Below are 115,343 nucleotides of genomic sequence, written 5' to 3' on the forward strand. Positions count from 1 at the left end.
GAAGCCTTGGCAAACGCCAGCAGGCGCAGGCCTTCATCGGCGAGCCATTGCTGGTGGGCAGGGGCGTTCAGCCAACTGCTGAAGCCCGGATTGAAGTGATCCATGGGTGGCCTTTTTTGTTGTTATGACTGCGGGCAGTCTAAACAACGAGCCGGGAGGGGCTTGTAACGAAGGGGGCGGGTTTTGTCACCGATCGGTGACAAAAGAGCAACCCTCACCCCAGCCCTCTCCCGGAGGGAGAGGGAGCTGACCGAGGTGTCTGGCGTCATACATCGACCTGAAAAACCGAGTCGATTATGGATTCGGTAAAGCAGGATCAAGTCGATGCATCTTTAAAGCATCCCCCGATCGGTCCCCTCTCCCTCCGGGAGAGGGTTAGGGTGAGGGCAAGCTTTTGACTTAATCCGCCGAACGCGGCAATTGCAGGGTCACGCGCAATCCACCCTCACGCAGATTCTGCAACGTCACCTCACCGCCATGGCTATGGGCAATGTTGCGGGCGATCCCCAAACCGAGACCGTAACCCTGCTGCTGCCCCGCCAACCGGAAGTGCGGCTCGAACACCTGCTCCAACCGCTGCTCCGGCACGCCCGGGCCTTCGTCGTCGACATGCAGTACAAATGCGCTTTCGTCGTCATCGATGTGCAAGTGCGCGTTCTGGCCGTACTTCAACGCGTTGTCGATCAGGTTGCCGATGCAGCGCTTGAGCGCCAACGGCTTGCCCGGATACGCCGCCAGCGCCCGCCCCTGTTGGGTCACGCGGCCATTGCCGTTGGGTGCCAGATACGGCTCCACCAGACAGTCGAGCACATGGTTCAGGTCCACCGGCTCGATGTTTTCGTGGATGTCGGTGTCCTTCACGCATTGCAGCGCGCCTTTGACCAGCAGCTCCAATTCATCCAGATCGCGGCCGAACTTGGTTTGCAGTGTTTCGTCTTCCAGCAGTTCGACCCGCAGTCGCAAGCGGGTGATCGGCGTGCGCAGGTCATGGGAAATCGCGCTGAACAACTGGCTGCGCTCGGTCAGGTAACGGCTGATGCGCTCGCGCATGGTGTTGAAGGCGCGGCCCACTTCGACCACTTCACTGCCGCCGCCCTCGGCCACCGGCTCGACGTCGGCGCCCAGCGACAAATCCCGCGCGGCCCGTGCCAGACGCTTGAGCGGCCGGCTCTGCCAGTGCACCAGCAGGCCGATGAACAACAACAGGAAACCGCTGGTGAAGACGATGAACCACACCTGCTGAGTCGGCAGGCCCTGTTCTTCAAGACTGGTGTAGGGTTCGGGCAGCAGTGAGGCGATGTACAGCCATTCACCCGGCGCCAACTGAATCTGGGTCACCAGCACCGGCGGATTCACCGGTTCCAGCGTCAACGCGTAATGCGCCCACGAACGTGGCAACTCATCGAGTTTCAACCCGGCGTTGAAGATCCGCAGGTCATCAGGGCTGACGAAGGTCACCAGAATGTCGGTGTCCTGGCCCAGCGACTGACGCAGCACTTCATCCACCGCTTTCAACACCGCTGCCTTGCGCGGTGTCACCGGCAGTACTTCCATGCCCAGCGGCTTGTCGTTCAGCGTCACCACAAAACGCGTGCCGCCCATACTGCGCAACTGATCGAGCACCAGCGGCCGATAGGCCACCGGCAACGAGCGGAAGTAACTGACACTGGCGGTCATCGAATGGGCGAGGCTGCGAGCGCTGGTGACCAGGCCTTCGAGCTGGGTCGCGCGCAATTGGGACACCCAGATCACGCTGGACAGGGTCTGGGCGAACAACACCGCGAGCAACGTCAGCAGCAACATCCGGCCGAGCAACGAACGCGGCATCGGCACTTTGCGCGCGGTGGTGCGCAGGAACTCAGTGACCATTGCCGGCAACCACATTGGCTGCCAGCTGGTAGCCGCTGCCACGCACGGTGCGGATCAGCCGTGGCGGTTTTTCGGTGTCGCGCAGACGCTGGCGCAAACGGCTGACGGCCATGTCGACGATGCGATCGAGGGGCATCAGGTCGCGGCCACGGGTGGCGTTGCCGATGGTGTCGCGGTCGAGGATTTGCTGAGGGTGATCGAGGAACAGTTTCAGCAGGGCGAAGTCGGCGCCGGAAAGAATCACTTCCTCGCCGTCGGTGTGGAACAGCCGATGGCTGACCATGTCCAGTCGCCACTCATCGAACGCCAGCACTTCACTGCCGCCGCGTTCCTGACCGAATTGGGCGCGACGCAGCAGGGCCTTGATCCGGGCTTGCAGTTCGCGGGGGCTGAAAGGTTTGCCGAGGTAGTCGTCGGCGCCTAGCTCCAGACCGATGACACGATCGGCTTCGTCGGAACTGGCGGTAAGCATGATGATCGGCACCTGGGCCTGACGCGGATGCTGGCGCACCCAGCGGCACAGGCTGAAGCCGTCTTCATCGGGCAGCATCACATCGAGGATCACCAGATCGCTCGGCGCTTCGTTCAACGCCTGACGAAAACCGGAGCCATCCGCCGTGGCCCGAACCTGAAAACCCGCGCGGGTCAGGTAGGTTTCCAGCAACTCGCGTATCTCCTGGTCGTCATCGACCAACAAAATCGACTTGTTGACTGAGCTCACTTCGAAGGCATCCTTGTTGTTGGAATTGGGCGGATTATGCCTGATGTGTCGAGGGTTCCCACGCTCGGCGTGGGAATGATCATTTACCGGATTGTTCGAGCGCCACTCCTGCACCGACGAGCCCGGAATACGGCGCCGTCACCAGCCACACCGGAATCCCCTTGAAGTAATCGCTCATGCAGCCCTTGTCGGCGAAGCTGCGGGCGAAACCGCTTTCGAGGAAGAAGTCGGCAAAGCGCGGAATCACGCCACCCACGATGTACACCCCACCACGGCCGCCGGTGGTCAGCACGTTATTGCCGGCCACGCGACCGAGCCAGCAGCAGAATTGCTCCAGTACTTCCAGGGCAATCGGGTCGCCTGCAAGTCCCGCCGCAGTGATGGCCTCCGGCGTATCGAGTTTCGGTTCATGACCATCCACCGCGCAGATCGCCCGGTACACCCGAGGCAAGCCGCCGCCGCTCAACGCGGTTTCCGCGCTGACGTGGCCGATTTCGTTGTGGATGTGCTGCCAGAGCTGGGTTTCACGCAGACTGCTCAGCGGCAGATCGACGTGACCGCCCTCTCCCGGCAACGCGGCAAATCGACCTTCACCGAGATCGAGCAACGTGCCGACGCCCAGGCCAGTGCCCGGACCGATCACCACTGCCGGACGCAACGGCTCCGGCGTGCCTTCGCAAACCACGCGGAACTCGCCGGGCTGCAAACGGGTCATGCCCAGCGCCATCGCCGAGAAATCGTTGATCAGCAACAACTGATCGACCTGCAAGGTCTGGCAGAACGCCTTGCGACTCAGGCGCCAGTGGTTGTTGGTGAACTTGAACTCATCGCCGCTCACCGGCCCCGCCACCGACAGGCACACCGAGCCGATAGCGCCCGGCGCCAGACCGAGCCCGCTGAGGTAGAGGCTGATCGCCTCTTCCGGGCTGGCATGGTCGGCCGTGGCCAGCACCTGAACCGATTCGAGCTGCTGATCTTTCCACAACGCGAACCGCGCGTTGGTGCCTCCGATGTCACCGACCAAAGCCAGTTTCAATTAAGCGTCTCCAGGGCAGAAGTGAAGGCGCTGGCGCCCTGCTCCGCCGAGCTGAAGGCCAAACGCATGAAGCCAAACAGTTCGCGACCGCTGCCGATGTTGTTGCCCAACAGGCCTTTGGCGGGTTCGCGCGCTGCGAATTCGGCGGCGTCCACCTTGAGTTCCAAAGTGCCTTTGACGCCATCGACGCGGATGATATCGCCCTCTTGCACCCGCGCCAAAGCGCCGCCGACATAAGCTTCGGGGCTGACGTGAATCGCCGCCGGGATTTTCCCCGACGCGCCGGACATGCGCCCGTCCGTCACCAGTGCAACCTTGAAGCCGCGATCCTGCAGCACGCCGAGGAACGGCGTCATCTTGTGCAGCTCAGGCATGCCGTTGGAGCGCGGGCCCTGGAAGCGCATCACCGCGACAAAATCCTTCTCCAGCAGACCGGCCTTGAAAGCGTCGGCCAGATCCTGCTGATCCTGGAACACCATGGCCGGTGCTTCGACGATCTGGTTTTCCAGCGCCACGGCGGACACTTTCATCACGCCACGACCGAGGTTGCCTTCCATCACGCGCAAGCCGCCCTCTGCCGAGAACGCACGGGCCACCGGGCGCAGGATGTTTTCGTCGAGGCTGTCGGTCGGGCCTTCGCGCCACACCAGCTTGCCGTTATCGAGGAACGGTTCCTTGGTGTACTGACTCAGGCCGTGGCCGAGCACGGTGTTGACGTCTTCGTGCAGCAGGCCGGCTTCGAGCAGTTCGCGAATCAGGAACGACATGCCGCCCGCCGCCTGGAAGTGGTTGATGTCGGCCTTGCCGTTCGGATAGACGTGGCTCAGGGTCGGCACGACTTCGGAGAGGTCGGCCATGTCCTGCCAGGTCAGTTGAATGCCCGCCGCCATGGCGATGGCCGGCATGTGCAGGGTGTGGTTGGTCGAACCGCCGGTGGCGTGCAGCGCGACGATCGAGTTGACCAGCGCCTTCTCGTCGACAATTTCGCCGATCGGCATGAAGTTGCCGTTCTGTTTGGTCAGGCGGGTGACCTGATGCGCGGCTTCGCGGGTCAGGGCCTCACGCAGCGGCGTGTTCGGGTTGACGAACGATGCGCCCGGCAGGTGCAGGCCCATCACTTCCATCAGTAACTGGTTGGTGTTGGCGGTGCCGTAGAAGGTGCAGGTGCCGGGGCTGTGGTAGGACTTCATTTCCGATTCCAGCAGCTCTTCACGGGTCGCCTTGCCTTCGGCGTACTTCTGCCGCACGTCGGCTTTTTCCTTGTTGGAAATTCCCGAGACCATCGGCCCGCCCGGGACGAAAATCGTCGGCAGGTGACCGAAACGCAGGGAGCCCATCATCAGGCCTGGCACGATCTTGTCGCAGATGCCGAGCATCAGCGCGCCGTCGAACATGTTGTGGGACAGCGCCACCGCCGTCGACATCGCGATCACTTCGCGGCTCGGCAGGCTCAGCTCCATGCCCGGCTCGCCCTGGGTCACGCCGTCGCACATGGCAGGCGTGCCGCCGGCGAACTGGCCGACCGAGCCGATTTCGCGCAGGGCGTTCTTGATTTGTTCCGGGAAGACTTCGTAAGGCTGGTGCGCCGAGAGCATGTCGTTATATGACGAAACAATTGCGATGTTCGCCGAGTTCATCATCCGCAGGCTGTGCTTGTCTTCGCTGCCACACCCGGCCACGCCATGGGCGAAGTTGGCGCATTGCAGTTTGCCGCGCATCGGCCCGTCAGTTGCAGCGCCGCGAATCAGCGCAAGGTAAGCCTGACGCGTGGCGCGGCTGCGGGCGATAAGCCGTTCAGTGACCTCAAGAACGCGGGGATGCATGTGTAGAACTCCAGGCTAACGGATGTGGCGACCTGATTGTCTATGCTGATCAAAAGCCCGTTCGCGTGGGATGACGAACGGTTTTCTTGATCATTCGGACCAGTTGATTCAGGTCACTCGTTGTAGATAAAACAAAATATTGCCACTAAAAAGGCTTGTTTTCTATTTTTATGCGAATAATCTTGTAATTCCAACAACAAAACGACGGCGGCGCTGTTCAATGACTCTTCGAATCGCAATCAATGGTTTTGGCCGCATCGGCCGTAATGTCCTGCGCGCACTGTATACCCAAGGCTATCGTCAGGATTTGCAGATCGTCGCCATCAACGATCTGGGCGACAGCGCGATCAATGCGCATCTGCTCAAGTACGACACTGTTCATGGCACATTCGACGCCGAAGTGGCTCATGACAACGAGAGCCTGACCGTCAACGGCGACCGCATTTCGGTCAGCGCCATCCGCAACCCGGCCGACCTGCCATGGGCTGCGGAAAAGATTGACGTGGTGTTCGAATGCACCGGTCTGTTCACCGACCGCACCAAAGCCGCCGCGCATATTACCGCCGGCGCACGCAAAGTGATTATCTCGGCCCCGGCCAAAGGCGCCGATGCCACCGTCGTTTACGGTGTGAACCACGACATTCTGCGCCAGTCGCACCAGATCATTTCCAACGCGTCGTGCACCACCAACTGCCTGGCCCCGGTGGCCCAGGTGCTGCACCGCGAACTGGGCATCGAAAGCGGTCTGATGACCACTATTCATGCCTACACCAACGACCAGAACCTGACCGACGTCTATCACACCGACCCGTACCGAGCGCGCTCCGCCACCCAGAACATGATCCCGAGCAAGACCGGCGCTGCCGAAGCCGTGGGCCTGGTGCTGCCGGAACTGGCGGGCAAGCTGACCGGCATGGCCGTGCGCGTACCGGTGATCAATGTGTCGCTGGTTGACCTGACCGTGCAGTTGAAGCGCGAAGCCTCGGCCGATGAAGTCAATGCACTGATGAAAGCGGCGAGCCAGCATTCGAAGATCCTCGGCTACAACACCCTGCCGCTGGTTTCGAGCGACTTCAACCACAACCCGCTGTCGTCGATCTTCGACGCCAACCACACCAAAGCCAGCGGCAAACTTCTGAAAGTCTTGGCCTGGTATGACAACGAGTGGGGCTTCTCCAACCGTATGCTCGATAACTGCCTGGCGCTGTGCAACGCGGAATAAAACCGCTGCCATCGCTTCGAGAGCGGGCAAAAGCTTTATCAACCTTTGACAAATCAACACTTGACCACTCGGGCGGATGATAAGCATTATCATTCGCTCGAAATGGATCAGGTCTTCCCGTGAGTCAATCACACTTCAACCACGTCTTCCTCGCCCAGCGCACCTCGCTGCTGCGGACGCTGGAACGGATGGTCAACAACCACAGCGCCGCCGAAGACCTGTTGCAGGAAACTTACCTGCGCGTCACCCGGGCGCTGAGCGAACGGGCCATCGATCACCTTGAACCCTTTGTCTTCCAGACCGCGCGCAACCTGGCACTGGATCATTTGCGTGCGCGCAAGATTCATTCGCGGACCATGGTCGACGACGTGCCGCAGGACGTGGTGCACAGCGTCGCCGCCCCCGCCAGCAGCGCCGAAGACGCCGCCCACGCCGAACAATTGCTGGAGCGCCTGAACGTGAGCCTCGGTGAACTCAGCCCCCGCCAACAGCAAATCTTCATCCTCAGCCGCCTGCACGGGCACAGCTATCAGGAAATCGCCGAAGAACTGAGCGTATCCCTCAGCACGGTGCAGAAAGAACTCAAACTGATCATGACCATCTGCATCGGTGTCGCCGAGCGCCTGAACGGCGACTGATCTGCAAGCCTTGTCGGTATTCGACAGGATCGACTGCACTGATCATCGGGCTTTGTTACCCTTGCCCGACTTTTACGCTTCACTAAAAAAACAGCCGTGCACAGACACTGCCGAGGAAACACCGTGACGGACACCCACCGCTCCCCTTCGCCTTCATCGGCGCAGGACGCCGCCAGCGCAATGGACCAGGCTCTGGACTGGCTCATCGTGCTCGGCAGTCCGGACGAGGAGCAGACCCGGCAATTCCATGCCTGGCTGGCGGTCGATCCGTTGAATGCCGAGGCGTTCGCCAAGGCTCAGGCAATCTGGGACGGCCCGCAGATCGCTCAGTGCGCGCAAAACCTCGCGGCCAAACCGAAGAAAGTTACCGTCCTCACTCGCCTGCGTCCGCACTGGAAACCGCTGGCCACCGCCGCGGTGCTGCTGCTCGGGCTGTTCAGTTTCAGCAACCTGCCGATGCGTCTGCAGGCCGATCACCTGACCGTAGTCGGCGAGCGTCAGCGCCTGCAGCTTGAGGACGGCTCGAAAGTCCTGCTCAACACCAATTCCGCGTTCTCCAGCACGATCAACGATCAGCAGCGAGTCGCGCGGTTGTATCAGGGCGAAGCGTTTTTCGAGATCCCGGCCAGCCGCAGCCAGCCGCTGGAAATCGACGCCGGGCCGGTGAAGGCCAGCGTGCGCGACACTGCGTTTGCCGTGCGTTATCTGGACGGCGTGGCGCAGGTGCGGGTGCAGCGCGGCGATGTCGATCTGCGGGCGACCCGTGACGATGCGCGGGTGCGGCTTTCCGCCGGGGAAAGCATCCGCATCGGCCCGAACGGTTTCGACCGCCCGGCCAAGGTCGACGCCGCCACCGATCTGGCGTGGGTGCAGGGTCGGCTGATCTTCGAAAACTGCCCGCTTAACCAGGTGCTGGCCGAACTGCGCCGCTACTACCCGGGCTTCATCATCAACACCAACGAGCAGTTGGCCGACGTCGCCGTCACTGGCAATTACCGTCTCGACCAGCCGCTGGACGTGGTGCGTTCGCTCGCTCATATCACCTCGGCCAAGCTTCGGGAATTCCCGGCGCTGGTGATCTTGAACTAAATGAGAATTATTTTTACTCGATAGTCGAAGCTCGTTCGTCTCGTTATAGCCAATGCAATTGATTCGCATCTCGCGAGATCAATCAGCACCTATAAAGATTCGTGCGACACGGAGCGCTATCGATGTCCTCTCGCCTTACCCGCCAGACTTCTTCCCCTTCCCGCGTGCTGTCGCTGCTGACCGCCGCCATTCTGATGGCCGGCACCGCGCCGCTGATGGCCGCCACCGAACAGCCGACGCGCAACATGGGCGACTACTCGTTCGCCATTGCCCAACAGCCGCTGGTGTCGGCGCTCAATGCGTTCACCGCGGTCACCGGCTGGCAGGTCGGTTTGCCGGCGGAATTGGGTCAAGACGTGTCGTCGCCGGGCGTGCGCGGTTCGCTGCCACCGGAAAAAGCCCTGGAGCGTCTGTTGGTGGGGACCAACCTGAGCTTCCGCAAACTGAGCAACAACAACGTCGTGCTGGAAAAACGCGCCAGCAGCGGCGCACTCAATCTTGATCAGGTGACCATCAGCGCCACCCGTCAGGAACAGTCGATCAACAGCGTGCCGGCCACCGTCACCGTGCAGACCCGTCAGGATCTGGACCGCAACAACGTCAACACCATCAAGGATCTGGTGCGCTACGAGCCGGGCGTATCCGTGGGCGGCGCCGGCCAGCGTGGCGGGATCAGCGGCTACAACATTCGCGGCATCGACGGCGACCGGATTCTGACTCAGGTCGACGGCGTCGAAGTGCCTGACGGTTTCTTCAACGGCCCTTACGCCAAGACCCAGCGCAATTACGTCGACCCGGAAATCGTCAAACGCGTCGAGATCCTCCGTGGCCCGGCCTCGGTGCTGTACGGCAGCAACGCCATCGGCGGCGCGGTCAGCTACTACACCCTCGACCCGGACGACATCATCAAGCCCGGCAAAGACGTCGGTGCCCGCCTGAAAACCGGCTACAGCTCCGCCGACGAGAGCTGGCTGAAATCCGCCACCGTCGCCGGTCGCGCCGACCAGTTCGACGGCTTGTTGCACTACAGCCAGCGCGACGGTCATGAAACCGATTCCTACGGCAGCAACAACGGCACCGGCCTTGAGCGCACCGCCGCCAACCCGGAGGACGTGAAAGCCGCCAACGTGCTGGCCAAGATCGGCTGGAACTACAACGAAGGTTCGCGCCTGGGCCTGACCTACGAAAAGTACAAGGACGATCGCGACACCGATCAGAAAAGCGCCTACGGCGGCCCGTACTTCAACGGCGCCCCGACGATCCCGAACAGCGTGCTGCCCGGCGGCATGTACCAGTGGCGCACCGGCAACGACACCATCACCCGCGAGCGTTTCGGCCTGGAGCACAGCTTCGAGCTCGACAGCCTGCTGGCGGACAACGTGAAGTGGAGCCTCAACCACCAGACCGCCAAGACCGACCAGAGCACCGACGAGTTCTATTACCCGATCACCCGTAAAGTCCTGCGCACCCGCGACACGATCTACGAAGAAAAACAGTGGGTCTTCGACGCGCAACTGGACAAGGCCTTCAGCCTCGGCGCCACCGATCACGTGCTGACTTACGGCACCACCATCAAGCAGCAGAAAGTTACCGGCTCGCGCAGCGGCGACGGCACATGCCTGGCGGTCGGTCGCGGCTGCACCGCCATCGGCGCCACCAGCGCGGCTGACGTGCTGAAAAAATCCAGCGACTTCCCGGACCCGACCATCAACACCTACAGCCTGTTCGCCCAGGATCAGATCAGCTGGAACAACTGGACCTTCCTGCCGGGCCTGCGCTACGACTACACGCAGCTCAAGCCGCACATCACCCAGGAATTCCTCAACACCGTGGCCGCCGACGGCAACGGCACGGTCAGCGACGAGAACAAGACCTGGCATAAAGTCTCGCCGAAATTCGGCCTGACCTACGCCCTGACCGACAACTACACCTGGTACGGTCAGTACGCCGAAGGCTTCCGCACACCGACCGCGAAAGCGCTTTACGGCCGCTTCGAGAACAGCACCACCGGCTACAACGTGGCGCCGAACCCGGACCTGGAACCGGAAAAGAGCAAAAGCTATGAAACCGGCCTGCGCGGCAACTTCGAGCAAGGCTCGTTCGACGTGGCGGTGTTCTATAACAAGTACCGCGACTTCATCAACGAAGACGCCGTCACCCCGGGCTACAGCGAGCTGACGTTCCAGTCCAGCAACATCAAGCACGCCACCATCAAGGGTGCCGAAGTCAAAGGTCGTCTGAACCTGGATTCCTTCGGCGCGCCGCAAGGCTTGTACACCCAGGGTTCGATCTCCTACGCCTATGGACGCAACAACGACAACGGCGAGCCTTTGAACAGCGTCAACCCGCTGACCGGCGTGTTCGGCCTCGGTTATGACCAGGACAACTACGGCGGCCTGCTGAGCTGGACCGTGGTCAAGAAGAAGGATCGCGTCGACGACAGCAACTTCAAATCGCCGGACGGTGTCAGCAGTCAATTCAAGTCGCCGGGCTTCGGCATTCTCGATCTGGCCGGTTATTACAAGGTCACCGACGACGTCACCGTCAGCGGCGGCATCTACAACCTGACCGACAAGAAATACTGGCTGTGGGATGACGTGCGCGGTTACGACAGCGTCGGCGAAGCCTCGGTGACACAACCGGCCAACCTTGATCGCCTGACCCAGCCGGGTCGCAACTTCGCGATCAACCTGGTCTGGGATATCTGATCCGGATGACCTCACGGCGCGCATGCATGGCCGCGCCGTGAGGTTTTTTTACTGTCCGGCGCTTGCCCGTACGTCTCGTTATCAAGCGCCTCTTCTTTTCAAGGACATCTCATGAGCACCCCGGAAAAAGCCCTGCGTTCGCAACGCCTGAACCAGATCACCCACGAGCCGCACAGCAAGCTCGATGCCCTGGTCAAGGCCCATGCGCCGTTCGAGACCCGCGCCAATTTCGCCCGTTTCGTGGCCGCGCAGTACCTGTTCCAGTCGGAGCTGGTGTCGCTGTACAACGATGCCGAACTGACCGCCATCGTCCCTGACCTGCCGGCCCGCTGCCGCGCCGAAGCGGCAAAAGCCGACCTCGCCGACCTAGACACCGAAGTGCCTGCGCCAGTCGCCGGCACGGTGAAAAACCCGAGCAAGGCCCGCGCCCTGGGCTGGATTTTCGTGTCCGAGGGTTCCAAGCTCGGCGCTGCGTTCCTGATCAAACGCGCGGTCGCGCTGGACCTGAGCGAAACCTTTGGCGCCCGTCATCTGGGCGAGCCTGAAGGCGGTCGCGCCGAAGGTTGGAAGAGCTTTGTGCGTACCCTCGATTCGCTGCAATTCAGTGCTGAAGAAGAAGCGGAAGTGGAGCAAGGCGCGATCGATGCGTTCAACCGCTTCACCGTGCTGCTGGAACAGGCTTACGCCACAGAAGCCGAACCGGCCTGATCCCAGCCACACCGTAAAACCTGTGGGAGCTGGCTTGCCAGCGATGACGGCGTGTCAGACAACATCCCTGTCGACTGACCGGACGCTATCGCTGGCAAGCCAGCTCCCACAAGGAATTGCGTAACTCTGTAAGATTCCCACCCTGTCACATTAGCCTCTCGCTGAGCCCATGCCCCAACCCGCCTCCTCCCGACTCGCCCGCCTGCTGTTCGGTCTGCTCGCCTATGTCAGCCTCGGCATCGGTCTGATCGCCATCGTCGTGCCCGGCCTGCCGACCACCGAGTTCATCCTGCTCGCCGCCTGGGCCGCGACCCGCAGTTCGCCGCGCCTGAGTGCCTGGCTGGAAAACCATCGGCTGTTCGGGCCGATCCTGAGTAACTGGCGCAACGGCAAGATCATCGCCCGCAAAGCCAAGGTCAGCGCCACCGTCAGCATGTTGCTGTGCGCCACGCTGATGCTGGTGATGCTCGATCACGGCTGGCCGATCTATCTGGCGATTGCCGGGATGACGATGGGCAACCTGTGGATCTGGTCGCGACCGGAAGCGCTGCCGAAGATTTTCTGATTTTTCTCTTGTTTTCAGGGCATTTACTCGCGCAAACGTTTAGCCGTGACCGTTCGTCGGCTTGCAACTCATGCGTACCCGCCTCGCGCCGATGAGCATTGAATGGCGCTGAATGGATTTGGCGAACCGGGCACCTTCCTGCCTCTTAGCCAACAGCTCATCCATTCGCGAGAACGTCCCATGTTCGACTCTCTGTCCATTCGCCTGAAAATCGTCTTGCTCTCCGGCCTCTGCCTGCTCGGTGTGGTCGCGCTGATCGTTGGCATCAACATTTACCAGACCAACCAGAACGACGAACTGGTCAGTGCTTCCAGCAGCAAGATGCTCACCGCCAGCGTGCAGGACCTGTTGCAGGCCAAGGCTGCCGAGCAAGCGGTGCGGGTGCAGAAAACCTTCGGCGAGAGCCTGTTGGTGATCACCGCCCTGGCCGACCAGATCAAGGACATGCGAGTGATGGCCGCCAAGCGTTCGCTGGACGCCGGCGCCCTGCGTGAAGAGTTGAACCAGAGCCTGAAAACCGCCTTCGAGCGCAACAGCAAGGTGCTTGGCATCTGGCTGGCGTTCGAACCCAACGGACTGGACGGCAAGGACAGCGAATTCGCCAACGATGCCGCGCGCCAGTCCAACGAGGCGGGACGTTTCGCCAGTTACTGGAGCCGTGCTGCGGGTCCGTCGCTGAACACGATCATGGTCGAAGACGACATGAACAAGACCACCCTCAGCGTCAGCGGCACGCCTTACAACAGCTGGTACACCTGCCCTCGCGACAACAAACGTACCTGCCTGCTTGATCCTTACGCCGACACCGTGGGCGGCAAGGAAATGCTCATGACCACCATTTCCGTGCCCCTGCTGGTGGACGGCAAGGCCATCGGCGTGGTCGGTGTCGACATCGCCCTCGACGCCCTGCAAGCGGCGGCCGTGGACTCTCAGCGTGACCTGTTCAACAGCGCCGGGCACATGCTGATCGTCTCCGGCAGCGGCGTGCTTGGTGCCTACAGCGCGGATGCCGGCAAGGTCGGCAAGAGCATCGGCGACACCCTCGGCGCCGAGGGCAAGGACGTGCTGCAACTGCTGAGTGCCGGCACACCGAAGATTCTCGAGCGGGGCGACCTGATCCGCGCCGTGTATCCGGTCAACCCGATTGCCGACTCCAAGGCCTGGGGCGTGGTCATCGACCTGCCGAAACAAGTGCTGCTGGCCGACTCGGTCAAGCTCCAGGCAGTGCTCGACGACGCGCAGCAAACCGGCACGATTACCGCATTGGCGGTGGCCGTGATCGCCGGCCTGATCGGTCTGCTGCTGATCTGGCTCACCGCCTCCGGCGTGACCCGTCCGATCAACAGCGTCGCCGAAATGCTGAAGAACATCGCCAGCGGTGAAGGTGATCTGACCCAGCGCCTGAACTACACCAAGAAAGATGAACTGGGCGAACTGGTGAACTGGTTCAACCGCTTCCTCGACAAGCTGCAACCGACCATCGCCCAGATCAAACAGAGCATCACCGAGGCCCGTGGCACCGCCGATCAGTCGTCGGAAATCGCCCGCCAGACCAGCGAAGGCATGCAGGTGCAGTTCCGCGAGATCGATCAGGTAGCGACCGCCTCCAACGAAATGAGCGCCACCGCTCACGACGTGGCGAACAGCGCGTCGAATGCGGCCAACGCGGCGAAAGGCGCCGATCAGTCGGCCAAGGACGGGATGTCGATCATCGAGCGCAGCACCCGCGACATCAACCAACTGGCCGATGAAGTCAGCAAAGCCGTGACCGAAGTCGAAGAGCTGGCAGTCAACAGCGAGCAGATCGGTTCGGTGCTGGAAGTGATCCGCAGCATTGCCGAGCAGACCAACCTGCTGGCGCTGAACGCCGCGATCGAAGCGGCCCGTGCCGGTGAAAGCGGTCGTGGTTTTGCGGTGGTGGCAGATGAAGTCCGTAACCTCGCCAAGCGCACCCAGGATTCGGTCGAAGAAATCCGCGTGGTGATCGAGCGCATCCAGACCGGCACCCGTGGCGTGGTCGCGACCATGCACTCGAGCCAGACCCAGGCTCACAACAACGCCGGGCAGATCCGCCAGGCCGTGGACGCCCTCGGCAAGATCAGCGACGCGGTTACCGTGATCAGCGACATGAACCTGCAGATCGCCAGCGCCGCCGAACAGCAAAGCGCCGTGGCCGAAGAGGTCAACCGCAACGTCTCGGCGATCCGTACCGTCACCGAAACCCTGACCGAACAGGCCACCGAATCGGCGGCGATCAGCAGCCAGCTCAATGCCCTGGCCAGCCAGCAGATGAAATTGATGGATCAGTTCCGCGTCTGACCTCCCCTCCCTGATCGTTCCCACGTCGAGGCGTCGAACCGTCCGCGTGGGAATACAGCCCAGGACGCTCCGCGTCCCGCTCCTGAACTGGAGCGCAGGGCATGGGAACGATCTCGTCATCTGTTCTATGATCAGGCCCTCTTCCGGAGGGCCTTCGATGACTGATCTGCTCACGTCCATTCAAGCCGCACTCGGCTTGTCCCGCACGCCGATTCCATTCACCGCCGAGGGCGCCCTGCCCTCAGCGTTTGCCGTCACCGACCTTGCCTGCGCGAGCATTGCCGTTGCCGGGCAAGCTGTCGCCGAACTCCTTCAGCAGCAAACCGGCGACTTGCCCACTGTAGAAGTCGACCGCCGCCTCGCCTCGTTCTGGTTCGCCACGTCGCTGCGACCGATCGGCTGGGAAGTGCCGCCGCTGTGGGATCCGGTGGCCGGCGACTACGCAACCCGAGACGGCTGGATCCGCCTGCACACCAACGCCCCGCATCACCGCACCGCCGCTGAAAGGGTGCTCGGCGCCTGTGCCGACCGCGCGGCGATGGCGGCGAAAGTTGCGCAATGGGCCAGTGCCGATCTGGAGCAAGCGGTGGTCGAGGCCAAGGGTTGTGCGGCTGAGATGCGCAGCTGGGAACAGTGGCAGAAACATCCGCAAGGGTTGGCGGTGAATGCCGAACCCTTGGTGCATTTCAGTGACGGGAAAGAAGAAAGTCATCAACCCTGGCAAGGCTCGGTGGCGCGGCCATTGGCGGGGCTCAAGGTGCTTGATCTGACCCGCGTACTGGCCGGCCCGACCGCCAGCCGCTTCCTCGCGGGGTTGGGCGCCAATGTGCTGCGCATCGACCCGCCGACCTGGAATGAACCCGGCGTGGTGCCGGAAGTGACCCTCGGCAAACGTTGTGCGCGACTGGATCTGCATAAGCCGGCGGATCGCGCAGTGTTTGAAGGTTTGCTCAAGGATGCCGACATTCTTCTGCACGGTTATCGTGCCGACGCCCTTGAACAGCTTGGCTTCGGCATAGAGCGTCGCCGGCAACTGGCGCCGGGGCTGATTGATGTCTGCCTCAACGCCTACGGCTGGAGCGGCCCGTGGCAGAACCGTCGGGGTTTCGACAGTCTGGTGCAGATGAGCAGCGGGATTGCCGAGGCCGGACAGCGCTGGAAGCAAGCGGACAAACCGACACCGCTGCCGGTACAGGCGCTGGATCATGCGACGGGGTATCTGATGGCGGCGAGTGTGATTCGGTTGCTGGCTGAACGGTTACGCAGTGGTCGAGGTGGATCGGCGCGGTTGTCGCTGGCACGGACGGCGAAGTTGTTGATTGAGCATGGGGCTGGGACGGATGAAACGTTGCGTCCGGAAAATCCACAGGATCAAAGCTCGCTGGTGGAGCAGACACCTTGGGGGCCGGCACGTCGGCTTCAAGCCCCGCTGAAGATTAGCGGGACGCCTCTGCAGTGGGTTTTGCCGGCAACTGAGTTGGGGTCGCATCGTCCGCAGTGGATTTAAGGTTTGTGCATGGTTTGAGACTGCTGCCCTCACCCCAGCCCTCTCCCGGGGGGAGAGGGAGCCGACCGAGTTGCCTGGCGCCATGCATCGACCTGAGAGATCGAGTCGATTTTGAATTCGGTGCATAACGTTCAAGTCGGTGTACTTCTCAAATATCCCCCAATCGGCTCCCTCTCCCTCCGGGAGAGGGCTGGGGTGAGGGCAGCGGTTTCAAGACGGATACGAAAAATTCAGTCAAAGCGACTCAAGGATGTCCACAACACCTGCGCCGCATACCCCCGAAACGGCCGCCAGGCCTCTGCCCGAACAGACAACTCCCGCGCCGTCATCCGTTCCCCTTCCTGCACCTCCAACGCCCGCAGCAATCCCACATCGCCAGTCGGAAACCCGTCCATGTCCCGCAACTGGCGCAGGGCAATGTACTGCGCCGTCCAGTCGCCAATCCCGTGCAGCGCCAGCAACCGCGCCGTCCCGGAGGCAAACAGCAGCGGATCGTCCAATGACGCCTGCGCCACCCCGGACAAGGTCCGCCCGCGACTTTTCGGCATGCCCAGCGCCGCCAGATCAGCGTTTGCCAAAACCTTTGCCTGAGGAAAGACGTGGGTCAGGCCCGGCACTGAAGAACGTAAAGGCTCGCCATACTGCGCCACCAGTTTCCCCGCCAGCCGAATCGCCGCCACCACGGTGATCTGCTGCCCCAGCACCGCGCGAAACGCCAGTTCCAGACCATCCCACGCCCCCGGCACCCGCAACCCCGGCCGTTCGGCGATCAGCCGCGCCAGCAGCGGATCTACCGCCAGATGCCGCTGCATCGTGGGTAGATCCGCATCCAGATCAAACATCCGTCGCAAACGCGCAACAATCTCGGGAACCGCCGACGGATCCGGGAAATCCAGCTCCACCTCCAGCGCATCACCGTCGCCGGGCCGGACCGAAACCGTGCCGTGAAACCCGTTCAACCCGATGCTGCGCGAATACACGCCATCGGCCACCGTCTCCATCCCGACCACTGCGCGGGCCGCGAGAAACCCGAGCATCGCCGGCCAGTCACAGGATCCCTGATAGTCGAGCCGTAACCTCACAGGGACAACACGCCGCTGTACAACCCGTAGGCCGCGAGCCCGGCCCCGGCGATCACGCAGGTGAAAATCCCCTTCTCGAGCGTGGTGAACAGCGGCTCGCCCTGCTCATGCTTGGCCTTGGCGAACAGGATCACCCCCGGCGCATACAACAGCGCCGACAACAGCAGGTATTTCACCCCGCCGGCATACAACAGCCACACCGCGTAACACAGCGCGATGCCGCCGATCAGCAGATCCTTGGTGCGTTCGGCGGAGGCATGTTCATAGGTTTCTCCCCGCCCGCTCAACAGCACCGCATAGGCTGCCGACCACAGATACGGCACCAGAATCATCGAGGAGGCGAGGTAAATCAGGCTGGTGTAAGTGCCGGCGGAAAACAGCGTGATCAGCAGGAAAATCTGGATCATCACGTTGGTCAGCCACAACGCATTGACCGGCACATGGTTGGCGTTTTCCTTCTTCAGGAACGCCGGCATCGTATTGTCCTTGGCGGTGGCAAACAGAATCTCCGCGCACAACAGTGCCCACGACAACAACGCACCGAGCAACGAAATGGCCAGGCCCACGCTGATCAGCAGTGCGCCCCATGGCCCGACAATGTGTTCCAGCACGGCGGCCAGCGACGGGTTCTGCAAGGTCGCCAGTTCCGGCTGACTCATGATCCCCAGCGACAACACATTGACCAGCACGAGCAGCGCCAGCACACCGATAAAACCGATCACCGTGGCGCGGCCCACATCCGAGCGTTTCTCCGCCCGGGCCGAGTAAACGCTGGCGCCTTCGATACCGATGAACACGAACACGGTGACCAGCATCATGTTGCGCACCTGATCCATCACGCCGCCGAAATTCGGGTTGCTGCGGCCCCAGATGTCGCGGGTAAACACGTCCGCCTTGAAGGCCACGGCGGCGATGACCACGAACATGATCAACGGAATAATCTTGGCCACCGTGGTCAGCTGATTGATCAGCGCTGCCTCCTTGATCCCGCGCATGACCAGAAAATGCACGGCCCACAGCAACACCGAAGCGCAGCCGATGGCAATCGGCGTGTTGCCTTGGCCGAACACCGGAAAGAAGTAGCCGAGGGTGCTGAACAGCAACACGAAATACCCGACGTTGCCCAGCCAGGCACTGATCCAGTAACCCCACGCGGACGAAAAACCCATGTAGTCGCCAAACCCGGCCTTGGCGTAGGCATACACGCCGGAGTCCAGTTCCGGTTTGCGGTTGGCCAGGGTCTGGAACACGAAGGCCAGGGTGAGCATGCCGATCGCCGTGATGCCCCAGCCGATCAGGATGGCGCCGGCATCGGCGCGGGCCGCCATGTTCTGCGGCAGGGAAAAAATCCCTCCGCCAATCATCGAACCCACCACCAGGGCGATCAGTGCGCCAAGGCGCAGCTTTTGCGTCGGTTGCGACATTCCAGCGTCTCCAAGTTCCAGAGCGGCGAATGCCGCGAAACCGTTATGCAACCGGCTTTTAACTAAATGGATAAAGCGTAATGACGTTTATTGAATAACGCCAACTTGCGCCCTTTATATATAGCCATTGGCGCTAACGCCGTAGCACGCTCAGACAGTTTTGTGCGCGAATCCTAATAAATCAATTCTGTACTGAAAACAGCGGTGAAAAATTTGCCAAAACCTGAAAAGGAACTAGCGTGATAATTCGAAAGTAATAGGATCCATTCTTAACCACTTTTGACAAAACGCCTCTAGGACGGGCCTTCCAGACAATAGCTTTATGCCTTCAGACGTTTCATAAGTCATTCATTAACAATGGAATGTGACCATGCACTGATCTAAGTCAGCTGTTTGAAAAGCCAACAGAACTACGCTGTGAACTCTTCTCTCCTGCAATGGAGTCATGCAATGTCTGAAGCTCCCGGAAAACTACGACTAGGTGCACTGGTCGCGTTGGTAGTCGGCTCAATGATCGGTGGCGGGATATTCTCTTTGCCACAAAACATGGCCGCCAGTGCCGACGTCGGCGCGGTACTGATTGGCTGGGCCATCACCGCAGTCGGCATGCTTACCCTCGCTTTCGTCTTTCAAACCCTCGCCAATCGCAAGCCTGACCTGGACGGCGGTGTCTACGCCTACGCCAAGGCCGGTTTCGGCGATTACATGGGTTTCTCCTCGGCCTGGGGTTACTGGATCAGTGCCTGGCTGGGCAACGTCGGTTACTTCGTTCTGCTGTTCAGCACCCTCGGCTACTTCTTTCCGGTTTTTGGGGAAGGCAACACCGTTGCTGCCGTGATCGGCGCCTCTGTCCTGCTGTGGGGCGTGCACTTTCTGGTGCTGCGCGGGATCAAGGAAGCGGCGTTCATCAACCTCGTGACCACTGTCGCCAAGGTCGTGCCGCTGCTGCTGTTCGTGCTGATCGCGATCTTCGCCTTCAAACTGGACATCTTTACCGCTGACATCTGGGGCGTGAAAAACCCGGATCTGGGCAGCGTGATGAACCAGGTGCGCAACATGATGCTGGTCACCGTGTGGGTGTTCATCGGCATCGAAGGCGCGAGCATCTTCTCGGCCCGGGCGGAAAAACGTTCGGACGTCGGCAAGGCGACCGTGATCGGGTTCATCACCGTGCTGCTGTTCCTGGTGCTGGTGAACGTGCTGTCGCTGGGCATCATGACCCAGCCGGAACTGGCCAAACTGCAGAACCCGTCGATGGCCGCCGTGCTTGAGCATGTGGTCGGTCACTGGGGCGCGGTGCTGATCAGCGTCGGTCTGATCATCTCGCTGCTGGGGGCGTTGCTGTCGTGGGTGCTGCTGTGTGCGGAGATCATGTTCGCCGCCGCCAAGGACCACACCATGCCGGAGTTCCTGCGCAAGGAGAACGCCAACCACGTGCCGGTCAACGCCCTGTGGCTGACCAACGCGATGGTGCAGCTGTTCCTGATCATCACCCTGTTCTCGGCCAGCACTTACCTGTCGCTGATCTACCTCGCCACTTCGATGATTCTGGTGCCGTACCTGTGGTCGGCGGCCTACGCCCTGCTCCTGGCGGTGCGCGGCGAAAGCTACGAAGGCTTCGCGGCCGAACGGCGCAAGGACCTGATCATCGGCGCCATCGCCCTGATCTACGCGGTCTGGCTGCTCTACGCCGGCGGCGTGAAGTACCTGCTGCTGTCGGCCCTGCTCTATGCGCCCGGCGCGATCCTGTTCGCCAAGGCCAAGCTCGAACTCAAACAACCGGTTTTCACCAACGTCGAGAAGCTGATTTTCGCCGCAGTGGTCGTGGGCGCCCTGGTGGCAGCCTACGGACTGTATGACGGCTTCCTGACTCTGTAATTGCCCAACGTTTTCTCTCTGGAGGATCACTGAAATGACCACGGAAAAAGTTAAGTACGGCGTCCATTCCGAAGCCGGCAAACTGCGCAAAGTCATGGTTTGCTCCCCAGGTCTGGCCCATCAGCGGCTGACCCCGAACAACTGCGATGAACTGCTGTTCGATGACGTGCTGTGGGTCGCTCAAGCCAAGCGCGACCACTTCGACTTCGTGACCAAGATGCGTGAGCGCGGGATCGACGTGCTGGAAATGCACAACCTGCTGACCGACATCGTCGCCATCCCCGAAGCGCTGGACTGGATCCTCGAGCGCAAGGTCACCGCCGATTCGGTGGGCCTGGGCCTGATCAACGAAGTCAAATCCTGGCTGAAAAGCCTGGAGCCGCGACACATCGCCGAATTCCTGATTGGCGGCGTCTCCGCCGATGATCTGCCGGACAGCTTTGGTGGCAAGACCATCCAGATGTTCCGCGACTTCCTCGGCCACTCCAGCTTCATTCTGCCGCCGCTGCCGAACACCCAGTTCACCCGCGACACCACCTGCTGGATCTACGGTGGCGTGACGCTGAACCCGATGTACTGGCCGGCGCGTCGTCAGGAAACCCTGTTGACCACCGCTATCTACAAATTCCATCCGCAATTCACCAACGCCGAGTTCGAGATCTGGTACGGCGACCCGGACAAGGATCACGGCAGCTCCACTCTGGAAGGCGGCGACGTCATGCCAATCGGCAACGGTGTGGTGCTGATCGGTATGGGCGAGCGTTCATCCCGTCAGGCCATCGGCCAACTGGCGCTGAACCTGTTCAAGAACAAGGCCGTGGAAAAAGTCATCGTCGCCGGCCTGCCGAAGTCTCGAGCGGCGATGCACCTGGATACCGTGTTCAGCTTCTGCGACCGCGACCTCGTCACGATCTTCCCGGAAGTGGTCAACCAGATCGTCGCCTTCACCCTGCGCCCTGACGAAAGCAAACAGGGCGGCATCGACATCCGTCGCGAAGAAGGCACCTTCCTCGACGTCGTGGCCAAAGCCCTCAACCTGCCGAAACTGCGCGTCGTCGAAACCGGCGGCAACAGCTTCGCCGCCGAACGCGAGCAATGGGATGACGGCAACAACGTGGTGGCCGTGGAGCCGGGCGTGGTCATCGGCTACGACCGCAACACCTACACCAACACCCTGCTTCGCAAGGCGGGCGTGGAGGTCATCACCATCAGCGCCGGCGAACTCGGTCGTGGCCGCGGCGGCGGCCACTGCATGACTTGCCCGATCATCCGCGACCCTATCGATTACTAAACGACCATCTCCCCGGCCGCACCTATCCCGTAGCGGCCGGGCCGATTACCGAATCCAAGGAGAATCATCATGGCGTTCAACATTCACAACCGTAACCTGCTCAGCCTGGAACACCACACCCCACGTGAGCTGCGCTACCTGCTCGACCTGTCCCGCGACCTCAAGCGCGCCAAGTACACCGGCACCGAGCAGCAACACCTGAAGGGCAACAACATCGCCCTGATCTTCGAAAAAACCTCGACCCGCACCCGCTGCGCGTTCGAAGTCGCCGCTTATGACCAGGGCGCCAACGTCACCTACATCGACCCGAACTCCTCGCAAATCGGCCACAAGGAAAGCATGAAGGACACAGCCCGCGTGCTGGGTCGCATGTACGACGCCATCGAGTACCGTGGCTTCAAGCAGGAAATCGTCGAAGAGCTGGCCAAGTTCGCCGGCGTGCCGGTGTTCAACGGCCTGACCGATGAATATCACCCGACCCAGATGATTGCCGACGTGCTGACCATGCGTGAGCACGCCGACAAGCCGATCCACGAGATCAGCTACGCCTACCTGGGCGACGCGCGCAACAATATGGGCAACTCGCTGCTGCTGATCGGCGCCAAACTCGGCATGGACGTGCGCATCTGCGCGCCGAAAGCCCTGTGGCCGCACGACGATCTGGTGGATCGCTGCAAAAAATACGCAGAGGAAAGCGGCGCCCGCATCACCCTGACCGAAGACCCGAAAGCGGCGGTCAAAGGCGTGGACTTCATCCACACCGACGTCTGGGTATCGATGGGCGAGCCGGTTGAAGCCTGGGCCGAGCGAATCCAGCAACTGCTGCCGTATCAGGTCAACGCCGAGCTGATGAAAGCCACCGGCAACCCGCGCACCAAGTTCATGCACTGCCTGCCGGCGTTCCACAACAGCGATACCAAGGTCGGCAAACAGATTGCCGAACAGTATCCGCACCTGAAAAACGGCATCGAAGTGACCGACGACGTGTTCGAGTCGCCTGCCTGCATCGCCTTCGAGCAAGCGGAAAACCGCATGCACACCATCAAGGCGATTCTGGTGTCGACTTTGGCAGACCTGTAACTGGCTGAAGATGATCGTTCCCACGCTCCTGCGTGGGAATGCATCCCGTGACGCTCTGCGTCACAGCGGACGCGGAGCGTCCGTGGCGGCATTCCCACGCGGACGGTTCGACGCCTCGACGTGGGAACGATCAGCGATCAACACGAAAAAAGGACATGCACCATGCGTATCGTCGTAGCTCTGGGCGGTAACGCCCTGCTCCGCCGTGGTGAGCCGATGACCGCTGACAACCAGCGCGCCAACATCCGCATCGCCACCGAGCAAATCGCCAAGATCCATCCCGGCAACCAACTGGTCATCGCCCACGGCAATGGTCCGCAAGTCGGCCTGCTGTCGTTGCAGGCGGCGGCCTACACTTCCGTCACCCCTTACCCGCTGGACGTGCTCGGTGCCGAAACCGAAGGCATGATCGGCTATATCATCGAACAGGAACTGGGCAACCTGCTGGACTTCGAAGTCCCGTTCGCCACCCTGCTCACCCAGGTCGAAGTCGATGCCAACGACCCGGCTTTCAAGAATCCGACCAAACCGATCGGCCCGGTCTACGAGAAGGCCGAAGCAGAAAAACTCGCCGCTGAAAAAGGCTGGGCCATCGCCCCGGACGGCGACAAGTTCCGCCGTGTGGTGGCCAGCCCGCGGCCGAAACGCATCTTTGAAATCCGCCCGATCAAGTGGCTGTTGGACAAGGGCAGCATCGTGATCTGCGCCGGTGGTGGCGGCATCCCGACCATGTATGGCGCTCACGGCAAGCTGCAAGGCATCGAAGCGGTGATCGACAAGGACCTGTGCTCGGCGCTGCTGGCCGAACAGCTGGAGGCGGACTTGCTGGTGATCGCCACCGACGTCAACGCGGCGTACATCGACTTCAAGAAACCCACCGAGAAAGCCATCGCCCAGGCCCACCCGGACGAACTCGAACGCCTGGGCTTCGCCGCCGGCTCCATGGGGCCGAAGGTGCAGGCAGCCTGTGAATTTGCACGCCATACTGGCAAGGTCGCGGTGATCGGTTCGCTCTCGGACATCGAAGCCATCGTCCAGGGCACCGCCGGTACGCGGGTCAGCACGGCAGCGCCGGGCATCACCTACCGATAAAAAGAAACTCCGGGGGCAGACTTCAGGTCTGCCCTTCTCCCATGCCTTGAAAGGAGAAACCCATGGCCCAGTTCGAACCCGGTCATTTGCATATTGAGCGGCATGCGTTGACTGACGACGACGTCAATTACAACGTGCACCTCGACTATGAAGTGTTCACCGATCCCCAGAAAGGCAAAGGGATACAGTTCACCCTGCATGGCAGCATGCAGGGCAAAGAGGTCAACGAACCGTTCTTTCTGCCCAAGGAGGAAGCCTACAACTTCGCTCGCAACGTGACGCAGATCGCCGAAAAGTACGGGATCCCCAAGAGCCACAGCCAGATCGGCTCGGTGCACAAGCATTACGACCTGATGTTTGAAGACATCCGCATGAAGTTGAATATGAAATCCGGGGATCCGGTCAATCCCGAGCATTTCGAGTAACCCCCAAAAGCCCCTCACCCTAACCCTCTCCCGGAGGGAGAGGGGACTGATCCGGGGATATTTCAGAGTTACGCCGACCTGAACCTGCTTTACCGAATCCATAATCGACTGGTTCTTTCAGGTCGATGTCAAACCTCAGACACCTCGGTCAGCTCCCTCTCCCTCCGGGCGGTCCGACGCTTCGGGAGGGCTGGGGTGAGGGTGCTTTTGATTTAAGGCATACTTGCCCCCCTCCGCACTCCAGAACCCAGAACCGCCCCATGCGTATCCACGTCAGCTTCATCGACCGCGTCGGCATCACCCAGGAAGTCCTGGCTATCCTCGGCGGGCGCAATCTCAATCTGGATGCGGTGGAGATGATCCCGCCCAACGTCTACATCGACGCCCCGACCTTGAGCCCGCAAGTGCTCGAAGAACTGAAAGATGCGCTGTTTCGCGTGCGTGGTGTAGAAGCAGTAACCGTGGTCGACATCCTCCCCGGCCAGCGTCGGCACTTGCAGCTCGACGCGTTGCTCGCGGCGATGACCGACCCGGTACTGGCGCTGGACAGCGCCGGCAAGGTGCTGCTGGCCAACCCGGCGCTGATTGCCTTGTACGGTCGCGAGCCAGCGGGTGAAAGCGTCTCGGAACTGTTCAACGATCCGGGCCTGCTCGAAACCCTGCTCGAACAAGGCTTCCGCCTGCCGCTGCGAGAAATCACCGTCAACGGCCAGACCCTGTTGCTCGACGCCACGCCGATCACCGACGCCGGCGCCCTGCTGACCCTGTATCAGCCGAACCGCATCGGCGAACAACTCTCGGCGCTGCATCACGATCACGCCGAAGGTTTCGATGCGCTGCTCGGTGAATCGCCGCCAATCCGCACGCTCAAGGCCCGCGCCCAGCGCGTCGCGGCCCTCGATGCGCCGCTGCTGATCCAGGGCGAAACCGGCACCGGCAAAGAACTGGTGGCCCGCGCCTGCCACGCCATCAGCGCCCGGCACAGCGCGCCATTCCTCGCACTGAACTGCGCGGCCCTGCCGGAGAACCTCGCCGAGAGCGAACTGTTCGGCTACGCCCCCGGCGCCTTTACCGGCGCACAACGCGGCGGCAAACCGGGGCTGATGGAACTGGCCAACCAGGGCACGGTGTTCCTCGACGAGATCGGCGAGATGTCGCCGTACTTGCAGGCCAAACTGCTGCGTTTTCTCAATGACGGCAGCTTCCGTCGGGTCGGCGGCGATCGTGAGGTAAAGGTCAACGTGCGGATCCTCAGCGCGACCCACCGCGACCTGGAGAAAATGGTCAGCGAAGGCCTGTTCCGCGAAGACCTGTTCTACCGCCTCAACGTGCTCAACGTTGAAGTGCCGCCGTTGCGCGAACGCGGTCAGGACATTCTGTTGCTGGCGCGCTATTTCATGCAGCAGGCCTGCGCGCAGATCCAGCGCCCGGTCTGCCGCCTCGCACCGGGCACCTACCCGGCGCTGCTCGGCAACCGCTGGCCGGGCAACGTGCGGCAATTGCAGAACGTGATCTTCCGCGCCGCCGCCATCTGCGAAAGCAGCCTGGTGGACATCGGCGACCTCGATATCGCCGGCACCTCCGTGGCACGCCAGACCGACACCGACGTCGACAGCCTCGAAGAAGCCGTCGAAGCCTTCGAGAAATCGCTGCTGGAAAAACTCTACGTCAGCTATCCCTCGACCCGCCAACTGGCCAGCCGCCTGCAAACCTCGCACACCGCAATTGCCCATCGGCTGCGCAAGTACGGGATTCCGGGCAAAGCCTGAGACCGCGCCAAAAACGACCTCCATCTGTACTGAAAGCGCTACAGCGGAACGATATCGCTACACCCTCCTCCGATCACCGCTGTGCAAGGCTTTGATCCGGTTCAGCTTTTTTCTTCGCCTCACACTGTAGCGATTTCGCTACAGCCAACGTACTCGCGTCCACTCGAAAATCAATCAAGCCATTGATTTATAACGATATTTTTACGTTGGCCGCGTTCTTGCTAAGTAACCGCTCATAAAATCAGGGCATTGCCGCCCGAGTATTCCACCGCGTCCACCAGACGAGTCTGGCCCCTAGGAGATTCCATGAGCGAGTTGCGTTTTACTGAAGATCACGAATGGCTGCGCGCCGAAGCCGATGGTTCTGTCACCGTTGGCATCACCGCTTTCGCGCAGAACGCCCTGGGCGACGTGGTGTTCGTGCAACTGCCTGAATTGCAGGCGTACGACAAAGGCGCCGAAGCCGCCACCGTGGAATCGGTAAAAGCCGCCAGCGGCGTTTACATGCCACTGGACGGTGAAGTCCTGGCCACCAACCCGGCCCTGGAAGACAGCCCTGAACTGGTCAACGAAGATCCGCTGGGCGAAGGCTGGTTCTTCCGCTTCAAGCCAGCCGACGCTTCTGCCGTCGCCAAGCTGCTGGATCAGGACGCCTACGACCGCCTGATCAAAGCCCAAGCCGAAGCCTGAGGAACCTGACATGACCCAAGTTAATCTCGGCACTGCCAACGAATTCATCGCCCGTCACATCGGCCCGCGCGCCGGTGACGAGCAAGCCATGCTCAACAGCCTCGGCTTCGATTCGCTCGAAGCCCTGAGCGCCAGCGTCATCCCGGAAAGCATCAAGGGCACCAGCGTGCTAGGCCTCGACGACGGCCTGAGCGAAGCCGATGCCCTGGCGATGATCAAAGGCATCGCCGGCAAGAACCAGCTGTTCAAGACCTACATCGGCCAGGGCTACTACAACTGCCACACGCCGTCGCCGATCCTGCGCAACCTGCTGGAAAACCCGGCCTGGTACACCGCTTACACCCCGTACCAGCCAGAAATTTCCCAAGGCCGTCTCGAAGCGCTGCTGAACTTCCAGACCCTGATCAGCGACCTCACCGGCCTGCCGATCGCCAACGCATCCCTGCTCGACGAAGCCACCGCCGCTGCCGAAGCCATGACCTTCTGCAAACGCCTGAGCAAGAACAAGGGCAGCCACCAGTTCTTCGCCTCGATCCACAGCCACCCGCAAACCCTCGACGTGCTGCGCACCCGTGCCGAGCCGCTGGGCATCGACGTGGTCGTGGGCGATGAACGCGAACTGACCGACGTGACGCCGTTCTTCGGTGCGCTGCTGCAATACCCGGCCAGCAACGGTGATGTGTTCGACTACCGCGAACTGACCGAACGCTTCCACGCTGCCAACGCACTGGTCGCCGTGGCCGCTGACCTGCTGGCCCTGACCCTGCTGACCCCGCCGGGCGAGTTCGGCGCCGACGTGGCGATCGGCAGCGCCCAGCGTTTCGGCGTTCCGCTGGGCTTTGGTGGCCCGCACGCGGCTTACTTCTCCACCAAAGATGCGTTCAAGCGCGACATGCCCGGCCGTCTGGTCGGTGTTTCGGTTGACCGCTTCGGCAAGCCGGCCCTGCGTCTGGCGATGCAGACCCGCGAGCAACACATCCGCCGCGAGAAAGCCACATCGAACATCTGCACCGCGCAAGTGCTGCTGGCCAACATCGCCAGCATGTACGCCGTGTATCACGGCCCGAAAGGCCTGACCCAGATCGCCAACCGCGTGCATCACCTGACCGCGATCCTGGCCAAGGGCCTGAGCGCACTGGGCGTGACCGTCGAGCAAGCCAGCTTCTTCGACACCCTGACCCTGGCCACCGGTGCGCAAACTGCCGCGCTGCACGACAAGGCTCGCGCCCAACAGATCAACCTGCGGGTGATCGATGCCCAGCGCCTGGGCCTGTCGGTCGACGAAACCACCACCCAGGCCGACATCGAAACCCTGTGGGGCCTGTTCGCCGACGGCAAGACCCTGCCGGATTTCGCTGCGCTGGCCGCTGCCGCGCAAAGCACGATTCCAGCCGCGCTGGTGCGTCAGTCGCCAATCCTCAGCCACCCGGTGTTCAACCGTTATCACTCGGAAACCGAGCTGATGCGCTACCTGCGCAAACTGGCGGACAAGGACCTGGCACTGGACCGCACCATGATCCCGCTGGGTTCGTGCACCATGAAACTCAACGCTGCCAGCGAAATGATCCCGGTGACCTGGGCCGAATTCGGCGCCCTGCACCCGTTCGCCCCGGCCGAGCAAAGCGCCGGTTACCAGCAACTGACCGACGAGCTGGAAGCGATGCTTTGTGCCGCCACCGGTTACGACTCGATCTCGCTGCAACCGAACGCCGGTTCCCAAGGTGAGTACGCAGGTCTCCTGGCGATCCGCGCCTATCACCAGAGCCGTGGCGAAGACCGTCGCGACATCTGCCTGATCCCGTCGTCCGCCCACGGCACCAACCCGGCGACCGCCAACATGGCCGGTATGCGCGTGGTCGTGACCGCGTGCGACGCCCGTGGCAACGTGGACATCGAAGACCTGCGCGCCAAGGCCATCGAGCACCGCGAACACCTCGCGGCGCTGATGATCACCTACCCGTCGACCCACGGCGTGTTCGAAGAAGGCATCCGCGAAATCTGCGGCATCATTCATGACAACGGCGGCCAGGTGTACATCGACGGCGCCAACATGAACGCGATGGTCGGCCTCTGCGCACCGGGCAAGTTCGGCGGCGACGTGTCGCACCTGAACCTGCACAAGACTTTCTGCATTCCGCATGGCGGTGGCGGCCCGGGCGTCGGCCCGATCGGCGTCAAGTCGCACCTGACCCCGTTCCTGCCGGGCCACGGCCACATGGAACGCAAGGAAGGCGCGGTCTGTGCAGCACCGTTCGGCAGCGCGAGCATTCTGCCGATCACCTGGATGTACATTCGCATGATGGGTGGCGCAGGTCTCAAACGCGCTTCGCAACTGGCGATCCTCAATGCCAACTACATTTCCCGTCGCCTGGAAGAGCACTACCCGGTGCTGTACACCGGCAGCAACGGTCTGGTGGCGCACGAGTGCATTCTGGATCTGCGTCCGTTGAAAGACAGCAGCGGCATCAGCGTCGATGACGTCGCCAAGCGTCTGATCGACTTCGGCTTCCACGCCCCGACCATGTCGTTCCCGGTGGCCGGCACGCTGATGATCGAGCCGACCGAAAGCGAATCCAAGGAAGAACTGGACCGCTTCTGCGACGCCATGATCCGCATCCGCGAAGAAATCCGCGCAGTGGAAAACGGCACCCTGGACAAGGACGACAACCCGCTGAAGAACGCTCCGCACACCGCAGCGGAACTGGTTGGCGAGTGGACTCACCCGTACAGCCGCGAGCAGGCGGTGTACCCGGTGGCGTCGTTGATCGAAGGCAAGTACTGGCCGCCGGTCGGTCGCGTCGACAACGTGTTCGGCGACCGCAACCTGGTCTGCGCCTGCCCGTCGATCGAAAGCTACGCTTAAACGAATGAGGGGCAGGTAAACCTGCCCCGACTTCAGCTACACCACAGTTCCCCATGTGGGAGCGGGCTTGCTCGCTCCCACAAGGAAATGCATCAAGCCTGAAATCCCGCCAATTCCTATAACAAGAAACCGGAGAACAACCATGTCGTTAAGCGTGTTCGACCTGTTCAAGATTGGCATCGGCCCCTCCAGCTCCCACACCGTCGGCCCGATGCGCGCAGCTGCGCGCTTCGTCGAAGGCCTGCGTCGGGAAAACCTGTTGTCGGCCACCACCAGCGTCAGGGTCGAGTTGTATGGATCCCTCGGCGCCACCGGCAAGGGACACGGCAGCGACAAGGCCGTGCTGCTGGGCCTGGAAGGTGAACACCCGGACACCGTGGATACTGAAACCGTCGCCGCCCGTCTCTCGGAGATTCGTGGCAACGGGCGTTTGAACCTGCTCGGTGAACACAGCATTGCGTTCAACGAGAAAGAACACCTGGCAATGATCCGCAAACCGTTGGCCTATCACCCCAACGGCATGATCTTCCGCGCCTTCGATGCGGCGGGATTGCAGATCCGCAGCCGCGAGTACTACTCGGTCGGCGGTGGGTTTGTGGTCGACGAAGACGCGGCCGGCGCCGACCGGATCGTCGAAGACGCCACCCCGCTGACCTTCCCGTTCAAAAGTGCCAAGGACTTGCTCGGTCACTGCGCCACCTACGGGCTGTCGATCAGCCAGGTGATGCTGACCAACGAAAGCGCCTGGCGCCCGGAAGCGGAAACCCGCGCCGGCCTGCTGAAAATCTGGCAAGTGATGCAGGACTGCGTGGCCGCCGGCTGTCGCAACGAAGGCATCCTGCCGGGTGGGCTCAAGGTCAAGCGGCGGGCGGCGGCGTTGCACCGGCAACTGTGCAAGAACCCGGAATCGTCGCTGCGTGATCCGCTGTCGGTGCTGGACTGGGTCAACCTCTACGCCCTCGCCGTCAACGAAGAAAACGCCAACGGCGGGCGCGTGGTCACGGCACCAACCAATGGCGCAGCGGGGATCATCCCTGCGGTGCTGCATTACTACATGCGCTTCATTCCCGGTGCGAACGATGACGGCGTGGTGCGCTTCCTGCTCACCGCCGCGGCCATCGGCATTCTGTACAAGGAAAACGCCTCGATCTCCGGTGCCGAAGTCGGTTGTCAGGGCGAGGTCGGCGTGGCCTGTTCGATGGCGGCCGGCGCGTTGTGCGAAGTCCTTGGCGGCAGCGTGCAACAAGTCGAAAACGCCGCTGAAATCGGCATGGAACACAACCTCGGCCTGACCTGTGACCCGATTGGCGGGCTGGTGCAGGTGCCGTGCATCGAGCGCAACGCCATGGGTTCGGTCAAGGCGATCAACGCCGTGCGCATGGCCATGCGCGGAGACGGGCAGCACTTCGTCTCCCTCGACAAGGTCATCCGCACCATGCGCCAGACCGGTGCCGACATGAAAAGCAAATACAAGGAGACCGCCCGTGGCGGTCTGGCGGTCAACATTATCGAGTGCTGATCGCGCCATAAACTCGCTCTCCCTTTGGGAGAGAACACAAAACTGGCCCCCTCTCCCTCCGGGAGAGGGTTGGTGTGAATCAAGGAGTCACGCATGTCCACCGAACAACTGTCGAAAACCCCGCTGCACGCTCTGCACATCGAACTCGGCGCCCGCATGGTCCCGTTCGCCGGCTACGACATGCCGGTGCAATACCCGCTGGGCGTGATGAAAGAACACCAGCACACCCGTGAGCAGGCCGGGCTGTTCGATGTCTCGCACATGGGCCAGATCCGCCTGACCGGCGCCAATGCCGCCAAAGCCCTGGAAACCCTGGTGCCGGTGGACATCATCGACCTGCCGGTGGGCATGCAGCGCTACGCGATGTTCACCAACGAAACCGGCGGCATTCTCGATGACCTGATGGTCGCCAACCTCGGCAACGACGAGTTGTTCCTGGTGGTCAACGCCGCGTGCAAGGACCAGGACCTGGCCCATCTGCAAAAACACATCGGCGACCAGTGCAAGATCGAGCAACTGTTCGAAGAACGCGCCCTGCTCGCCCTGCAAGGCCCGGCCGCCGTGACCGTGCTGGCGCGCCTGGCGCCGGAAGTGGCGAAAATGACTTTCATGCAATTCACCCGCGTGAAGCTGCTGGGCGTTGACTGCTTTGTCAGCCGTTCGGGCTACACCGGTGAAGACGGTTTCGAAATCTCGGTTCCGGCAGCCGACGCAGAAAAACTCGCCCGCGCCCTGCTCGCCGAACCTGAAGTCGCCGCCATCGGCCTCGGCGCCCGTGACTCGCTGCGCCTGGAAGCCGGCCTGTGCCTGTACGGCCACGACATGAACACCGAGACCACCCCGATCGAAGCCAGCCTGCTGTGGGCAATCTCCAAGCCTCGGCGTGCCGATGGTGCACGTGCCGGTGGTTTCCCGGGTGCAGAACAGGTCTTCGCTCAACAGCAGAACGGCGTTCAGCGCAAACGCGTCGGCCTGCTGCCGCAAGAGCGTACGCCGGTCCGTGAAGGTGCAGAGATCGTCAACGACGCTGGCGAAATCGTCGGCAGCGTGTGCAGCGGCGGTTTCGGCCCGACCCTGGGCGGTCCGTTGGCCATGGGTTACCTGGACAGCGCCTACGTCGCACTCGACACGCCAGTTTGGGCGATTGTTCGTGGGAAAAAGGTGCCATTGCTTGTAAGCAAAATGCCATTTGTTCCACAACGCTACTATCGCGGTTGATTGACTGTTTCTATAAGTAACGCGATTGCGTTATGCGTGCACTAATGTGTAACGCGATCGCCATAAAACAGTGCACTCCGTTTACATTCGATTCGAATATGAACTTGGCTTATAACGTTCGAAAACAATTGAACAAGCCAATCGAATAAGCCGGACTAGTGGACCGACTAAGTGCCAGCAAGCGCAGGAAAACCGGGGCCTTCGCGGGGCTTGTTTTTTCTCCCGTAGTTGGCGTAGAGTTTGTCCACTGTGTTTGCATGGGTCAGCTTGGAATCGTGACCTGGGCAGTAGCCTACAAGTTAGCTACATCCCGTTCGACGTCTTCTTACTCTCCTGCAGCCAGCCCCAGTACTCTTTCATGAGAAGGAGACTGTCATCAATTTATGCGTCAAAGGAAATAAGAAATGTCCACACGTCAGAGCGGTACCGTCAAGTGGTTTAACGACGAGAAAGGTTTTGGTTTTATCACTCCAGAAAGCGGTCCGGATCTGTTCGTGCATTTCCGCGCCATTCAGGGCAACGGCTTCAAGAGCCTGAAAGAAGGCCAGAAAGTGACCTTCGTTGCTGTGCAGGGCCAGAAAGGCATGCAAGCTGACGAAGTCATCGCAGAAGCCTGATTTTCTGTAACGAAAAAGCCCCTGATATTGATATCAGGGGCTTTTTTGTGGGCGCAAATCCGTAAAATGGCGCTTCACTTTCCGTCCAGAGGCTGCCATGTCGAAACACCTGCTCACTCCCCAGGGCGATTTCCCCGCCGTCGGCCTGGGCCGTCGTCTGGCAGCGATGTTCTATGACTTTCTGCTGTGCACCGCCCTGCTGATCGTGACAGGTGGCGTCTACAAGATGATTCAGGCCGCGATCATCGGTGAAGAGCGTCTGCGGGTTCTGACCGACGCCGGGCAACTGGATGGCGATCCGCTGTACTCCACGGTGCTGCTGCTGGTGTTGTTCGGCTTCTTCGCCAAGTTCTGGACTCACGCCGGGCAGACCCTGGGCATGCAGGTCTGGGGCATCCGCGTGCAGAACGCCGATGGCACGGCGATCAGCCTGTGGCAGGCGTTACTGCGGTTCATGGTGTCGATTGCGTCGTGGCTGTGTCTGGGCCTGGGTTTCTTCTGGTCGCTGTTCGATAAACAGAAACGCGCCTGGCATGACATCTACTCCGACACGCAGCTCGTGCGAATTCCGAAGAAAACCAAATAATTCTCCAGATGCAAAAACGCCCCGATCCAATCGGGGCGTTTTTGTTTAAGGCTCAAGGTCAGGCATTGCCGGCCAGTTTCATGCGCGCGGCCTGAGTGAAATCGAGCATGCGCTTGAGCGGGCGGATCGCCTGAGGAATGAGAGCCGGGTCGACGAAGATCTCGTTCGAGCCCTCCTTCAGGCACTTGAGCGTGCGTTCAAGGGTGTTCATGGCCATCCACGGGCAATGTGCGCAACTGCGACACGCCGCGCCGTTACCGGCGGTTGGCGCTTCGATGAAGACCTTGTCCGGGCACAGCTGCTGCATCTTGTAGAAGATGCCGCGATCGGTGGCGACGATCAGGGTCTTGTTCGGCAGCGATTGCGCGGCAGCAATCAACTGACTGGTGGAGCCGACGGCGTCCGCCAGTTCGATCACCGAGGTCGGCGACTCCGGGTGCACCAGAATGGCGGCGTCCGGGTACAGCGCTTTCATGTCTTCCAGCTGCTTGGACTTGAACTCTTCGTGGACGATGCAGGCACCGTCCCAAAGCAGCATGTCGGCGCCGGTCTGACGCTGAATGTAGGTGCCCAGGTGCTTGTCCGGGCCCCAGATAATGGTTTCGCCGTTGTCCATAAGGCTTTCGACGATTTCCAGTGCGCAGCTCGAGGTCACTACCCAGTCGGCCCGGGCTTTGACCGCCGCCGACGTGTTTGCATACACCACCACGGTGCGTTCCGGATGCTGATCGCAGAACGCCGAGAACTCATCCACCGGGCAACCCAGATCCAGCGAGCAGGTCGCTTCCAGGGTTGGCATCAGCACGCGCTTTTCAGGGTTTAGAATCTTCGCGGTCTCGCCCATGAATTTCACGCCGGCAACCACCACGGTCTTGGCCGGATGGGCGTTGCCGAAGCGAGCCATTTCCAGGGAGTCGGACACGCAACCGCCGGTTTCTTCGGCGAGGGCCTGGATGATCGGATCGCAATAAAAGTGGGCAACCAGCACCGCGTCCTGAGCCTTGAGCTCGGCGGCGATGGCGGAACGGTAATAAGCCTCTTCCTCGGCCGTCAGCGGCTTGGGCTGCTTGGCGTCGAGGTGGGCTTGTACCAGAAGTCGTTCGGAAATCTGCGTCATGTTCGCAAGACCTGCAGGCGCATTCGCGCGAAAGTCGAGTATACACCCGGCTCCGGACCACTTGAGGGTACCGCCGGGAAAGTGAGTTTTATCAGGCACGGACAGCGTTGGAGCTGCGCAAGGCTACAGAATATCCCGTTGATACAAAAGATGATTCTGACCTGCGTCACGGCGGGAAGAAACGAAGGGAGGGATGCTCGAATCGCAGGCAAAAAAAAACCCGGAAATCCTCACTTTCGTGGGCCTTCCGGATTTTCTAAACCGCCAAATATGGTGGGTCGTGTGGGATTCGAACCTACGACCAATTGGTTAAAAGCCAACTGCTCTACCAACTGAGCTAACGACCCGCTGTGTGGTGGCGCGTATAATACTGATTTTTAAGGACTATTCAACACCTAATTTGAAAAAAATCAAAAATAAGGTGTCGGGTCGCTGATTCCGGCCGCTGCGAAGCCTTCTGCACGCAGTCGGCAGCTGTCGCATTTGCCGCAAGCGCGGCCATCATCGTCGGCCTGATAGCAGGAAACAGTCAGGCCGTAATCAACGCCAAGCTTCACGCCCGCCTGGACGATCTGCGCCTTGCTCAGGTTCTGCAGCGGTGCCTGGATGCGGAAACCATTGCCTTCCACACCGGCCTTGGTTGCCAGATTGGCCATGCGCTCGAACGACTCGATGAACTCCGGACGGCAATCCGGGTAACCGGAGTAGTCCACCGCGTTGACGCCGATAAAGATGTCACGGGCGCCGAGCACTTCAGCCCAGCCCAGAGCCAGCGACAGGAAAACCGTGTTGCGCGCCGGCACGTAAGTCACCGGGATGCCTTCGCCCAACTCTTCCGGGATGTCGATGCTGGTGTCGGTCAGGGCCGAGCCGCCCATACCGTTCAGGTTCAGGCCGATCACCTTGTGCTCGACCACGCCCAGATCGCGGGCAACGCGAGCAGCGGCATGCAGTTCGGCGTGGGAACGCTGACCGTAATCGAAACTCATGGTGTAGCAGGCGTAGCCTTCAGCGCGGGCCATGGCCACGACAGTGGCCGAGTCCAGGCCACCCGACAGCAGGATTACCGCACGTTTCTGGCTAGTGTTCAGTTGTTCAGTCATCTCAGCGCCCCGGCTCATCATTCCATAGATATTTATGCAGCTGCAGTTGCAGGCGCACTGGCAGGTTATCCGCCACCACCCAGTCCGCCAGATCCCGAGCGTTCAGGTCGTGGTGACTTGGGGAAAACAGCACTTCACCCGCACGTCGCTCCAGTCCGTACTGGATCAGCTTCGATACCGCCCAGTCATAGTCCTCCCGCGAGCAGATGACAAACTTCACCTGATCGTTGGGCGTCAGCAGTTCGATGTTCTCGTAACGGTTGCGATGGGCTTCTTTGGAGTCAGGCGTCTTCAGGTCGACCACCCGACTGACTCGCGGATCGACCGCCGAAATATCGAGGGCACCGCTGGTTTCCAGCGAGACTTCGTAGCCGGCATCGCACAACTGTTTGAGCAAAGGGATCGCATTGGGCTGCGCCAGCGGCTCACCGCCAGTGACGCAGACGTAGCGCGGGCGAAAGCCGGCCACTTGCTCGAGGATGTCGTCGAGGGTACGGATCGTGCCGCCGCTGAACGCGTAGGCGCTGTCACAGTATTGGCAACGCAATGGGCAACCGGTCAGGCGCACAAAAACTGTGGGCAGCCCGGCAGTCCGCGTTTCCCCCTGCAACGAGTAGAAAACTTCGGTGATTCTCAATGTGTCTTGCATAGTCGCCACGGGCGTAACAGCTAAACAGGCTGTCCGCCTCCGTCAGGCACTTCAGGCAACCCCGCCAACGCGTAGATCACCAGAAGCGTGTTTCATAAAAGGGCGTGAATTCTAACGAAAAAACCCGCGACAAGCGCGGGTTTCTTCCAAACGGGTCAAAGCTGTTACATGCGTTGCAGATCGCGCTGGGCCAACTGAGCGGCGGAGGTACCCGGATACTGGGCCACCACCTGCTGCAGAATGCCTTTGACCTTGTCGGTATGACCGAGGCGGCGCTCTACGTCAGCCAGCTTGTACAGCGAATCCGGCACTTTGGCGTGCTTGGGATACAGCTGCGACACCTTGGCGAAAGCCTGACCTGCACCTTGCAGATCGCCTTTTGCCAGGTTCACTTCACCCAGCCAGTACTGGGCGTTGCCCGCATATTGGCTGTTCGGGTATTTACGCAGGAAAGCGGCAAACGCCTGGCTGGCCTTGTCGAAATCCTTGGCCTTGATCAGGTCGAAAGCTGCGTCGTAATACAGCTTTTCCTTGGCCGGATCAGCCGGTTCGCCACCCGCAGCAGGTGCCTGGGCGGCCGCAGCGGCCCCGGCTCCAGCGGCGGCACCGGCAGCAGCACTTGCATCGCCACCGGCAGAAGAATTCTCGGGAGTCGCGGCAGGTGCAACGCCGGATCCTATGCGCCGATCAAGATCCTGGTATCGCTCCAGGGATTCCTGCTTCATGCGCGAAACTTGGTTCTGCAGTTCTTCGATCACGCCTTGCTGGCGCGATATCTGATCCTGCATTTGTTGCAGTTGGTTGAACAGCATGCCGTTTGCCGAGGCAGGGGCCGAAGCCGCTCCCCCGGCATAGGCGCCGTTCGTACCGTAACCTGCAGGCGGATAACTGCTCCCGCTATTGTTATAACCGGAGTTGTCATCGACCACAGGAACCGCAGCCCATGCCGCAAGCGGCGCGAGGCTGAGAGCCAGAACAGTTACAGCACGACGGCACGTTCGCATATCGAATTACTTACGCAGTTCGACGCGACGGTTTTGAGCCCAGGACTGCTCGTCGTTGCCGGTAGCAACTGGACGCTCTTCGCCGTAGGAAACCAGTTCCAGCTGAGCTGGGGAAACACCTTGCAGTACCAGGTAGCGCTGAACGGCTTTCGCACGACGCTCGCCCAGTGCCATGTTGTACTCACGAGTACCACGTTCGTCGGTGTTGCCTTCCAGAACAACGCGAGCGCCGTTTGCTTTCAGGTCTTTGGCGTGAACGTCCAGAGCGCGCATGGCTTCTGGCTTCAGGTCCGAGCTGTCGTATTCGAAGTAGAAGGTGGTGATTGCGCGCAGAGCAGCTTCTTCGCTCAGGGAACCGTCAACTGCACCAGTGTTTGCGCCGTAACCAGCGTTTGGATCAACAGCGCCTTCACCGGCGTTGTCGCCGCCTTTGGACGAGCAACCTACAGCTACAGCCATGGCCAGAGCCAGCGCAGCAAATTTACCAAACTTCAGCATTTCCATCGTGAAACTCCTAATGAACCCCAGTGTGTTAAGTAAAACGTAAAGCGCCGCGTCAGTTCAGGTAAGGGGACCAGGACGGTTCTCTGACTTCGCCTTGAGCGGTAGGAAGCGGGAGCCTCACGCGTCCATTAATGGACACGAGCATCAAGACTCCCCGGCCCTGCTGGCGGGTGGCGTAGATTACCATGGTGCCGTTGGGCGCAACAGTAGGCGACTCGTCCAGAGTGCTATCAGTGAGGATTTTTACACTTCCGCGCTGCAAATCCTGGGCCGCCACTTTGAAATTGGTGAAACCGTCCTGACGATGGATCATCACCAGGGTCTTTTCATCCGCCGAAAGCTTGGGGTTGGCGTTGTAGTTGCCCACGAACGTCACACGCTCGGCACCACCGCCACCGGCACTGGTCTTGTAGATCTGCGGCTTGCCACCACGGTCGGAGGTGAAGTAGATGGTCGAACCATCCTTGCCCCAGTACGGTTCGGTGTTGATGCCAGGACCTGCGGTCACACGGGTGATCTGACGCGAACCGAGGTTCATCACGTAGATGTCCGGGTTACCATCTTTCGACAGCACGAACGCCAGGCGATTGCCGTCCGGCGACCAGGCTGGCGCGCCATTCAGGCCTTCGAAGTTGGTGATCTGCTCGCGGCGACCGGTGTCGATGTTCTGCATGAAGATGCGCGGACGCTTCTGCTCGAACGACACGTAGGCGATACGCTTGCCGTCCGGTGCAAAACGCGGCGACAGGATCGGCTCGCGCGATTGCAGCAGGGTCACGGCGCGGGCGCCGTCATAGTCCGAGCGCTGCAGGGTGTAACGGGTGTTCTTCTCGGAGAAACGCTCGGCTGTGACGTACAGCAGGCGAGTCGAGAATGCACCTTTAATACCGGTCAGCTTTTCGAACGACTGATCGGAGATGAAGTGCGCCATGTCACGCAGTTGTTCGGTGGTACCGGACACACTGCCGTCAGCCACTTTCTGCTCGGTGGCGACGTTGAACAGAGCCCACTGCACCTGCAGACGGCCACCGGCCGGCGCGATGCTGCCGACCATCATGTATTGCGCGCCCACCGCCTTCCAGTCACGGAAGATGATTTCGCTCGGCTGGCTTGGCTGGCTGATCATGTTTTGCTTTGGAATCGGCGAGTAATAGCCCGAGTTGCGCAAATCGTTACCAATGATTTCAGCCATGTCATCCGGCAGGACGGCACCGCCCTGGAAACCGAACGGTACGACGGCGATCGGAGTTGCCCGATCGCTGCCGCTGGTGACCAGAATGTTCTTTTCATCCGCCATCGCGATCCCTGCCATGCAGCAGATCACGACCAGCATTCCTCGAAGAAGGTTTCTCACAAGGCTAGATCCTCAGGTGTGAATGTCATCTTGAATGAACGATACGGAGCGAAATCGCTCGGCTTCATTCCCTGCATTTCCGTCAAACGTCCAATATTCTTGACCGCTGCCACTGCCGACGCATCGAACGGACCGTCGCCACTGGACTTGGCCACGCTGACCGAAGTCACCGTACCGTCCGGCAACATGCCGATCTGCAGCACAACCGTCATGCCTTTGCGTGCCGAAGGTGGACGTGCCCAGCCTTCCGCTGCCCGCGCACGAATCAGGTCATCGAAACTGCCCGCGACTTCATCGCCCTGCTCATCGGCCAAGGCCTGCTGGCGCTGCGGCGTGTCGGAAAGCAAATCTGCCAGGGCCTGAGCCTTTTTGTCTTCGGCGGATTTACGTGCCGCGTCCTGCGCTTTCTTCTTCGCAGCATCGGCAGCAGCTTTCTTCTTCGCGTCTTCGGCGACTTTCTTCTTCGCCTCTTCAGCTTCAGCTTTCTTCTTGGCGTCTTCGGCGGCTTTCTTCTTCGCGTCTTCGACGATCTTCTTCTTGGCTTCTTCAGCGGCCGCTTTCTTGGCCTCTTCTTCAGCAGCCTTCTTGGCTTCTTCTTCGGCTTTCTTCTTGGCTATATCAGCCAATTGTTTCTCTTCTGCCTTCTTGGCTTCGGCGGCTTTCTTCGCGTCGTCGGCTTTCTTGGCTTCATCAGCCTTCTTCGCCTCGTCCGCTTTCTTCGCCTCATCGGCCTTCTTGGCTTCCTCGGCCTTTTGAGCCGCTTCTTCTTTCTTTTGTTCCGCAGCCTTCACCGCTTCCTGCTCGACCTTTTTCTGCTCCATCTGCTCGACTTCGGTCTGGCGTGCGGCGGATTTCTTCGCCTCACCCGCAATCTTCTGATTGGTCTGGGTGGTTGCCTGACTTTTCGATTTCAGCTGGTACAGGGTCGCCTGGACAATCGGCTTGGCCGGCGGCAGCTCCGGGGTCAGGGCGAAACTGACGAACAGCATGCCGAACACCAGCACGTGCAAGCCAATCGCCCAGACACTAGGCCAGAAGTAGCTTTCCGAGGCGGACGGCTCTCGCTGTTGCTGCATCAGGGCGCCTCGGTGATCAAGCCAACGTTACCGACCCCGGCTTTCTGCAACCCGCCCATGGCGCCCATGACGGAGCCATAATCGACGGACTTGTCGCCACGGATGAAGACCTGGGTACGCTTGCCGCCTTCAGTGCCGGCGCGAATGATCTTGGTCACCGCGTCGGTCATCTGTGGCAGGGTCATGGCCCGGTCCTGCTGCTTCTCGGTGTCGACTTCGCTGCCAAGGTTCCAGTAGTAGGTCTTGTCCGACTTGATCGAAATGGTCAGCACCTGGGTGTTGTTGTCCTGCGGCAAGGCTTCGCTGGAAACCTTGGGCAGATCCACTTTCACGCCCTGATTGAGCATCGGCGCAGTCACCATGAAGATGACCAGCAGCACCAGCATCACGTCGATGTAAGGCACTACGTTCATCTCGGCGACCGGCTTGCGCTTGTGTCGGGCTCGAGTGATTAAAGCCATCGGGAAATACCTGCTTATTCTTCGCTGGTGTGCACTTTGCGGTGCAGGATCGCCTGGAATTCATCGGCGAAGGTGTAGTAGCGGCTCAGCAAGGTTTCGCTGCGGGCAGAGAAACGGTTGTAAGCGATAACGGCCGGGATCGCGGCGAACAGACCGATCGCGGTGGCGATCAGGGCTTCGGCGATGCCCGGTGCCACGGTGGCCAGGGTTGCCTGTTGGGCGCTGGCCAGACCACGGAAGGAGTTCATGATCCCCCAGACGGTACCGAACAGACCGATGTACGGGCTGACGGAACCGACGGTGGCGAGGAACGGCAGGCTCTGCTCGAGCTTTTCTTCTTCACGGGAGATGGCGACACGCATGGCACGGGCCACACCTTCCATTACCGCTTCAGGGTCGACACCTGGCTGCTGACGCAGACGGGAGAACTCCTTGAAGCCGGCACGGAAGATCTGCTCGACACCCGAATCCGGATCCGGGTTGCTGCCGGCCTGACGGTAGAGTTTGGACAGGTCGATACCCGACCAGAAGCGCTCTTCGAAGCTCTCCAGGGCACGTCGACCGGCGCGCAGCAGGTTGCTGCGCTGAAAGATCATGATCCATGAGGTCACCGATGCGGCTACCAGGGTCAACATTACCAACTGCACCACGATGCTGGCATTGCTGACCAGGCTCCACATGGAGGAATGGTCGACGACGTTAGCTTCCACGCTTTATCTCCTGCTTTGAGTGTGTACCCGTGCCGACCGCGTCGGCAAAGGCCGCACGCAGGTCTTCGGGAAGGGCCCGGGGTTTCAAACTGTTAGTGCGCACACAGGCCACCAGAAACTGCCCTTCGCAGAGCAGCACATTATCCGTTGCCCGCCTGACCTGCTGTCGAAAGCGCAGGCTGGCACGGTTCAATTCGATTACATCAGCGCTTACCAGAAGCTCGTCGTCCAGTCGCGCCGGCGCGTGATAACGCGCTTCGCTGGAATGCACGACGAACAACAGGTCCTCCCCTGCCAGCGCCGACTGGGCAAAGCCCAGCTCCCGGAGCCGCTCGGTTCGAGCCCGTTCCATAAACTTGAGGTAATTAACGTAATACACGATGCCGCCCGCATCGGTGTCCTCGTAATAAACGCGACAACGATGTGCGAACGGCTCAAGCCCGTTTTGCGCGCGCATACTCTAGTGCTTACTCCTCGGGTTGCCAATCCGGCCAGGCAACTGTTTTTCATTGTTCGAAGGCTTTACCGCAAAAGTACCGTCCTGAGACAGTACAAACGCTGAATAAATCGACAATAAATGTGTATTAATCGTCCACGGCATCGAGAAACTCGTCTACCACGGGCATCTCGCCCATTCGTGTCGGAATGTTTAAACCAAAATGCAGGTACGCGTGACGAGTAACCACCCTGCCCCGCGGCGTCCGCATGATGTAACCCTGCTGAATCAGGTAAGGCTCGAGCACGTCTTCAATGGTGTGGCGTTCTTCGCTGATCGCTGCCGCCAGACTGTCGATGCCCACCGGACCACCGTCGAATTTCTCGATCATGGTCAACAGCAGACGCCGGTCCTGATGATCGAAACCGTGCTCGTCGACATCCAGCAAATTCAGCGCCAGATCCGCGACAGCCTTGGTGATGTGGCCCTTGGCGCGGACTTCGGCGAAATCCCGCACCCGGCGCAACAGTCGGTTGGCGATCCGCGGCGTACCACGGGCGCGGCGGGCAATCTCGAACGACCCTTCCGGATCCAGCGGCAAGCCGAGGATATTCGCCGAACGGCTGACAATCGTCGCCAGGTCAGCGGTGCTGTAGAACTCGAGACGCTGGACGATGCCGAAACGGTCGCGCAACGGGTTGGTCAGCATGCCCGCCCGCGTGGTTGCACCGACCAGGGTGAACGGTGGCAGATCAAGCTTGATCGAACGCGCCGCCGGCCCTTCACCGATCATGATGTCGAGCTGGAAATCTTCCATCGCCGGGTACAGCACTTCTTCGACGATCGGCGACAGACGATGGATTTCATCGATGAACAGCACGTCGTGCGGCTCAAGGTTGGTCAACAGCGCCGCCAGATCCCCCGGACGTTCCAGCACCGGGCCGGACGTGCTCTTGATCGACACGCCCATTTCCTGGGCGATGATGTTCGCCAGCGTGGTTTTACCCAGCCCCGGCGGACCGAAGATCAGGGTGTGGTCGAGGGATTCGCTACGGCCACGGGCGGCCTGGATAAACAGTTCCATCTGCTCGCGAACGGTCGGCTGGCCGATGTATTCGGCCAGGCTGACGGGACGTATCGCCCGATCCTGGACTTCTTCGCGCTCACGCGGACTGTGCGTGGCGGCGATCAGACGATCAGCTTCAATCACTTAAATCATTCCCTTCAGGGCGCGTCGAATCATGTCTTCGCTGCTCAGGCCTTTCTCTTTGATCGCGGAAATCGCCTTGCTCGCTTCCTGTGGCTTGTAGCCCAGGGAAATCAGCGCGCTGACCGCATCGTTCTCGGCGGTGTTGACCGGCGCCGGGCCGTCCGGCTGGTTCGGCACCAATGCGAACATGGCCGGCGAGGTTTCCCAGGCCTTGAAGCGATCCTTGAGTTCGACCAGCAGACGCTCGGCAGTTTTCTTGCCCACGCCCGGCACCTTGGTCAACGCCGAGGTGTCCTGGGACTGCACGCAGCGGATCAGCTCGTCGACTTCCAGACTCGACATCAAGGCCAGGGCCAGTTTCGGCCCCACACCATTGAGACGGATCAACTCGCGAAAAAAGTCTCGCTCACGCTTGCCGGCAAAACCATAGAGTAACTGCGCGTCTTCGCGTACGACCAAATGGGTGTGCAAGGTCAGCGGTTCACCGACCGACGGCAGACGATAAAGGGTGGTCATGGGCACTTCCAGCTCATACCCGAGGCCGTTTACATCCAGAATCAGGTGCGGCGGCTGTTTCTCAGCCAGAGTGCCGCGCAAGCGTCCAATCACGTTTCAGATCCTTGAGCGTTGGCCAGCCGTGGGCTGGCGACCGACAGAACATGGATTGACGGCCGACGACCCAGGCGCGAAATCCACATTCCGTGAAATTGACTGCTGATGCTATCAGAGACGCAGGCGCCCGCCACGACTGCGTGCCGCTCCCAAGCCGTGCGGCAACAGACTGGAGCGGGTGTGGGCGTGACAAATGGCAATCGCCAGGGCATCCGATGCGTCGATTTGCGGTTTGCTGGTCAGCTTGAGCATGTGCATGACCATCATCTGCACCTGCTCTTTATTGGCAGCGCCAGTCCCCACCACAGCCTGCTTGACCTGGGTGGCCGTGTACTCGGCGATTTCCAGGCTTTCTTCGGCGCCGGCAACGATAGCGGCCCCACGGGCCTGCCCGAGCTTCAGCGCCGAATCGGCGTTTTTCGCCATGAACACCTTTTCGATGCCCATGGTGACCGGGCCGTAGGTCTGGATGATTTCCCTCACGCCGCGATAGACGATCTGCAACCGCTCATGCAGCTCGCCGGCACCGGTGCGGATACAACCCGAGGCGACATAGATACAACCGCCGCGTCCGGTATCGCGAACAATGCCGTAACCGGTAATGCGCGAACCGGGGTCGATACCAAGAATTAAAGTCATAAGCCTGCTGGTTCGAAAAAACACAAAAACAAATGTGGGAGATCCCGTGCTTGAGGGTAAGCCTCAAACACGGAATCTCCCACATTGAATCGTAGTCGCTCTTAACCGAGCTGAGCGGCCACGTCTTCCGGAATGTCCGCGTTGGAGTAGACGTTCTGCACGTCGTCCAGGTCTTCCAGCATGTCGATCAGCTTGAGCACCTTCTCGGCGCCCTCCAGATCCAGTTCGGCGCTGGTGGTCGGCTGCATGACGATTTCCGCGTCATCACCCTTGAAGCCGGCGGCTTCCAAGGCATTGCGTACCGCGTAGAAACCGGTGAACGAGGTGAACACGTCGATCGAGCCGTCTTCGTGGCTGACCACGTCGTCGGCATCGGCTTCCAGCGCCGCTTCCGTCAGTGCGTCTTCGTCGACGCCCGGGGCAAAGCTGATCTGCCCCTTGCGTTCGAACAGGTAGGCTACCGAACCGTCGGTACCGAGGTTGCCGCCACACTTGCTGAACGCGTGGCGAACAGCTGCTGCGGTGCGGTTGCGGTTGTCGGTCATGCACTCGACCATCACCGCCACGCCACCCGGGCCGTAACCTTCGTAGGTCAGCTCTTCAACGTTGTCGGCTTCGGTCGCGCCGGCGCCACGGGCCACGGCACGGTCGATGATGTCGCGGCTCATGTTGGCGCCCAGTGCCTTGTCCAGCGCCAGACGCAGACGCGGGTTGGAGCCCGGATCACCGCCGCCCTGACGGGCCGCCACGGTCAGCTCGCGGATCCACTTGGTGAAGATCTTGCCTCTCTTGGCATCCTGGCGTTCTTTGCGGTGCTTGATGTTCGCCCACTTGGAATGACCTGCCATAACTCGCTCCGAATTCTCTTGAACAATGCCCGCCATGCAAGTGCATCGGCCAGCAAAAAAATCTTGTTTTCAATCACTGCAGAAAGAAAAAAGGCGCATCCGAAGATGCGCCTTCAGGCCCGTCTTACTCGGCCTTTGGCGTTTCGCGCAAACGAATGTGCAATTCGCGCAATGCCTTCGCATCCACGACACCCGGCGCCTGCGTCATCACGTCGGCAGCACTCTGGGTTTTCGGGAAGGCGATCACTTCACGGATCGACTGGGCGCCGGTCATCAGCATCACCAGACGGTCCAGACCGAAGGCCAGACCACCGTGCGGCGGCGCGCCGTATTTCAGGGCGTCGAGCAGGAAGCCAAACTTCTCTTCCTGTTCCGCTTCGTTGATGCCCAGCAGACGGAACACCGCCTGTTGCATCTCTTTACGGTGGATACGGATCGAACCGCCGCCCAGCTCGGTGCCGTTCAGCACCATGTCGTAGGCACGGGACAGAGCGCCGGCCGGGTTGGCTTCCAGCTCTTCCGGCGAGCACTTCGGCGCGGTGAACGGGTGGTGCAGAGCCGAGAAGCTGCCGTCGTCGTTCTCTTCGAACATCGGGAAGTCGACGACCCACATCGGCGCCCATTCGCAGGTCAGCAGCTTCAGGTCGTGACCGAGCTTGATACGCAGCGCGCCCAGGGCTTCGCTGACGATCTTGGCCTTGTCGGCGCCGAAGAACACGATGTCACCGTCGACTGCGCCAACGCGATCGAGGATCACGTTCAGGTTGGCTTCCGGGATGTTTTTCACGATCGGCGATTGCAGACCGTCAACACCGGCAGCGCGCTCGTTGACCTTGATGTACGCCAGGCCCTTGGCACCGTAGATGCCGACGAACTTGGTGTAGTCGTCGATCTGCTTGCGCGGCATGCTCGCCCCGCCTGGTACGCGCAGTGCGGCGATACGGCATTTCGGATCGTTGGCAGGGCCGCTGAAGACCTTGAAATCAACTTCTTTCAGCTGATCGGCCACGTCGACCAGTTCCAGCGGGTTACGCAGGTCCGGTTTGTCGGAACCGTAACGGCGCATGGCTTCTTCGAAGGTCATGTGCGGGAATTCACCGAATTCCAGATCCAGCACTTCCTTGAACAGGTTGCGGATCATGCCTTCGGTCAGGCCCATGATGTCTTTTTCGTCGAGGAAGCTGGTCTCGATGTCGATCTGAGTGAACTCAGGCTGACGGTCGGCACGCAGGTCTTCGTCGCGGAAGCACTTGGCGATCTGGTAGTAGCGGTCGAAGCCGGCAACCATCAGCAGTTGCTTGAACAGCTGTGGCGATTGCGGCAGCGCGAAGAACGAACCGGCGTGGGTACGGCTCGGCACGAGGTAGTCACGCGCGCCTTCCGGAGTGGCACGGGTCAGGATCGGTGTTTCGACGTCGAGGAAGCCGTTCTCGTCCAGGTAGCGACGGATGCTGGTGGTCATGCGCGAACGCAGACGCAGCTTCTCGGCCATTTCCGGACGACGCAGGTCCAGGAAGCGATAGCGCAGACGGGTTTCTTCGCCAACGTCGGAGAACTCGTTCAGCGGGAACGGCGGGGTTTCCGACTCGTTCAGCACTTCGAGTTCGTAGCCCAGCACTTCGATCATGCCCGACGCCATGTTGGCGTTGGTGGCACCGGCCGGACGCAGACGCACCTTGCCGGTGATCTTCACGACGTATTCGCTGCGCACGCGATCGGCGGCGGCGAAGCTCTCGGCGCGATCCGGATCGAACACTACCTGGGCCAGACCGTCACGATCACGGATATCGAGGAAAATCACCCCGCCGTGGTCGCGACGACGGTGAACCCATCCGCAAAGGGTAATTTCCTGGCCTTCCAGGCTTTCGTTCAGTTGGCCGCAATAATGGCTGCGCATCATGGTAGTGGTTCGCTTCTCGTAATTCGAAATTCGGTGGAGATCCCGCTGCACTCAAGCACTGTGCAACTAGTGGAAACTCGCGCGTGTCGTTCGACCTGGGTTTGAACCCTAGTCAGATTTGTCGCCACCGGCCAGATTCTTCTTCGCGCCGGTCTTGAAATCGGTTTCGTACCAGCCGCTGCCGCTGAGGCGAAAGCCCGGCATCGACAGCTGCTTCTTGAGTTCCGGCGCCTGGCAGGCAGGACAATCGACCAGTGGTGCGTCGCTGATCTTTTGAATGGCTTCCAACTGATGACCACAGGAAGCACATTGGTAATCGTACATCGGCATGGGGTTGTCTCGGCAATCAGATTGCCAGCACGCGCAGGGCTGTGCGGCGAAAGAGCGGGATTATATCCATTAAATGCGGCCTGTGCAGCCGGAAGACTGCACAGGCCGTCTCGTCAGTGACATCCCGCGCCGTGCATCCCCGGAGAATCCCGTAGACCATGCACCACACACACCACCCGTATCAGACCGCTGAAGTTTTTCACCCCGCCATGGCGCAGGTGAACTTCACGATCGACACGGGACAACAGCGTGCCGACCGAACAGCAATTGTCCTCGGCCATCCGGCCCAGGATGTTCCAGTAAACCTGCTCCAGCCGCATGCAGGTCGCGAACCCGTTCAAGCGTACCGATCGGGACAACGGCCGGATCAGCTCCATGTCGAACCCGCCGAGAAACGGCTCCTCGAACTTGTCCTGCTGTAAAACGACAGCAATGTCGCCTCGCCTGTCTCCACCTTCCATATTGCTGACACTCCTTTGTCATTTCTGCGCCTGTGATCAAGGCGAAATCCTGAGATCTCATTAAAAGCGCAGGTGCAAAGGCAGATCCAGATGACTTTTTGACCATCCACGTAGGATAAGCCAACGCGATACGGAGGATCATGGAGCGGTGGGGTGTCTTCCTTGTTTCCTACCGTCGTGAGTGAAATTTCCGGGGGAACAAGAGAACAGCGCACGAACCATGGATGTCCATGCGCTTCCCTTCATCAAGCCTCGAGCAGTGCGCGCAACATCCACGCGGTTTTCTCGTGAACCTGCATGCGCTGGGTCAGCAGGTCGGCGGTTGGCTCATCGCTGACTTTATCCAGCAAAGGGAAAATCCCCCGCGCCGTGCGGGTGACTGCTTCCTGACCTTCGACCAGCTGCTTGATCATGTCCTCGGCACTCGGCACGCCCACCTCTTCTTTAATGGAGGAAAGACGTGCATAAGTCGCATAGGCGCCCGGCGCTGGGAAACCCAGCGCCCGGATGCGTTCGGCGATCGAGTCGACCGCCAGTGCCAGTTCGTTGTATTGCTCCTCGAACATCAGATGCAGGGTCCGGAACATCGGCCCGGTGACGTTCCAGTGGAAGTTGTGAGTCTTCAGATACAGCACGTATGTGTCGGACAGCAGGCGCGAGAGCCCTTCGACGATGGATTTGCGGTCTTCTTCACTGATACCGATATCGATTGCCATGCTTACCCCCTAACGGCGATTGAAATTCATCCAGCAGGTGTCGGTTCACTGTAGCAAGGCCACCCCCACCCCGCAGCCCCCGTATCGACCCGATAGAGGCGACAAATCGTCCCACGCGTTGCCGCTGGCCGGCGTGATTTGAGTAGCCGCAGGCTTTGCTGTTAAATAGGCAGTGTGTCGCTACGCCCCGTTTTCCGGGCCTGCGCATAGGCTGATGCCGTGCACGTGTCCAACGCCTCTTATTGTTCCGAAGCGAACCGTGCGCCTTCAGCTCTTCCTTGTGAGCCGTCATAACGTGAGTCAATAAAAATGTTGAAAATCGTCCACCTGCTAATGGGCGCAGCAGCCTTGCTGCTGTCCTTCATACCCAGCCTGAAGTCCGAAGCGGTACCTTACCTGCAACAACCCGATGCACTTTACCTGGCCTTTTTCGGCCTGCTGAACCTGATCCTTGCACCAGTTATCCCTTACTGGAACAAAGGTCCGCGCCAGCATCTGCAAAATCTGGTCAGCGCCCTGCTGGTCCTGACCGTTGTCCTGCAAACACTGACCCTGATCGCGCCGATGCCTGTCATCGCCGGCCAGCCAGCCGTGCTGTTCAGCCTGGTGATCGCACTGGTCGCCGTGGTTCTGCACCTGGCCGTCAGCTTCTACAAATCCTCCCCGGCCGCCGCCGCGCAAAGCTACGACATGAGCAACCGCGATACCGGCACCGTCAAGTGGTTCAATACCTCCAAGGGCTTCGGCTTTATCTCCCGGGATTCCGGCGATGATATTTTCGTGCACTTTCGCGCCATCCGTGGCGAAGGCCACCGCGTTCTGGTCGAAGGCCAGCGCGTGGAGTTCTCGGTGATGAACCGTGACAAGGGCCTGCAGGCCGAGGACGTGATCGCCGCCCTGCCGCGTCGCTGATCCAAGTCTCCCGCAATAAAAAAACCGCGAACAGCCAGGCTGTTCGCGGTTTTTTAATGAATGCGTTTTTAACGGGAGCACGCCCGCGCACTTCTCAATAGTGTGGCGGCGGTGCGTCTTCTTCGAAAGAACCGAACTGGCCCACCATCTCTTCCTGGCGCTTGAGTACCGCTGCCATCTGCAATTGCAGACGCTCGACCACTCGCTGCTGCTCCACCAGCACATCGTTCAATGCCTGAATGGTGTCGTCCTGAAACGCCAAGCGACTTTCCAGCTCGGTAACGCGTTGCTCGAGGCTCATGATCAGCCCTCCAGAAAGGTGAATTCTTCGTCCAGCACCATACGCAGGCGCTCGCGAATCGCGGCCACTTGCTCGGCACTGTAAGGCCTGGCGGGATGTTTGCCCCAGACCGGTGCCGGCCAGGCGGCGTCGTCCCGTTTACGCACGATCACATGCATATGCAGCTGGCTGACCACATTACCCAGGGTCGCCACATTCATCTTGTCGGCGTCGAAGGAGTCCTTGAGCACCTCGGCCAGGGCCGTGGTTTCCTGCCACAGGCGCTGCTGGTCGGCGACATCCAACTGAAACAACTCGCTGATATCGTCGCGGCGAGGCACCAGGATGAACCACGGGTAGTTGGCGTCGTTGGACAACAGCAGTCGGCAAAGCGGGAAATCGCCGATAGTCAGCGTGTCCTGTTGAAGTCGTGGATCTAAAGCAAACACTGCGCGCACTCCCGGCGAAATGACCTGTTTTCAGCTTAGCGCCCCGCTGTGAAAGCAGCGCGCCAAGCGACTGGACGGCAGCATACCTGCGATTGGAGTGACCTTCACGGCGAACAGCGTTGCCACGAGAATTCCTCCACGCCCCGGAATGTGACATTTATGCCTCGCATGCACCAGGACAGAACCGGGAATGCGAATAAATCGAGCAAAATGACCGGCGCACACCTCAGCGTTTACGTTCATCCAGCGACCCAACTGTATGAATTCAGTACAGCCTTTGAATTTTTTTGCACCAAAACCGCACAGTGCGTCTACGCTCAGTGCGTCGGGCATCCGCCGAATACTCACCGACGGGGTGAACCGGTAACGTTTTTGGTTGTCGCGCTGCGACTTTCACGGAGCAACACCATGCGAAGGATGGCGTCAAGCCTGTTTGAAAGGCCCTCGAAGCCCCCGGTTTTATGAGGTTTTTACAGCGTCAGACGAGCACCTTGAAAAAAACCGGAACAATTCAGCGGTTTGTGCACGCTTGTTGCATTCATACCCATATGGACTATAAGCGCACCACAAGAAGTGGATGCCTTGAGCCCCATAAAAACAGTGGCAGGGTTGCCCGATGGAGATTCAAGCGTTTTGCCAAGGGACTCTTTTTTACCGATGCTCAAGCCCTGTAAAACAGCGCTGAAGTTGTCAGTCCCATTGCATTTGGACTGTAAATTTGCGACATCTACCAAGCCGTTTGCGACACGCTCGTAAAGAAGCTGAAAGGTTGGATTCGCAAGTATCGCCAACATGGTCGGCGTGATATAAGTTTGCGCCGACACAAAAAGAAAGAGCCGCCCAGATAATAAAACAGGTGGGACGGCAGTACTCTTCTAAAACCAAAGGAGCAAATCACGATGCGCGTGATGAAGTGGAGCATGATCGCACTGGCAGTTGCTGCAGCTGCCAGTACTCAGATGGCTACGGCCGCACCGTTCGTAAGTGACCAGGCTGAAGCCAAAGGCTTTGTTGAAGACGCGAAAGCTGATTTGCTGATTCGCAACTATTACTTCAACCGTGACAACAAAGACCGTGCCCGGGACGTGAAAGACTGGACCCAAGGTATCTGGGGCAACTTCAGTTCCGGTTACACCCAAGGCACTGTTGGTGTCGGCGTTGATGCATTCGGTTACCTGGCCATTAAACTGGACGGCGGTGATGGCACCAGCGGTTCGGGCAACATGAGCCGTGAGACCACCCCGGATGCCCGTGGTGTCCGCGAAGCCAACGACAGCCAGGGTAAAGCCGGCGCTGCTGTTAAATTCCGCGTTTCCAAAACCGAGCTGAAATTCGGCGAAATGAGCCCGAGCACCTCTCCAGTGTTCGCTATTGGCGGTTCCCGTATCCTTCCTCAAGTGGCTACCGGCTTCCAACTGCAGAGCAGCGAAGTCAAAGACCTTGATCTCGAAGCCGGTCACTTCTACTCGGCTTCCAGCCAGGACAAAAACGATAGCCGCGGCGATCTGTATGCAAACTACGCGGATGGTGGCAGTGGTGTTGCAGCCAAGTCGATCGACTATTTCGGTGGCAAGTACGGCATCACCGAAAATCTTTCCGCATCGTTGTATGGCTCCAAGCTGGAAGACATTTGGAACCAGTACTACGCCAACGTGAACCTCACCACCCCGTTCGGTGGTGACACGTCGCTGAACACCGACTTCAACATCTACCGCACCACCGATACCGGTAAAGCGAACGCGGGCGACATCAGCAACACAACGTTCTCGCTGGCTACTGCTCTCTCGTTCCTGAAAGCACACACCATCACCCTGGCCTTCCAAAAGGTTAACGGCGATACCCCGTTCGACTACATCGGTGTGGGCAAGAACAACCGCGGCGGCGACTCGATTTTCCTCGCCAACTCCATCCAGTACTCCGACTTCAACGCTCCTAACGAGAAATCTGCCCAGATCCGTTATGACTTGAAAATGGCCGAGTACGGCGTTCCAGGTCTGAGCTTCATGACCCGTTACGTGAAAGGTTGGGACATCGACGGTACCAAAACTCCAGCAAACAGCACTTATGCCGGTATGTACGGTGAAGACGGCAAGCACAACGAAACCAACTTCGAAGCCAAGTACGTTGTTCAGTCTGGCCCGGCCAAAGACCTGTCCTTCCGTCTTCGTCAAGCCTGGCACTTTGCTAACGCTGACCAAGGCGAAGGCGACGTGAAAGAGTTCCGTCTGATCGTCGACTACCCGCTGTCGCTTTTGTAATCGCACCGAGTTAGTTGCGGTAACAAAACAAAAAGGCCCATCTTCGGATGGGCCTTTTTTATTGCCTGTCACTTGTAATAGATGCCTGACCGACAAGTCAGGCAATTAATTAGCAACCTATCATTACACCGCCGATTCCTGAACCACACGAATCACTCGTTGCGGAAAAGGAATATCAATGCCTGCAGTCTTTAAACGATCACGGGACTGTTCGTTAAACATGAACATCACATCCCAGTAATCCGCGGTTTTAACCCAGACGCGCAGAGAAACAGTGATCGAACTGTCACCCAGTGTCGAAATAACAGCCTGAGGTGCCGGATCCTGCAGAACACGATCATCCTTGGCCAGATCCAGCAGCACCTGACGGGCCTTTTGCAGATCGGCTTCGTAATCCACACCTACGTCGAACACAACCTTGCGGGTCGGCTGACGGTTGGTGTTGGTGATGATGCCGTTCGACAGGTTGCCGTTCGGCACGATGATGGTCTTGTTGTCACCCGTGCGCAGCACGGTGTGGAAGATCTGGATGCTGTCGACAGTACCCGCCACACCCTGGGCTTCGATCCAGTCACCGATGCGGAACGGACGGAACAGCAGAATCAGCACGCCGCCGGCGAAGTTCGCCAGGCTGCCCTGCAACGCCAGACCGATGGCCAGGCCGGCCGCACCGATCGCCGCGACGAACGAGGTGGTCTCGACGCCGATCATCGACGCCACGCTGACGATCAGCAGCACCTTGAGAATGATGTTGGCCAGGCTGCTGATAAAACCTTGCAGCGCCAGGTCGGCATTGCGCAGGGCCAGCAGGCCGCCGAGCTTTTGCGTGACCTTGTTGATCAGCCACCAGCCGATGGCCAGGGTAATCACCGCCAGCAACACACGACTGCCGTATTCCATGATCATCGGAATCCACGCCTGGGACGCCTTGACCAGGTTGTCCACCTCAGCATTCAAATCCATCTTTTATCTCCTGATTGCCGGCTTCCCGGGCTGTAAAAAACCAGCGGCAGAAAGACCGGGCCGTAAAGGGCTCAATCGTTTCTGCCGTTGCTTGGGCCTCGGACGCTTTAAACGCCGAGAGGTTCCCGACCGAAAAGCTTAGTCGCGGAAGTTGTTGAACTGCAGTGGCATGCCGAATTCCTTGGCACGCAGGGCCGCGATGGCTTCCTGCAGGTCGTCACGCTTCTTGCCGGTCACACGCACCTGCTCGCCCTGAATGGCGGCCTGTACCTTGAGCTTGGCTTCCTTGATGTGGCCGACGATCTTCTTCGCCAGTTCCTTGTCGATGCCTTCCTTGAGGACGGCGTCCTGCTTCATCAGCTTGCCCGAGGCGAAGGAATCTTTGACTTCAAGGCACTGCACGTCGATCTTGCGCTTGACCAGGGCCAGCTTGAGGATCTCGATCATCGCTTCCAGCTGGAAATCGGCTTCAGCGGTCAGGTGGACGGTCAGGTCCTTTTCCTTGAATTCAAAGCTGCCCTTGCCTTTCAGGTCATAACGACGATCGAGTTCCTTCACGGCGTTCTCGACCGCGTTGGTGAGTTCGTGTTTGTCCAGTTCGGATACCACGTCGAACGACGGCATGTAATCTCTCCAATAAAAAGGCGCGCTCGTACGGGACGCGGCGCGCTTGGCTTGCGGTTAAAATCGGGCTCATTATAACGGGTCTTTTCCCACCGACACGGCGAGCCTTGCATGCCTGTACCTTACCGAGTGAAAAACTGATGTCCACCCCCTGGCACGTCCTCGGCGCCGGAAGTCTGGGCACGCTCTGGGCCACGCGTCTGGCCCGGGCCGGATTGCCGGTCCGGCTGATCCTGCGCGACCTCGACCGCCTGCACGACTATGCAACGGCGGGCGGCCTGACCCTCGTCGAACAGGGCGTGGCCAGCCATTACGCGATCCCCGGCGAAACCCCGGACAGTCCCGGCCCCATCCGTCGCCTGCTGGTGGCCTGCAAAGCCTACGACGCCGAAGCGGCCGTGGCCGGGCTTGCCCATCGCCTGGCACCGGACGCCGAACTGATTCTTTTGCAGAACGGCCTCGGCAGCCAGGAAGCAGTCGCCGCGCGAGTCCCGCAGGCCCGCTGCATCAGCGCCTCCAGCACCGAAGGCGCGTTTCGCGACGGCGACTGGCGCGTGGTATTCGCCGGCCACGGCTACACCTGGCTCGGCGACGCCGGCCATCCCGTGGCGCCATTCTGGCTGGACGATCTTGAGGCGGCAAAAATCCCCCATGAATGGAGCGCCGACATCCTCACCCGCCTGTGGCGCAAACTGGCGCTCAACTGTGCGATCAATCCGCTGACGGTGCTGCACGACTGCCGCAACGGCGGCTTGCAGCAACATCACTGCGAAGTCGCCACGCTGTGCGGCGAACTGACCGAGCTGCTCGAACGCTGCGGGCAACCGGCGGCGGCGGACAACCTGCAACAGGAAGTGGAGCGGGTGATCCAGGCCACGGCGGCGAATTTCTCGTCCATGTATCAGGACGTGGCCAATAAACGCCGCACCGAGATCAGCTATCTGCTCGGCCATGCCTGCAAGGTCGCAGAGCGTCATCAGTTGAACCTGCCGCATCTCAAGCAATTGCAACAGCGGCTGACCGCCCATCTGCACAGTCTCGGATTGCCCGTCGACTGAGCAGCGGCTACGCTGGCCACTTGTTCCTTTGCTGCGATAAACCTGATGCCATTGCGCCAGCGTCTTGAAAACCTGCCGGTCGGCCAGAAACTGCTGGCCGCCCTGCTGGTGCTGTTGACCACTGTGTTGTTGGTCGCCAACCTGACCTTTATCAGCGCCGCCTATTACATTTCCCAGGAAAGCATGGCGCCCCAGGCGTTGCAGACCATCGGCCGGCTGGTGTCCAACCCGAGTCTGGTGGCCGAAGCCTTGCAGTCGCCGCAAAGCGCCGAGCGCCTGCTCAAGGAGCTCGACAGCTATTCCCCGCTGCGTGCCGCCGCTTTATATGACGGCAAAGGCGAACGTCTGGCGCAACTGCAACACGGCGACAAACTCAAACTGCCGGAACGCTACCGGCACATCGAAGCCTGGCAACTGACCGAGTTTCGCAGCAACCAACTCATCACCCTGCCCCGCCCCGGCACTGCACCGGGCCACCTGCTGTTGGTGGCCAGCAGCGAACTGCCAGTCGCGTTCTACACCGGCACACTCACGGCCAGTCTGGGGATTCTGATTTTCAGTGTGCTGCTGTGGCTGGTCATCGCCCGGCAGATCAAGCGCCTGATCACCCGCCCGATCCATCAACTGGAAGAACTGTCCCGCCAGGTCACCCGCGAAGAGAACTACGCCCTGCGCGCCTCCCGGGGTAACCATGACGAAATCGGCAGTCTGGCCGAAGCGTTCAACACCATGCTCTCGCGTATCGAGGCCCGGGAACAGCAACTCAAGCGCGCCCGCGATGACTCGCAAGCAGCTTACGATCAGGCCCAGGGTCTGGCTGAAGAAACCCGCCACACCAACCGCAAGCTGGAGCTGGAAGTCCAGGTGCGCAGCAAGATCGAGAAAAAACTCACCGGGTTCCAGAACTACCTCAACAGCATCATCGACTCCATGCCCTCGGCGCTGATCGCCCTCGACGAACAGCTCTACGTCACCCAATGGAACCAGGAGGCCAGCGCCCTTTCCGGTACCCGGCTCGACGAAGCGCTGAACCAGCCGATCTTCCTCGCCTTCGAGCCGCTCAAGCCGTTCCTGCCGCAACTCAAGCAGACCGTCGAGCAACACACGGTGGCGAAGATCGAGCGGGTGACGTGGTTCAAGGACGACGAACCCAAGCACTACGCCCTCACCTTCTACCCATTGATGGGCGGCGCCGGGCGCGGCGTGGTGATCCGGATCGACGACATTACCCAGCGCCTGTCGCTGGAAGAAATGATGGTGCAGTCGGAGAAAATGCTTTCCGTGGGTGGCCTTGCCGCCGGCATGGCTCACGAGATCAACAACCCGCTGGGGGCGATCCTGCACAACGTGCAGAACATTCGCCGACGCCTGTCGCCAGACCTGCCGAAGAACCTCGAACAGGCCGAGCAACTGGGCATCGAACTCGATACCGTGAACCGTTATCTGCAAGGTCGGGAAGTGCCGCAACTGCTCGACGGCATTCAGCAGGCCGGGGCGCGGGCGGCGAAAATCGTCACCCATATGCTCAGCTTCAGCCGCCGCAGCAATCGCCAGATGGCACCGTGCGACCTGCCGGCACTGATCGATCAAGCGGTGGAAATCGCTGGCAATGACTTCGACCTGGCCATTGGCTTCGACTTCAAGGGACAGGCGATCATTCGCCAGTTCGACCCGGCGCTAGGCCCGGTGCCCGGCACCGCCAACGAACTCGAACAGGTGCTGCTCAACCTGCTGAAAAACGCCGCGCAGGCGATCCACCAGCGCGAAGATGACAGCGAGCCGGGGCGAATCACCTTGCGCACCCGGCTCAATCCGCCCTGGGCCGAGATTCAGGTCGAGGACAACGGCATCGGCATGAGCGAGAACGTGCGCAAGCGCACCTTCGAGCCATTCTTCACCACCAAGGAAATCGGCCAGGGTACGGGCCTCGGCCTGTCGGTGTCGTACTTCATCATCACCAACAACCACAAAGGGCAGATGGAAGTGCAGTCGGCGCCGGGGCAAGGCACCTGCTTCACCCTGCGCCTGCCACTGGCGCAACCGGCGCCCATCGCCGCCGAAACCAATCAACTACCGAGGTAAACCATGGGCTTTCGCTTGTCGAAGATCTACACCCGCACCGGCGACAAGGGCGAAACCGGACTCGGCGACGGCCGCCGGGTGCCCAAGGACCACCCGCGCATCGAAGCCATTGGCGAGATCGATACGCTGAACAGTCAGGTCGGCGTGCTGCTGGCCGGATTGATCGCCGAGCGCGAAACCTGCCCTGGGCTGAATGAACTGATCGACGTGTTGGCGCCCTGCCAACATCGGCTGTTCGACCTTGGCGGTGAACTGGCGATGCCGGAATATCAGGCATTGAACGCAGCAGAAATCGAACGGCTGGAAGCCGCTATCGATGTCTGGAACGAGGAATTGGGGCCACTGGAGAATTTCATTCTGCCGGGCGGCTCGATACTGATTGCCCAGGCCCATGTCTGTCGCAGCCTGGCGCGCAGTGCCGAGCGGCGTTGCCAGCATTTGAATGCGATCGAGCCGTTGGCCGGGGTTGGCCTGGCGTATATCAATCGCTTGTCGGATCTGTTGTTTGTCGCGGCCAGACTGATCGCCCGGCGCCAGGGCATTGCCGAGATTCTGTGGCAACCGGCGGCGAAACCTGAGAGCTGATCACTCCCACGCCAGGCGCGGGAGTGATCGGGTGCCTATTCAGGCCTCAGGCCAGAACGCCCGAATCCCCGCCACACCCTGAGCCCCGGCATCCCACGCTTTTTCGCGCTCCGCCGGGCCGACTCCGCCCAACAGAAACACCGGTTTGCTGAAGCCTTCGATCAGCGTCGAAGCCTGCTCCCAGCCCAACGGCTGTGCATCCGGGTGAGTCAAGGTCGGCTGCACTGGCGACAGGGTGACGAAATCCACGCCCATCTGCTCGGCCAGCGCCAGCTCTTCAGCGTTGTGGCAGGACGCTGCCAACCAGCGCTCCGCCGGCAGCGGACGCCCCGCCGCCGCGTACTTGCGCAACTGCGCCGAAGTGATGTGCCAGCCCGCGGCCGGGAAATCGCCCAGCCACTCGAACGGGCCCTTGATCATCAACTGCGCCTTGCCGGCGCACAGTCCGACCGCGTCTACCGCAAGGTCGCGGTATTTCGGGTCATAACCATTGGGCGCACGCAGCTGGATCAGCTTGATGCCACCGGCGATTGCCTTCTGGATGCCGCGCAGCAAGGCCGGGGTTTCCAGGTCTTCCGGGGTGATCAGGTATTCGGCGGGCAGACGCGCGGCCGCGACGATCGGCTGGTTGGCCGCCGGGAATTCGTAATCCGTCAGCTCCTTGGCCGAAACCCAGGCCAATGGCTGGCCTTCGGCACCATGGGGTTCGCCGGTAAAGCTCGAGACTTCCCAGACATCCAGCAACACCTGTTTGTCCGGGTAATCGTGGCGCACCTTGATCAGCGGCCGCGCGGCGCCGACGACAATGCCCAACTCTTCGTGCAGCTCGCGGGCCAATGCTGTTTGCACCGACTCATCGGCTTCGACCTTGCCACCGGGAAATTCCCAGAGGCCGCCCTGATGCTGGGTATCGGCACGCCGGGCGATCAGAATCTTGCCGCTGCCGTCACGAATGACGGCGGCGGCGACGTGTACACGTTTCACGACTGCAATTCCTCCAGTCCTGCCTTTTGCCAGGCCTTGAAGGCCGGCCACTGGTAGACGGTTTCAACATAGGCTTCATCATCGGCCGACAACTTCACCTGATAGGTGCGCAGGCGCACGGCAATCGGTGCGAAGAACGCATCGGCCAGCGACACCCGACCAAACAGGTAAGGCCCAGGCTCGGTCGCGACGGCGCGGCATTCGGCCCACAGCGCGAGCATGCGCTCGACATCGACCTTCACTTCCGGCGGCACCGGGTTGAGCGGCGCGTCGTGGCTCAGGTTGAACGGCATGTGGTTGCGCATGGCGAAGAAGCCGCTGTGCATCTGCGCGCAGGCGGATCGCGCCTGGGCTCGGGCGAAGGTATCAGTCGGCCAGAGTTGTTCGGAAGGAAACTGCTCGGCCAGGTATTCGGCAATCGCCAGAGAATCGGCGACGGTGCCACGGGCGGTTTTCAGCAGCGGCACCTTGGCGGTCGGCGAGTGCGCCAGCAGCCGCTCGCGGGTGTCGGGCTTGCCGAGTTTGACCAGTTCTTCGGTGTAGGGCGCGCCGGTCAGTTCAAGCGCCAGTGCCGCGCGCAGGGACCAGGAGGAAAGCAGTTTGTCGCCGATGATCAGGTGAAGGCTCATGTTCGGGTCCTTTCATGGGACAGAAGAAAAGGAGGTCCGCAGACCTCCCTCTTCGGCAGGGATCAGGTGCGGTATTCGGCGTTGATCTTCACGTACTCGTGGGACAGGTCGGTGGTCCAGATGGTTTCGCTGCAATCGCCGCGACCCAATTCGATACGGATGGTGATTTCTTCCTGCTGCATCACCGCCGAGCCCTGGGCTTCGGTGTAGGTCGCGGCGCGGGCGCCACGGCTGGCGATGCACACGTCACCGAGGAACACGTCGATCTTGCTCACGTCCAGATCCGGCACGCCGGCACGGCCGACGGCGGCGAGGATGCGGCCCCAGTTCGGGTCGGAGGCGAACAGTGCAGTCTTGATCAGCGGCGAGTGGGCCACGGTGTAGCCGACGTCCAGGCATTCCTGGTGATTGCCGCCGCCGTTGACTTCAACGGTCACGAACTTGGTCGCGCCTTCGCCGTCACGCACGATGGCCTGGGCCACGTCCATGCACACCTCGAACACGGCCTGTTTCAGCTTGGCGAACAGCTCGCCTTCTGCACGGGTGATTTCCGGTAGCGCAGCCTTGCCGGTGGCGATCAGCATGCAGCAGTCGTTGGTCGAGGTGTCGCCGTCGATGGTGATGCGGTTGAACGACTTGTTGGCACCGTCCAGCATCAGGTTTTGCAACACGTCGCGGGAGACTTTGGCGTCGGTGGCGATGTAACCGAGCATGGTCGCCATGTTCGGACGGATCATGCCCGCGCCTTTGCTGATGCCGGTGACGGTGATGGTCACGCCGTCATGCTGGAACTGGCGGCTGGCGCCTTTTGGCAGCGTGTCGGTGGTCATGATGCCGGTGGCGGCCGCTTCCCAGTTGTTTTCCGACAGATCGTCCAGCGCGGCCTGCAAGGCGCCTTCGATCTTCTCGACCGGCAGCGGCTCGCCGATCACGCCGGTGGAGTAAGGCAGGATCTGGCTGGCATCCACGCCGGTCAGTTCAGCCAGTTTGGCGGTGGTGCGCTCGGCAGCAGCCAGGCCTGGCTCGCCGGTGCCGGCGTTGGCATTACCGGTGTTGGTCAACAGGTAGCGCACCGGGTTCTGCACGCGTTTCTTGGCCAGGATCACCGGCGCTGCACAGAAAGCGTTCAACGTGAACACGCCCGCCACGGTGGAACCTTCGGCGCAACGCATCACGACGACATCCTTGCGCCCCGGGCGCTTGATGCCGGCCGAAGCGATACCGAGTTCAAAACCGGCAACCGGGTGCAACGTTGGCAAAGGACCAAGACCAACAGCCATGAATGCGCTCCTTACTCAATGATGTCAGCACCGCCAAGCGTAGTGACGGTGGTGTAAATGGCAAAACGCCGCGACGGCTGGTGCCGGTCGCGGCGCGGGTATTTCAGCGATTGAAACGGGTTTTACTGGATCTGCCCGTGGCAATGCTTGAATTTCTTGCCCGAACCGCAGTAGCACAGTTCGTTGCGGCCCAGCTTCTGCTCGTTGCGCACCGGGGCGGTGGCGAGGGCCACATCGACCTCTTCACCGACCAGTTCCGGTTGCGCTTCCAGGCCAGGAGCCTCGGCGTGTTCGAACTGCATGCGGGCGGCCAGTGCTTCGGCTTCCTGACGCAGGCGTTGCTCTTCTTCGGCCGGATCTTCGCGGCGAACCTGAACGTGCGACAACACACGGATCGAGTCGCGCTTGATCGAATCCAGCAGCTCGGAGAACAGCGTGAAGGACTCGCGCTTGTATTCCTGCTTCGGGTTCTTCTGCGCATAACCACGCAGGTGGATACCGTGACGCAGGTGATCCATGGTCGACAGGTGGTCTTTCCACAGGTCGTCCAGAACGCGCAGCACGATCTGCTTCTCAAAGGAACGCAGGGCTTCGGCGCCCGCCTGGTCTTCTTTTTCGTTGTACGCGGCGATCAGCTCGTTCATCAGCTTCTCGCGCAGGGTTTCTTCGTACAGGTGATCGTCTTCGTCGAGCCATTGCTGGATCGGCAGCTTCACGCCGAAATCGCTGGCGATCGACGCTTCCAGACCGGCCACGTCCCACTGCTCTGGCAGCGATTGCGGCGGAATGTGCGCGCTGACGGTGGCGTTCAGGACGTCCTGACGGAAATCAGCGATGGTTTCGCCGATGTTGTCCGCAGCCAGCAACGTGTTACGCATGTGATAGATCACTTTACGCTGTTCGTTGTTGACGTCGTCGAACTCGAGCAGTTGCTTGCGGATGTCGAAGTTGCGGCCTTCAACCTTGCGCTGCGCCTTCTCGATGGCGTTGGTCACCATACGGTGCTCGATGGCCTCGCCAGGCTGCATCCCTAGGGCTTTCATGAAGTTCTTCACCCGGTCAGAGGCGAAGATGCGCATCAGGCTGTCTTCCAGCGACAGGTAGAAGCGGCTGGAACCGGCATCGCCCTGACGGCCGGCACGGCCACGCAGCTGGTTATCGATACGACGGGATTCGTGACGCTCGGACGCGATCACCTGCAGACCGCCGGACTCCAGCACTTGCTGGTGACGCTTCTGCCAGTCGGCCTTGATCTGGGCGATCTGCTCAGGGGTCGGGTTTTCCAGCGACGCGACTTCAACTTCCCAGTTGCCGCCCAACAGGATGTCGGTACCACGACCGGCCATGTTGGTAGCGATGGTCAGGGCGCCCGGACGACCGGCCTGCGCGATGATTTCAGCTTCTTTTTCGTGGAACTTGGCGTTCAGAACCTTGTGTTCGATGCCTTCCTTCACGAGCAATGCGGACATGTGCTCGGAGGTTTCGATGGTCGCAGTACCCACCAGTACCGGACGACCGGCAGCCATGCTTTCCTTGATGTCGTTGACGATCGCCGCATATTTCTCTTCGGCGGTCAGGAACACCAGGTCGTTGTAGTCCTTACGGGCCAACGGTTTGTTCGGCGGAATGACCATAACGTCCAGACCATAGATCTGGTGGAATTCGAATGCTTCGGTATCAGCGGTACCGGTCATGCCGGACAGCTTGGTGTATAGACGGAAGTAGTTCTGGAACGTGGTCGATGCCAGAGTCTGGCTTTCGGCCTGGATATTCAGGTTTTCCTTGGCTTCGATGGCCTGGTGCAAGCCTTCGGACAGACGACGACCCGGCATGGTGCGACCGGTGTGCTCGTCGACCAGCACGACCTGGCCGTCTTGCACGATGTATTCGACATTGCGGTTGAACAGCTTGTGCGCACGCAGGCCGGCGTAAACGTGAGTCAGCAGACCCAGATTATGCGCCGAGTACAGGCTCTCGCCTTCAGCCAGCAGGCCAACACTGGCGAGTTGCTCTTCGATGAACTGGTGACCGGCTTCGTTGAGTTCGACCTGACGGGTCTTCTCGTCGACGGTGAAATGGCCTTCCTGGGTGACTTCGCCTTCGACTTCTTCGACGTGCAGCTTGAGTTTCGGGATCAGCTTGTTGATCTCGATGTACAGCTTGGAGCTGTCCTCGGCCTGACCGGAAATGATCAGCGGGGTACGCGCTTCGTCAATGAGGATGGAGTCGACTTCGTCGATCACGGCAAAGTTGAGTTCGCGCTGGAATTTCTCTTCCATGCTGAACGCCATGTTGTCGCGCAGGTAGTCGAACCCGAATTCGTTGTTGGTGCCGTAGGTGATGTCGGCGGCGTAGGCGGCGCGCTTCTCTTCCGGCGGCTGGAACGGCGTCACGATGCCGACGCTCAGACCGAGGAATTCATACAGCGGACGCATCCAGTTGGCGTCGCGGCGGGCCAGGTAATCGTTCACAGTCACAACGTGCACGCCCTTGCCGGACAGCGCGTTGAGGTAAACGCCCAGAGTACCCACCAGCGTCTTGCCCTCACCGGTGCGCATTTCGGCGATCTTGCCTTCGTGCAGGGTCATGCCACCGATCAGCTGGACGTCAAAGTGGCGCATGCCCATGACACGCTTGCCGGCTTCACGGGCGACCGCGAAGGCTTCGGGCAACAGCTTGTCGAGGGTCTCCCCCTTGGCAATGCGGTCCTTGAACTCTGCGGTCTTGGCGCGCAGTTGATCGTCCGAGAGGGCGACCATCTTCTCTTCGAAGGCATTGACGAGCTGCACCGTCTTGAGCATGCGTTTGATTTCACGCTCGTTCTTGCTTCCAAAAAGTTTCTTTAACAAAGGCGCAAACATATCGGCAGGATCTTCCACACTAAAGGGATGGAGGGCGGCCCCGTGAGTCGCCCGTGCAGCCCTCATGGCCGCATGCGAACGAGCATTCTACCCGGAAACGGTGGTGAGGAAAGTGGGGATATTCCACGATGCTGGCACTGCGCTTTGACGGGGCTCACTTAAAATAGGGGCGTTTTGCTCAACTTCAAGCCGTACAGCGAAGAAGTTAGTCGTTGATTTAATGGGCAAAGCAGGGACAAAAGCAATGGGCGAGTGAAATGGCTGCCATCTGCTACCATGGCGCCTCTGTCACTTCAGGTCCTAGATCATGGCATTTCGCCCTCTCACAGCCAGAGCGCCCGCCGTTCTGCTACGCGAAGCCAGACCGCTGAAAGCCATCCTCGGTCATGCCCAGCGCCTGGCCCATCTGCAACGTCTGCTCGAAAGCCAGCTGCAACCTGCCGCCCGTGAACACTGCCACGTAGCCAAGTGGCGCGAAGGCGAACTGTTGCTGATCGTCACCGACGGCCATTGGGCCACGCGCCTGCGCTATCAGCAGAAACGCCTGCAACGGCAATTGCAGATGTTCGACGAGTTCGCCAATCTGACGCGAATCAAGTTCGCCGTGCGGCCACCGACCGTCCAGCGCGCGGCGAGCGGGCATTCGATCGATTTGTCGACGGATGCGGCGGCGACCATCCAGGCCACCGCCGACGGGATCAGCGATCCGAATCTGCGAGCGGCACTGGAACGACTGGCCGCCCACGCCAAACCCAAAACCTGAGCCTTGTTGATCAGCGGCGTTTGCTGCCGCCGAGCAATGAACCCATCAGACCGCGCACCAACTGTTTACCCAGCGAATTCGCTGCCTGGCGCATGGCCGACTTGAGCGCCTGCCCCGCCGCCGTGCCGAGGAATTCTCCGGCCTTGTCCGCCAGACTCGGCTCTTCAGCGGCCGGTTTGCCCGGCGCCGCTTCAGCCTCCGGCGCCAGCCCCTTGCGACCCATCAGGATTTCATAGGCCGACTCGCGGTCGATCGGCTTGTCATAACGGCCCTTGAACGGCGAACCGGCGATCAGCATTGTGCGTTCAGTCTCGGTCAACGGCCCGATCCGCGATTGCGGCGGTGCCACCAGCACTCGCTGAACCATTTCCGGCGTGCCCTTCTCCTGCAAGGTGCCGACCAGAGCCTCGCCAATCCCGAGTTCGGTGAGCACCGACAAGGTGTCGAACGCCGGATTCGGCCGGAAGCCGTCCGCCACCGCCCGCAGGGATTTCTGTTCCTTGGCGGTGAACGCGCGCAGGCCGTGCTGGATCCGCAGCCCCAGTTGCGCCAGCACATCGTCCGGCAGATCGCCCGGCGACTGGGTGACGAAATACACGCCCACGCCTTTGGAACGGATCAGCCGCACCACTTGCTCCAAGCGCTCTTGCAGCGCCTTGGGCGTGTCGCCGAACAACAAATGTGCCTCATCGAAAAACAGCGCCAGCAGCGGTTTGTCGGCATCGCCGCGTTCCGGCAGTTGTTCGAACAGCTCGGCCAGCAGCCACAGCAGGAACGTCGCGTAGACCTTCGGCGCCTCATGTACCAGACGACTGGCGTCGAGCAGATGAATGCGTCCGCGACCATCGGCGGTCGGCTGCAGAATGTCCTCCAGTTGCAGCGCCGGCTCGCCGAACAACGCCTCGGCACCCTGCTGCTCCAGCGTCGCCAGACGCCGCAACAGCGCCTGGCTGGAGCCAGTGGTGAACAGCGCGGCGTCTTCGCCCAGCAGCTGCGGATTGTCCTTGAGGTGATTGAGCAGCGCTTTCAGGTCTTTGAGATCCAGCAGCAACAGGCCTTCGCGATCCGCCACCTTGAACGCTGCGTACAACGCCGATTGCTGGCTGTCGGTCAGTTCCAGCAGCGCGCCGATCAGCAGCGGGCCCATTTCACTCAACGTAGTGCGCAACGGATGACCGGACTGACCGTGAATGTCCCACAGGGTCACGGGATACGCCTGAGGCGTGTGCTTGAGCCACGGCATGCCGGCGATGCGCTCGGCGATCTTGCCCTGGGGGTTGCCGGCAGCACCGAGGCCGCACAGGTCGCCCTTGACGTCGGCGGCGAACACCGCGACCCCGGCGTCGCTGAACGCCTCGGCCAGACGCTGCAGGGTGACGGTTTTGCCGGTACCGGTTGCGCCGGCCACCAGTCCGTGACGGTTGGCCAGACGCATGGCCTGGGCGATCGGTTGCCCGGCGAGGTCAGCGCCGATTACAAGTTGCGAAGATTCAGGCATTTGGTCACCCAATGGTTAATCTTTGATCGAGCATGGCCGATAGCTAAAGGTGACAGATGCGACTGACATCCGCATCGGAGATTTCCCTAAGGAGAAGCGGAAATACCTGCTTGTACCCATCAAGCCCACCTGGCGAGTATCTATAGAAGCACGCCCTGAATAATAAGACCTTAGCGGAACCCCAAGCCATGAACAAAAATCTGCGTTTCAGCCATAAAATCCTGCTTGCCGCCGCCCTCATCGTCATTGCCGCCTTCGCCTCGTTCACGCTGTACAACGACTGGTTGCAACGCAATGCGATCCGCGAAGACCTGGACAATTACCTCAACGAGATGGGCGAGGTCACAGCCGACAATATTCAGACCTGGCTCAGCGGGCGCATCCTGCTGATCGAGAACGCGGCCCAGAACATCGCCATCAACCCCGACCCTGCCGCCGTCGCCAGCCTGCTGGAACAGAAAGCCCTGACGTCGACCTTCATGGCGTCTTACCTCGGCGACGCCACCGGGCACTTCACCATCCGCCCGGATGCGAAGATGCCGGACGGTTTCGATCCACGTGTTCGTCCTTGGTATAAAGGTGCGGAAAGCAGCAGCTCTTCGACCCTGACCGAACCGTACATCGACGCCGCCACCGGCCAGACCATCATTTCCATCGCCACCGCCGCGAAAAAGGCCGGTCAGAGCGTGGGCGTGGTGGGCGGCGACCTGAGCCTGCAAACCCTGATCAACACCCTCAGCGCCCGGGACTTCTCCGGCATGGGCTACGCGTTCCTGGTCAGTGCCGACGGCAAGATTCTGGTGCACCCGGACAAGGCCCTTGTGATGAAGTCACTGAAGGAAGCCTATCCGCAGGACACCCCGCGCATCAGCAGTGACTTCAGTGAAGTCACCGTCGACGGCAAGACCCGCATCGTCAACTTCACCCCGATCAAAGGCCTGCCGTCGGTGAACTGGTACATCGGCCTGTCGGTGGACAAAGACAAAGCCTTCTCGATGCTCAGCGAATTCCGCGCTTCGGCCGTGATCGCGACCGTGATTGCCGTGGCGATCATCATCGCCCTGCTCGGCATGCTGATCCGCATTCTGATCCAGCCGCTGCACGTGATGACCCGTGCCATGGAAGACATCGCCGACGGCGAAGGCGACCTGACCAAGCGTCTGACCATTCAGAATCAGGACGAATTCGGCGTGCTCGGCACCGCGTTCAACCGTTTCGTCGAGCGTATTCACGGCTCGATCCGCGAAGTGTCATCGGCCACCGGCCAGGTCAACGAAGTCGCCCTGCGGGTGGTCGCGGCCTCGAACTCGTCGATGTACAACTCCGACCAGCAAGCCTCGCGCACCAACAGCGTGGCTGCGGCGATCAACCAGCTCGGCGCCGCCGCGCAGGAAATCGCCCGCAACGCCGCACAGGCCTCGACTCAGGCCAGCGACGCCCGTGGTCTGGCCGAAGACGGTCAGCAAGTGGTGGATCGCAGCATCAAGGCGATGAATCAGCTGTCGAGCATGCTTAGCGCATCGAGCAGTAACATCGAATCGCTGAACAGCAAGACCGTGAACATCGGCCAGATCCTGGAAGTGATCACCAGCATTTCCCAGCAGACCAACCTGCTGGCGCTCAACGCGGCCATCGAAGCGGCACGTGCCGGTGAAGCCGGTCGCGGATTTGCGGTGGTGGCGGACGAAGTGCGCAACCTCGCCCACCGCACCCAGGAATCGGCGCAACAGGTACAAACCATGATCGAGGAGCTGCAAGTCGGCGCCCGCGAATCCGTGAGCACCATGAGCGACAGCCAGCGCCACAGCCAGGACAGCGTGGACATCGCCAACCTCGCCGGCGAACGCCTGAACAGCGTGACCCAGCGCATTGGTGAAATCGACGGGATGAACCAGTCGGTGGCCACCGCGACCGAGGAACAGACGGCTGTGGTCGAGTCGATCAACGTGGATATCACCGAGATCAATACGCTGAACCAGGAAGGTGTCGAGAACCTGCAGGCGACGTTGCGGGCTTGCTCGGATCTGGAGCAGCAGGCTTCGCGCTTGAAGCAGTTGGTCGGTAGTTTCCGAATCTAAGATCAAGATCAAAAGCTTACCCCCTCACCCCAACCCTCTCCCCCAAGGGGGCGAGGGGGAAAGGGAGCAGATCGGGGTTAATTCAAAACCTGAGTTCGGCTCGATATCTCAGGTCGATGTATAGCGAAAGAACAACCCGGTCAGTTCCCTCTCCCTCTGGGAGAGGGTTAGGGTGAGGGCCTGGCGCCCTCAACCCCACCACAAATCCCCCTGCCGCCCCCACCGCGAAACCCCGACCGAACATCTATTCTTGATAAAGGTCAACCAAGGGAGATCAACGCGGAGGGACGTTCACCGTGCATATCGCCGACATCACCATGTTCTACGCCCCGGCCAGCGGTGGCGTGCGCACCTATCTGGATGCCAAGCACCGCCGGCTGGGGGTCAAGCCCGGCATCCGCCACAGCCTGCTGATTCCCGGCGCGCACTTGGGCGAACGCGATGGCGTCTACACGGTTCCCGCCCCCGCCCTGCCCTTCGGCAAGGGCTATCGCTTTCCCCTGCGCCTGGCCCCTTGGCGAAACGTCCTGCAGGATCTGCAGCCTGATCTGATCGAAGTTGGTGATCCGTACCTCACCGCATGGGCTGCGCTCGATGCGCGTCGACAACTCGATGTGCCAGTGATCGGCTTCTATCACTCGGATCTGCCGCTGCTGGTGGGCAACCGCATGGGCCACTGGGTCACGCCGAATGTCGACGCGTATGTGCGCAAGTTGTACGGCAATTTCGACCGGGTGCTGGCACCCAGCCAGGTGATGGCCGACAAGCTCAGCGGGTTGGGCGTGCGCAACGTCCTCGTGCAACCGCTGGGCGTTGATCTGCACACCTTCCACCCGGATGCCCGCGATACCGGATTGCGCAGCGAACTGGGGATCGCCGAGGACACGCGCCTGCTGATCTTCGCCGGTCGCGGTTCCAAGGAGAAAAACCTGCCGGTGCTGCTCGATTGCATGAAACGCCTGGGCCCGCGTTATCACCTGTTGCTGGTCGGCTCGTCGATGCCGGCGTCCGTCCCGGACAACGTCAGCGTGATCGACCGGTTCTGCCCGGCCGCGCAGGTCGCGCGGCTGATGGCCAGTGCCGACGCGCTGATCCACGCCGGCGATCAGGAAACCTTCGGTCTGGTGATTCTGGAGGCCATGGCCTGCGGCATTCCGGTGGTGGCGGTGGCGGCCGGAGCGTTCGAAGAAATCGTCAGCGAATCCTGCGGCCTGCTCTGCGCGCCGAACAATGCGCAAGCCATGGCCAATGCCGTGCGTGAACTGTTCAGTCGCGGGACTGACGTAATCGGTCGACAGGCACGCCAACATGTCGAACGGCATTACGCCTGGGACACGGTGGTCGACAGCCTGCTGAGCCATTACCACGCGGTACTCGGCGATTCGGTTCCTCGGGTGGCCAATGGCTGAATTTCACGAACGTCCGGCGGTAATGCTGGTGCTGCATGACGTGGCGCCCTCCACGTGGGCCGATTATCGAGCGTTCGTCGAAGCCGTTGACCGGTTGGGCAACGTCCCGATGACGTGGTTGGTGGTCCCGGATTTCCACCGACACGATGCACTTGAAGCCAATCCGGATTTTTGCCGAATGCTCGACCAGCGCGTCGCACGCGGCGATGAACTGGCCCTGCACGGCCATTTTCATGAAGACACCGAGCCCGGCCCGCGCACGGCGCGCGACTGGTTCATGCGCCGGGTCTACACCCATGAAGGCGAGTTCTATCAGTTGTCCCGGGAAGCCGCCCTCGCCCGCCTGCGCCCGGGCATCGATCTGTTTCGGCGCCACGGCTGGCAGCTGCACGGTTTCGTTGCCCCGGCCTGGCTGATGAGCGCCGGCACGCGCCAGGCATTGCGCGAATTGCCGCTGCGCTACACCAGCGATCCGCAGCATCTTTATCACTTGCCGGATTTCACCGCGGTCGAGGCCCCGGGACTGGTCTGGAGCGCACGCAGCGCCTGGCGTCGCGGCATGTCGAAGGTCATCAGCGAACAGCGAGAGCAGCGCTGGCGCCAGGCGCCGGTGATTCGTCTAGGCTTGCACCCGGTGGACATGCGCCACCGCTTTTCCCGGGATTACTGGTGGCGCACCCTTGAACGACTGCTCGCGGACGGACGCGTGCCCATGACCAAAATCGACTGGCTGACGCGCCAGCGCGCCCAAGGCGAGCGTGCCGCTTGAGCCGCGGCATTCTGTTGCTGATCGGCCTGCTGGTGGCCGTGGCGGTGCCCGTCCTGCTCGGGGGCGGCGAGACCTGGGGGCGCCTGCAGGCGTTTCCGCTGCGCTGGCTGTTGATCATGTTCGCCATGGTTCTGCTGTGCTGGGGCATCAACACCCTGCGCCTGCGGCTGTTGCTCGGCGATCAGCGTGACCGGGTCACACCCCTCAAAAGCCTCGGGGTGGTGATGGCCGCCGAATTTGCCTGGTGCGCCACACCCGGCGGCAGCGGAGGACCGTTGACGATCATGGCGCTGCTGGCGCGCAGCGGCGTGCGTCCGGCCCGGGGCAGCGCCGTGTTTGCGATGGATCAGTTGAGCGATCTGCTGTTCTTTCTCTGCGCCCTCAGCGGGATCCTGATCTACGCGCTGTTCCAGCATCTCAGCGACCGTATGGAATGGCTGCTGATCGTCAGTGCCCTGTCGTTGACCGGCGGCCTGTTCAGTTGCGTGCTGGTCGCGCGTTATCACCGTCGCTTGATTCGCCTGAGCGGGCGCCTGCTGGCCGGGATGAACGTCGAACCGCGTACCCGACGGCGCTGGGCACGGCAGTTGCTGCACTTTCTTGCCGCTTTCACCGATGCGCTGAAATTACCGTGGCAGACATTGATCAAGGTGTTCGTCCTGACCTGCGTGCACTGGTCGCTGCGTTACAGCGTGCTGTATCTGGCGTTGCGCGGGCTGGGGACGGATGTGCAGTGGGCCTGGACGTTTCTGATCCAGATGCTTTCGCTGGGTGCGGGGCAATTCAGCCTGTTGCCGGGCGGTGCCGGTGCAGCGGAATTGACCTCGGCGGCGCTGTTGGCGCCGATGGTCGGCAAATCGACCGCGGCGGCGGCGATCCTGATCTGGCGGGTGGTGACGTATTACTTCTATCTGCTGGTCGGTGGCCCGGTGTTTCTACTGATGCTGGGCCGGCCATTGCTGAAAAAGCTGCTGAGCGTCAGACAGGCTTCTTGAGGTCATCGTCTTCGTCCTTGAGTTGTTCCCACAGTTCGGCAGCGCCGGGAAACTCCGTGCCATCCTCCGGGCTCAGGTCATCCGGGTCATAGCGGCTGAGGCAGCCCTCGCCGAGCGTGGCGGGCGCCTTGGAAGTGGCTTTGTCCAGTGGATCGCTCATCGGTAATGTCCTCAAGGTCCGTGGATCGTTCCCACGCTCTGCGTGGGAACGCAGCCCGGGACGCCCTGCGTCCCAAAGCAGACGCGGAGCGTCTGAAGAGGCATTCCCACGCAGAGCGTGGGAACGATCCTGAATCAGAACACCACGGTCTTGTTGCCGTGCACCAGCACGCGGTCTTCCAGGTGATAGCGCAAGCCACGAGCCAGCACCATCTTCTCGACGTCACGGCCGAAACGCACCATATCGTCGATGCTGTCGCTGTGGCTGACACGTACCACGTCCTGCTCGATGATCGGGCCGGCGTCCAGCTCTTCGGTCACGTAGTGGCAGGTCGCACCGATCAGCTTCACGCCGCGCATCGAAGCCTGGTGGTACGGCTTGGCACCGACGAACGACGGCAGGAAGCTGTGGTGAATGTTGATGACCTTATGCGCGTATTCGCGGCACATGTCCGGCGGCAGGATCTGCATGTAGCGCGCCAGCACCACCACTTCGGCATCGTGCTGCTTGACCAGGCGCGACACTTCGTCGAAGGCCGGTTGCTTGTCCTGCGGATTGACCGGCACGTGGTAATAAGGAATGCCGTGCCACTCGACCATGCTGCGCAGGTCGTCGTGGTTGGAAATCACGCAGGAAATCTCGCAATCCAGCTCGTCGCTGTGCCAGCGGTGCAGCAGGTCAGCCAGGCAGTGGGATTCGCGGCTGGCCATCAGCACCACGCGTTTTTTCTGCTCGGTGTCGGTGATGCGCCAGTCCATCGAGAACTCTTCGGCGATCGGTGCAAACTTCTCGCGCAACACCTCGATACCGAAAGGCAGGGAATCGGCACGGATTTCGTGACGCATGAAGAACCAGCCGACCTGGTTATCCGAGTGGTGGCTCGCTTCGGTGATCCAGCCATTGTGGGCCGCCAGAAAGTTACTGACTTTGGCAACGATGCCAACGCGGTCCGGGCAAGAAATCACCAGCCGAAAAGTGCGCATGAGGGGGAAACTCCAGAACTTCGCAAAGGCGGCCATTCTAGCGACTGCGCGGGAAAACTGCAGTATTGATGACCCTCGAAGCCTCACGGCATCCCGCCGCAGCTTTTTTGACGCGCGCAAACGCCAGAATGATGGCGCAATAATAGCCATGCATGAACAGGCTTGTGTGAATATCTGTGAAGACTCCATCACAATATTTAACTGAATATTCAATTCACGGCTTTTCAACGTAACTAATTCAAATAAAAACTCCGGCTAAATGTTTACTTGATGAAACAGCCTGACTATTATTGCCGCACTGTCCCCTGCCATCGCGCACTCCCACATAAGGTAGTAATCATGTCCTTGATCAACGAATATCGTGCCACCGAAGAAGCTATCAAAGAGCTGCAAGCCCGTTTGAAGAACCTTTCGCAAGACGACAAACTGCAAGCCGAGCTGGAATTCGAAGGCAAACTGCGCACACTGATGGGCGAATATTCCAAATCCCTGCGCGACATCATCGCGCTGCTGGATCCAGAGTCCAAAACCAAAGCACCACGTGGCGGCGCAGCCAAAACTACCGGCACCAAGCGTGCTCGCAAAGTTAAACAATACAAAAACCCACACAACGGCGAAGTCATCGAAACCAAAGGTGGCAACCACAAAACTCTGAAAGAGTGGAAAGCCAAGTGGGGCGGTGACGTGGTTGAAGGCTGGGCTACCCTGCTGGGCTAAGCCGCAACCCTTGTCGCAGAGCGCTTCTGTGACACAAAAAAACGCCAGCGAATGCTGGCGTTTTTTTATGCCCGGCATTCAAGCGCCGGACATGTTCGATTTCAAAGATCCAAACGTTTGCGCAATGCCTGGACATAGTTCTGCCATTCAACCAACACCTCGGCCTGCATCGGCGCAGCACTAAGCAGCCATTGCTCCATGGCCTCGGCAAAAGATTGCAAGGTATTAGGGGCGCCCCACTCCGGCGCGGACAAGCGTTGCCGGCAAAAGATTTTCCAGCGTTCTTGCTCTTCGAAATTCAACGTATCGGGAAAGTTACGTGCTCGATATCGAAACAACAATTCAGGCAAACGTTCATCATCGAACGGCCATTGCTCTCGCGCCAATTGAGCAGGATCGGTCGTCCTCACTTGCTCACATAAACGACGATCGCGATCACCGATAAATCCGTCGTACAACTGTTGTTCGGGATCTTCACTCGAGGTGAAATCTTCGCTGGCATAAATCGCCGAGACTTTATCTTTCCAAACTTGCTGTGCGTCACTTAGTCGCAATGCACGCGCCTGATACAACGCCATGTCCAGACCCAGACGCTGCTGATCTTCAGCCCTCAGCACCGCCAACGGCGCCACCACCGGGCACTTGTTGATGTGAATCAACTTGAGCGGCACCGGCAACTCGCCTTCGGCCAGATCGTCACGGCGGGTATACAGGCGCTGACGCAAAGTTTCGGCATCCAGGTCGAGCAGCCCCTGCGGGTCCAGGTGCAGATCACACACGATCAGCGCGTTCTTGTTGCGCGGATGCCAGGCCAGCGGCAGCACCACGCCGACATAACTGCGCGCAGCGGAGAAACGACCGGAGATGTGCACCATCGGTTGCAACAATCGAATCTGGTCCATGACCTTCTGTTTGCTGCGCAACTGGAACAGCCAGTCATACAGCTTCGGCTGCTTCTCGCGGATCAACCGGGCCAGAGCAATGGTGGCGCGCACGTCCGACAAGGCTTCGTGCGCATTGCCGTGATCGATGTTGTTGGCGGCGGTCAAGCGCTCGAGCTTGAGCGTCACCTTGCCTTCGTCATCGGTCGGCCAGACCAGACCATCCGGGCGCAACGCATAGGCGGCGCGCACGACATCGATCAGGTCCCAGCGACTGTTGCCGCCCTGCCATTCACGGGCATAGGGATCGAAAAAGTTGCGGTACAGGCTGTAGCGGGTCATCTCGTCGTCGAAGCGCAGGGTGTTGTAACCCGCGCCGCAGGTGCCGGGAGCCGCGAGCTGGGCGTGAACCCGGGTCATGAAATCGGCTTCGCTCAAGCCCTGTTCGGCGAGGCGGCTCGGGGTGATGCCAGTGATCGCGCATGCCGCCGGGTGCGGAAGGATGTCTTCGCTGGGCTGGCAGTAGAGATTGACCGGCGCGTCGATTTCGTTGAGTTCGTGGTCGGTGCGGATCCCGGCCACCTGCAACGGGCGGTCGCATCGGGGATTGATGCCGGTGGTTTCGTAGTCGTACCAGAAAATGGAAGTCACGGGCGGTTCCTGAACTGAAGATCGGCAAAGTCTAGGCGTTCGACTGCGGTCGCGGCCAGCGCCGCATCATTCAGTCACCTTTGGTTGAACGATGTGTATGACATAGTTATGTCGTTTCCCCCCGAGAGACTGCTAGCATCGGACGCACTTGCATCCCGATCCGGCAACATCAGGTAGCCCATGCTCGAGACCAAAGCACCGCCAAGGAAAGCACCGCTGGCCCCGCCACTGGACACGCGGCACCAGGTCGAAACGCCGGAAGGCATCGACCTGCCGCTGCGTCCCGCCGGCCTGATGGTGCGTGCTGTGGCGTTCACCCTCGATCTGGGGTTGCGCGGGCTGATTTTGGGCCTGCTGCTCATGGTGCTGGCGTTGCTCGGCAAACTCGGTATCGGCCTGGGCTCACTGCTGCTGTTCGTGGTGAGCTGGTGGTACATGGTGTTGTTCGAGGTGCTGCGTGAGGGCCGCTCACCGGGCAAGCAATGGATGGGCCTGCGGGTGGTGCACGACGACGGCACACCGGTCGGCTGGTCAGCCTCGCTGCTGCGCAACCTGCTGCGTTTTGTCGACCTGATGCCGTTCGGCTATTTCCTCGGTGCGATCAGTTGCCTGCAACACCCGACCTTCAAACGCCTCGGCGACATCGCTGCCGGCACGCTGGTGATCTATAGCGAACGCCCGCTCAAGCGCCCGCAATTGCCCGATGCCGAACCCCGCCGCTCGCCGGTCCCGCTGACCCTGACTGAACAACGCGCCCTGCTCGCTTTCGCCGAGCGCCAGGGTGAACTGTCGACGGCGCGGGTCAACGAACTTGCTGCATTACTCGCCCAGCCACTGCACATCAGTGCGCCGAAAGCCGTCGGTGAACTCAACGGCATCGCGCGCGGCCTGCTGGGTCCGTCATGAAGCAAAGCCTTTTCGAAACTCGCCACAAGGCCGAATGGGAGCGTTTCACCCTCGCCCTCGAACGTCTGGAACGAGGCAAGGACACTTCGCAAGTCGCGGATTTTCCCAAGGCCTATCGCCGTCTCTGCCAGCATCTGGCGCTGGCGCAGGAACGTGGCTACAGCAGTTTTCTGGTCGACTCCTTGCAACAGCAAGTGCTGCGCGGCCATCAACAGCTTTACCGTCATCGCAGCCAGCTCGGCGCTAACGTGCTGGGTTTCATCCTCGCCGGCTTTCCACGGTTGGTGCGCGCCGAATGGCGCTTCGTGCTGGCCGCCGCCCTGTTGTTCTTCGGCAGCCTGGCCGGTTTCGGTTTGCTGGTTTTCCTGTTTCCGGAGCTGGTCTATAACCTGATCCCCGCCGATCAGGTGCGCGAAATGCAAAGCATGTACGACCCCGCCGCCGGCCATCTCGGGCGTTCGGCCGAACGCGCGGCGAGCGAAGACTGGGTGATGTTCGGCTACTACATCATGCACAACATCGGCATCGCCTTTCAGACCTTTGCCAGCGGTTTGCTGCTGGGGGTGGGCAGTGCGTTTTTCCTGTTCTACAACGGGCTGATCATCGGCGCGGTAGCCGGGCATCTCAGTGAGATCGGCTTTGGCCAGACCTTCTGGTCGTTCGTGATCGGGCACGGTGCGTTCGAACTCAGCGCCATCGCTTTGGCCGGTGCGGCGGGATTGAAACTGGGTTGGGCATTGATCGCGCCGGGACGCCTGACACGAATCGAAGCCCTGCAGATTGCGGCGCGCCAGAGCATCCTGCTGATCTGTGGCGTGATGCTGTTTCTGTTGATCGCTGCGTTTATCGAAGCCTACTGGTCGTCGCGCACCGGGGTTACGCCGCAGACCAAATACCTGGTCGGCGCCGGGCTCTGGCTCTGTGTGGCGTTCTATCTGCTGTTCGCCGGAAGGACCCGCCATGCGCCTGAGTGATGCGACCGTGGCGATCCGTCCGCGCACCACCTGGGAAGCCATGGACCTGGGCGTGCTCATGAGCCAGCAACATCGGCGCCTGCTGATGACCAGTTGGGCCATCGTCACACTGCCGCTTTTCGCGGTGCTCAGCCTGTTGTTTTGGGATTCGCCGTCACTCGCCGTGTTCATCTTCTGGTGGCTGAAACCGGCCTACGAACGCTTGCCGCTGTACATCCTGTCCAAGGCGCTGTTCGGCGAAACGCCCACCTTGAAGCAGACCTTGCGCCAATGGCCGCGCCTGCTCAAGCCGCAACTCATCGCCAGCCTGACCTGGCGCCGCTTCAGCCTGAGCCGCAGCTTCCTGCTGCCCGTGCTGCAACTCGAAGGCCTCGACGGCTCGGCCCGCCAGCAGCGTTTGCAGGTGTTGCTGCAACGCAATGCCGGCGCCGCGCAGTGGCTGACGATCATCGGCGTGCATCTGGAAACGGCGCTGTGGATCGGCCTGATGGTGTTGTTCTACCTGCTGCTGCCGCAACAGGTCGAAACCGATTGGGACTGGCAAAGCCTGATCTTCGCGGCCGACTACGAATGGCGCTGGCTGGAGCATCTGACCAATGCGTTCTATGCGCTTATCCTGGTGATCTGGGAGCCGGTGTATGTCGCCTGCGGGTTCAGCCTGTATCTGAACCGCCGCACCGTCCTCGAAGCCTGGGACATCGAACTGGTGTTTCGCCGTTTGCGCCAGCGTTTGAACAGCAGCGCAATCGGCTTGCTACTGGTGGCGTGTCTGCTGTTGCCGGGGTTGCCCTCAGCCTGGGCTGCCGATCCTGCCACGGCTCCGGATGCGCCGCGCCTCTTGAACCAGCCACTGACCAGCGAGGCGTCCCGCAACAGCATCAAGGCCTTGCTCGAACAGCCGCCGTTCAAGAACAAGGAAACCGTCACCCGTTATCGCTTCGGCGAAGATCCCGCTGCTGCCGAAAAACCCAAGGAAGGCGAAGCTCCGCCATGGTTGAAGACCCTGCTCGACTGGCTGGACGGCCGACACCTCGACGGCCTGGCCAAGGCGATTGAAGTCGTGCTGTGGGGCGCGGTGATCGCCGGAATTGGTTGGCTGCTCTGGCGTTATCGGGATTTTCTGCAAGCGTTCGTCGGCCGCCGCCCGCGCTTGCCCGAACAGACCAAAAGGCCCTTGCCACAACAAGCCTTCGGTCTGGATCTGCAAAAGGAAAGCCTGCCCGATGACATCGCCAGCCACGCGGAGCAACTCTGGCAAACCGAACCGCGTGCGGCACTGGGTCTGCTGTACCGGGCACTGCTCAGTCATCTATTGCACGACTTCAACCTGACCCTCAAACCCGCCGACACCGAAAACGAAGTGCTGGCCCGGATCGAACAATTGCAGCGACCGGACCTGCTCACTTATAGCCGTCATCTCACCGGCCACTGGCAGAACATGGCCTACGGGCACCGCGTACCGGCGGCACATCTGCAACAGGAATTGTGTGATGGCTGGCGCACCCTGTTCGGCCACGGAGTTGCCCGTTGAGCCGGCGCACGCTCTGGCTTTTGGGTGGCGCGCTGATCGTCGCCCTGCTCGGTGCGCTGGGCATTTATCTGTACCTCAAAGCCACGCCTTACCAGGCCGAGGTCGATCACGGCCCGTCCCCCGCCGCACAAGCCAATCCCTATCTGGCGGCGGAGATGTTTCTGCGTGAACGCGGAATCGACGTCAGTCATGCCGAAAGCCTCGCCGTGTTGCCCGACATCGACCCGCGCCAGCACACGCTGCTGATGTTCAACGACCGCTCGAAAATGACCCCGCGCCAGGTCGATCAGGTTCTGAACTGGGCCCGGGCCGGCGGAAGGCTGGTGTTCGTCGCCGAATCGATCTGGGATGAGAAGACCGGACAGAGCAACGACCTGCTGCTCGACCGCGTGCAACTGCATCAATCCTTCACCAAGGATCTCAAGGGCACGCCACCGGATGCCGCCGAAGATCCTTACCCCAACCTGACCAAGCTCTATCTGGAAGACGAAGACGCGCCCGCCTATGCCGGGTTCGACACCGCGTTCCACCTCGACGACCCGAAAAACCTCGCCCAGGCCTGGGCCAACAGCGCGAAAGCCACGCACATGATGCAACTGGCTTTCGGCCTCGGCACGATCACCGTGGTCACCGATGCCGACCTGTGGAAAACCCCGGCGATTGCACAGCACGACAATGCCTGGCTGCTCTGGTACCTCAGCGCCGACACCGCCGTGACCTTGTTGTACAACACCGAACACGACGGTCTGTTGACCCTGCTCTGGCGCTATTTCCCGCAAGCCATCGTCGCCCTGTTGGCGCTGATCGGCCTGTGGCTGTGGCATGTCGGCGTGCGTCACGGACCGTTGCAAGCGCCGGCTCCGAGTGGTCGCCGGCAGTTGATGGAACACCTGCGCGCCAGTGCCGATTTCATCCTGCGTCACAACGGTCAACAGACCTTGCTGCAAGCGTTGCAGCAGGACGTCCTGCGCCGCGCCCGCCATCGTCATCCCGGTTTCGACCAACTGAACGTCGCCGAACAATGGCTGGTGCTGTCGCGCCTGACCCGCCAGCCGACCCGTGCCATCAGCCAGGCCCTGAGCCCGGCACCGAAGCGGCGTCTGTCCAGCGCCGAATTCTGCCGTCAGGTCGCCCACCTGCAAGCCTTGAGGAACATGCTATGACCGAACACATCGAACCCGGCTCGCCCAGCCACGCGGCCCAGCAACGCCAGCGCGCCAGCCAGTTGGCCCAAGCGGTGCGCGGTGAATTGCAGAAGGCGCTGATCGGCCAGAACGCTGTGATCGACGACGTGCTGACCGCGCTGATCGCCGGCGGTCACGTGCTGCTCGAAGGCGTTCCCGGCCTTGGCAAAACCTTGTTGGTACGCGCCCTCGCGAAGTGCTTCGGCGGCGAGTTCGCGCGCATTCAGTTCACCCCGGACCTGATGCCCAGCGACGTCACCGGCCACGCGGTCTACGACCTGCAGACCGAGCAATTCAAACTGCGCAAAGGCCCGTTGTTCACCAACCTGCTGCTGGCCGACGAGATCAACCGCGCCCCGGCCAAGACGCAAGCCGCCCTGCTCGAAGCGATGCAGGAACGTCAGGTCACCCTCGAAGGCCGGGCCCTGCCGATTGCCCAGCCATTCATGGTGCTCGCCACGCAGAACCCGATCGAACAGGAAGGCACTTACCCGCTGCCGGAGGCCGAACTCGACCGTTTCATGCTCAAGGTGCGCATGGACTATCCCGACGCCGATCAGGAGCTGGACATGGTGCGTCAGGTCAGCCGCTCGACCCGCGCCGATATGCTCGACGTGCAACCGCTGCGCACCGTGTTGCAGGCCAAGGACGTGCAAGCCCTGCAGCGCATCGCCAGCGATCTGCCGCTGGACGAGCAGGTACTCGATTACGCCGTGCGCCTCGCCCGCAGCACCCGCACCTGGCCGGGGCTGACCCTCGGCGCCGGGCCACGTGCCTCCATTGCACTGGTGCGCTGCGCCCGCGCCCGAGCCCTGTTGCGCGGCGGTGAATTCGTGATTCCCGACGACATCAAGGGCTGCGCACTGGCGGTGTTGCGCCATCGCGTACGCCTTGCACCGGAGCTGGACATCGAAGGGCTGCAAGTCGATCAAGTCCTTCAGCAACTGCTCGACCAAGTACCGGCGCCGCGCCTGTGAAACCCTCGCGCCTGCTGTTGATCTGGCTGGCGATCCTGCTGGTCATCGGCATTGTGCTGGGCGCGTTGCAGGCGCTGGACGTCGAGGTGCCATCGAGCCTGCTGTCGATCAACTGGGGATTGTTGCTGGCGCTGTTTGCGCTGAGCCTGCTCGACGCGCTGCGCCTCAAGCGCCTGCCCTCGCCCCGCGTGCAACGACAGATGCCCGGCAGCCTGGCCCTCGGTCGCTGGAGCGAAATCCGGCTGGAAGTCGAACACGACCTCGACCCACCACTGGCCATTCAACTCTTCGACCACGTACCCGACGGCCTCAGCCATGAAAACCTGCCGCTCTCCACCGAGCTGCAACCCGGCCAGCGCAGCCTGATCGGCTACCGCCTGCGCCCACTCAAACGTGGCCACTTCACTTTCGAAACCTGCGAACTCAACTTGCCGAGCCCCTTCGGCCTGTGGTCCGGCAAACGCCTGCTGAACATCACCGACCACACCCGCGTCTACCCCGACTTCGCCCGTCTCTACGGCGGCCAATTGCTGGCGGTCGACAACTGGCTCAGCCAGCTCGGCGTACGCCAGCGCCAACGCCGTGGCCAAGGGATGGAATTCCATCAACTGCGAGAATTTCGCGAAGGCGACAGCCTGCGCCAGATCGACTGGAAAGCCACCGCCCGCCACCGCACACCGATTGCCCGGGAATACGAAGACGAACGGGATCAACAGATCATTTTTATGCTCGACTGCGGGCGACAGATGCGCAGTCAGGACGGCGAGCTGTCGCATTTCGATCATGCGTTGAATGCGTGTCTGCTGTTGAGTTATGTGGCGCTGCGGCAGGGGGATGCGGTGGGCTTGTCCACCTTCGCCAGCGATCAGCCTCGGTTTATTGCACCGGTCAAAGGTACGGGGCAGCTCAAGGTGTTGCTCAACGGTGTTTATGATCTGGATAGCACGCGACGTTCGGCGGATTATCCGGCGGCGGTGGATCAGTTGTTGGCCAGGCAGAAGCGTCGGGCGCTGGTGGTGTTGGTGACTAATGTGCGGGATGAGGTTGATGAAGAGCTGCTGACTGCCATGACACAACTGGGCAGGCAACACCGCGTACTCATCGCCAGCCTGTACGAAGAAAGGCTCGAACACGTGCGGCTGACTCCGGTTCAATCGCTGACGGAAGCGCTGGCCTATTGTGCAACGGTGGATTACTTGAACGGCACGGCAAGACTCCATGAGCAGTTGAGGACTCATGGACTACCGATCATCAATGCCCGGCCCACCGAACTGGGCGCCGAGTTGGTGGCCCGATATCTGGCCTGGAAAAAAGGCGAGGCCTTGTGACTTCCGGATCAACGGTCCACAACAGGCACAGTCACCCCCTTGCTAACCGAAGTACCGCCGGGGTTTTCCAGGGTGACCCGAAGAGAAACCTGCTCAGAGGTTGAAGTCGGCGACCAGGAGTGCGAGTACTTGCCCTGATTGTCGGTGCTTGATTCCTGGCTTGGCTGTCCATTTCTGGAAACGAAGACTTTCCTGTTCGCCATAGGCTGGCGGGACCGCGTTGCCACAATCAGCGCGGTCATTGTGGTGTACGTGTTAACGAGCACCGGACTGATCGAAGCTGTCACAGACTCGATATCTGCATGGTCAGGAGAATCAAGCGGATCAAGAACCTCATAATTCAAAGTCCCGGATCCGCCAGATGTCTCCTGGACATAGGCAGCCAACTGATGCAAACCAATTTGCGCAGGCATCTCTTGCATCATTGCCAGTCCATTTTCATTGGTCATGGAGGTGCGCGACTGCGAAGTCGGGAAACGCCAAACCACCGGTACGCCTGGTGCAACTCCCCCGTGTCGCTCATAGCGCACTCGGGCCTGTGCTGTCATGGTCTCACCCAGCCAAAATCTGGTTTTGTCACTGGCCAGCTCTGCAACGACCAACTCATCCGGCGGGGCTGACAGTATCAGCGACTTCACATTGTTACCGGCCATACCGCTTCGAACCGAAGCGATCAATCGGGTTTCACCGGGCACCCTCCAGAACTCGATCGTTGCCTTGCCTTGAGCATCAGTGAATGTCGAAGGCAATATTTGTTCACCCTGCCGCCAGCCCACCTCGATCCCTGACAGCGCCTTCTTGCTAAGAGCCGAAACCACGAAAACATGCGCCGACACTTTTTGCCCGGGATTTCCGCTCGACACATCAACGACCAAATCTTCAATCTGGCACGGTTCGTTCATTGAATAACGAAAGTCGACTGAAGCCGAATCAGCGCCACCGGCAACAGAAGCGGTGACGATACCTGGACCCGCGACTTCGGGAACAAAGCTGATCTGCGCAACCCCCCGATAGTTGGTGGAAGTCACCCGAGACTCCTGCTCCGACAACTCCCACCGGATCGGTAAACCTCTCATGGCCTTTCCGGTCAACACATGGGTTACGGTGACTTCAGCGTTCACTGTTGCTCCCCAATCAACGACCTCAAGAACACTACTGGTCGAGGTAATCCGGGCGACAAGGGCTCGACTTCCCAAAGACAGGGGCTGAACAGGAGAACGTTCCAGCAAGCGAAAGGCAGCCAACTGCAAAGACACACTGGCGTCCTTCACATCTGCATCCTTGAGCTCAAAATCCAGCCCCCGCTCATCCAGCGTGTGGAATTCACCCAACACCCGATTGAATTCGAGCCCGACCTCACTCCGGCCGGGATTAACCAGACCCAGCGCTAACTTTTGATCAAGCAAGGGGCTGCCATCCCTCGCAAAAAGCCGGAAACCGAAGGCCTCACCGCGTCTCGGAAACAACGCGTTGGCTGCCCACACATACCGCTGTGAAGCGCTCACGGAAACATCCGGATCCAGATCCAGATCCAGATCCAGCCAGGGATCCGTTGCCAGGGCAGTGAGCTGCGTCCGGGTTTCCGCCGTTGACCCATCGTAAGGATTCGAAGCAACAGCAGTGATGAAGCTTATACCGGCCTGACTCGGCAGTGCATCGTGCCGCGCCCAGCCATCGGCATCTGTCCGTAAGGAAACCGGCCCGGCACTCCCGGTCTGCACCGCGATTTCTGCCCCCTTGACCGGCTGATCATTGAACGCCGAGCCCAAGCGAAACTCGACCCTGGCACGCTCGCCCTTGCTCATGACGGGATCAATGGCAGGACCGCGCGTGGCCAGAATCTTGAGTTTGTGATGGCCCAACTTCAATTGAGTCTGCGCCGTCAGCGACTCTTCATCGATCATGATGGTAGCGGTCTGAGTCATCTCGACATCGGCTGTGCTGTTGGTGAAATCCAGTTGCCTGCGCGCACCACCCGCCGTCATGACGACATCCTCAGTCAGTGGTGGGTTGACCTCCATTCCCGGTGCCAAGGGTGTGATGGCCATTTTCACAGGCAGCCCATGCAGTGCGCTGATCCCATATGGCATATACATCGACTGGTGAGACGTCCACAGGCAGGGATACAACCTGTCGTTACCCGGTTCAGCTGAAACATGATCAAGCATCGCCCGGACCTCACTGGCGAGATCGGCGGCCAGCAGCCGCAAGGGAAACTCGCACTTTTCCGGCAAATGGGAACTGCTGAACGCCAATGTCGAGAACCCGCTGAGATCGGTGCCCGAGGTGATGTGCCACTCAAGGCCGAAAAAAGTCATGACCCGAGGAACATCGACTTGCGGGTCCAGCTGAAACCCCGGTAAAGGGGGCGTATTTGCATTCCAGTGCAGTGCAATCGACTTGCCGATAAAGTTGCTGTTCGCAACGGGATCAATCCGCAGCTTGTGCGCTCTGCCACGCCGACAGACCACACCCTGAATCAGTCGATCGATCGGTTTCCCGTCCAAAGAGAAGTTGACCTGCCCTTTCCATGCGCTGGTGGGCAAAGCTTTGACGGCGAATGAATGTTCATCCACTGGCGCGTCTTCGTGGCGCTGTACCCGCGCGACGATATTCTGGTCACCGGCATTGGCGGGCAAGTAATCCACGCTTGCCCAGCCATCCACGCCCGTGAGGGATGTGACTGTACCCTTCGGTGTTTCAAACTCGACTTTTACGTTACTGACAGGCTGTCTGTCGCCCTTTTGCACATTCACCATGCAGGTGACGATTTCGCTTTCGTCCACCATCGGCAACTTGTTCGGCCCCCAGGTCTTGCCGATCTCGACTCTGTTGTAAGCCAGCGACAGGGCATTGCCTGGCGATAAATGCTGCAACCTGGAACAACCGAGAACCCAATCAAACAGGCCGTCGCGCTTGTCCTCGAAGGTCGTTGTCCAGAGGACTGTACCGTCAACTACAGGCGCAGGAGCCCCGAAGTTCGGTTGAGCGGTTGCTCCGACGTCCTCTTGTGAATCACCATTTGCCCAGATCAGGAAAAAGTTGGCGGCAATCAGAGGATGCTCCGCAGTAATATCCAGATTGACAGGGAATGACTCACCGCGTTCCGGATAGCGGGTCTTCTCCCCCCAGACGGCCGGTGCCCCACCATCGAACCGAGCCTGTAAGGTTTTGAACGGATCGATAGCAAACGCCCGAACTTCGAAGATATGCGTCGCTTCGCCATCGTCGGACAAAGGGCTGGCAACCGAGGCGATAACCCTGCTCACCCCATCCTCGGTTGGCGTGCACAGATAGGTCGCTCGACCTTGAGCATCGGTGGGTGCCCGGTGCAAAACCTTCCCGGCCTTATCCTCTGCCCGCCAGACCACCTCACTCGCTACCGGTGCCTGGGTATAGAAGGATCTGACCTGAACCTGCAGCTCCACCGATTGGTTGTACTCGATGACCGGGTACGTCTCGGCCTGTTTGAGTACGAACAGCTCCAGGAGGTGATGCCCCCAGGAAACCAATAGCGGATACGCTGGCGCCGAGTATTTGCTGTAAATCTTCGCCTCCAGCTCATAAGGTTCTCTGCCTGACGGCTGCGGACAATCCAGCAGCCAGTCCAGACTGATGAGCTGAGATGTTCCCAACTCGGGCTCGGCGGTAATGGCCTCCAGCGGGTTATCTTCAATCCACAGGCTGGCCTCGAGATTTTTCCAGACACTCTGCGGATCAACCTTAAACAAAACCCTGTGATGTTGATCCCCGGTAGCCCCCAGGCAGATCGGCACAACGTTGCCCGCGTCGAAACGTTTGCCATCAATGAGAACGGCCACCCCCCCCAACTCCGGAAGATTCAGCTTTATCTCTATCCCGGTCAGACGAATTTCCACAGAGCTGGGTTCGCCCACACCCCTTGCCGGGCTGCTCAAATTAATCTCCAGCTCATCACCCGCTTGTAAATCCAGGCTGTCCGGCAAATCCTTGCGCATCTCGGTCAGATCAATCGCCAAAGGATCGACATCCTGCAACCCTGTCTTCACCGGCAATTCGATTTCGAACTTTTCGTCACTCCCCCTCTTGTTTACAACCACTAGCCCGGGCGATGACAAATAGGTGGTGTCGTAAAGAAGACGCAGGCCATAACGGATCTCCGCCTGCTGTCCGATCGGCACGATCATCCTTTGCCGAACCGCCGCGCGGTGGGTTAGCGCCATGTACGATACGTTACCGTCGTTCCGGATTTCGACGCCCCCCGGATTGGCCACATCGTCCCAGTGGTCATAGCCCTCAGTCATGTCGCCGTTCATCACGAAATTGTGATCCGTGTCGATGTCGATTTCGTTCATGATTGAGTCCTCTTGGCCTCGACCTTGCGCTCAGCTTCGTTCACCAGTTCCTGCACTTTTCTGGAAAAAGCCAGATCCCCGACCTTGGCGGTGTAAAACACCTTGATCAGGATATCGGTCAGCGATGACAGCATCGGCTTTTGGTTCAAATGCCAGGGAAATACGATCCGCCAGCGCGAAACGACACCGGTGTTTTCGAACGGCAGGGTCATGCCTTCGTCAGCTCTGAGTGATACCACACCGGTATCATCCAGCCCGGTGGACAGGGAAACCTGCTGCCCACTGCTCAGGTTGATCAGCACATCGACAGGCGCAACGCCTCCACCGGAGTGCAGATATTCCAAAGACTCGATCGACGGTTTTGTAGCGATATAGCTGCCGACCTGTATCAGTTTCACCACCACATTTTCGAAGGGCCCGGTGAGCACCGGCAGACTGACTTCGACACGAGAAATCTGGCGGCAGTAATGATCGTGGTAGTCGCGATCGAACAGTAGCTGGATCAGCTCGAAATCCAGTGCGCCCGTTGCCAGCAAGTGGTCCAGCGCATCAGTCCAGTTGTCAAAACCCTTTGGCCGGGTCGCCGGATCATTGAACAATCGTTGTAGCGAAACGGTCTTGACGATCTCCTGGCGTCGCTCATTGCGTTGCAGATATTCCGACCGCATTCGCAACAAACCGGCCTGCAATGTCGCGCCAGCCGTCAAGCCGCGCCGCTGGTCGCTCCAGACATCGGTGTTCAGTTGATAGGCATCGAACTCACAGGTTTCCGCCCGCAAGGCTGTCTGGGCACTCCGGCACAGAGCAACAGCGGCGTCATACGCCTGAAAGTGCAAGGTCTGCAGTTGCCCCATCAACCACTGGTAAAGCTCCAGATTGGTCGCCCGGGTCTGCAGGAACTCGAACAGTCTGAGCGCCTGGCTATTCGCGGCAAGGGTGTGTTCCAGATTGATCCTTGCTGCATTGATGGCCCGTTCCTGACCTGCAATCTGGGCACTGATCGCATTCTTTTCAGTATTGGCCTGTTTACGCAGCAACCACCAATCCTCTCGGCGACGACGATAGCTTTCGGAGGTGGCCGTCTTGTCGGCACTGGCGCGCTGCACGTCTGCGGCCATCCGAAAACCAAATCCCACGGCACTGACCAGATAAGCAGGCTCATGATTGCCATTGGACAATCCAAAGATTTTGGGGAACGCATGGATTACCGCTGCCCCCATCTCAAAGCCAGTGGCCAGAGAAGCGAGGCCCGAAGCGGCTTCAACATGCTCCATGACTTTGAACTCATCGGGAGAAATGTGCTTGTCGTACAGATCGGCGTAGTGCAGCTCTCGCTCTTCGGCCATGGTTCTGCTGTGCTGCAACGCCGTAAGGCTCTCGACCTCACGTGCTATGGATTCTTCCTGTGCCCGACGAGCGAATTCGCCAAGCTCAGTCAAATGGCGTTGCTGCAACGTCTCCTGCTGGACACGATCCTGCTGCTCAAGCAGACGCTGTACTTCGTTCCCCAGCTCCTGCAGGTACTGCACCATCTGCAACGCTGCATTGAACAGTACGTCCCAGCGATAGACCGCAACTCGCAACTGTCCACCCATCGGTCGCACCGGTCCCGCCTTACCGGCTGCCAGGCGATTCAACAACTCACTTGGATCCATGGCGGTAAAAAGAGGGATGGATGCAAGCTTGCCGTCGATTGTCCGACCATGGCGAATGTTGTCGATACGCTGATCAGGCAGGTCAAAGAACGTCAGCAAACGCGGGCTGACCGGTATATTGAAAGAACGCGTGCCGTACACACCCAAATACTGAGTACGCGCAGCCCTGACCGGTAAATCCTCTGTTCGCAGCTGCAATGTCGTTTCAAACTCCGCGAGGGCCGGTCGGGTCTGCATCTCTCCCACAAGTTCACCAAGTTCCTTTGCAACCCAGCGATTGACGCTACGGGTATCCGGCCTGGCTCCCATCAGCGATCGGGCCCGGACATACTGCAGCTTGGCGGCCGTCAGGCTGTCCCGCGTCATCTGGCGATAGAGCCAGTCACCCCAGGCGATGAGGTTGTTCACATACTCGAGGAAAATCACGACCTTGTAATGCCAGGGCGATGAATAGGCGATGGCATCCGGATCCCCCGGTGCGAAGACTTCATAGCAATAGCAGATGTCGGGCTTTTCCACGTCCAGAGGCCGGCAATGCCAGTATTGCGGCCTTGCCGGGGTATCACCCTGCGCCGGTTTAGCGGGCGACTGCGGCTCGAATATGAAATGCAGCCAGCGCTGGGCCGCCTCAAAACGGTTCTCGTCACGCAGCCGGACGGCAATCAGATGTGGCAGGTGAAAAAACAGCTCCCAGAAAAACAGACCATTGGCACCATCGAACGGACCGTTCGGCTCGACCTGGCTTTCGGGCAAAGGCGGCTCCTTCGGAAACTGCGTCGCCCAGTCCAGCAACACGCCGATCGATACACTGGAGCGCAACACCAGTTCGTGACCGATCAACGTATTGAGCCGGACGTATTTCAACTTCAGAACGTTTGCCGGTTGGTTGAAGGCCAGAAACTGGGCGCCCTGCGCATCGGTGTCATGGATGTACGGTAGAGGTCCATGATCACCGAGCGTGGCGGGGACTGTCAGGACGAGGGTTCGCTCACCGTAGTCTGCGGCGCCTGTCAGTTTCACGGTGAGCGTGCTGCTGTTGAACCCTGTTCGCTTGATCTCCTGCCATTTCGTTGCCCATCCACCGGAACTCGAGTAACTGGCAGTAACTGGGTCCGGGTCACCACCAGTGGTGAATTCGACTTTCAGCGTGAACTCAACGTTCGTGCCAACGCCACGTGAGACATGGGCACAATGCCCCTGAACCCAGAGCGAGTGCTCAGTAGCGCTGTTACGCACGATATAAGCCTTGATCCCCAGGTACTCGGCCAGCGTGCCGGGCTTGGTGATCTCACTGTCAACGGCCGGAAACAGCTTCGGCTGCATCTTTTGCTGAAGCGTACGGCGCTCGACAAACAGGTGATTGGCCAGGTAATCCATGACCGCCGTTTCGTCCTTCACTTTGCGAAACAGCGAGTCACGGGTTTCATAGATAGCGACAGACACCACAGACGACGTACCGACTTTGGGCTCGGCATTGGTCACATGTACCGCCAGCCTGCCCTTGGGATACGAGGTATCGATCTCGTCGCGCAAAATTACCGCGACCAGCCGGCAACCCTTCGAAACGTCCTTGTCCGTCTGCAGCAGATGCAAGCGAATGGGTGGCGACCAGCTGTCGTCCAGCGCGATGAACGCCACCATGACTTCCAGCTCATGGAGGCTTTGCAGTTGACCCGCGTTATCGAAAACACCCGGGCGCCATTGGACCCAGACCATGCACGCCCGGCCTTCCCAAAAGACCATCCGACAATCCAGCACAGTGTCATCGGTGGGAATGTCGGCAGATTTCCATTCTCGCCAGTCAGTCGGGTTGACCGATGGCGAGTCGAAGGCGAGTTTGATGTTCGCTTCACGCCAGAACCAGCCAAAAGGTGCAACACGTTGCCTGCCCACCAGGTAATAATGCGTCTCCAGCGGATTGGCCCCATCCAGATAACCGGTCTTGACGTTCAGATTGCACGTTTCTTCAAAGCTGCGCAGGTAGCGCTGAGCGCCCTTGAGCACCGAATCGTCAGTGATCGAGGTCTGATTCACATAACTCTCAAGAGCCCTGAACAAACCGGTTTTGCGGATGCGCACATAAGGCGTGATGTAATCCTCAGGTGTGCACAACAGCAGCATGCTTGCCGACCACGACCCGTAACTGCTGGCGAGATCCCACTCTTGCAGAAGGTCAGGATCGAACTCCCGCCCGTCGTACCCCGGTTCAAATTTCTGCAACACCGCAAAAAGGTAGGACTGCAAACAGCTCCTGGCCTCCGCCACCCACGAGGTTTCAATTTCGTCGCTGTCCAGCGGATCGGTGCGCAGCCATTCCCAGAGGTCATCCGCCGATTGGGTATTCATCGGAAAGGGATGACTGGCCTTGTCATGTTTTGCGTGAAGACAGAAATCAATCAACGCATTGCGACGCAGGGCTGACAGCTCACCTGAAGTTTTGTTGAGCATCACCATCTCCTGTCACTGTTTGCGTTGCTTGCGGGGCGCCGGTACTCGCCGGCGATGAAGAAGGTTTTCGACAAACCACACTTCCCGGAATTTAACGGACGTCGAGTTTTGGGCTGTCGCTGTAACCTTGACGTTGACCCGCTCGGTACCGGTGAATGTCACCTCGGTACGCCCCTGTTGATCAGTGACAGTCTCGATCTCACCCTGAGGCAGCGGATCGAGTTTCCAGGTCACCGAGGCGCCTGCGATGGGGTTGTCGTAGTCGTCCAGGACAATGGCGCGGTAGGTCACCGGCGTTCCGATCAGCACGGTGCTGTCGGGCACGGGGAAAGGGTTTTGGGCTCTCAAATGGAGTGTGGCCATATCCGGCCCGATTTCGATCCTCGGTGCGGCCGTCTCCTCACCCAGATCCAGCCTGAAAACGGGAGTGACGCTGCCCATCCGGCTGTCCGGGAAAAACTTCACCGTCGCCGTGCCGTTGACGTCGGTGGTGATCATTGAAGTTTCAAACCGGCCCAGCGTGGTGGCGCAATGAACATTGACGTTCAATCGCGCCTGGCCTTCGCGGTTCTTTACCGTTACGGTAAATTCGGCAAATTCGTCCGGTTTGTTAGCGATCAACCTGACGGGGTCGGGCACCGTCGTCCAGTGCACGATCACGTCCAGCCCCACGGCCATGACGTCGTCAGCGTAATTCGGTTCGGTCGTGGTCGTCAGGCTGGCTCTGACAAGGTCTGCGACGTACTCATAGTCGGCATATTCGCTGTCCGGTGGCAGCTTCCCGAGCTCGAGGAGTGTCCTGGCACTCTGACCGGTCTTTTGGGCAAACAAGCGAATGCGTGTCAGCACATCGAGCTGTTGCAGGGTCACGACCAGGCCTTTCGACGGATTCACATGGGCAGCGCAGATGCGCACCTCATCCACGCTCCAGTTGAACAGCTCGGCGAGCCACTTCGCGGCTCGCTCCTGGACCAGCTCAAGCCCGTGATTGCTCAGGTTGGCCGGCAGCGCGTTAACGCGGCGCAGATAGTCAACCAGCCTCGTTTCCGGCTGATCACTCATGCCCAGGGCACGTTTGTAGACTGTCAGGTAATACAACGCTGAAAGGTCGAATGCGTCGACCGAGTGCAGACCGAACCATTCGCGATACCCGGTCGCGATGAAGTGAGTGAGAAATTCACCGCTGAGTTCCAGCCTCGCGACCACGGCGCTGCGTCTCGAGAACTCGGCCAACACCTGCAGAACAGGATCGCTCGACGGGTCTTCCCGCCGCAGCACAGTAGCGCTGTCCTTGGAGGCTTCCGGCAATCCGAGCACCTGAGCCAATACGAAATGCACATTTGCGCCGGACCAGCCAAGCACCTGCAGAACCAGATCCGGCTTCAGACCGCTATAAGCAGCCAACCCCTCCTGAACCATACTGTTCTGACTGGCGCGGCAACGCAGCACCACCGCCAGAATCAGCGCCACCAGACCTGTATCGAGGCTCCCCGTCTCCAACAACACGGCCCGCTCCGTCATTTCCCGGGCGTGGGCTTCGTAGGTCTGATCCGCTGACTCAACAAAATCACGAATCAGTCCCTGTTCGTCAACCAACGCCCTCAACGCCCGCAGCCACTGGCGATTGTTCGACAAGGGCTCGATACCGGCCATTTTCAGTACATCTTCCGTCACCCGAGCCACCGGGACCTGCCGACGCCATTGATCAAACAACGAGAGTTGTCTTTCATCGGGCCGGCTCGGTGGCCAGGCTGTTGCTTGTTGCACCACCCAGTGCACCGGCAACTGCGCGGTCCGGGCCCATTGCACGCCATCCATCAAGGCATGCATCACACTCAGTACGTCCGGCTTACCCGCTGATTGTTGGTTGTTGATCTGCGGCACGCCGGCCAGTGCGTTCACCCAGACCTGACCTCCCGTCAGATTCAACAACAGGACCGCCTCGATCGGAGTAATCCCCAGTAACCGGGGCAGCCTGACCATGCGATAAAAACCGGACACGATCGGCAAGCTGCACTTGAGTTCAGCCAGGCCGTGAGCGGCGGCAATCAGGTTGGCGAGGTAAAAATAGGTTTCCAGATCAATACCCAGGCCTGCGCACAATTGCTTGACCGTAATCAGGTCGGCAGCGGTCACGGGAATCACCGGGAAGGATCGGTCATCAAGTACCAAAGGACGAGAACCGGTGGCACCACTGTTGAAAACTCGATCGTATTGGGCACGCTCCGTGCCGCGCCCGAAAACGCAAAGCGGCCCGATAAAGGCGGCGAAGTCTTCTGCGGTGCATCCAAAGACCTCCCGCAGTGCCTGGAACAGCCCGATAGCTCGCAGAGTATTGCTTGTGATCCAGTAGCGAGAGGGGGTCGGCGGGGGCACTTCAGCGAGCATTGCCGCAACGATCAGTCGATCGGTTTCGTCACTGGCCAACCGCAACCAGTCAGTCAGTCGCAATATACGATTGGCACGATCAACCCGCTCGGAATGGTCGGGCTCGTCGGGCTCGTCGGGCTCGTCGGGCTCGTCGGGCCTCCCCATATTCTCGAAACGATTGAGAAGGCCCGAGTCCGTTTTGACAATGGTAATGGACGGGGTCTTTGCCTCATGAACAAAGACAGACCCATGGTCCTTGCCTGTAACAGGGCCCGTGACGACACCCGGCGCATTTTCGGACAGGAAGGGAGTGAAACCTTCAATCGAAAGCAATGCCTCAAGCGCCGGCGTATCCAGCTTCGTTCTTTCATTGAAAACGTGGACGAGCCTCAGATTACCAATCGAAATTCCCTTGAGACCGAGGTATTTCTGGTAGAACTCGTCGCCCCCGTCTGGAAAATGACTCGCCTCGGTCAGGATTGTCCGCTGTGATGGACTCAACCGTGAAGCTTGAACGAGGGCGTCATCCGACTTGTCGCTCCACGGTGCCGAACGAAGAAAGCACGGATACTGCAAATCGCACAGACGCACCACGCTGCCCACCGATTCGCCATGTCCCTTCAGTACATGATCGAGCGTAACCCAAGGCCAGTGAAAGGGCAGTTCCCGAGGAAAGGCCTTCTGGTTCAACGCCTCATCGAGGTTTTGAATGGGCCCCTGCGTGGCGGTGATGAAGTGCTCCATGATGTGGCTGATCACTTCCACCGACGGCACTGCACCATGGACGGCCTTGACATCGATCAGCAGTTTTTCGAGATCCGTACGCCGGCCAACCAGCGGAAGGTCCTTGCCATCGGTTTCCCCCAGCCGATGCAATGCCCAATGCAACAGGGCTGTCAGATACGCCGCAGGCGAGTGAATGGCTTCGATCGCATCAGGCGGGCATAACGCGTCGAAGTTCGGCTTGAACAACAAGGCGTAAGTCGGACCGTTATTGAGCCCCGAACGCGCAACAGCTCTGGCATCTCTGGCAGTCAACTGGTGTTCGATGAACTGCCGCAATACCACGGTCGACAGCACATTGAGGCGCTGCTGGAACTCCCCGGCCTGCTGCCGGTTCAGGCCAAAATCGTGCATCAACCCGTCGACGCCTTTCTGCGCCAGTACGGCAACCGATCCCCCCGCCTTGAAAAAACGTGTCAGAGCCGTCGTGGACGAGCGCTTGGGTTTACCGACCGCTTGAGTGAACATCTTCTGAGCGATCTGAGCGGGAGAGCGGTACATGTGGATGCTCCTGGGTCTGAAACGAGTTCCAGTAAAGGAACGGCGCCTTTCGCATGGTGCCTGCAAAGGATTTGGCGTCATCGAGCGGGTGGCGTCTACTGTCAGAACTGACAGTAGACTTGACCTTTGGTCGGATTAAGCCTGACTTGGCGGTTCGTCAGGCGGCGCGACATCGAATCGCTTGCTGTCCGCTGGCATGGAATGTTTTCCACCCACGACCTGTACGGCACAGGCCCATTGCGGGCCAGCAGGCAGATTTCGCTCCGATATTCCGGCCCAACGTCCGCCGTTGGTCACAAGAGACTTGGCATGTTTATCCTCGGAGTCATACCAGGCGACCACATCAACCTTCGGACCCGCCAGAGCACCGCCTGCGAATCTGGGCGTTGCTCCCTCCCACTTGCCCTCCGACGGTTCGTTGAATGAGGGTGGGGGCGCAAGGCGCTGCAGGGGTCTTGCCTCGGACCAACCGGAGTGGAACTCCCCCTTGCGCTGCTCGGTGACGAGTGAAAGGTCGGTGCCGGTCCCTGGGATTTCGATCCGGCAAAACCATGTCCCGTTTTCCTGGACCTTGGCCTGCCCCAGCTCCGCACCACCCGGCAAAGCAACCACGACGGTATCTCTTGCGTATCCGAACCCGCAGATCACCGCAGTACGTCCGACAGCCTCACCACTACCTGGCGTTTCAATGTATGCCTTGTCGGGAACGATCGTGACCTGCACATCCTCGCTAAGTGGCGACTCCTGATCCTTGAAATACTGCCTGGCTTTCAGTACGCATGGCCCCACTGGCCGTGTGAAATTCTGTTTGAAATATCCATCGCCAAAATGCGGATAAATACGAAAGGGAACGCCGTCGAGATACACATCGACCTCAGTCTGGACGAATCCTTTCCCTGCTCTGGCATAACCTTCGACCGTGAATGTACGGGGGACCGATGTTCTTGTTGTTGGAAAGTCGATCCTTGGCGCATACAAAACCACTTTGAAAGCGACCGAAGTGCTGGGCAGCGATTGCAAGTCACCCAGCACCTGTATGGCGAAAACGGTTTGGGTCAGGTAGTCGAGTTCCGTGAGCTGTACCGACCAGGCATTCCCTGTTGCGAGCGTCTCTCCCAACCGGTCGAGGGTCACGAAATCGAAAACGCTGATCGTGAAGCCGTCGATCCCGCCGGTGCCGTGCAATACCGGCAAATGATCCGTTTGCCCACCGGGTGGTGGGGTGATCACCGGTACGCTCACCGCTATATCGAAGGACATGGACACCGGATTAGAGGTTTGCCCGCCGAAAGTCTGCGTGACCGTGACCGTGTGCCTGCCGGGGCGAAACGCCGTGGGGCGCTGTAAGTCCCATTGCCCGTTCTTGTCCGTATCCGTAACCGGATAGGGGGTAGTATCGTCGCTGAACTTGATCGTCAGCACCGCTCCCGGCCAGCATTGGCCAGCAACCGTTGCAAACAAGCCGTTCGGGGTCACTTTTTCGATAACGGCAGGGGGGGCGGAGATGACCACCGAAACAGGCGGTTGAACCCTTTCTGATTGCAGCGTTGTGAACCACTGAATGGCCGTAACCTGATACGTACCAGGAGCCCAGCGTGCTGTTGCCGTGCTGGTCCAGGTCGTATCTTCGGGAACGTCGACGATCGGCACGATCGCGGAGCTGGCGCCCTCCAGTCGGACCTCGATTCTGGAGGCCGGTTGACCGGACCAGTTCCTGCCCGTACCGGAAAACGTAGGAATGCCGTCCGGGCTGACGCGCACATTCAATGTTGGACGAGGAACAGGCACCACGACCGTGGTGCTCTCCGGCGCCCAATCCGAATAGATCGGCTGCCCTGCACCGTCGGGCACACTTTGTCGGCCGCCGATCAGCAAAGTGCTCGGCAACCAATCGGGAAAGGCTACCGTCCAGGGCGAAGTTGCTACGGTAAAAGAGTGGAAAGGCGTCATGTTGCCCTGGACGTGGAAATCGAACGTCGCGCCGATATGTCCGACACCTCCGAGGGTCACCTTGCCTTGGGCATCGACCTGTACGGTCAGTTTGCTCGGTTGCGGGGGTCTTATTTTAAATGGCCGATAATCGCTTCGATCGGAAGGCACTCCCAAAGTCTGCTGGGCAGTAAGGCGGACTTCGCCGGGAGCGATACTGGCCGGGATAACGACCGGTACACTCCAGTCATTCCCTGCTACCGATTGAGGAGTGCCAACCACCGCATCATTCAGATCGAGATGGATCCTCATGATGGCCCCGACCTCGCCCCCGGTGCCGCTGACCGTGAATGAACGGTTCTGTTCTGATTGGGCGGCGGGTTGGGTAATGACAGGCAATCCGGGCAAAACGAAAACAGGCACCTTGTCGGACCATGTCGTTTCCCCGGCATAGTCCTGGCTTACATGAAAAGTGAACCGCCCGATGGGGAGCGGTGTGGTCAGCCGTATGCTCCACTGTCCGCCTTGGGCCGTTCCAGATCCATAGAGAATCACCCCACTATCAGCCTCGTAGACCTTGATTGTCGCTCCCGAATGGCCCTTGCCATTGATCACCGGTTGACGCTCTCGCAGCGAGTCACCGGATTTTGGAGAGTCAATGGTGACAGCAGCCACCACCAGATTCACAGTGACACGGTTGGACTCGTCTGAAACAGAATTCCGGATAGTCTGTTTGGCGTAGAAAGTCAGCGTCTCAAGGCCGGGGGGAAAGGCGACAGAGGCAGTCCACCCTCCATCGGTCGCAATAACCGCAGTAGCGAGTTGAGCACCGCCATTGGCATTATGCAGGGTGATAGTTCCAGCGTTAGGAATGCCTCGCGTGCCGGTAACCGTGAATGGAGTCGTTGCCACATTCCCTGAGGGGCTTGTAATGACGGGCGTGGCGGGCTTGAAGGTGAGGACGATGTCCACATCCATTTCTACGTCACTGGCACCAGATCTGTCATAAATGTATTTGAAGTAAACAGTGGCGCTCCCGCTCGGTGAATTAATCCACCCGGTAGCTTCCAGCGTATTCCACTGGCCGTTTTGGTTACCTATATCATTCCAGGTGAAATCCCATGTGTTCTGACTGCTGGCTCTGACATATAAGTTGCCCTTTGTCCCTCCATTAGCCTTGGCGTTATAACGTGATGTTCTGCACTTGAATTGACTACCGTCCGCAGTAAATTCACTGAAAAATTCCAAACTGCACCAATAGGCAGTGCCTGCAACGGTTTTGTACGCTCTGATCTCTTGTCGTTCCTCCAAAACTTCATCTGACTGGATGAATGATGGCAACGTCGAAATGCTCGTGTCTGGAACATCATTTTCAATGGTGCCTTCTTCATGATCTTCCATAACCTGCTCCTCGACGGGATGTATAGGACACGAGCTGACCGTTCTCATTAATGCCAATTCGGTTATGGCCGACACCTGTAAAATCTGACAGTCCCGACAAACGGTAACTCTTCCCACAGCCCGGTTCGGCAGCGTCCTGCAAGTCGTAACAACGGGCTACGACGGCTTGTGCCATTGCCTACAAATCACTCAGAATCCGCCGGCTTGTGCGCCTTGGCGTTGCCCCGTAACTTGATCGTGTCGCTGCCATTCAGCGGCCGGGTTTAGTCGCTCGGGCAGGTATTACGAAAGGTGTATAAGCGTCATCAAGTCGGGTACTCCCTATCCCCGCACTCGATGGTGGCTGTACGCAGGGCGCCCTCGGGCGCGCCGGTTTTTCGTAATTCCTCCCGGTCGACTAACCTGCGTTCAGCCGCCACCCCTCGTTTAGTCGCGAGGTGGTGGCAGGCCCACTAGAGGATTTACGTTTATGTTCAAAGCAACTCCAAATCCACCACTGGACACCGACCCAACAGAACCGTCCGATCAACCCGATCCGGTCTCCCCCTACGCCTCCGTCGATTCAAAGAAACTCCACGACGCCGCTCACCGGGCTCTGGATTTCTACCTCAATCCCTCGCCCGAAAAACCGCGCAATTCCGTGGATCGCGGCATGCAGATGTTCAAGGTCGATCCCGAGATCAACCCCGAAGCCATCGCCATCCAGACCTACGAAACCTTTTCGTCAGTCAGCATCCTGCTGCTCGACCTGGCCGACAGCCTGGACGACAAGCCGCGGCATCTGGCGATGGCGATCTATCAGTTGAGTGAGTTGGGGTTGTTGCTGGTGGAGAAGACGCTGGATAACGAGCGGGCGATTGCGATAACCGCATAAGAAAAAAGGCCACAACCTTCGTCAGGTTGTGGCCCTTTTTTGTTTTCAGGCCGAGGCCGGCAACGGCTGAAAACTGAAATACTGCTTCAACGCCTCGACCAGTTGCCCATACTCGGGCGGTGTCCGGTACAGGCTGAAGCCGGCGTCGTAGTGTCGGGGGGTCGCGTCTTCGTGGCACCACAGGCAACAAGCCGTCAGGTCGATAACCTGCTGACAACCCTCGCCCAAGGGGATTTTCAGGCGCAGGTTGAACTCGGCACCGATCATCATCGGCAACTGGCTGATGAGCATCAAACCGTCTTCGGACACATTGCCCAGAAAGCCGATGGGTTTGTCGGTGACGCTGTTGAACACTCGCAGAAAATACGGCAGCTGATGCCGTTCGATTCGACGGTCGGTAAACATACTCAGTTCGCCATGCAAGGCTCCATCACAGAGCCGCACTCTCGCTTCGGAACGGACCTGTGCGTCAGGTTCGCTCTCCCCGCTCCCGGTGTGGCGCTCGCCACGTGCATCTCATGCCAGTCGCAGGTGTTGCGCCGGTACAGAATTCGATCTGCACCGGTTTCATTCGACTATAGCTCACCCTATACAAGCAGCCAGCTTTTGTATGACAACCGCCATCAGAACCGGGTTGGACGGACCACGGCGGCAGCGCTGCGAGTCGGGTAGTGACCCAGGCTCTGCAGGGTTTCCAGACGCGCGCGGGCGCGGTAGGCGTATTCGCTGTTGGGGTACGAGGCGATGATGAACTGATAGGTCTGCGCCGCATCGACGAACATTTTCTGCCGCTCGAGGCACTGGCCGCGCATCATCGACACTTCCGGCCACACGTAAGGGCGGGCACGGCTGGCGCGTTCGACCTTGGACAGTTCGAGCATCACTTGCTCGCAGTTGCCCCGGTCGTAGGCGCTGTAGGCGTTGTTCAAATGATGGTTCATCGACCAACGGGTGCAGCCCGAAGCGGCGAGGACGCTGAGGGCAAGGGCGGCAATGGGCACGAATCGCATGGGGGGGGTTCTCCTGTCTTGTGCTCTGTATCGACCCCTGGTCGGAAATCTTCAGGCGCGTTTGTCCCAAAGTTGCCGTGTTCAATAAAGAAAGTATTAAGTAGTGCAAACGAACAATGACTACACCCCAAGAGCATAGTAGCCTTCGCTGGCGCTTGAACTTGAGGAGTCTTTGCATGTCCGTCCGTCGTACCAAAATCGTCGCTACCCTTGGCCCGGCCAGTAACTCGCCGGAAGTTCTCGAACAGCTGATTCTGGCTGGCCTGGACGTCGCCCGTCTGAACTTCTCCCACGGCACCCCCGACGAGCACAAGGCTCGCGCGAAGCTGGTGCGTGACCTCGCTGCCAAGCACGGCCGCTTCGTCGCCTTGCTGGGTGACCTGCAAGGCCCGAAAATCCGAATCGCCAAATTCGCCAACAAGCGCATCGAGCTGAAGATCGGTGACCAGTTCACCTTCTCCACCAGCCATCCGCTGACCGAAGGCAACCAGCAGGTGGTCGGCATCGACTACCCGGACCTGGTCAAGGACTGCGGCGTGGGCGACGAGCTGCTGCTCGACGACGGCCGCGTGGTCATGCGCGTTGAAACCGCCACCGCGACCGAGCTGAACTGCGTCGTGACCATCGGCGGCCCGCTGTCCGACCACAAAGGCATCAACCGTCGCGGTGGCGGCCTGACCGCTCCGGCCCTGACTGAAAAAGACAAGGCCGACATCAAGCTCGCCGCTGAAATGGAAGTCGACTACCTCGCCGTGTCCTTCCCGCGTGACGCTGCCGACATGAACTACGCCCGTCAACTGCGCGACGAAGCCGGCGGCACCGCCTGGCTGGTGGCGAAGATCGAACGCGCCGAAGCCGTGGCCGACGACGAAACCCTCGACGGCCTGATCAAGGCTTCCGACGCCGTGATGGTTGCCCGTGGCGACCTGGGTGTGGAAATCGGCGACGCCGAACTGGTGGGCATCCAGAAGAAAATCATTCTGCACGCACGCCGCCACAACAAAGCGGTGATCGTGGCGACCCAGATGATGGAGTCGATGATCCAGAACCCGATGCCGACCCGCGCCGAAGTGTCCGACGTGGCCAACGCCGTGCTCGACTACACCGACGCCGTGATGCTGTCTGCCGAATCCGCTGCCGGCGCCTATCCGCTGGAAGCCGTGCAGGCAATGGCGCGCATCTGCGTCGGCGCTGAAAAGCACCCGACCAGCAAGACTTCCAGCCACCGTATCGGCAAGGAATTCGAGCGCTGCGACGAGAGCATCGCGCTGGCGACCATGTACACCGCCAACCACTTCCCGGGCGTCAAGGCGATCATCGCGCTGACCGAAAGCGGCTACACCCCGCTGATCATGTCGCGTATCCGTTCGTCGGTGCCGATCTACTGCTTCACCCCGCACCGCGAAGCCCAGGCCCGCGCGGCGATGTTCCGTGGCGTGTACACCGTACCGTTCGACCCGGCTTCGCTGGCCCCGAACGAAGTCAGCCAGAAAGCCATCGACGAGCTGGTCAAGCGCGGCGTGGTCGAGAAAGGCGACTGGGTCATCCTGACCAAGGGCGACAGCTACCACACCACCGGCGGCACCAACGGCATGAAGATCCTGCACGTGGGCGACCCGCAGGTCTGAGTGACCGGTTGCTGAAAACGAAAAGCCCCGCCATGTGAATGGCGGGGCTTTTTCATTTCAGATTGATCGTTCCCACGCTCCGTGTGGGAATGCCTCAATGGACGCTCCGCGTCCGCTTCGGCATGGGACGCGGAGCGTCCCGGCTGTATTCCCACGCAGAGCGTGGGAACGATCGGTGCACGGAGTGCGGCGGCGGTCGGCGGATATCTCAATGGCGTTTGATGAACCCGGTCAACGCCGCCAACGCCTCCGGCGAGCGCAGCCGCTGGGTGAACAACGCGCCCTCCTCCTCGATCACCTTGCGAATCAACTCGCGATCCGGCGCGCGCATCAGTTGCTTGCTGATCCGCACCGCTTCAGCCGGCAACTCGTCAAACCGCAACGCCATCTCCCGCGCCTTGCCCAACGCGGCTTCGCCACTGCCCAGCGCCTCGGTTGCGATCCCCCATTGCGCCGCCTGCTCACCGGTAAAACCCTCACCCAGCAGCAACAACTCCGACGCTTTGGCCTGCCCCAACAAACGCGGCAGGATCAGGCTGGAGCCAAACTCCGGGCACAACCCGAGATTAACGAACGGCATGCGCAACCGTGCATCCCGCGCCACGTACACCAGATCGCAATGCAGCAACAGCGTCGTGCCGATCCCCACCGCCGCCCCGGCCACCGCGGCGATCACCGGTTTGCGGCACTCCAGCAAATTGAGCATGAAGTGAAACACCGGGCTGTCGAGGTCGCTCGGCGGTTGCTGGATGAAGTCGGCGATGTCGTTGCCGGCGGTGAAACACTCAGCGCTGCCGGTGATCAGCACGGCGTTGATTTCGGGGTCGTGATTCGCCTGTTTGAGCGCATCGGCCAACTGGCTGTACATGGCGCGGGTCAGGGCGTTTTTCTTGTCGGGACGGTTGAGGCGCAGGGTCAGCAAACCGCGTTCGCGGTGCAGCAGGATGGCTTCGGGCATGGCAGGTCTCGCGTCTGAGAATTCAGCGCTCAACCACGGCTCAGGAAGACATCAGCCAGCAGTTGATTGCGCGGCAGTCCGGCCAGGAACAGACGCTTGGCAAACGCGTCGACACTGGCAGTCGAGCCGCAGACTAAGGCCAGGGTTTGTCGGGAGACAAGGCGCAGTTGCGCCAAAGCGCCCGGCAACTCGGCCGCCGTCCACCCTTCGACGCTGAGGTTTTCCCGCTGCGCGGCCAGTGCTTCAAGGGGTTTGGCCAGGTAATGCCCGTCGGCATCATGGGCCAGATGAATGACGCGGATGGCGCCCCGATGATCGTGACGCAAGGCTTCGCGCAACACACCGAACAACGGGCCGAGCCCGGTGCCGGCGGCGAGCAGCCACAGCGGCCGGTCATGCCAGTCCGGGTCGTAATGCAACGCACCGCCGCGCAGTTCGCCGAGGCGGATCGGGTCGCCGATCTGTAGGCGGCGCGCGGCATCGCTGAATTCGCCGGGCTGGCGGCAATCGAGGTGGAACTCGAGAAAGCGGTCTTCTTCCGGCAGGCTCGCCAGCGAATAAGGACGCGCAATGTGGCCGGCCCATAGCACCAGATGCTGGCCGGCGCTGTAGCGCAACGGCCGCTGGGGTGTCAGGCGCAATCGCAGCACGCTGTCGCCGAGCCAGTCCAGCGCTTCGACCGTGGCCGGGCGACCATCGGTGACGGGGTCGAAAGTATGCACCTGCAAGTCTTCGATCACCTGGCACTGACAGGCCAGCCGCCAGCCCTGATCACGCTGCTCGGCGCTCAAGGCATCGGGGCGACTGTCGGCGGGCAAGCCCTGCACGCATTGCACCAGACACGCATGGCAACTGCCGGCGCGGCAGCTATAAGGCACCGCCACACCGTTCTGATTGAGGGCATCGAGCAGGTTGCTGCCCGCTGCCACCGACCACTGTCGTTCACCGACCCGCAGTTCAGGCATCGACGTTCTCCCACGCGGCTGCGCAACGGTTGCGCCCGTCACGCTTGGCCCGGTAGAGCGCCTGATCGGCACGCTGCAAGGCATCGTCCAGATCATCGCCCAGTTCCAGCAGGGTCATGCCGGCGGACAGGCTCAGGTTTTTCACATTCAGGCCCACCAGTTCGACGTCGGTGAAGGCGATGCGCAGCCGTTCGCAACAGGCGGTCAGGCGCTCGGCGTTGCAATCGGGCAGCAGCACCACGAATTCTTCACCACCATAACGCGCCAGCACATCGCCGTCGCGCAGACAGGCCCCGGCCACCCCGGCGAAGGCTTGCAACACCTGATCGCCGGCGGCATGGCCGTGAATATCGTTGATGCGCTTGAAGTGGTCGAGGTCGATCAGCGCCAGGCCATGCACCACGTCGGCCTCCATCGCATTCAGCTCGCGGGTGGCCAGGCGCAGGAAATGCCGGCGATTGAACAGCCCGGTCAATTCGTCGGTGGCCACCAGGTCTTCGAGCTGGCGCATCATCCCGCGCAGGGTGTCCTGATGCGCCTGCAAGGCGAACCGCCGCTGGCGCATGCGTTGGCGCGACGTCTGGACGAAACGCGCGTAAATCACCAGCCACGCCAGCACGATCAGCAGAATGCACGCCTGCAACGCGGACAGCGCCGGATCGTGAAGACGCATGTGATAACCGTCCCACAGCGTGATGGCGCAGAAGCTGAAGAACACCAGCATCGCGCAGCGCACGAACGCCCGTTGTGAAAGATGGAACAGGCCGAACAGCAGGATCAGCACATAAAAGACCAGAAACTCGCCCCGAGCCTCCTCCAGATGTGCAATCAGCCACGTCTGCCAGCCGAGGCCAAGCAGCACTTGTGCTTCCGTCAGGCTCGGGTCGGAAAAACGCAGGTTGCAGCCAGAAAAGAATAGGGCAAACAGGGTCGCCTGACTGATTACCACCAGTGCGCTGCCGACGGCGACGCCGGCCAGTGAGTCATTGTAATGACCAGTGAAATACGCCAGCCACAGCAGCAGCAAAGCCAATCCATAGGTGGCTGCAGCGAGGGCGAAGCGTTTGAGCAAAAGACGTTGAATGGCGTTATGGGTCAATCGTTGACTCACCGTGCGATAAGAGGCTGACCGAGTGTCCTACTCTACAGACCGGCTGCCACTTTAGTGGCGTAGTCGATAAATGACCATTGATTTTCGGGCCGGGTATTTGGCGTCAAAAACCTGCAGCCATGCGACCAACGAATAACTCCCGGCAGATGTGCCCGCCACCGAGGCGCGGTATACTGCCGCGCCTTTTTAGCGTCGCGCCAGCAGCCCCGGCGTGCCTTGAAAGGTGTCTGCGACCGACCGATGCACCCAAGCCGCAGGCACCTTATTGAATGTTCCCGTCTTTTAGAGGAGCGCGACTCATGACCGTGATCAAGCAAGACGACCTGATTCAGAGCGTTGCCGACGCCCTGCAGTTCATTTCCTATTACCACCCCGTGGACTTCATCCAGGCGATGCACGAAGCCTACCTGCGCGAAGAATCGCCAGCGGCCCGTGACTCGATGGCGCAGATCCTGATCAACTCGCGCATGTGCGCCACCGGCCACCGGCCGATCTGCCAGGACACCGGCATCGTGACCGTGTTCGTGCGGGTGGGCATGGACGTGCGTTGGGATGGCGCGACCATGAGCCTGGACGACATGATCAACGAAGGCGTGCGCCGCGCCTACAACCTGCCGGAAAACGTCCTGCGTGCTTCGATCCTGGCCGACCCGGCCGGTGCGCGTAAGAACACCAAGGACAACACCCCGGCGGTCATCCACTACTCCATCGTTCCGGGTAACACCGTGGAAGTGGACGTGGCGGCCAAGGGCGGCGGTTCCGAGAACAAGTCGAAAATGGCCATGCTCAACCCGTCCGACTCGATCGTCGACTGGGTACTCAAGACCGTTCCGACCATGGGCGCCGGCTGGTGCCCGCCGGGCATGCTGGGCATCGGCATCGGCGGCACCGCCGAGAAAGCCGCTGTGATGGCCAAGGAAGTGTTGATGGAATCCATCGACATTCACGAGCTCAAGGCCCGTGGCCCGCAGAACCGCATCGAAGAAATGCGTCTGGAGCTGTTCGAGAAGGTCAACCAGCTGGGCATCGGCGCCCAGGGCCTCGGTGGCCTGACCACCGTGCTCGACGTGAAGATCATGGACTACCCGACCCACGCCGCCTCACTGCCGGTGTGCATGATCCCGAACTGCGCCGCCACCCGTCACGCGCACTTCGTGCTCGACGGTTCCGGCCCTGCATCGCTGGAAGCGCCACCGCTGGACGCCTACCCGGAAATCGTCTGGGAAGCCGGCCCGTCGGCCCGTCGCGTCAACCTCGACACCCTGACCCCGGAAGACGTGCAGAGCTGGAAGCCGGGCGAAACCGTCCTGCTCAACGGCAAGATGCTCACCGGTCGCGACGCCGCGCACAAGCGCATGGTCGAGATGTTGAACAAGGGCGAAACCCTGCCGGTGGACCTCAAAGGTCGCTTCATCTACTACGTCGGCCCGGTTGATCCGGTCGGTGACGAAGTGGTTGGCCCGGCTGGCCCGACCACCGCCACGCGGATGGACAAGTTCACCCGTCAGATCCTCGAGCAGACCGGCCTGTTGGGCATGATCGGCAAGTCCGAGCGTGGCCCGACCGCCATCGACGCGATCAAGGACAACAAGGCCGTGTACCTGATGGCCGTCGGCGGTGCCGCTTACCTGGTGGCGCAAGCGATCAAGAAGTCCAAGGTCCTGGCGTTCGCCGAGCTGGGCATGGAAGCGATCTACGAGTTCGAGGTCAAGGACATGCCGGTCACCGTCGCGGTGGACAGCAAAGGTGAATCGGTGCACATCACCGGTCCTGCGATCTGGCAACAGAAGATCAGCGAAAGCCTGGCGGTTGAAGTGCAGTAAGCGCTTCATCCGTCAGTGAAAAGGCCGGGCGCTCAGCAATGACCGCCCGGCCTTTTTTTCGCCTGCCATAAAGTGCAGACAAAGACACCTGTCAGATCTGACAGGTGTCGAAGGAAAAATGCTCTGTTAGCGTGCAATCTCGGCATTCACTGGTTGCGTTGCTATGGTTCCTGATGCAGATGCGCTCGTCACCCCGCCCTCCATTGCCAAAACTGCGTCCATTGCCACCAATGGACGCAGTTGGGGGGAGATCGGTGCGACCGGGCAACGGTCTTACTCACTGACGTTGCCGATCATCGCTGCGCGCTCGCTCAATCCTGACCTGCAACTGGTCTATGACGGCAACGCGGGTAACGGCAAGTGCGGCCTCGGCTGGGACTTGCCGCTGCCAGTCATCTCCCGCAAGACCAGCAAGGGCGTACCGAAATACGCACCCGACGACGTCATGCAGGCGGACGGCACCGATCTGCGACCCGAACTGACAACCCGCGGCAAGATCAAGGCAACCCGGCGCACCCGTGGCAAGGGCAAGAACGCCCGCAAGTTTTCCGTGGTGCGCTACATCCCTCGCCTGGAAAGTACGTTCGACCGCTACGAACGCTGGACCTCTGCCGACGGCAATACCTTCTGGATCGTGTTCCGCGCTGACGGCTCGCAAGATTGCTATGGCAATAACCCGGGCTCACGCATCTACGACCCGGCAGACCCAGGCAATATCGCCACGTGGTTGCTGGTGGAAACCCGGAACGCGGTGGGAGAAAACATCTTTTACGAATACAAGGCCGATGACAAAGTCGCCGACGCTCGTTTTGATTACCAGGCCCAACGTTATTTGCGTCAGGTCTGTTACTGCAACAAGAGCGCCAGCACTGATCTGTATTGCCTTGGTAATGAGCAGCCAGAACTGCTGGACTGGCTGTTCCGGCTGGTCGTCGACTACGGCGAACGCGTCGCTGGCTATGACGACATCCCACCGTACACGGCCGCCAACGAAAACGCCTGGACGGTGCGCTCCGATCCGTTTCGCATGCATCGTTTCGGCTTCGAGGTCGGCACCCGGCGCCTGTGTCGGCAGTTTCTGCTGTTCAACCACACCGGCCCCGCTCCGGCCCTGGTCAATCGCCTGTTACTGGAACACGAAACCACGCCGCAGCAATACAACCAGCTGAAAGCCGCGCATCACATGAGTTATGACGCCGCCGGCCAGGTCAAACACACGCCTCCGATCGAGTATTTCAATCAGGCTCTTGTGCTCAATACACTGCCCCAAGCCTTCCTTGCACTTGATCGCATGCCCGGCCTCGACAACGGCCAGCCCTATCATTGCGTCGATCTCTATGGTGAAGGTTTGCCCGGTTTCCTTTGCCAGTACAACAACGCCTGGTACTACCGCGAACCCTTGCGCGGCACACCCGGGACGGACGAGATCAACTACGACCCATGGTCTTTGCTGCCATTGATCCCCAATGCCGACAGCAGTAAATCAGTGCTGCAGATCCTCACCGATCTTACCGGCAACGGACGTCTGGACTGGGTGGTCGCGCAGCTCGGTGGCAGCGGTTATTACACGCTCAACCCGGATCGAAACTGGTCATTGTTCAAACCTTTCAGCCAGTTCCCTGTGGAATTTTTCCATTATTCAGCGCGAATGGGCGACTTTAGCGGTGACGGGCTGGACTCGATGGCCCTCATCGGCCCGAACAGCGTGCGGGTGTATGCGAACCTGAGGGAAAAGGGCTTCGCTCCCGGCCAGGATGTACCCCATGCCCCGGACAGATTGCCGCTGTTCAGCGATGACAAAAGCGCACTGGTGACCTTCAGCAACATGGGCGCCAGTGGAATGGAGCTATGCCGGATTCGCCACGATGAAATCCGTTGCTGGATCAGCCTCGGCCATGGTCGGTTCGCAGAAGGTTTCAAGTTGAGCGACTTGCCGTTCAACTATGGCGAGTTCGATGCCGACCGGGTGCGTATCGCCGATCTGGACGGCTCCGGTGCCCCGGCCTTCATTTACCTGTCTTCGGATTATTTCGAAATCTGGCTCAACCAGGGCGGCAATGGCCTGGCCGCGACGCCGGTACGCGTCCCATGGCCCAGAGGCGTGCGCTATGACAACCTCTGCCAGGTGACCTTCGCCGATCTGCAAGGCATTGGCTGCGCCAGCCTGCTGCTGACCGTGCCACACATGAAACCGCGGCACTGGGTGTATCACTTTGTCAGTGAGCGGCCGTACCTGCTTACCGGCTGCAATAACAACATGGGCTACAGCGCCACCCTGAGTTATCGCAGCAGCGCACAGTTCTGGCTGGATGAAAAACGCCAGGAGCTGATCGCACGCAGGCGCCCGGTCTGCCATCTGCCGTTCCCGCAGATGGTGCTCGAATGGTTGCGTCAGGATGATGAAGTTACCGGTAATTACCTGATGCAGTTCCACGAGTATTTCGAGGGTTACTACGACGGGCTCGAGCGCGAATTTCGCGGCTTCGGCCGGGTCTGTCAGATCGACAGCGAACTGGAATCGGGCAAGGCCGAGAGCGGCCATACGGCGCCGATGCGGATGACGCACTGGTTTCATACCGGCAAAAGTATCGATCTGGCTTTGAACAATATTGGCGACCTCGACGATGAGATACAGCCACTGTGCCCCACTGTCATTTCAGCCTACGACACAAAACTTCGCAAAGAGCGCATTCGCAAGCGACGCAAGGCCGACGACCCCGAAATTGCCTACGCCCTGGCGGGTCGCCTGCTTCGCACCGAAGTCTGCCAGGCAGACGACCCTGCCCCTGCGCGCCTGTTCTCTCTGAACGAGTCCCGCTATCGGGTGCGGGTCGTCAACGAAAGCCCATCCAGCCTGCTGGTGCTGGAACTGGAAAGCCGCAGCCAACAATACGAACGTTTCATGGACGACCCTAACTGTCAGCACGTGGTCAATCTGGCGTGGAACGAATACGGCCAACTGACTCACAGCCTGACGGTTGCCTGCGCGCGCCGTCGAACCGAAACAGACGAACCGCCCTTCGATCAAGAGGATCAGCGGCGCGCCTGGGTGGACAGTCACGATGAGCAACAGCGGCACTTCTATCTGGCGGAAACCCTTGCCGAGCACACGCACCTGATCACTGACGGCCACTGGCTGCTCAATCTGCCCTTGCGCAAGCGCGGCAATGCGCTGATGTTGCCCAAGGGGGCATTGCCGGGTGGATTGACTGCGGACGCAATCAGTTTCGAAAACGTCGTCCTACACAAAGACAGTGCGCAATGGACAGCGGCCCGCGAGCTGACCTCGCTCTCGCAACAAACCTATCTGGAGGCGGCCGGCGAGATTCTGTATCCGCCATTGGCGGGGCCAACCGAGCAGGCGCTGTTCGACAAAAAAGCGCTGGCGGCCTACGACGACGTCCCGATTGTCATTCGGGACGAGTTGGCAAAAATCGGCTATGCCCCGATGAAGCTGTTCTTCCCGGAAGACCCGGCACAGGATCTGCTGCAAAACCTGTGGTCGGCACGGAGCGGCTTCTTTACTTACGACAATGCCAACGGTTTTTATCACGTCACCGATGTGCAACCGACCGCCAGCCATGGCGCAACCCACATCACCCGGGACGCAGACCATCTGCTGACCATTGCCATAAGACCGCCGGACGGCTGCGTCACGACAGTGACCTACGACATGCACACACTGCTGCCGTGGAGTCTCACCGACCCCAACGAGAATATTCACGAAGTGCTGTACGAAGCGGGGGGGCATCCCATCGCGCACAGTTCTCATGGAACCGAAGGGGGCGTGCGCGCCGGTTTCGAACCTCTGTCCGTTTATCCACCTCAGTCTGATCTGAGCGTCGAGTTTGCCCTCGCCAATCCGAAAACCGTGCTGGCGTCCGCTGCCGGCGTGGTGCGCACCGATCTGTTCAGCTGGATGCCATTGCTCCCAATCAAAACGGCGCGGCTCAAAAGAAAGCAATGGATCGCCAACGGCCTGATCCTGCCCGACGGGCACATACGCGCATCGGCCCTGCGCGGGTTGACCAGGCTGAAAAAACGCACCGCCAACGAACAGACCCTGCTCAAGATCATCCTGACCGCCCTCAGGCAGCCGGTTCACAGCCTCAACCTGGTTGCCGACCGCTACCACACCGACCCGTTGCAACAGATTCAGATGACCCTTCGCTACGTCGACGGATTCGGCCGGGAACTGCAAAGCAAACAGCTAGTGCCGCCGGGCGATGCCTTTGTGGCCACGTCCGATAACGGCCTCGAGACCGGCGCCGACGGCAAGCCGATTGAAATGCCCGCCGCGCGTCGCTGGCGGGTCATGGGACGCATCGAATACAACCACAAGGGCGAACCGATTCGGACCTATCGCCCTTATTTCCTCAACACCCATCGCTGCATCAATGACAGCGCCATGCGTGAGCACGGCTATCACGACCAAATGTTCTACGACGCGTTGGGGCGTCCGGTCCGGACACTCAATGCCTTGGGCGATCTGGCGTTCGAGCTTCTGCATCCGTGGTTCAAACTCAGTTACGACTTCAACGATACCCACGAACCAGCGCCCGCCGGGCCGGCGAAGAAAACCACGCCGGCAAAACCTGCAAAACGGGTCAAGTCATGAACACCGGCGTGCACCATCTCACACCGAAGATGTCGGTAATCGGCCCCCGTGGCGAGGCTGTCAGGCACGTTGACTATCTGCGCACGGTGGCCGGCGGAGAGGTGCGAGCGCTCATCAACCGACTGCAATATGACGTGGCCGGCCACCTGGTTGCACAGCGAGATCCGCGCCTGTCCACACCCAATACAACAACGGTGCACAGACTCGATGGCATGGCGGTCAGAACCCACAACGTCGACGGCGGAGAACACACTGTCCTGCCCGGCCTCGGCAGCGAGCTACTGCAGAGCTGGGATGCAAAGGACAATCACCGGGAGATGGGCTACGACCCGCAACTGCGGCTGCGGAGCGTCACGGAAAACGGGGTAACCGGCATCGAAAACTTCAACTACGACGACGCCCTGGCCGACCCGACGCACAACCTGCGCGGTCAGATGACGGCGCTAAGCGATCCATCGGGCACGTTACAAATCAACAGTTTCGCCATGAGCGGCCCGTCACTGGAAGAAACCCGCACCTTCAAGGACGGCAAGATCTGCACCAGCCGCCAGCGCTTCAGCGCCGTCGGTGCGCGGCTGCAAATCACCGACGCCGGCGGGCATGTACAGCAATCGACCTACGACATCGCCGGGCAGCTTATTCAAGTGCAGCTGCAACTCAGAGGACAAAACCTCCAGAATATTTTGAACGGCGCGACTTACAACGCTGCCGGCCAGATCACCGAGCAACGGCTCGGCAACGGCGTGACCAGCCACTGGCACTACCGGCAGGCCGACGGATGCCTGCTTCGCCAATATGCGCAAAAGGCATCAGAACCGGCGGTTCAGGATTTCGAGTATGAGTACGACGCAGCAGGAAACGTCATCCGGATTGTCGCTCCCACCTACAAAACGACGTTTTTCCGCAACCAGCGGGTCGACGGTGAACGTGCATTTGTCTATGACTCGATGTACCGGCTGAAGCACGCCACTGGTTACAGCGACGCCCCGCCCGCAGACAACCCCGGGCGGCCGCAACCCACCGATCCCAATGACCGACTCAACTACGTCGAGTCTTTCGAATACGACGATGGCAACAACCTGAAGAAATTGACCCACGTTCGCGACGGCAACACCTACACCCGCGAGATGTTCATTGACCCTGCGAGCAATCGCGGTGTGCGCTGGAAAACGGGGGATCCGGTCCCTGATTTCGGCGCTCTGTTCGACCCTGCCGGCAATCTCAGGCATCTGCAGGCCGACCAGCCGCTCGACTGGAACAGCCGCAACCAACTGCAATCGCTGACCCTCGTCGAACATGACAGCGGGCCATCGGATCAGGAGCTGTACCAATACAGCCAGGGCACCAGGGTCTACAAACGTCACGAAACCCACACCAGCAAAGTCAGCCACGTGGATGAAGTACATTACGTGGGAAGTCTGGAAATCCGCACCAAAAGCAGCGGTGAGGAATTGCACCGGATCACTGTCGCAACCGGTATCGGTGAGGTGACTTGCCTGCACTGGGTAGCCGGAAAGCCGCCGGGCATCGATGTTGATCAGGTGCGTTATTCCCATTCCGACCACCTGGGATCGAGCGTGACGGAGATTGATCAACGGGCGCAGATAATCAGCCGCGAAAGCTACTACGCCTTCGGCGGCACCGCGTCGATGGCGGCCCGCTCGCAGATCGAAGCAGACTACAAGTTCATCCGCTACTCAGGCGAGGAAGCGGACGCCACCGGGCTTTATTACTACGGCGCGCGGTATTACGCGCCGTGGTTGTGTCGCTGGGTCAGCAGCGACCCGGCCGGGGATGAGGACGGGCTGAACCGGTACGCATTTGTCGGGAACAACCCGATGACATACGTCGACACTAACGGGCAGACCAGGACACCTGCAGAGCTGAAAAGGCAGGCTGACTACTCGATGAACTTCCTGAGTGCAGCCAACAGGCAAATGGACGTTCTCGAACGACAGATTGACAACCTTTCGAGTCGGAGTCGGTTCCGTACCGTCACCACTGCAAAATTTGTCGTACAAGTCTCGAAGGTTCTTGCCAGTTGGTTCTCCACAAACGATCTCTTCAGTGCGGTGGAAACATTCGCCGGAGGAGATCCTTATTCATCAATGGTGGGTGAACTCAAGGGGCTGACCATCGGCAACTTCACCGCTGATCGTTCCGCTGAACTGGTCGATATGGCCTTTTCAAACTTTCAGGACGTTTCCAACCCTCTGATACCCCGCAAAGCCGATATATCGGCTGAATCAATCTCGCAACAGGCGAGGGGTGTGGAAAGTGGCCCCCTCGATGCTTTCATGCACATCAGATCTTTTGAGCCAAAGGACGCCATCGAAGCCTCGGTCAATGCCATCTCCGCCACCGGGGGATCACAACTCTACGGCGTCGGAGAATTAATAGAACTCGCGAAAGTGGCAGAACAGGGAAGCAGGGCCGAAGAAGGCATGTTTTCACAAGAGATCGACGCGCATCTGAATGCGCTCGACGCATTGCGTGAGAAAGTTGTCAGAGTATCCAATGCCGGCCAAATAGCCTTCAGCGAGCTTGGGGTCAACGAGTTCTACAACTCGGATGTCGATCATCTACTCGATCTGGGGCAAGGGAGAGTCGGCACTCAACAAGCCAGATCAGTCAGACTCGATAATCTGCACGCACTCACTGAAAAAGCCTTGTACGTTGTCGATGACAGAAAGCAAATGCTCAAGACCTATGGCAGGCGGAACGCGCACAAACAGAAGAACAACTAACAACCGACAGGTGATCAAACCGGGCACGCAAAGGTGAAAATCTGGTCAAGTGGCAATGATGGACACCCAGGGTCATCAGGGGAAAATCACTGACATGCTCCGCAGTCTGGCAAACACGCTTCGACACCACCGGGCCAGACAGAGGGCAGCCCGTGAACACACGGATTTTATAGTGTGATAACACTGCCAGCACCCGGCGACATGCTATCGTGCCCGCCCGTCCTGCCATCCGTTTGCCCCAGCATGCTGCCGACTTCCCGTACCCTGCGTCTGTCGTTGTATACCCTGCTGATCATCGCCGGTGCCGCCCTTGCTGCAACGCTTGCGATCCGCCACGCCGAGCGCCAGGCGCTGGAAGAAGACGCCGCGCGGGCCAATCAACAGCTGGCGCTGTACGCCAACTCGCTGCATACCCTGATCGACCGCTATCGCGCCCTTCCAGCCGTGCTGGCGCTGGACCCGCAATTGCGTGCGGCGCTGGCCGGCCCGGTCGACGCCGAACAGCAAGCGGCGCTCAACCTGAAACTGGAAAAGATCAACGGCGCGGCGCAGTCCTCGACGCTGGAACTGCTCGACCACACAGGCCTTGCGGTGGCAGCCAGCAACTGGCGTCTGCCCAGCAGTTACGTCGGTCACAACTACGGCTTTCGCCCCTATTTCAGTCAGACCCGCACCCAGGGCACCGGGCGTTTCTACGCGGTTGGCGTGACCAGCGGGATTCCCGGTTACTTCCTGTCCAGCGCGGTGCTCGGCGACAACGGCGAGTTCCTCGGGGCGATGGTGGTCAAGCTCGAATTCCCCGAACTCGAACGCGAATGGAGCCAAGGCAATGACACCCTGCTGGTCAGCGATGCGCGCGGGATCATCTTCATCGCCAACCAGCCCGGCTGGCGCTATCGCCTGCTGCACCCGCTGAGCCCGGCCGATTACCGCGAGATCAAGGCCACCCGCCAATACGACAAACAGTCGCTGGTACCGCTGACGCATCTGGCGCTGCGCAGCTTCGATGACAACAGTGATCTGCGCCGCGTCGAAGGCCCGCAAGGCACGGCGGATTACCTGTGGGAATCGCTGCCGCTGAGCGCCGAAGGCTGGACCCTGCATCTGCTGCGGCGCCCGCAAATATCTTTCGAGGATCAGCGCAATGCCGGGCTCGCCGCCGCCGGAGTATGGCTGGCGCTGGTGTTCCTGCTGCTGTTCCTCAATCAGCGCTGGCGCCTGGCGAAGATGCGCCAGCGTAGCCGCGAAGAGCTTGAGCAACTGGTCGAGGAACGCACCCGGGATTTGCGCACCGCCCAGGACGGTCTGGTGCAGTCGGCAAAACTGGCGGCACTGGGGCAGATGTCCGCCGCGCTGGCCCACGAAATCAATCAGCCGTTGACCGCCCAGCGCATGCAACTGGCGACCCTGCGTCTGCTGCTCGATCATGGCCGGGTCGATGACGCCTACAAGGCGCTCAAACCGGTGGATGACATGCTCACGCGCATGGCCGCCCTCACCGGCCACCTGAAAACCTTCGCCCGCAAGAGCCCCAGCGGTTTGCGCGAACGGCTGGATCTGGCGACGGTGGTCGATCAGGCCCTGCAATTGCTCGATACGCGTCTGCGCGATGAACAGGTCAGTCTGGTGCTGCACCTGACCCGTCCGGCCTGGGTGCGTGGCGATGCGATCCGTCTGGAGCAGGTGCTGATCAACCTGCTGCGCAATGCCCTCGATGCCATGCAGGGCAAACCCTGCAAGCGTCTGGAAATCCGCCTGGAAGCCGACGAGCAACTGTGGCGCCTGAGCGTCATCGACAACGGCGGCGGCATCGCCGAAGAACATCTGGGTCAGGTGTTCGATCCGTTCTTCACCACCAAACCGGTGGGTGACGGGCTGGGTCTGGGGCTGGCGGTTTCCTTTGCCATCGTCCATGAATCCGGCGGGCGTCTGTGCGCCGAGAATGGCGATAATGGCGCAGTGTTCAGCCTGACCTTGCCGATCGATCTGGAGGCGCACATCTGATGCTCAACTCGGTGATGGTGGTCGATGACGAAAGCAGTATTCGCAGTGCCGTCGAACAGTGGCTGAGCCTGTCCGGGTTCGAGGTGCAGCTGTTCAGCCGCGCCGAGGAATGCCTGGCGGCGCTGCCCGCGCATTTTGCCGGGGTGATTGTCAGCGACGTGCGCATGCCCGGGCTCAGCGGTCTTGAACTGCTGGCCGAAGTGCAGCGCCGGGATCCCGACCTGCCGGTGATTCTGCTGACCGGCCACGGCGATGTGCCGATGGCGGTCGAAGCGATGCGCGACGGCGCCTACGATTTTCTGGAAAAACCGTTCAGCCCCGAGACCCTGCTCGGCAGCCTGCGCCGGGCGCTGGACAAGCGTCGCTTGGTGCTGGAAAACCGCGCCCTGCACGAACAGGCCGACAACCGCGCCAGGCTGGATGCGACGTTGCTCGGTGTATCCCGCGGCTTGCAGACCTTGCGCCGACAGGTGCTGGACCTGGCAACGCTGCCGGTCAACGTGCTGATCCGTGGCGAGACCGGCAGCGGCAAGGAACTGGTTGCCC

The 115,343-nt window shown here is 60.3% G+C and carries 91 protein-coding genes and 1 tRNA gene (2 of these 92 running past the window's edge); 44 read left to right on the forward strand and 48 right to left on the reverse strand.

The genetic code is table 11. From position 1 onward, the window contains the following. The 5 genes from GQX66_RS06120 to edd all read right to left on the reverse strand — a co-directional run. Positions 1–104 carry the 5' portion of an AGE family epimerase/isomerase gene (locus tag GQX66_RS06120; protein ID WP_102717275.1) on the reverse strand. The gene continues 1,156 nt to the left of window position 1, outside the view, so only the first 104 of its 1,260 coding nucleotides appear in the window; its start codon is at positions 102–104; its stop codon lies off the left edge, out of view. Positions 105–399: 295 nt separating this feature from the next. Then, entirely contained in the window at positions 400–1,827 is a 1,428-nt protein-coding gene (locus GQX66_RS06125; RefSeq protein WP_162803872.1) for an ATP-binding protein, read from the reverse strand. Positions 1,828–1,858: 31 nt separating this feature from the next. Continuing rightward, the gene (locus GQX66_RS06130; RefSeq protein ID WP_240867516.1) at positions 1,859–2,590 is read right to left on the reverse strand and encodes a response regulator transcription factor; all 732 of its coding nucleotides are present in this window, start codon (positions 2,588–2,590) and stop codon (positions 1,859–1,861) included. A 79-nt stretch (positions 2,591–2,669) separates the two neighbouring features. Then, positions 2,670–3,626, reverse strand: coding sequence for a glucokinase (locus tag GQX66_RS06135; RefSeq protein ID WP_085745186.1), 957 nt, complete (start codon positions 3,624–3,626; stop codon positions 2,670–2,672). After that, entirely contained in the window at positions 3,623–5,449 is a 1,827-nt protein-coding gene (gene edd, locus GQX66_RS06140) for a phosphogluconate dehydratase (protein ID WP_085745187.1), read from the reverse strand. Before edd ends, GQX66_RS06135 begins: the two co-directional genes overlap by 4 nt. A gap of 220 nt (positions 5,450–5,669) precedes the next feature. Here edd and gap point away from each other — a divergent pair, with 220 nt between their 5' ends. The 8 genes from gap (at position 5,670) to GQX66_RS06180 (ending at position 16,205) form a co-directional block, all read left to right on the forward strand. Beyond that, entirely contained in the window at positions 5,670–6,671 is a 1,002-nt protein-coding gene (gap, locus tag GQX66_RS06145) for a type I glyceraldehyde-3-phosphate dehydrogenase (protein ID WP_240867529.1), read from the forward strand. 119 nt (positions 6,672–6,790) lie between these two features. Beyond that, entirely contained in the window at positions 6,791–7,309 is a 519-nt protein-coding gene (locus tag GQX66_RS06150) for a sigma-70 family RNA polymerase sigma factor (RefSeq protein ID WP_240867537.1), read from the forward strand. Positions 7,310–7,432: 123 nt separating this feature from the next. After that, the gene (locus tag GQX66_RS06155; RefSeq protein WP_240867540.1) at positions 7,433–8,398 is read left to right on the forward strand and encodes a FecR domain-containing protein; all 966 of its coding nucleotides are present in this window, start codon (positions 7,433–7,435) and stop codon (positions 8,396–8,398) included. A gap of 122 nt (positions 8,399–8,520) precedes the next feature. Further along, positions 8,521–11,106, forward strand: a complete 2,586-nt coding sequence (locus GQX66_RS06160; RefSeq protein WP_129973132.1) for a TonB-dependent receptor — start codon at positions 8,521–8,523, stop codon at positions 11,104–11,106. A gap of 111 nt (positions 11,107–11,217) precedes the next feature. Further along, positions 11,218–11,814 (forward strand): biliverdin-producing heme oxygenase, encoded by a 597-nt coding sequence (locus GQX66_RS06165; protein ID WP_085745190.1) that lies wholly within the window; start codon positions 11,218–11,220, stop codon positions 11,812–11,814. A 169-nt stretch (positions 11,815–11,983) separates the two neighbouring features. Next, entirely contained in the window at positions 11,984–12,379 is a 396-nt protein-coding gene (locus GQX66_RS06170; protein ID WP_085745191.1) for a YbaN family protein, read from the forward strand. Positions 12,380–12,559: 180 nt separating this feature from the next. Further along, on the forward strand, positions 12,560–14,698 hold the full coding sequence (locus GQX66_RS06175) for a methyl-accepting chemotaxis protein (RefSeq protein ID WP_085745425.1): 2,139 nt from the start codon (positions 12,560–12,562) through the stop codon (positions 14,696–14,698). A 157-nt stretch (positions 14,699–14,855) separates the two neighbouring features. Further along, positions 14,856–16,205 carry a CoA transferase gene (locus tag GQX66_RS06180; RefSeq protein WP_085745192.1) on the forward strand — a complete coding sequence of 450 codons (1,350 nt, stop codon included), beginning with the start codon at positions 14,856–14,858 and terminating at the stop codon, positions 16,203–16,205. A gap of 230 nt (positions 16,206–16,435) precedes the next feature. Here the strand turns inward: GQX66_RS06180 and GQX66_RS06185 are convergent, their stop codons facing one another. Both GQX66_RS06185 and arcD (GQX66_RS06190) read right to left on the reverse strand, forming a co-directional pair. Further along, the gene (locus tag GQX66_RS06185) at positions 16,436–17,287 is read right to left on the reverse strand and encodes a DNA-3-methyladenine glycosylase (RefSeq protein ID WP_240867543.1); all 852 of its coding nucleotides are present in this window, start codon (positions 17,285–17,287) and stop codon (positions 16,436–16,438) included. After that, a complete protein-coding gene (gene arcD / locus GQX66_RS06190; protein WP_007951183.1) occupies positions 17,284–18,711 on the reverse strand; it encodes an arginine-ornithine antiporter in 1,428 nt (475 codons plus the stop codon). Before arcD (GQX66_RS06190) ends, GQX66_RS06185 begins: the two co-directional genes overlap by 4 nt. A gap of 450 nt (positions 18,712–19,161) precedes the next feature. Here arcD (GQX66_RS06190) and arcD (GQX66_RS06195) point away from each other — a divergent pair, with 450 nt between their 5' ends. The 12 genes from arcD (GQX66_RS06195) to GQX66_RS06250 all read left to right on the forward strand — a co-directional run bounded on the left by arcD (GQX66_RS06195) (position 19,162) and on the right by GQX66_RS06250 (position 33,739). Next, positions 19,162–20,589 carry an arginine-ornithine antiporter gene (arcD, locus tag GQX66_RS06195; protein WP_085745194.1) on the forward strand — a complete coding sequence of 476 codons (1,428 nt, stop codon included), beginning with the start codon at positions 19,162–19,164 and terminating at the stop codon, positions 20,587–20,589. Positions 20,590–20,623: 34 nt separating this feature from the next. Then, positions 20,624–21,880: an arginine deiminase gene (arcA, locus tag GQX66_RS06200; RefSeq protein WP_085745195.1), complete on the forward strand. Its 1,257-nt coding sequence runs from the start codon at positions 20,624–20,626 to the stop codon at positions 21,878–21,880. A gap of 69 nt (positions 21,881–21,949) precedes the next feature. Then, positions 21,950–22,960 (forward strand): ornithine carbamoyltransferase, encoded by a 1,011-nt coding sequence (locus GQX66_RS06205; protein WP_011335626.1) that lies wholly within the window; start codon positions 21,950–21,952, stop codon positions 22,958–22,960. A 162-nt stretch (positions 22,961–23,122) separates the two neighbouring features. Then, positions 23,123–24,052 carry a carbamate kinase gene (arcC, locus tag GQX66_RS06210; protein WP_007951187.1) on the forward strand — a complete coding sequence of 310 codons (930 nt, stop codon included), beginning with the start codon at positions 23,123–23,125 and terminating at the stop codon, positions 24,050–24,052. 62 nt (positions 24,053–24,114) lie between these two features. Then, entirely contained in the window at positions 24,115–24,477 is a 363-nt protein-coding gene (locus GQX66_RS06215; RefSeq protein ID WP_011335628.1) for a DUF5064 family protein, read from the forward strand. Between the two features lie 260 nt (positions 24,478–24,737). Beyond that, positions 24,738–26,246, forward strand: coding sequence for a sigma-54-dependent transcriptional regulator (locus GQX66_RS06220; RefSeq protein ID WP_011335629.1), 1,509 nt, complete (start codon positions 24,738–24,740; stop codon positions 26,244–26,246). Positions 26,247–26,552: 306 nt separating this feature from the next. Continuing rightward, on the forward strand, positions 26,553–26,936 hold the full coding sequence (gene gcvH / locus GQX66_RS06225; protein WP_074688335.1) for a glycine cleavage system protein GcvH: 384 nt from the start codon (positions 26,553–26,555) through the stop codon (positions 26,934–26,936). Between the two features lie 10 nt (positions 26,937–26,946). Next, a complete protein-coding gene (gene gcvP, locus GQX66_RS06230; protein ID WP_102687257.1) occupies positions 26,947–29,799 on the forward strand; it encodes an aminomethyl-transferring glycine dehydrogenase in 2,853 nt (950 codons plus the stop codon). Between the two features lie 142 nt (positions 29,800–29,941). After that, positions 29,942–31,318 (forward strand): L-serine ammonia-lyase, encoded by a 1,377-nt coding sequence (locus GQX66_RS06235; protein ID WP_085606607.1) that lies wholly within the window; start codon positions 29,942–29,944, stop codon positions 31,316–31,318. A gap of 93 nt (positions 31,319–31,411) precedes the next feature. Further along, complete coding sequence (gcvT, locus tag GQX66_RS06240) at positions 31,412–32,536, forward strand: glycine cleavage system aminomethyltransferase GcvT (RefSeq protein ID WP_240867546.1); 1,125 nt, start codon at positions 31,412–31,414, stop codon at positions 32,534–32,536. Between the two features lie 404 nt (positions 32,537–32,940). Next, on the forward strand, positions 32,941–33,153 hold the full coding sequence (locus tag GQX66_RS06245; protein ID WP_007951194.1) for a cold-shock protein: 213 nt from the start codon (positions 32,941–32,943) through the stop codon (positions 33,151–33,153). Between the two features lie 97 nt (positions 33,154–33,250). Further along, positions 33,251–33,739, forward strand: a complete 489-nt coding sequence (locus tag GQX66_RS06250; RefSeq protein ID WP_085606612.1) for an RDD family protein — start codon at positions 33,251–33,253, stop codon at positions 33,737–33,739. A 58-nt stretch (positions 33,740–33,797) separates the two neighbouring features. On the opposite strand, the gene nadA is transcribed toward GQX66_RS06250, so the two are convergent. The 19 genes from nadA to GQX66_RS06345 form a co-directional block, all read right to left on the reverse strand. After that, entirely contained in the window at positions 33,798–34,856 is a 1,059-nt protein-coding gene (nadA, locus tag GQX66_RS06255; protein WP_039766022.1) for a quinolinate synthase NadA, read from the reverse strand. A gap of 271 nt (positions 34,857–35,127) precedes the next feature. Further along, positions 35,128–35,203: transfer RNA gene (locus GQX66_RS06260), tRNA-Lys, on the reverse strand. A 63-nt stretch (positions 35,204–35,266) separates the two neighbouring features. Further along, entirely contained in the window at positions 35,267–35,959 is a 693-nt protein-coding gene (gene queC / locus GQX66_RS06265) for a 7-cyano-7-deazaguanine synthase QueC (protein WP_007951197.1), read from the reverse strand. Between the two features lies 1 nt (position 35,960). Then, positions 35,961–36,608: a 7-carboxy-7-deazaguanine synthase QueE gene (queE, locus tag GQX66_RS06270; RefSeq protein WP_007951198.1), complete on the reverse strand. Its 648-nt coding sequence runs from the start codon at positions 36,606–36,608 to the stop codon at positions 35,961–35,963. Between the two features lie 164 nt (positions 36,609–36,772). After that, the gene (gene ybgF / locus GQX66_RS06275) at positions 36,773–37,612 is read right to left on the reverse strand and encodes a tol-pal system protein YbgF (protein WP_007951199.1); all 840 of its coding nucleotides are present in this window, start codon (positions 37,610–37,612) and stop codon (positions 36,773–36,775) included. A 6-nt stretch (positions 37,613–37,618) separates the two neighbouring features. Further along, entirely contained in the window at positions 37,619–38,116 is a 498-nt protein-coding gene (pal, locus tag GQX66_RS06280; RefSeq protein WP_003178634.1) for a peptidoglycan-associated lipoprotein Pal, read from the reverse strand. A 52-nt stretch (positions 38,117–38,168) separates the two neighbouring features. Beyond that, positions 38,169–39,449, reverse strand: a complete 1,281-nt coding sequence (gene tolB / locus GQX66_RS06285) for a Tol-Pal system beta propeller repeat protein TolB (protein ID WP_162831782.1) — start codon at positions 39,447–39,449, stop codon at positions 38,169–38,171. Between the two features lie 17 nt (positions 39,450–39,466). Next, positions 39,467–40,546 (reverse strand): cell envelope integrity protein TolA, encoded by a 1,080-nt coding sequence (gene tolA, locus GQX66_RS06290; protein WP_011335641.1) that lies wholly within the window; start codon positions 40,544–40,546, stop codon positions 39,467–39,469. After that, the gene (gene tolR / locus GQX66_RS06295; RefSeq protein WP_162130475.1) at positions 40,546–40,998 is read right to left on the reverse strand and encodes a protein TolR; all 453 of its coding nucleotides are present in this window, start codon (positions 40,996–40,998) and stop codon (positions 40,546–40,548) included. Before tolR ends, tolA begins: the two co-directional genes overlap by 1 nt. A 23-nt stretch (positions 40,999–41,021) precedes the next feature. Further along, entirely contained in the window at positions 41,022–41,717 is a 696-nt protein-coding gene (tolQ, locus tag GQX66_RS06300) for a protein TolQ (protein WP_007912733.1), read from the reverse strand. Next, positions 41,707–42,174, reverse strand: coding sequence for a tol-pal system-associated acyl-CoA thioesterase (gene ybgC / locus GQX66_RS06305; RefSeq protein WP_007951203.1), 468 nt, complete (start codon positions 42,172–42,174; stop codon positions 41,707–41,709). The genes tolQ and ybgC overlap by 11 nt, the downstream gene beginning before the upstream one ends. Positions 42,175–42,301: 127 nt before the next feature. Then, the gene (gene ruvB, locus GQX66_RS06310; protein ID WP_064383750.1) at positions 42,302–43,363 is read right to left on the reverse strand and encodes a Holliday junction branch migration DNA helicase RuvB; all 1,062 of its coding nucleotides are present in this window, start codon (positions 43,361–43,363) and stop codon (positions 42,302–42,304) included. Continuing rightward, the gene (gene ruvA / locus GQX66_RS06315; protein WP_007951205.1) at positions 43,364–43,972 is read right to left on the reverse strand and encodes a Holliday junction branch migration protein RuvA; all 609 of its coding nucleotides are present in this window, start codon (positions 43,970–43,972) and stop codon (positions 43,364–43,366) included. 114 nt (positions 43,973–44,086) lie between these two features. Then, positions 44,087–44,614 (reverse strand): crossover junction endodeoxyribonuclease RuvC, encoded by a 528-nt coding sequence (gene ruvC / locus GQX66_RS06320; protein WP_007912737.1) that lies wholly within the window; start codon positions 44,612–44,614, stop codon positions 44,087–44,089. 101 nt (positions 44,615–44,715) lie between these two features. Further along, positions 44,716–45,462: a YebC/PmpR family DNA-binding transcriptional regulator gene (locus GQX66_RS06325; protein WP_085745204.1), complete on the reverse strand. Its 747-nt coding sequence runs from the start codon at positions 45,460–45,462 to the stop codon at positions 44,716–44,718. A 124-nt stretch (positions 45,463–45,586) separates the two neighbouring features. Then, on the reverse strand, positions 45,587–47,362 hold the full coding sequence (gene aspS, locus GQX66_RS06330; RefSeq protein WP_007951209.1) for an aspartate--tRNA ligase: 1,776 nt from the start codon (positions 47,360–47,362) through the stop codon (positions 45,587–45,589). A 108-nt stretch (positions 47,363–47,470) separates the two neighbouring features. After that, positions 47,471–47,692 carry a zinc ribbon domain-containing protein gene (locus GQX66_RS06335; RefSeq protein WP_007951210.1) on the reverse strand — a complete coding sequence of 74 codons (222 nt, stop codon included), beginning with the start codon at positions 47,690–47,692 and terminating at the stop codon, positions 47,471–47,473. Between the two features lie 113 nt (positions 47,693–47,805). Further along, positions 47,806–48,153, reverse strand: coding sequence for a ribbon-helix-helix domain-containing protein (locus tag GQX66_RS06340; protein WP_085745205.1), 348 nt, complete (start codon positions 48,151–48,153; stop codon positions 47,806–47,808). 245 nt (positions 48,154–48,398) lie between these two features. Beyond that, on the reverse strand, positions 48,399–48,869 hold the full coding sequence (locus GQX66_RS06345; RefSeq protein ID WP_039766007.1) for a Dps family protein: 471 nt from the start codon (positions 48,867–48,869) through the stop codon (positions 48,399–48,401). Positions 48,870–49,178: 309 nt separating this feature from the next. On the opposite strand from GQX66_RS06345, the gene GQX66_RS28495 reads away from it, so the two are divergent. Further along, positions 49,179–49,781: a cold-shock protein gene (locus tag GQX66_RS28495; RefSeq protein WP_007951213.1), complete on the forward strand. Its 603-nt coding sequence runs from the start codon at positions 49,179–49,181 to the stop codon at positions 49,779–49,781. Positions 49,782–49,875: 94 nt separating this feature from the next. Here GQX66_RS28495 and GQX66_RS06355 read toward each other — a convergent pair whose 3' ends face one another. From GQX66_RS06355 to GQX66_RS06365, 3 genes are all read right to left on the reverse strand, one after another. Next, positions 49,876–50,082 carry a SlyX family protein gene (locus GQX66_RS06355; protein WP_007951214.1) on the reverse strand — a complete coding sequence of 69 codons (207 nt, stop codon included), beginning with the start codon at positions 50,080–50,082 and terminating at the stop codon, positions 49,876–49,878. Between the two features lie 2 nt (positions 50,083–50,084). Beyond that, the gene (locus GQX66_RS06360) at positions 50,085–50,510 is read right to left on the reverse strand and encodes an HIT domain-containing protein (protein ID WP_240867549.1); all 426 of its coding nucleotides are present in this window, start codon (positions 50,508–50,510) and stop codon (positions 50,085–50,087) included. 470 nt (positions 50,511–50,980) lie between these two features. Then, the gene (locus tag GQX66_RS06365) at positions 50,981–51,334 is read right to left on the reverse strand and encodes a hypothetical protein (protein WP_134020340.1); all 354 of its coding nucleotides are present in this window, start codon (positions 51,332–51,334) and stop codon (positions 50,981–50,983) included. 75 nt (positions 51,335–51,409) lie between these two features. Between GQX66_RS06365 and GQX66_RS06370 the strand changes: the two genes are divergently transcribed. Beyond that, positions 51,410–52,768, forward strand: a complete 1,359-nt coding sequence (locus GQX66_RS06370; protein WP_240867552.1) for an OprD family porin — start codon at positions 51,410–51,412, stop codon at positions 52,766–52,768. A gap of 123 nt (positions 52,769–52,891) precedes the next feature. Here GQX66_RS06370 and GQX66_RS06375 read toward each other — a convergent pair whose 3' ends face one another. Next, positions 52,892–53,731, reverse strand: coding sequence for a mechanosensitive ion channel domain-containing protein (locus GQX66_RS06375; RefSeq protein WP_007951217.1), 840 nt, complete (start codon positions 53,729–53,731; stop codon positions 52,892–52,894). Positions 53,732–53,869: 138 nt separating this feature from the next. Continuing rightward, positions 53,870–54,355 (reverse strand): YajQ family cyclic di-GMP-binding protein, encoded by a 486-nt coding sequence (locus tag GQX66_RS06380; protein WP_007951218.1) that lies wholly within the window; start codon positions 54,353–54,355, stop codon positions 53,870–53,872. Between the two features lie 140 nt (positions 54,356–54,495). Between GQX66_RS06380 and GQX66_RS06385 the strand changes: the two genes are divergently transcribed. From GQX66_RS06385 to GQX66_RS06395, 3 genes are read left to right on the forward strand one after another with little or no spacing between them, the layout of a single operon-like run. Then, a complete protein-coding gene (locus GQX66_RS06385) occupies positions 54,496–55,413 on the forward strand; it encodes a putative 2-dehydropantoate 2-reductase (protein WP_240867562.1) in 918 nt (305 codons plus the stop codon). A 45-nt stretch (positions 55,414–55,458) separates the two neighbouring features. After that, positions 55,459–57,495, forward strand: a complete 2,037-nt coding sequence (locus GQX66_RS06390; RefSeq protein ID WP_085745209.1) for a HAMP domain-containing sensor histidine kinase — start codon at positions 55,459–55,461, stop codon at positions 57,493–57,495. Between the two features lie 3 nt (positions 57,496–57,498). Continuing rightward, the gene (locus tag GQX66_RS06395; RefSeq protein WP_240867565.1) at positions 57,499–58,080 is read left to right on the forward strand and encodes a cob(I)yrinic acid a,c-diamide adenosyltransferase; all 582 of its coding nucleotides are present in this window, start codon (positions 57,499–57,501) and stop codon (positions 58,078–58,080) included. A gap of 39 nt (positions 58,081–58,119) precedes the next feature. Here the strand turns inward: GQX66_RS06395 and GQX66_RS06400 are convergent, their stop codons facing one another. From GQX66_RS06400 to secA, 4 genes are all read right to left on the reverse strand, one after another. Beyond that, entirely contained in the window at positions 58,120–59,064 is a 945-nt protein-coding gene (locus tag GQX66_RS06400) for a Nudix family hydrolase (protein ID WP_240867573.1), read from the reverse strand. Then, a complete protein-coding gene (locus tag GQX66_RS06405) occupies positions 59,061–59,693 on the reverse strand; it encodes a glutathione S-transferase family protein (RefSeq protein ID WP_240867575.1) in 633 nt (210 codons plus the stop codon). Before GQX66_RS06405 ends, GQX66_RS06400 begins: the two co-directional genes overlap by 4 nt. A 62-nt stretch (positions 59,694–59,755) precedes the next feature. Further along, complete coding sequence (gene argJ, locus GQX66_RS06410; RefSeq protein WP_064383762.1) at positions 59,756–60,973, reverse strand: bifunctional glutamate N-acetyltransferase/amino-acid acetyltransferase ArgJ; 1,218 nt, start codon at positions 60,971–60,973, stop codon at positions 59,756–59,758. Positions 60,974–61,095: 122 nt separating this feature from the next. Beyond that, entirely contained in the window at positions 61,096–63,834 is a 2,739-nt protein-coding gene (gene secA / locus GQX66_RS06415) for a preprotein translocase subunit SecA (RefSeq protein ID WP_085745213.1), read from the reverse strand. A 307-nt stretch (positions 63,835–64,141) separates the two neighbouring features. Here secA and GQX66_RS06420 point away from each other — a divergent pair, with 307 nt between their 5' ends. After that, the gene (locus GQX66_RS06420) at positions 64,142–64,597 is read left to right on the forward strand and encodes a DciA family protein (RefSeq protein ID WP_240867578.1); all 456 of its coding nucleotides are present in this window, start codon (positions 64,142–64,144) and stop codon (positions 64,595–64,597) included. Positions 64,598–64,607: 10 nt separating this feature from the next. Here GQX66_RS06420 and GQX66_RS06425 read toward each other — a convergent pair whose 3' ends face one another. After that, complete coding sequence (locus GQX66_RS06425) at positions 64,608–66,095, reverse strand: helicase HerA-like domain-containing protein (RefSeq protein ID WP_207983771.1); 1,488 nt, start codon at positions 66,093–66,095, stop codon at positions 64,608–64,610. A gap of 188 nt (positions 66,096–66,283) precedes the next feature. On the opposite strand from GQX66_RS06425, the gene GQX66_RS06430 reads away from it, so the two are divergent. The 4 genes from GQX66_RS06430 (at position 66,284) to GQX66_RS06445 (ending at position 71,346) form a co-directional block, all read left to right on the forward strand. Continuing rightward, positions 66,284–68,173 carry a methyl-accepting chemotaxis protein gene (locus GQX66_RS06430; protein WP_240867581.1) on the forward strand — a complete coding sequence of 630 codons (1,890 nt, stop codon included), beginning with the start codon at positions 66,284–66,286 and terminating at the stop codon, positions 68,171–68,173. 296 nt (positions 68,174–68,469) lie between these two features. Continuing rightward, positions 68,470–69,582, forward strand: coding sequence for a glycosyltransferase family 1 protein (locus GQX66_RS06435; RefSeq protein WP_240867584.1), 1,113 nt, complete (start codon positions 68,470–68,472; stop codon positions 69,580–69,582). Continuing rightward, positions 69,575–70,351: a polysaccharide deacetylase family protein gene (locus tag GQX66_RS06440; protein WP_240867586.1), complete on the forward strand. Its 777-nt coding sequence runs from the start codon at positions 69,575–69,577 to the stop codon at positions 70,349–70,351. Before GQX66_RS06435 ends, GQX66_RS06440 begins: the two co-directional genes overlap by 8 nt. Continuing rightward, the gene (locus tag GQX66_RS06445; protein WP_085745217.1) at positions 70,348–71,346 is read left to right on the forward strand and encodes a lysylphosphatidylglycerol synthase transmembrane domain-containing protein; all 999 of its coding nucleotides are present in this window, start codon (positions 70,348–70,350) and stop codon (positions 71,344–71,346) included. Before GQX66_RS06440 ends, GQX66_RS06445 begins: the two co-directional genes overlap by 4 nt. Here GQX66_RS06445 and GQX66_RS06450 read toward each other — a convergent pair. Both GQX66_RS06450 and purU read right to left on the reverse strand, forming a co-directional pair. Next, entirely contained in the window at positions 71,330–71,506 is a 177-nt protein-coding gene (locus tag GQX66_RS06450) for a hypothetical protein (RefSeq protein WP_011335665.1), read from the reverse strand. The genes GQX66_RS06445 and GQX66_RS06450 overlap by 17 nt on opposite strands. A 134-nt stretch (positions 71,507–71,640) precedes the next feature. Beyond that, on the reverse strand, positions 71,641–72,489 hold the full coding sequence (purU, locus tag GQX66_RS06455; RefSeq protein WP_102717259.1) for a formyltetrahydrofolate deformylase: 849 nt from the start codon (positions 72,487–72,489) through the stop codon (positions 71,641–71,643). Positions 72,490–72,828: 339 nt separating this feature from the next. Here purU and mvaT point away from each other — a divergent pair, with 339 nt between their 5' ends. Beyond that, complete coding sequence (gene mvaT / locus GQX66_RS06460) at positions 72,829–73,206, forward strand: histone-like nucleoid-structuring protein MvaT (protein ID WP_007951234.1); 378 nt, start codon at positions 72,829–72,831, stop codon at positions 73,204–73,206. A 101-nt stretch (positions 73,207–73,307) separates the two neighbouring features. Here the strand turns inward: mvaT and sbcB are convergent, their stop codons facing one another. Then, positions 73,308–74,738 (reverse strand): exodeoxyribonuclease I, encoded by a 1,431-nt coding sequence (sbcB, locus tag GQX66_RS06465; RefSeq protein ID WP_085745219.1) that lies wholly within the window; start codon positions 74,736–74,738, stop codon positions 73,308–73,310. A gap of 180 nt (positions 74,739–74,918) precedes the next feature. Between sbcB and GQX66_RS06470 the strand changes: the two genes are divergently transcribed. Genes GQX66_RS06470 through GQX66_RS06495 form a run of 6 tightly spaced genes read left to right on the forward strand, consistent with a single transcriptional unit; the run spans position 74,919 to position 81,638 of the window. Next, complete coding sequence (locus GQX66_RS06470; protein WP_240867588.1) at positions 74,919–75,644, forward strand: RDD family protein; 726 nt, start codon at positions 74,919–74,921, stop codon at positions 75,642–75,644. Next, entirely contained in the window at positions 75,641–76,618 is a 978-nt protein-coding gene (locus GQX66_RS06475; protein ID WP_102687242.1) for a stage II sporulation protein M, read from the forward strand. The genes GQX66_RS06470 and GQX66_RS06475 overlap by 4 nt, the downstream gene beginning before the upstream one ends. Then, on the forward strand, positions 76,605–78,149 hold the full coding sequence (locus tag GQX66_RS06480; protein ID WP_240867591.1) for a DUF4129 domain-containing protein: 1,545 nt from the start codon (positions 76,605–76,607) through the stop codon (positions 78,147–78,149). Before GQX66_RS06475 ends, GQX66_RS06480 begins: the two co-directional genes overlap by 14 nt. After that, positions 78,146–79,312, forward strand: coding sequence for a DUF4350 domain-containing protein (locus GQX66_RS06485; protein ID WP_085745223.1), 1,167 nt, complete (start codon positions 78,146–78,148; stop codon positions 79,310–79,312). The genes GQX66_RS06480 and GQX66_RS06485 overlap by 4 nt, the downstream gene beginning before the upstream one ends. Next, positions 79,309–80,310 carry a MoxR family ATPase gene (locus GQX66_RS06490; protein WP_085745224.1) on the forward strand — a complete coding sequence of 334 codons (1,002 nt, stop codon included), beginning with the start codon at positions 79,309–79,311 and terminating at the stop codon, positions 80,308–80,310. The genes GQX66_RS06485 and GQX66_RS06490 overlap by 4 nt, the downstream gene beginning before the upstream one ends. After that, positions 80,307–81,638 carry a DUF58 domain-containing protein gene (locus tag GQX66_RS06495; protein WP_102717253.1) on the forward strand — a complete coding sequence of 444 codons (1,332 nt, stop codon included), beginning with the start codon at positions 80,307–80,309 and terminating at the stop codon, positions 81,636–81,638. The genes GQX66_RS06490 and GQX66_RS06495 overlap by 4 nt, the downstream gene beginning before the upstream one ends. An 8-nt stretch (positions 81,639–81,646) precedes the next feature. On the opposite strand, the gene GQX66_RS06500 is transcribed toward GQX66_RS06495, so the two are convergent. From GQX66_RS06500 to GQX66_RS06515, 4 genes are all read right to left on the reverse strand, one after another. Next, positions 81,647–85,972 (reverse strand): hypothetical protein, encoded by a 4,326-nt coding sequence (locus GQX66_RS06500; RefSeq protein WP_240867599.1) that lies wholly within the window; start codon positions 85,970–85,972, stop codon positions 81,647–81,649. Then, a complete protein-coding gene (locus tag GQX66_RS06505; protein WP_240867603.1) occupies positions 85,969–90,075 on the reverse strand; it encodes a neuraminidase-like domain-containing protein in 4,107 nt (1,368 codons plus the stop codon). The genes GQX66_RS06500 and GQX66_RS06505 overlap by 4 nt, the downstream gene beginning before the upstream one ends. A gap of 12 nt (positions 90,076–90,087) precedes the next feature. Next, complete coding sequence (locus tag GQX66_RS06510) at positions 90,088–93,729, reverse strand: Tc toxin subunit A (protein ID WP_240867613.1); 3,642 nt, start codon at positions 93,727–93,729, stop codon at positions 90,088–90,090. A 135-nt stretch (positions 93,730–93,864) separates the two neighbouring features. Further along, complete coding sequence (locus GQX66_RS06515) at positions 93,865–97,059, reverse strand: hypothetical protein (RefSeq protein WP_240867615.1); 3,195 nt, start codon at positions 97,057–97,059, stop codon at positions 93,865–93,867. Between the two features lie 469 nt (positions 97,060–97,528). Between GQX66_RS06515 and GQX66_RS06520 the strand changes: the two genes are divergently transcribed. Further along, positions 97,529–97,933, forward strand: coding sequence for a DUF6124 family protein (locus tag GQX66_RS06520; RefSeq protein ID WP_085745230.1), 405 nt, complete (start codon positions 97,529–97,531; stop codon positions 97,931–97,933). 45 nt (positions 97,934–97,978) lie between these two features. Here the strand turns inward: GQX66_RS06520 and GQX66_RS06525 are convergent, their stop codons facing one another. Both GQX66_RS06525 and GQX66_RS06530 read right to left on the reverse strand, forming a co-directional pair. After that, positions 97,979–98,338 (reverse strand): PilZ domain-containing protein, encoded by a 360-nt coding sequence (locus GQX66_RS06525; protein WP_007951248.1) that lies wholly within the window; start codon positions 98,336–98,338, stop codon positions 97,979–97,981. 218 nt (positions 98,339–98,556) lie between these two features. Then, complete coding sequence (locus GQX66_RS06530; protein WP_011335675.1) at positions 98,557–98,943, reverse strand: hypothetical protein; 387 nt, start codon at positions 98,941–98,943, stop codon at positions 98,557–98,559. Positions 98,944–99,119: 176 nt separating this feature from the next. Between GQX66_RS06530 and pyk the strand changes: the two genes are divergently transcribed. Then, positions 99,120–100,571: a pyruvate kinase gene (gene pyk, locus GQX66_RS06535; protein WP_007951250.1), complete on the forward strand. Its 1,452-nt coding sequence runs from the start codon at positions 99,120–99,122 to the stop codon at positions 100,569–100,571. A gap of 208 nt (positions 100,572–100,779) precedes the next feature. Here the strand turns inward: pyk and GQX66_RS06540 are convergent, their stop codons facing one another. Genes GQX66_RS06540 through GQX66_RS06550 form a run of 3 tightly spaced genes read right to left on the reverse strand, consistent with a single transcriptional unit; the run spans position 100,780 to position 103,593 of the window. Further along, the gene (locus GQX66_RS06540) at positions 100,780–101,529 is read right to left on the reverse strand and encodes an enoyl-CoA hydratase-related protein (protein WP_240867618.1); all 750 of its coding nucleotides are present in this window, start codon (positions 101,527–101,529) and stop codon (positions 100,780–100,782) included. 29 nt (positions 101,530–101,558) lie between these two features. Then, on the reverse strand, positions 101,559–102,494 hold the full coding sequence (locus GQX66_RS06545) for an iron-sulfur-binding ferredoxin reductase (protein ID WP_240867621.1): 936 nt from the start codon (positions 102,492–102,494) through the stop codon (positions 101,559–101,561). Beyond that, entirely contained in the window at positions 102,487–103,593 is a 1,107-nt protein-coding gene (locus GQX66_RS06550; protein ID WP_085745233.1) for a GGDEF domain-containing protein, read from the reverse strand. The genes GQX66_RS06545 and GQX66_RS06550 overlap by 8 nt, the downstream gene beginning before the upstream one ends. Before the next feature lie 311 nt (positions 103,594–103,904). On the opposite strand from GQX66_RS06550, the gene GQX66_RS06555 reads away from it, so the two are divergent. The 5 genes from GQX66_RS06555 to GQX66_RS06575 form a co-directional block, all read left to right on the forward strand. After that, entirely contained in the window at positions 103,905–105,428 is a 1,524-nt protein-coding gene (locus GQX66_RS06555; RefSeq protein WP_007960181.1) for a fumarate hydratase, read from the forward strand. 163 nt (positions 105,429–105,591) lie between these two features. Continuing rightward, on the forward strand, positions 105,592–110,046 hold the full coding sequence (locus GQX66_RS06560) for a SpvB/TcaC N-terminal domain-containing protein (RefSeq protein ID WP_240867625.1): 4,455 nt from the start codon (positions 105,592–105,594) through the stop codon (positions 110,044–110,046). Continuing rightward, positions 110,043–112,793 (forward strand): RHS repeat-associated core domain-containing protein, encoded by a 2,751-nt coding sequence (locus GQX66_RS06565; protein ID WP_240867628.1) that lies wholly within the window; start codon positions 110,043–110,045, stop codon positions 112,791–112,793. The genes GQX66_RS06560 and GQX66_RS06565 overlap by 4 nt, the downstream gene beginning before the upstream one ends. Positions 112,794–113,036: 243 nt before the next feature. Beyond that, positions 113,037–114,797, forward strand: a complete 1,761-nt coding sequence (locus tag GQX66_RS06570; protein WP_240867630.1) for an ATP-binding protein — start codon at positions 113,037–113,039, stop codon at positions 114,795–114,797. After that, positions 114,797–115,343: the 5' end (the start) of a sigma-54 dependent transcriptional regulator gene (locus GQX66_RS06575; RefSeq protein WP_134020373.1), read on the forward strand. 782 nt of this gene lie beyond the right edge of the window; the window shows 547 of its 1,329 coding nt (coding positions 1–547); its start codon is at positions 114,797–114,799; the stop codon falls past the right edge of the window. The genes GQX66_RS06570 and GQX66_RS06575 overlap by 1 nt, the downstream gene beginning before the upstream one ends.

The sequence above is a fragment of the Pseudomonas sp. B707 genome, assembly GCF_022496685.1.
In the GTDB taxonomy this organism is placed as follows: Bacteria; Pseudomonadota; Gammaproteobacteria; order Pseudomonadales; family Pseudomonadaceae; genus Aquipseudomonas; species Aquipseudomonas paraglycinae.

Coding starts and splice junctions, on each gene's coding strand:
- GQX66_RS06125 (WP_162803872.1), bottom strand. CDS start 1,827: ATGCCGCGTTCGTTGCTCGGCCGGATGTTGCTGCTGACGTTGCTCGCG.
- edd (WP_085745187.1), bottom strand. CDS start 5,449: ATGCATCCCCGCGTTCTTGAGGTCACTGAACGGCTTATCGCCCGCAGC.
- gap (WP_240867529.1), top strand. CDS start 5,670: ATGACTCTTCGAATCGCAATCAATGGTTTTGGCCGCATCGGCCGTAAT.
- GQX66_RS06160 (WP_129973132.1), top strand. CDS start 8,521: ATGTCCTCTCGCCTTACCCGCCAGACTTCTTCCCCTTCCCGCGTGCTG.
- GQX66_RS06165 (WP_085745190.1), top strand. CDS start 11,218: ATGAGCACCCCGGAAAAAGCCCTGCGTTCGCAACGCCTGAACCAGATC.
- GQX66_RS06170 (WP_085745191.1), top strand. CDS start 11,984: ATGCCCCAACCCGCCTCCTCCCGACTCGCCCGCCTGCTGTTCGGTCTG.
- GQX66_RS06175 (WP_085745425.1), top strand. CDS start 12,560: ATGTTCGACTCTCTGTCCATTCGCCTGAAAATCGTCTTGCTCTCCGGC.
- GQX66_RS06180 (WP_085745192.1), top strand. CDS start 14,856: ATGACTGATCTGCTCACGTCCATTCAAGCCGCACTCGGCTTGTCCCGC.
- arcD (WP_007951183.1), bottom strand. CDS start 18,711: ATGTCGCAACCGACGCAAAAGCTGCGCCTTGGCGCACTGATCGCCCTG.
- arcD (WP_085745194.1), top strand. CDS start 19,162: ATGTCTGAAGCTCCCGGAAAACTACGACTAGGTGCACTGGTCGCGTTG.
- arcA (WP_085745195.1), top strand. CDS start 20,624: ATGACCACGGAAAAAGTTAAGTACGGCGTCCATTCCGAAGCCGGCAAA.
- GQX66_RS06205 (WP_011335626.1), top strand. CDS start 21,950: ATGGCGTTCAACATTCACAACCGTAACCTGCTCAGCCTGGAACACCAC.
- arcC (WP_007951187.1), top strand. CDS start 23,123: ATGCGTATCGTCGTAGCTCTGGGCGGTAACGCCCTGCTCCGCCGTGGT.
- GQX66_RS06215 (WP_011335628.1), top strand. CDS start 24,115: ATGGCCCAGTTCGAACCCGGTCATTTGCATATTGAGCGGCATGCGTTG.
- GQX66_RS06220 (WP_011335629.1), top strand. CDS start 24,738: ATGCGTATCCACGTCAGCTTCATCGACCGCGTCGGCATCACCCAGGAA.
- gcvH (WP_074688335.1), top strand. CDS start 26,553: ATGAGCGAGTTGCGTTTTACTGAAGATCACGAATGGCTGCGCGCCGAA.
- gcvP (WP_102687257.1), top strand. CDS start 26,947: ATGACCCAAGTTAATCTCGGCACTGCCAACGAATTCATCGCCCGTCAC.
- GQX66_RS06235 (WP_085606607.1), top strand. CDS start 29,942: ATGTCGTTAAGCGTGTTCGACCTGTTCAAGATTGGCATCGGCCCCTCC.
- gcvT (WP_240867546.1), top strand. CDS start 31,412: ATGTCCACCGAACAACTGTCGAAAACCCCGCTGCACGCTCTGCACATC.
- GQX66_RS06245 (WP_007951194.1), top strand. CDS start 32,941: ATGTCCACACGTCAGAGCGGTACCGTCAAGTGGTTTAACGACGAGAAA.
- GQX66_RS06250 (WP_085606612.1), top strand. CDS start 33,251: ATGTCGAAACACCTGCTCACTCCCCAGGGCGATTTCCCCGCCGTCGGC.
- nadA (WP_039766022.1), bottom strand. CDS start 34,856: ATGACGCAGATTTCCGAACGACTTCTGGTACAAGCCCACCTCGACGCC.
- queC (WP_007951197.1), bottom strand. CDS start 35,959: ATGACTGAACAACTGAACACTAGCCAGAAACGTGCGGTAATCCTGCTG.
- queE (WP_007951198.1), bottom strand. CDS start 36,608: ATGCAAGACACATTGAGAATCACCGAAGTTTTCTACTCGTTGCAGGGG.
- ybgF (WP_007951199.1), bottom strand. CDS start 37,612: ATGCGAACGTGCCGTCGTGCTGTAACTGTTCTGGCTCTCAGCCTCGCG.
- pal (WP_003178634.1), bottom strand. CDS start 38,116: ATGGAAATGCTGAAGTTTGGTAAATTTGCTGCGCTGGCTCTGGCCATG.
- tolB (WP_162831782.1), bottom strand. CDS start 39,449: ATGCTGGTCGTGATCTGCTGCATGGCAGGGATCGCGATGGCGGATGAA.
- tolA (WP_011335641.1), bottom strand. CDS start 40,546: ATGCAGCAACAGCGAGAGCCGTCCGCCTCGGAAAGCTACTTCTGGCCT.
- ybgC (WP_007951203.1), bottom strand. CDS start 42,174: ATGCGCGCGCAAAACGGGCTTGAGCCGTTCGCACATCGTTGTCGCGTT.
- ruvC (WP_007912737.1), bottom strand. CDS start 44,614: ATGACTTTAATTCTTGGTATCGACCCCGGTTCGCGCATTACCGGTTAC.
- GQX66_RS06325 (WP_085745204.1), bottom strand. CDS start 45,462: ATGGCAGGTCATTCCAAGTGGGCGAACATCAAGCACCGCAAAGAACGC.
- aspS (WP_007951209.1), bottom strand. CDS start 47,362: ATGATGCGCAGCCATTATTGCGGCCAACTGAACGAAAGCCTGGAAGGC.
- GQX66_RS06335 (WP_007951210.1), bottom strand. CDS start 47,692: ATGCCGATGTACGATTACCAATGTGCTTCCTGTGGTCATCAGTTGGAA.
- GQX66_RS06340 (WP_085745205.1), bottom strand. CDS start 48,153: ATGGAAGGTGGAGACAGGCGAGGCGACATTGCTGTCGTTTTACAGCAG.
- GQX66_RS06345 (WP_039766007.1), bottom strand. CDS start 48,869: ATGGCAATCGATATCGGTATCAGTGAAGAAGACCGCAAATCCATCGTC.
- GQX66_RS28495 (WP_007951213.1), top strand. CDS start 49,179: ATGTTGAAAATCGTCCACCTGCTAATGGGCGCAGCAGCCTTGCTGCTG.
- GQX66_RS06355 (WP_007951214.1), bottom strand. CDS start 50,082: ATGAGCCTCGAGCAACGCGTTACCGAGCTGGAAAGTCGCTTGGCGTTT.
- GQX66_RS06370 (WP_240867552.1), top strand. CDS start 51,410: ATGCGCGTGATGAAGTGGAGCATGATCGCACTGGCAGTTGCTGCAGCT.
- GQX66_RS06375 (WP_007951217.1), bottom strand. CDS start 53,731: ATGGATTTGAATGCTGAGGTGGACAACCTGGTCAAGGCGTCCCAGGCG.
- GQX66_RS06380 (WP_007951218.1), bottom strand. CDS start 54,355: ATGCCGTCGTTCGACGTGGTATCCGAACTGGACAAACACGAACTCACC.
- GQX66_RS06385 (WP_240867562.1), top strand. CDS start 54,496: ATGTCCACCCCCTGGCACGTCCTCGGCGCCGGAAGTCTGGGCACGCTC.
- GQX66_RS06390 (WP_085745209.1), top strand. CDS start 55,459: ATGCCATTGCGCCAGCGTCTTGAAAACCTGCCGGTCGGCCAGAAACTG.
- GQX66_RS06395 (WP_240867565.1), top strand. CDS start 57,499: ATGGGCTTTCGCTTGTCGAAGATCTACACCCGCACCGGCGACAAGGGC.
- GQX66_RS06405 (WP_240867575.1), bottom strand. CDS start 59,693: ATGAGCCTTCACCTGATCATCGGCGACAAACTGCTTTCCTCCTGGTCC.
- argJ (WP_064383762.1), bottom strand. CDS start 60,973: ATGGCTGTTGGTCTTGGTCCTTTGCCAACGTTGCACCCGGTTGCCGGT.
- secA (WP_085745213.1), bottom strand. CDS start 63,834: ATGTTTGCGCCTTTGTTAAAGAAACTTTTTGGAAGCAAGAACGAGCGT.
- GQX66_RS06420 (WP_240867578.1), top strand. CDS start 64,142: ATGGCATTTCGCCCTCTCACAGCCAGAGCGCCCGCCGTTCTGCTACGC.
- GQX66_RS06425 (WP_207983771.1), bottom strand. CDS start 66,095: ATGCCTGAATCTTCGCAACTTGTAATCGGCGCTGACCTCGCCGGGCAA.
- GQX66_RS06430 (WP_240867581.1), top strand. CDS start 66,284: ATGAACAAAAATCTGCGTTTCAGCCATAAAATCCTGCTTGCCGCCGCC.
- GQX66_RS06440 (WP_240867586.1), top strand. CDS start 69,575: ATGGCTGAATTTCACGAACGTCCGGCGGTAATGCTGGTGCTGCATGAC.
- GQX66_RS06450 (WP_011335665.1), bottom strand. CDS start 71,506: ATGAGCGATCCACTGGACAAAGCCACTTCCAAGGCGCCCGCCACGCTC.
- purU (WP_102717259.1), bottom strand. CDS start 72,489: ATGCGCACTTTTCGGCTGGTGATTTCTTGCCCGGACCGCGTTGGCATC.
- mvaT (WP_007951234.1), top strand. CDS start 72,829: ATGTCCTTGATCAACGAATATCGTGCCACCGAAGAAGCTATCAAAGAG.
- GQX66_RS06470 (WP_240867588.1), top strand. CDS start 74,919: ATGCTCGAGACCAAAGCACCGCCAAGGAAAGCACCGCTGGCCCCGCCA.
- GQX66_RS06475 (WP_102687242.1), top strand. CDS start 75,641: ATGAAGCAAAGCCTTTTCGAAACTCGCCACAAGGCCGAATGGGAGCGT.
- GQX66_RS06480 (WP_240867591.1), top strand. CDS start 76,605: ATGCGCCTGAGTGATGCGACCGTGGCGATCCGTCCGCGCACCACCTGG.
- GQX66_RS06490 (WP_085745224.1), top strand. CDS start 79,309: ATGACCGAACACATCGAACCCGGCTCGCCCAGCCACGCGGCCCAGCAA.
- GQX66_RS06500 (WP_240867599.1), bottom strand. CDS start 85,972: ATGAACGAAATCGACATCGACACGGATCACAATTTCGTGATGAACGGC.
- GQX66_RS06505 (WP_240867603.1), bottom strand. CDS start 90,075: ATGCTCAACAAAACTTCAGGTGAGCTGTCAGCCCTGCGTCGCAATGCG.
- GQX66_RS06510 (WP_240867613.1), bottom strand. CDS start 93,729: ATGTACCGCTCTCCCGCTCAGATCGCTCAGAAGATGTTCACTCAAGCG.
- GQX66_RS06515 (WP_240867615.1), bottom strand. CDS start 97,059: ATGGAAGATCATGAAGAAGGCACCATTGAAAATGATGTTCCAGACACG.
- GQX66_RS06520 (WP_085745230.1), top strand. CDS start 97,529: ATGTTCAAAGCAACTCCAAATCCACCACTGGACACCGACCCAACAGAA.
- GQX66_RS06525 (WP_007951248.1), bottom strand. CDS start 98,338: ATGTTTACCGACCGTCGAATCGAACGGCATCAGCTGCCGTATTTTCTG.
- GQX66_RS06530 (WP_011335675.1), bottom strand. CDS start 98,943: ATGCGATTCGTGCCCATTGCCGCCCTTGCCCTCAGCGTCCTCGCCGCT.
- pyk (WP_007951250.1), top strand. CDS start 99,120: ATGTCCGTCCGTCGTACCAAAATCGTCGCTACCCTTGGCCCGGCCAGT.
- GQX66_RS06540 (WP_240867618.1), bottom strand. CDS start 101,529: ATGCCCGAAGCCATCCTGCTGCACCGCGAACGCGGTTTGCTGACCCTG.
- GQX66_RS06545 (WP_240867621.1), bottom strand. CDS start 102,494: ATGCCTGAACTGCGGGTCGGTGAACGACAGTGGTCGGTGGCAGCGGGC.
- GQX66_RS06555 (WP_007960181.1), top strand. CDS start 103,905: ATGACCGTGATCAAGCAAGACGACCTGATTCAGAGCGTTGCCGACGCC.
- GQX66_RS06560 (WP_240867625.1), top strand. CDS start 105,592: ATGGTTCCTGATGCAGATGCGCTCGTCACCCCGCCCTCCATTGCCAAA.
- GQX66_RS06565 (WP_240867628.1), top strand. CDS start 110,043: ATGAACACCGGCGTGCACCATCTCACACCGAAGATGTCGGTAATCGGC.
- GQX66_RS06570 (WP_240867630.1), top strand. CDS start 113,037: ATGCTGCCGACTTCCCGTACCCTGCGTCTGTCGTTGTATACCCTGCTG.